Genomic DNA, 115,343 nt, shown 5'->3' with positions numbered 1-115,343 from the left:
GAATAATTAAAGAGGAGCGCTTTATGTATAAGAAAATATCTATATTATCAAGACTCTATTGAATAATTTGAGTAAGCTTCATATTTTTCATATAGTTTAGTCCCTTTAATTCAACCTTAACATCTTGAAGAGCAACTACTAATACTCTATTCTCTAACCCCACACGAGAAATTTTTGCTCCAGAAATAAGACCTTCATGTTGCATTGCTTCCACTATCTCTCCAAACGTTTCTTTATCTATATCAAAATCGTAAAATTTAGGTTCTTCATGATTATGTATACCTTCTAAAATATGTAAAGTAATATTATTATCCATGCTATAAATCCTCCAATCTTATGCAACAGTATAAATGATGAAGAAAAGCCTGTCACTTTATGTCATCTGAGAAATCATCTTTTTCAAAAGTGTTTAACAGTTTTGTAACTTTTTTATACGATAATAAGTCTACTTAAAAGAAAAGTTTAGAAATTCATGCCTAGAGCTAAACGAGTTTTATAGAAAATGTTCGTGCAAATTGGAGAAACTCCTTTCTTTATATGAAGCTTTTGAAGGAGGGAGGTTAGCACTCTAGTACCGTATTCTACTCTTTTCGATAAAAATCCCACATTTTAGGGGTTTTTCATGTTAAGATGATAAAGACTATTTTAAGTGGAAAAAAAGGAGATTGAGATGTTTAAGAAACTAAAGACTACATGTATTGTATCGGCAGTTGCTTTGGCTACGATTTTGCCTGGACAAGCGTCTGCATCAGCTGCTAGTAATAACGGAATTCAGATAAAAAACAATGTTTCCATTACAATTAATGGAGAAACGATTCATGTTTATGATCCTATTTTAAATAAGTCGGATTTTTTACTATTGCCAATGCGTGCATTATATGAAGCTGTTGGTGCAAGCGTTGATTGGGATAAGGAAACATTGACGGCCTCGGCTATTCGTAATGGTAAAACAGTAGATTTAACGATTGATTCAATGAAAGCTCTAGTAGATGGAGAAGAGATTGCGATGGATGTTGCTCCATTTATGTATAAAGATCGTACCTATATGCCATTACGTTTCGTCAGTGAAAACTTTGATGGGATTGTTAATTGGGATGAGGCTACCCAATCAGTAGACATTACACTATCAGATGAAACACCAGCACCGCCGCAGGAGGACCCGTATATCTTACATATCAATAATAAGCGTATTGTGATGAAAGATCCTATTGTTACGAAGGATGGAAGAACTTACTTACCTGCAAGCTACATTTATGATTATTTAGCTGATTCATCTGGCACATGGTTACCTGATGGCTCCTTCGAATTGCTAATTGGTGGGATGAGCTTTATTTTCAAAGATAATAGCAATCAAGCTTTAATTAACAATGAAGCAGTAACAATGATAGAAAAACCATTTGTTCAAAAGGGGAAAATGTACGTTCCTGCTAAGTTTCTTGTGGATGCATTAGGCGGTAATTTACGTTATATCACAGATAAAAAAGAAATGTATATTTACGTTTATCGTTATATGTTCACAAGCCCATTCCTTGATAAATCATTTGGTTCTACGTCTTATCCAGAGGCTGTGCCTTCTGCTCGTATAGAAGGAGATCGTGATTTATTTATTAGTGATAATCCAGAAACGCTAACACGTAAGCTTGTTCCACTGAATAATGCGACGCTTGCCCAATATGATGTGAAATCAACAGCAGCAACGAATAAGCATCGTATCTTTGGCTGGCATTACAATACTTTAGGTACAGATGTCAACATTGGGATTACAGTTCAAAACAAGTCTACGACTGAAAGCATTAAAGTCACTGACTCGAAAGGCATTAACCAAAAGACAGGTAATAGCTGGGTAGGTCATGACCTTGGTTTGACGATTGCGGATGCTGTGTTAAATAACAAGCTTCAGAAATCGGACAGTAGTGGCATTGTCATTGCCCCAGGGGAAACGAAGGTCATCGAAACATATGAACTAAACTATGATTATATTATTGGCTTTTTACATGATTTAGATATTCAAGCGGTTAATGGCGGTAAGCCAGAATATACGATTCGCACAGTACTTACTAAGGATAATAGTGATTTAACAACAATTCAATCCGAGCAGGTGGCAGTTGATCAGTATGCTAAACACCCTAGAGGTGCATGGTCTAGTGCGTCAATTCTAGCAGAACTACCAGCGTACACAGTAGATTCTCCTGAGGTAGGCTACAATATTTCTAACGGTCGTACTGACCATTTACAAACGGCTGAAAATTCAATGTCGCAAATTAATGGCTCTGTTGGAAATCCTGGACATTTTGGTGTGAATTATAAAATCTCCATCCCAGTTGTGAATCCAACTGGTTCAACAAAAACGATTAAAATGAAGCTTGCTGGTCGAGGTGGTTTATATAGTGGGGCTATTAAGGTCAATGGCCAAGTATACTTGGTACCGTCGTTACGAGTAGGTGAAGAGTATGTTGAACTACCAGATTTCAAAGTGAAAGGTTCAAAAGATACGATTGAATTAGAACTGATGCACGCTGGCGGGGTTAATCTTCCAGTTGCTATCTATGTAGAAACAAAATAAAAAAAGTCACTGGCACGGGTCATGTGACATGAGTTCGTGCCAAACTTTGACTATATTCGGAGTGAAAAAATGGCAAGAAAACTAGTAACAATGGTTGTCGTCCTATTCGTGCTTATACTAGTAGTTAGCCCAATCAATGGACAAGCAGCTGGTTTAGGTAATAAAGTCAGTGAAGTGAAACAAGAGGTTTCACCACAAGTAACACATATTCAGCAAAGCTATACTTCAAGTTCTTTACGTCAGTTTGTAAATGTTTTAGATGTTAATTTAAATAATACATATACAAAACTAGAAATCGGTATGCCGAACCCTATTAATTCATTAAAAACAACATCAGCGATGGCTAAGCAAAATACATATGATGGACATCGCGTTGTTGGTGCAGTCAATGCATCTTACTTTTTAGGAAATGGTATGCCCGCGAACTTGTTAGCGGAAAATAATGAAATTGTGAACTATGGTATTTTAGGAGATACGTATGATAGTCCAACACAAAAGCCAGTTGCCTTTGGTTTATCTAAAACAGGGAAAGCAATTGCAGACTATTATTCTACTAATCTTTCTTTCCAGGTGAATGGCAAAAGTTATCCTATTGATCTCATTAATAGTGAACGAGGAACAAATAAAAACGTTTTATATACACCTGAAAAAAGAACAACAGGTTCGAATGCATGGGGTGTAGAACTAGTGGTAACGGGTGCTACCCAAGATACAAGCACCCTGCATTTTGGTGATCAATTCTCAGGTACAGTGTCACATGTAACAACTTATGGAGTAGAAGGTAATTCATCTATACCAGCAGATGGCTTTGTTATTTCTGTTCAAAATAAAGAATTAGCTACTGAATTAAGTAAGATCACAGCAGGTACTAATGTGGATGTTAGCTTATCGATTGATCCAAAATGGATGGATGCACAATTCATTTTAGCTGCTGGTCCAATGCTTGTCCGTAACGGCAAGGTTGATATTTCAATGCCAACAAATTCTGGCTTTGCTTCAACACGAAGCCCACGTACGGCAGTAGCAGTAGATGCAACAGGTACAAAGGTATCTATTATGACGGTTGATGGTCGTATTAGCGGTCACAGTAATGGTGTTAATTTATCTGATTTAGCTGCTCATTTAATTTCAATGGGGGCAACTTCGGCTATTAATTTAGATGGAGGCGGCTCTACAGCGATGGTCGTGCGTAATCCAGGTGGTTATTTCGCTAATCTAGTGAATAGACCATCAGAGGGTAGTGAGCGTCGTGTATCAGCCATTCTACAGGTTGTTAATACTGCGCCACCTGGTAAAGCAAAATCGATTACATTAAATAGTGTTAGTCAAGTGATGAAAGGTTCATCTGTAGAAATGCAGGTTACAAGTGCTTATGATCAATATTTAAATCCAATGACGATCAACCCAGCGAATATGAACTGGACAGTTGAAGGAAATATCGGCAAGATGGACGGTTCTACCTTCACCGCTACACAAAAAGGTGAAGGGAAAATTATTGGAGAGTATGAAGGAATTCGTACGTCCACACCTGTGAAAGTAGTAGACTTAGCAGAAAAACCTATTGTACTAGATAGCTTCGATAATACGTCATCTTGGACAACAGAAGTGGCGAAAGCCAATGCTTCCTTAGCAAGCTCTAAAGAGTATGCGAGACAAGGAGCGGCTAGCTTACAGTTAAACTATGATTTCACAACAGCCGGCACAGGCACAAAAGCTGCCTATATGGTTGCTAAAGCACCAATTGCTATTTCAGGGCAGCCTAAAAACATTGGGGTCTGGGTATTTGGTGATGCAGGTAAGCATTGGCTAAGAGGTGTTGTGATTGATGGCGCTGGAGCTAAGCATACGATTGATTTCACAAGCCAGGGCGGTTTAGACTGGAGTGGCTGGAAATACGTGACGGCGGATATTCCAAGTGATCTAGCACAGCCATTAAAATTTGAGCGTTTGTATGTCGCGCAACCAACAGCTTCTCTTCAAAAGAAAGGTAAGCTATACTTCGATCAATTACAGGCTGTCTATAAAGACAATCACGAGGAATTAGTTTATACAGATGTAACGAAAGGGCATTGGGCATTTTCAGAAATCCAAAGCCTATACGATAAATCCCTTATTAAAGGGTACTCAAACGGAACATTTAAGCCAGAAGCATCTATTACACGTGCAGAGGCAGCTACAATCATTGCTAGAGCTTTAAATCTCTCAACGACGAAGGATTCAAGCTTTAAAGATGTAAGTAAAAGCCATTATGCCTACAGTGCCATTGCAGCAGTCGAGCAGGCTGGCATTATTAAAGGGCAAGAAGCAGGGAAGTTCAATCCAAACGGACAGCTTTCACGTGCAGAAATGGCAGCGATTTTAACAAGAGCGTACAAATTAACGGGAACAAGCAAGGTAAACTTCACAGATATTAAACCAACACACTGGGCGTACAGCAATATCCAAGCGCTTGTGGCGAATGATTTAACTGGAGGTTTCCCTGATAATACGTTTAGACCAGATGCACAAATTACGCGTGCTCAATTCGCAAGCTTCTTAAATAGATGCTTGTCATTAAAATAAACATGAAGAATCCTCTGTAGTGGCTACAGAGGATTTTTTCATGTTGTTTAAAAAGGAATGTTTGCGCTAAAGCGAGGGTTGATTTCCGTTTTAGAGCTACTTGCTTCCCTGTGGGCGTGCGCCGAGCCGCTTCCTCGCTACCACTTTGTGCATAGTGGGCTATTTTGATTGCTATGGCTAGTATGGAAGATAAGTAAAAGCCACTTTTTGCAGAAAGGTTGATTGGAGTGGAGCCAGCGTCACTCCTAGGGGATTAGCGCCACAGATGAGACCCTGGAGCGAACGCAGTGAGTGAAGCGGCTCATCGGACGCCCCCTGGAAAGGACGCTGGCGGAACGGAAATCAACCCCTCGCTTGCTTTTCTCAAAAGGACTTTTAAATAACAAAAAATCCGCCTAGCCCCAAAAAAGGCGAAGCGGATTTAGATTAGAAAACGATGTATTTCACATATTGTTTCCACGTTAAATCTTTAAAGTGGTTCCATTGTATTTTTTCTACGGGTAATGTGCGGAAGGTGTAGGCTTCAATATTACGCTTCTCATTAGTGAGCATTGGCGTTCCTTCATCTACATAGTCCATAAAAATAGCTGACTTAGCAGTATTAAATTGTACATTGATATCGATCAGCTGAATTTTGCCATCCTGATTGATAATATACAGCTTTTTATTGCCCTTTTTAGTCGTTGCTAACCACGATTTATCGACCTTATAGGAATCGAACGCTTCATTGACAATAATAGAGGCCTTGCCCGTTGTTGAAAATGGGATGTCCTCTAAAGGAGCGTCTTGTTGTAGTTTGACTTCATAATTTGTTGGTTGTGGCAATGCTGCTGTTTTGGCTAGTTCATTTGCCCAAAATGTATCATCGTCTGTCGCAATCATTTGTTTATCTAATACGACGCCAGATAATGCATCATCTTTAACATGCTTTACCTTAAAATCAACAGTTTGTCCTTCTTCAACCTTTTGCCATTCACTTTCGGATAAATAAGCATACATGGCTTTTTCATTTGAATAGATTTCAAACGTCAGTGCACCAGCATCTTCTTTAATCGCTGACACAACACCATCGATTGGACTGACAATACCTTGACGGGACTGTATTTGTGTAATCTGTGCCTCAATTAGCGCAATTTGACGATTGGTTTCAGCAATATGTCGATTTAACAGGGCAACGGCTGTTGATGGTGATTTTTGCTGAGCAAGCTCTAATTTTAGCGTAACAGAAAGCTTATCATTCATTTGATCTGTATTAATCGAGCTTTTTGGATCAGAGCCATCGCCGTATTCATCCTCAATTTGATCAAGTGCATCCTGTAAATCGCTTAATTCAGTTTCATAGGCTGTACGTTCCGATTCAAGCTTTGTTAGCTCCTCGTCCACTTCCTCCGTTTGATAGGTAGCAAGTAAATCATTCATCATGACTTTCTGGCCGCGCTTTACATTTACTGCTGATAAGCTTGTTGCATCAGCGGTAATAGTATATATTTCAGCAGGTGCTACAATCGTTTCCTTGTTAATACGTTCTTTATTTGTTCCGATGTGAGCCTTTTGAAACTCGTCGATAAAGTAGGATCGTGTCACGCTGCTATCATCCTTGAAGACGAAATAAGCATTGATACATATTACTAGCATCGCTAACACAATGGTCAAACTTGTCCATGGTCTTGCTTTAATCCATGCCATCATCCTAACCCCCTAGCAATCCATTCTTTAATTGGTAGAACACTTATCATGCCAACAAATAGAGCCATAAATAGCTGTATACCAATCAATTTGACTACTAACATCTTTCTGCTAGCTTCTTCCTCCCATTTGGACAGGAATAAATACTGCACAATAATGATTAAAACGGTTGTTACCGTCAATTGGTTAACAGTGAATAACACGAAATCTGTTTCAATCAGTTGTAAGGCAGCGGGAGCTAAAGAAAAGAACGAAAACATCGTTGTATAGCCTACAGCGTAGAAAACAGCAAAGAGGATTGCTTTTTCAATAAGTAGAAAGACTACAACGTAGAGCTGGACTCTTTTTATCCAAGTATAAGGAATGTCTGTTAATAAATGTAATAGATAAGTAACCCCATAATAATGGAAGCAAAAATAGATGGTCGCCCACAAAATGGCACCGAGCATTGACAGTATACGTGCTACAAAGTATTCATTTTGTAAATCCGAAGCGAATAAGGTCGTTAAATTTTCTGTCCCCATTCCCCAATATTCACGAGCAGCGAATAGCGCGATGAATAGGATAAACACCGTTAATGCGCGTTTTTTATATCCAGTGACTTCGCCTTCCTCTACGACGGTTGTAAAGTATGTAGGATTTTTTAAGCTATGCCAGAACTTATAGTGGTAAAACATAAACAGCGTCCTTTCTTCCAAATTAGGCTATCAAAGTTGTAGTATACACCTTGTAAAGACATTATGACATATGAAAATAGCTGTTTTTTTTCATGAATTTCATTGAAAAAAGCATATTTCGTCAGTGTATGTCGCTTGATGCAAAACACCACATCCATTATGTCTCGGCATAGTATGTCCAGATTTTTTTCGAGCTTGTCGAAAAGTACCTTTCCAAAATCAGTGACATCTCCCGAAGACTTTTTCTTAATTCAGTAAATGTTCAAATCTTTTGCTGAATCTACATAATTCTATTGTATAGTATAATTGAAATAACTTCCTGTTTTTCTAGCTAGTAATTTAGAAAAACTTCTTTTAATGCTCAAAATTTTGTAAATGTAGTAGAATGGCTTGAAAACATTTGATTTACACCGATACAAAAGTCATGATTTCTAAATGGAAATGAGCACAATCATTTTTACTATACATAAACGATGAAAGGGTGGTTCGGTTGAATCGAAAATTGACAGCAGGTGTCTTAACAAGTCTATTATTAGCACCTACAGCTATAGCAAATGCACAAGAAAATGATGCCCAATCTCGCATTACAACGCAATCAGAGCAGGTTGCCTATACGAATGAGGTAGCGGCTGCAACGACAAGAGAACAGCTTATTGCACAATTTGGTAAACTGTCGGAGAATTCGACAGAGGATGAAATGGTAATAGCAGCAGGAGATATAAAAGTAGTACAGAATTCGAATGAATCAGTTTTTAACGCCGAGGAGAAGGCATTTATTCAAGCAAAATATGATTATATAGTGGAGCAACGTCAATTATTAGCTAAACTTAAGACCATTGGAAGTCGAATAAGTACTATTTTATATTCCAGTAAGACATTTTTGGTGGATGTCGCAAATGCAAAGAATGAATACGACAAATTTTTAGGTAATGATTCAACAGACAAATCGTATTTATATGTGCAGGATCAATATAAAAAAGCAGTAGATGCAGCACTTCTAAATAGTGCTAGTGGTATTGCCACAACAATTCGTGGCACCTCCTTGCAATATGGATACAAAGACGACGCACGTAATGCCTATTTTAAAAGCAAGGGAATGGATGTTGACAAGCTAAACAAGTTGATAGCAGACGCAACGATGGCAGAAGTAGTAGCTAAAGAATTAGTTCAATTGGTTGATTTATTGGAGAAGTCTCCGGATTATTCAACTATTTTACCTGGAATGAATAGTTTTACGACAAATTATAATGGGCTAACAGCAGATCAAAAGAAAGTGGTTGAAGCGTATAATCCAAATGATAATACGGTCACACCTTTTAAAAAGTATAAGGATGCGTTGACAGGTTTGTCGGCTGTTGAAAAAGTGACTTCCAGCATTGCGCAGTTAAAAGCTAAGCAACCAATTGATTTCTCTTCAGCCTCAAGTTTTATTAATGCGGTGGCGGCTATAGAGAAATCCTACAACAGTCTTGATGCAGCCTCAAAACAAATAGTGAAAACAGAATACGATAGTATTACACAGTATCTTAAAGCGGCGGATATCTCCAAACGCATTTCAGCACTGCGTGTATCTAAAGAAGAGGCATATCGTACTGCAGTAACTGACCTAAAAAATGAATACGATCAATTAAAGGATGTTCAGGGGTATGTAAAAAACATAGCGGACTTGCAGGTGGCGCTTGCAAATGTTGCTTATGCAGTAGATATTGAAAAGAAAATTAAAGACATTGCTACTGTAACAGACAAGGAAAAGGTAACTGCCATTAAAGCGGCACGTGAAGCCTACAATAACCCTACAGGACCGAATATCAAAGCATCCGATGTCAAAAAAATCGTCAATAATTTAGCAGAGCTAACAATGTGGGAGAAAAACTTAAGTGCGGCATTAAAGGTAGATAAGTTAATCGATAATTTAGATCCAGCTGCAAAAACATTTGAAAGTAAAACGCTCGCTGCTTGGACTGCCTATAACAAGTTGAATGACAATGATAAAACATTAGTGCTGGGAGCTCCAAAGCTCACGTTGTTTAATCAATACGCTGATGTATCCAAAAAAATCAATACATTAAAGCCTACAGCTGACTATGGCATACAGCTTGCCGAATTAAAAAAACTAGTAGATCAATTAGATGCAACAGGTAGTGGTTATGAAGTACCTCTTACCAATTTAAAAACTCAGCTGGATGAAAAATTAAAGGCTTTGACTGATGAGGAAACCGCGGTACAGGCCGTTATAAAGGAAATTGGTCTGCTAGATAAAAATATAGCGATTGAAAAAATATTGACTGCACGAGCAAATTATGATGCGTTATCAGCAACAGCGAAAAAATGCGTGACAAATATTAAAGTGTTAACAGATTTAGAAAAATCCTATAAATCGGTTGTGAATGTCATTTCACAATTTGAAAAACTGGATCCTTCCTCTAAAAGCTATATTTCTAAAGCGAAATCAGCTTTTACTGCTTATGCGAAGCTAGATGAGTCCAATAAAACGTTTGTCCAAAATTATAAAGATTTAAAAGATGTGATACCTGTGATTGATGTAATGGTTCAAATCAGTACATTAAGTCCATCTAAAAAAACATATAAAGATGATGTGGCAAAAGCTGATGAAGCGTTTAATAAATTGGGTGAAGCTCTTAAAGCAAAGGTAGTAAATAGCGAGGACCTTACAAAAGCACAGAGCTATATTGCGCTGGCCAAGGCATTTGACGACCGTGTCACAGCATTGGCAAATGAGGGTCCTGATACATTTGTGAAAAAGGTAGCCGAACTAGCTGCTGAATATAAAGCAATGGATAAAAATGCTCAGAAGCTTGTGGAGCAGGCCAAAACATTAAGTGCGTATGAAAAAAGCAATAAGGATGTAATCAAGGTTATTCAAATGATCGATGCCTTAAATCCAACAAATAAGGATTATACAAAAAAAGTGCTTGCTGCACGTAAAGCCTATAATGCGCTAGATCAAGTTTCCCAAAAACGTGTCACAAACTATGCCAGCCTCACTGCTGTTGAGGATGTTGCTTCGTTAATTGGTTTAATTTCTTCATTAAAACCAACGAGTAAAACATTCTATCAGGATATGAAAACGGCTCGTGAAATTTACGATGCATTGCCTAAAGAAAAGCAGGAGGCAATTGTGAATTATGATGCACTAGTGGCAGCTGAAAATGAGCAGGGCTTAGCGCAAGGCGTTATTGAGCTTATTAATTTAACTGAGGAGCAGGATGCGGATTATTTAACGAAGCTAATGAATGCGCGTGTAGCCTATGATAAGCTGTCCTCTAACCAAAAGAAATTAGTGACGAATATTAAAGATTTAACAACACGCGAGAAAGCAGTTAAACCGATTTTAAGTGTGATGGTGCAAATTAATGAATTAGATCCTGAATCGAAAAGCTTTGTAAGTAAGGTAAACTCTGCACGCAAAGCATATGATAAATTATCAAAGGATCAAAAGAAATACATTGATAATATTGATGTCCTTTTAAAATATGAGCCTGTTTCCAATGTCATGGAATTGATTAGCAAGCTAAAAGCTTCAAGTAATACATTCCTTCAGGATACATCACGAGCACGCTCACTTTATGATGCATTGCCTGCCGATATGAAGCAATATGTAACAAACTACTACTTATTACAAGCGGCAGAAACGAGCATTTTAGGTGCTGGTAATGTGATGCAAATGATTGAAGACTTACCATCTGTTGATCCAAAGCAATATGTGAAACGTGTACAGGAAATTCGTGCTGCCTATAATGCTTTACCAAAGGATCAGCAACGAGCTGTACAAAATTACAGAGTGTTACAGGACCAAGAGAAGCTAATTAAGCCTGTCATTAGTGTGGTGGAGGATATTGACAGACTCCTAACAGCTAAGGATATGAATAGTCAATATCAAAAGATTTTAAAAGCCTACGACAAGCTCAATGCTGATCAACGACGCTATGTTTATAACGACCAGCTATTGCTTTCATTAGACAACGTTATCAAGGTTTATAATAATATTGCTAAATTGAATCCAAAGGACAAGTATTATTTCGGTATGGTTGAAGCGGTGCGTAAAGAGTATGACAGCTTGAATACTACGGATAAACAGCGCATCTCCAATTATGCTATCCTTTTAGAGGCAGAGAAAAGTATGGCTGATGTCAAGAAGGTTGTAGAGTTAATAGCGGGACTTACACCAAGCTCACCTACGTATATAGAAGATGTGGCAAATGCTGTAGCTGCTTATAAAGCGCTGGATTCTAAAATGAGAGGACAAGTCATTAATGAGGATGTCTTAAAGCAGGCAGAAAAAGATGTGGCTTCTGTTCTTAAAGTGGTTCAAGCTATTGGCAGTATTGATCCAGATAGCTCATCATTTGAGAAAAAAGTATTAGCTGCACAAAAGGATTATAGCGCATTGTCGATTGAGCAACAGGGGTTAGTGTATAACTACCGCATTCTTGAAGAATATCTTAAAATGATTGAATAGTTTTTAATAAAAAGGAGTTTTCCCAATGCATATTACGGGAAAACTCCTTTTATAATGAGAAAATGATGACTCCATTGATTATTTTCAAAAAAAGTGAAACTATATCATTTGAAATTCGTATCTTATAGTATATGGTGAACTTTTTTTACTGTCCCCATTTTATTTCCCATCGTGAGGAGGTAGCTCTGTTGAAAAAAATACTTTGTATAGTAGTACTTTCAATTGCTGCAACCGTAGGAAGTTTAACTAGTTTTAGTCAAGTAGAAGCGGCATCCGCAAAAGCTGTAGATGTGACAAATTCATACTGGGCAAATGCGTCGATTCAACATATGCTCACTAAACAATATATGACTACATACAGTGATAACACATTCAAGCCTGAGCAAGCTATTACGAGGGCAGAGGCTGCTGCTGCCATTGCACGCTCTCTTCAGACAAACGTAGATATTGCGAATTCAGCAAAGTTTAAGGACGTTCCTGCAACGCATCCGTATTACAAAGAAATTTGCCAGCTTGTACAGCTAGGTATCATTCAAAAAAGCGATGCCTTTCATCCAGAGGAGCCATTACAGCGTATGCAGGTAGCCAAAATGTTGGCATTGGCCTATCAGTTTAAAGTAGACAGCAATAATAACAGCCAATTTGCAGATATTTCTCGCACACATTGGGCAAAAGATTATATCGAATCTTTAGCAGATATAGGTATTATTGGAGGGGTGGATGCTAAACATTTTGCACCAGACCGAATGGTAACACGTGCACAGTTTGCTGTTTTTGTTGAGAGAAGCATTGCATTTCAACAAAAAGTAAAAAAGCTTGAAGTAGCCTATGACTATTTGGCAAAGGATTATATCCCAACTATCAACCTTTCTACTGAATGGTCGAAAAAGGTCATTGAACTAATTAATGTTGAAAGACAGAAAAACAAGCTGGAACCTGTTATCTATGATCCAGAGCTGACACAAATTGCGATTATTAAAGCGCAAGACATGGTGAATCGTCATTATTTTGAACATGTATCGCCATTTTATGGGGCACCTTGGGATTTAGCGACATTATTTGATTATGACTATACGAGCTTTGGAGAGAATATTGCGAGAAATATTAAAGCTCCTGAAATTGCTGTAAAGGCATGGATGGCTTCACCTAGCCATCGAGATAATATTTTAAAAGAACACTATACGAATACAGGTGTTGCAATAGCACAGGATAGCAAAGGAAATTACTATTGGGTGCAAATGTTCTCTAGTCAATAAGTTGTTATGTAACAATCAGTCTCTAATATTACAGGAATGTTACGAAAGCTCCAAATTATGATAAAAAAATCCCCTTTTTAACGCTGGAAATACCTCCAAACGTTGGTATTACAGCGTTTTTTTGCTGTCTAAAACCGTTACACAATTGAAAAATAACTATTGCTTCTTTTGTGATAGTCTATGTATAGGCAAAAAAGTTTTGAGAGGGGTATAACAAAAGTATGAATAAGAAATGGTTATTACCGATTTTTGCATCTTTCATGTTATTTTCAACTACTAATATAAATACTGCTGAAGCAGCGACTAAAGCAGATGTTACAGATACAGCTTCTAAATATTTAGGTGTTCCATATAAATACGGAGGTACAACGACTAGCGGTTTTGATTGCTCTGGCTTTACTTCTAAAGTATTTTCAGACTTAGGTATACAACTAAACCGTACGTCAGGCTCACAGTATCAACAAGGTACTGCAGTAGCAAAGAGCGATCTTCAAGTGGGCGATTTAGTATTTTTCAATACAAGTGGCAGTGGTATTTCACATGTGGGTATATACATAGGTGATGGTAAAATGGTCCACTCTCAAACTGGCCAAGGTGTAAGCTATTCAAATGTTGATGACCCGTACTATTGGGGTTCTCGTTATGTAGGGGCTAAACGTGTTGCTACATTTGATGCAGCTGAAGTAAAACAAGCAGCCATTGACTTTTCAGTCTATGCTTCTCGTGCTGAGGTAGCTGTACAAATTGCAAAAGCTTTGAGCTTAGATACATCCAATACAACTACTAGTTTCGTAGATGTTAAACCAACAAGTGCCAATGCAGGTGCTATCGCAGCAGTAGAGAAATTAGGAATCTTTGAGGGCGATGCTAACGGTAAGTTCAACCCGGCTTCACCAATTACTCGTGCGCAAATTGCAAAAGTATTAGTTTTAGCATTTGGCCTTGAAAATCAAGGTGACACAGTAGCATTTAGTGATGTACCACAAGATAGCTGGGCTAGTAGCTATGTTTCTATTCTTGCATCAAATGGTATTACAAATGGTGATGGAGATGGAAGCTTCGGATCTGACGAGCTATTAAAAATCAATCAACTAAAAGTATTTATTGATAGAATTCAACAACGATAATTTTCTGTAATTTACAGTAAATTATGTTATAGATTGCAAGAAATGATCTTTTGAATAACGTATAATGGAAGAAGGGTTTGCAATCGCAGACTCTTCTATTTTTATGATAATTTTGTAGGAAAGGGGTTGCTTGGAAAAAATTAATTTTAACAGTTCTATTGTATGATGCGTAATTTAGCTAATTTTGTTAAAATGGACACGTTAAGAGAACAAGAAGGGAGGAAATAAGACATTGAACATCAAAAAACTTAGTCTTATCTTGTGCGTCTTATTCATTTCGGCTTCTATGTTAACGATACATAGTGCAAGTGTCAGTGCAGCTACTAATTCAAATATTACATTTGAAGATGTCACTAAAAATCACCCAGCCTATGAAGAAATCAATTATTTAGTAAATTTGGGTGTGATTCAAGGCTACTTTGTAAATGGTAAAAGAGTCTTTGGCCCAAATAATAGTGTAACAAGAGGACAAGCAGCTAAAATGGTAGTTGTTGCTTCAGGTAACAAACCATTAGTCGTGAATAAATCAAGCTTTTCAGATGTTACAGTCGGCACAGAAATGTCAGGTTACATAGAACGTGCTGTACAATTAGGATTATTCGACAAAAATATCAAAGGTCAATTCCTACCGAACAAGCCTCTAACTCGTGGTGAAATGAGTTATGTATTAACAAAGGCATTTAATTTAGATACTAGTGAATATGAGGGAATTGACTCACCATTTACGGATGTAGGAATCACACATGAATATGTGAAATATATTAATACTATTTATTATAATGGTATTACAAATGGGACAGGTAAAACGTATTTACCAAGCAGCACAGTAACACGTTCACAATTTTCACTATTCGTTGCACGTGCAAACAATGAAAAATATCGTTTAGAATTGCCCGTGAAAGGCTCGTCTGTGCCTGATACATCTCAAGTGATTGGCTTAGTAAAGGTGACAACAGATGGCTTAAATATCCGTAAAACAATGGATTCTAGTTCTAACGCTAACATTGTAGGTAAAGTGAATACAGGCGGTAAATTATCAGTCTATGCAGTAGAAGGCAATTGGTTAAAAGTAACCTATAAAGGTGCCTACGCTTATGTCTTTAAACAATATGCACAATTTTTAGATGCAGATGGCAATGAATTAGGTTCAGTAGAGAAAGAAGTAACACCTAAATTTAATATCAATTTATATGTGAAACCAACTTCTTCATCTAAAGCCATTTTAACGATCAAAAATAAAGAAAAATTACCAGTTTATAAGCAAGTCGGTGGTTATTACTTAACACAAGTTAATGGTTTACCAGGTTATGTCGTTGCAGCAAGCACAGAAGATGCTGTTGTTGAAGAAAAGCCTGACCCAACACCACCACCAACTACACCTCCAGCTTCAGGAGAAGTACTAGGAAGAGTAACAGTTGATAACCTCAATGTACGTAGTCAAAGTAATTCAACTTCAGCAGTGTTATTTAAATTAAACAAAGGAAAGTATGTCCAAGTTCACAGCATTAATGGTTATTGGGCAGAAATCACATATGATGGTCAAACAGGATATGTTCATAAATCCTATATCAAACTATTAAATCAAAATAATAAGCCTTTACAAAACCGTATTATCATTCTAGACCCAGGTCACGGTGGTAAAGATCCAGGGACTGTAAAAGGTTCTGCTGCTGAAAAGAACATTACATTAAAAGTTAGTACACAAGTGAAGCAATTACTAGAGAATGCTGGTGCAAAAGTTTATATGACACGTACTGGTGATACGTATCCATCATTACAAGATCGTGTAGACTTCACTCAAGCAAACTATGGTGAGATTTTCGTTAGTGTCCATGTCAACTCTGCTGCCAATGCGTCAGCACAGGGTACTGAAACATATTATGCAATATCTACTGGAGATATGTATCAGGAGGACATTGATTTAGCTACATTTGTTAACAACCAAATTGTTAACAATTTAAACATGAAAAACCGTGGTGTGAAGCAAGAGCAATACTACGTAATTCGTAATATGGTCATTCCATCTATTTTAGTAGAACTTGGTTTCTTAACGAATACTGAGGATAACAATAAAATGACAAATGACCAATACGTTAAACTATTTGCAGAATCTATTTACAACGGTATTTTGCAATATTATAAAAAACAATAAGTTTTAAGGAACGATTCCAAAGGTGTACAAGCTTTTGGGATCGTTTTTTCTTACTTTATACATACCCCACTTCGTGAAAATCAAACAAACTATGGAAAGCAGTTAATGGAGATCATTTAAATTTGAGAGTTTGCCTTTGTTTTCGTGGGACGAAGAGTATTATTGAATGATCATAGAGAACGTTTACGATATTTCTCACACAATAAATAAATCTGCGCAAAGCGATAAGAAATCATTGAATGAGTCTTTACAGATGCGATAGAGAAGAGTAAATAGCACAATGAATCGAGTTGAACATCTCGATTCATTGTGTCGACAGTATAAAAATGGCTGCCTTGCTTGAAGGCAGCCATTTGCTATTATTTCACGGTATTGATGAACTTAATATAATCTTTACTAATATAGGCTGGTTCCGTGTGAAGTTTATCTGAAATCACTTGATACCAACCATTTGCACTTGTATCTGTAACAATTACCGGCATATTACTTTTACTAAATGTAAATAATGGGCTTTGACTTGTTGATGCATCTGCACGAACATTCAGACCAGATGTTGTAGTTAGTGCAATTTTATAAGGGTTATTTGCATCTTTAAAGCCTAAGGATTTTTCAGCACGATAGTAGTGTCCAGCGATTTTAGCGCCCCAGAAAGGATCAGAGGCATATTTTACGTTAAAGCCGATAGCCTTTGAGCCAACAACTGCACCATTCGTATAACGTCCGCCTGGTGTAATATAATTTGGCTGTAAAAACTTCTCAACAAGCTCATTAATATTGGCGCTAACACTATCAAACTTCTTGTTCAGTGGATTCGTGTCATAAACATATAATCCAAATAGATTGTTCAAGTTTTGAGCGTGATCACTCATACCATAGGCACTCTCATGCTGTGCAAGAGCTAGGATCAGCATAGCGTTAATGTGAGCGTTAGCTTCTATGTCTTTTAATACAGAGCCTAAGCCAATTAGCTTACTTTTTGTTGTAGCATTCTTATAAATAGAAGCACCAGAGCTTTCTACTTCCGCTAGTTTATTCATAATATATTGATCGATCTCTTCGGCTGTATAGTGGGTTGTAGCACGAGCAGGTAAGAATTGATAGTAATTGTAGCCTTCTCCTTTGGAAGAGCCGTTTGCATTGGTGAAATTAATGCCATCCCAGCTAAAGTATTTTTCACCTTGCTTCATAAAGCTAGGGGCCTTACCGTAGACGTAACTAGATGAATATTTATTTGTTTTATAATCGTATAAAGTGTGTTTTATTTCGCCATTCTCATTTGTGTAATAAGAACGTCCCTTTACTAAAGCAGAGGGAATTAAGCTAACGTCAGCCTGTTTTAAATAGCCTACATGACCAGCTAAGCGCACCTTTACTTGTGTAGCATCGCTGCCTAGGTATTCCATTTCTGTATTACCAGCAACTGCGATTTGATCCTTAATTGTTTCAGAATTCAGTGCAACATAATTATTCGTTACAACGTAACCTGAAGTCATTTTGATAATTTTATTATTTTGCGTAATCACGAACGAGCTATTTGACATCGCTTTTTCAGCAGCCTCAAAGCTAGTGAAAGTTTGCTTGTCTACTAGAGTCCCATTTGAAATTTCTTTCAAAATATAGGCAGTTGTATTCCCTTCATTCCCCGTATTACCATTGTTATTGGAATTGCCATTCTCATTATTGTCGGTATTTTCACTGTTTTCATTACTGCCTGTATCTACCTGGTCAGCAAGAAGAATTAAACGAAGGATGAAAGTAGAAGCTTCGCCGATTGTGGCATTATCTCTAGGTAAGAACATGCCATTAGAGCTTCCTTTAATAAGCCCTAATTGTGCACCAATTGCAACATCCTGACGGAAATCTTTGAAAATAGTGGCATTATCCTTGAATGTAATAGAGGAAGTACCTTTTGGTATTTTTAAATAATCAACAGCTCTAATGAGCATAACTGCCATATGCTCTCTTGAAATATTTGCGTCTGGCTTGAATGTGCCATCTGTATAGCCTGTGATAATTCCAGCAGTAGCAGCAAGTTTAATTTCTTTTGCATACAAATATGTGTCAGGGACATCTGTAAACGTTATCGCGCTCTTTGTGTCCAAATCTAAAGCTTTTGCTATGTATGTGGCAAATTCACCGCGTGTAACCGTTGCATTTGGGCGATAGCTGCCATTTGCATCTTTAAGTAAAGCCTCTTTGGAAATTAAATAACGCAGCCCGCTTTCATGCATATGTCCTGACAGCTCATCAGCATAGGCTGATTGTGGTTGCCAAATAACTAGACCAACAAGCATCATGAGCAACATAAAAATTGATAGTTTTTTCATAGTTTTACCCTCCTAAACTGATATCATTTTAACAAAGTTATACAATCAATATAAGGGTCAAATGTTAGAAATCACTTAAAATATACCAGCTTATTATAGGTAAATAGTATTCTTTCGGAATGTGTAGAGAGAATTAGACAAGAAGCTAAACAGGGGAGTGAACGAAAAATTACATGAGTTTCTTCTATTATATATGTTATTTATGTTAGTACATAAAAATAAAGCCATACTTGTTTACTAAGAAACAATGTATGGCTTTTATGGGAAATGCTAATTAAAGCATTTCTGAAGTTGTTTTAGCTTGCATATGCAGTTGTAGGTAGTCTGGGCCACCAGCTTTTGAGTCTGTACCTGACATGTTAAAGCCACCAAATGGTTGGTAACCTACGATTGCACCTGTACAGCCACGGTTGAAGTAAAGATTTCCTACATGGAAGTCTTGACGAGCTTTTTCTAAGTTCATACGGTTTTTCGTGATAACTGCACCTGTTAAGCCGTATTCTGTGTCGTTTGCGATGTCAATTGCTTGATCGAAGTCTTTTGCTTTTGCAATCGCAACAACTGGTCCGAAGATTTCTTCTTTCATAATACGAGCTGAAGGATCAACGTCAGCGAATACTGTTGGTTGTACGAAGTAACCTACTGAATCGTCAGCTGTACCACCAGCTACTAGACGACCTTCGCCTTTACCGATTTCGATGTACTCAGTAATTTTGTTGAAAGCAGCTTGGTCGATAACTGTTGCCATGAAGTTGTTGTAATCTGTTGGGTCTCCAACTGTTAAAGCATTTGTTAATTCAACCACGCGCTCTACTACTTGGTCATACACATCTTCTACGATGACTGCACGAGAACATGCTGAACATTTTTGACCTGAGAAACCAAATGCTGATTTCACGATCGATTGTGCAGCTAGCTCTAAATCTGCTTCTTTATCAACAACGATTGTATCTTTACCGCCCATTTCCGCGATAACACGTTTAATCCAAATTTGACCTTCATTTAACACAGAAGCACGTTGGTTAATACGTAAACCGACATCACGTGAACCTGTGAAGCTGATGAAGCGAGTTTTTGGATGATCGACTAAGTAGTCACCCACTTCAGCACCAGAACCTGGTACGAAGTTAACAGCTCCAGCTGGAAGACCAGCTTCTTCTAATACTTCGATAAATTTATATGCTACAACTGGAGTTGTTGACGCTGGTTTTAATAACACTGTGTTCCCTGTTACTAAAGCAGCTACTGTTGTACCAGCCATGATTGCAAATGGGAAGTTCCACGGAGAAATCACAATACCGATTCCTAATGGAATGTAGTCATAACGGTTGTATTCACCTGGACGGCTTTCTACTGGTTGTCCATCTTTAATGCGTAGCATTTGGCGACCATAGTATTCTAGGAAGTCGATAGCTTCTGCTGTATCTGCATCAGCCTCTGCCCATGGTTTACCAGCTTCTTTTGTTAATAATGCAGAGAATTCATGTTTGCGACGACGGATAATTGCTGCTGCTTTGAAAAGAACATCTGCACGAATAGCTGGATCAACTTTTTTCCAAGTTTTAAATGTTTCATCTGCTGCTTGCATCGCTTTTTCAGCTAAATCTTTGCTCGCTTTAGAAACGCGACCAATCACTTCTGTTTTCTTTGCAGGGTTATATGAAACGATTTTATCTTCTGTTGTAATGCGTTCGCCACCGATAATTAGTGGGTAGTCTTGACCTAAGTAACCTTCAACTTTATTTAAAGCCTCTACATAAGCATTATAGTTTGCTTCTTGTGAAAAATCTGTAAATGGTTCGTGTTTGTATGGAATCATGTGAGTTTCCTCCCCTGGATAAAGAGTGCCAAATGATTATGCACCTTTAAAGATTTTATTAATTATATAATGCAATATTATTTGGCATTAATCAACTCAAATATTAAAACTTTTTTTAATTTTTGTATCTGTCTTTCTTATTGGTGTTAGAATAAGCTTAATGGAATGCAGGAGGACAAGATGGATAATAATGTATTACAAAGTATTTATAAATACGTCATTGAAAAAGGTGATATGGGAATTTGCGTAGTAGATACAGAAGGCAAGTTACTCATCTACAATAAAAAAATGCGAGAATTAGAAGGCGTTAATGAAGACGAGTATGAGGAGAGACGAGCCTTAGAGATTATTGATTTCGAAATTGAAAAAAGTGATATTTATAAGGTCCTAAGTTCTGAAACGCCAATTCTCAATGTTAAAAAAACGTATTGGAATAAAAAAGAACAAGAAGTGACCTACATAAGCAATATTTATCCGTTGCACTATGAAGGTGCTTTAGTGGGGGCTGTGGAATTTGCACGAGATATTACACAGCTTGAATATATGATGTATCAGCCATTAAGAAGATATGGTGCCCCTTTGACATTTGATATCATTACGGCTGTATCGCCAGTTATGAAGGATGTTATTGAAAAGGCAAAGATTGTAGCGTTAAGTAGAATGCCTGTTGTGCTAATAGGAGAGTCAGGCACAGGGATTGATATGGTGGCCGAGGGTATTCATCATGATCTAAAGGTGCAAAATGATATGTTTATTGCTTTAATTTGCCGTCGAGACGAGAAAACGGTGTTAAAGCAATTCGAAAAATACATTGTTGAAAAAGAAAAAATCACCTTCTTTGCCGAGCGAATCGAATATTTATCGCTTGAAGCCCAGGAAAAGATTGTTGAGCTTTTCAACAACCATCCAAATCATCAGCATGTTTTAATCGCAAGTGTTGGCAAAGACCCGATAGATTTAATTCAAAAGCAAGAGTTATCCAAAAAGCTTTACCGACTATTTTCAGGGATCACCATTTATGTGCCACCGTTACGGGAAAGAAAAGAAGATATTATGCCCTTTATTGACGATTATTTCAAAAGGCATCGTGACAGCTTTGGCTCTTCCATCCAAGGGCTTTCCGAAGAAGTGCGAGAAACGTTTTTAAAGTATGATTGGCCAGGGAATTTAAAGGAATTAGAAGTTCTTTTGGATGAAATCACGTCATTGATCACAAATGAAACGATAGTGGAATCGCATATGCTGCCCGTTCATTTCAAGTGGAAAATCCAAAGCTCCTGTGAGGAAGCCGAACAAGAAGTTCCAACGAGTGACTTGTTTGTTATTAAAAATCAACAGGACATTCGACCGTTAGATGTCTACATGAAGGAAGTAGAGGAGTATTATATTTCAAAAGCATTAGACTTTCATCAAGGGAATATTTCTAAAACTGCAGCAGCACTGGGCATTCGTCGACAAAGCTTACAATATCGTGTGAAAAACTTTAAGCTCAATAAAAAAAGCGAAAACATTGATTAACGATGTATTCGCTTTTTTGATGTAATGATAGAGCTAAGTATTTAACCCTTCAGTTTTTATTTTCCTTTTTTAGAAAGACGGCCAAGTGCAAATGCTGCTGCACCGATGCCGATTGCTACGTTCGTTTTTTTATTAAACACTTGTTTTGTTACAAGCGTTAAATTTTGAGGACGTTCAGCTAAACGGCGCATAAAGTATCCATACCAATCGTTTCCAAATGGTAAGTATGTGCAGAAGTTATAGCCTTCACGAGCAAGATCTAATTGCATTTCTTTACGGAAACCGTATAACATTTGGAATTCAAATTTATCATTTGGAATATTGTGCTGTTTCACAAATTGCTTCACATGGTTGATCACATTATGATCGTGTGTAGCGATAGAAGTGAATTTACCATGTAACAAATGATGTTCAATTAGTTTTAGGTAGTTACGGTCGATATCGACTTTTGATTGGTACGCTACATTTTCTGGCTCTTTGTAAGCACCTTTTACAATACGTAAACGGAAGTTTTTGTATTTTTCAATATTTTCTTCTGACTCAAAGAAGTAAGCTTGAATAACTGTACCTACGTTATCAAATTCTTTGTGTAACTCCTCCAATAATTCAAAAGAGCTGTGTAAACGTTCGTAGTTTTCCATATCGAAATTCACGAAAATATTATATTGATGTGCAAGAGCTACAATCTCTTTTAAGTTTTCGTAGCAGAATGCATAATCAATATCTAAACCTAATTGTGAAGGCTTAAGTGAGATGTGCGCATCAAGCTGCTCATCATGAATCGCTTGCACGACAGCTAAGATATTATTTTTTGCAGCAGTTGCTTCTGATTTTTCGTAAACGAATTCACCTAGGTTATCGACTGTACAAGAAATATTAGCTTTGTTTAATTCTTTAATCGATTGCACAACTTCAGGTAAGCTTGTACCGGCAACAACACTTTGAGCACCCATTTTTAGCCCATATTTTTGTGCAGCACTATTTAATAATTTGTTCTCTGATAAGTAAATGAAAAAATCACGTAATACCATCATATGCCTCCAAAATTGAAAATTTTAAATTCTTGGCGATTATAACACTTTTTCTGAAAAGTAAAATGGTTTGATTTTTAGAAAAAAATTTTTTTAAGGGAGGGAAATGGGCTAAAAGTATTGTGGGGATTGACTTTTTATGAGCTAAATATACAAACAAAAAAATTTTTTTCAAAAAAAAGGACTTTTCAAAATAATAGATTTGCATTATGTTGGTAAGTATATGTGTAAAATGATATTATTGTAATTTTCGGAAATTTAAACGAGTAGGTTTTTGGCACTAAACTATTATTTTGACATAATTTTATGTGAAGAAGAATAGTGGATATCTTAGAAGAAATTCTTGGATATCCACTTTGTATTTATCGATGTAAACAGCATATAAATATTAGTTTATAGTAAAAAAAGGAGGGTGTATTCTTAGTAAATAGTGTATAATTATGGTTAAATTATGAACAAATTGTTAAAAATAGTTACTTTTGATTTAGAATAGTGTGTCTATCATACAGAAGATATATGATTACTCTAAACTAAGATAAGGTGGAAAGTATGCCGAGAGGGAGAAAATTTAATTCAAATGGTGAACGAAGCAAACAACTATTACTTGAAAAAGCGATAGAGCTTTTTTCCGATAAAGGTTATCATCATACAAAAATTAGTGACATTGTAAAGGCAGCTAATGTAACACAGCCAACCTTTTATTTGTATTATAAAAGTAAGGATGCACTTTATAACGATTTGAATACACAATTTCAAAGTGGATTTTTTGACGTGATGAATAATAAGTCAGCAGAAATTGTTGAAAATGGATTGCAGGGCTTTGTCGCTTTGCTAGAGCAAAAGTTAGTAAACCTATTTGTTTACATCGTTGAAAATCCGAAATTAACGAAAATAGGTTTTATTGAATCGGAGCAATCAAGCTTAGTGAAGATCCAATTGACACAGCAATTGATCCATCTTATTTATCTTCATGATTGCGACAAAGATTTGCAGCTGTGTAATGTGGATATCAAAATAATGATTGATAGTTTAGTAGGTTCAATAGAAAGATTAATAGTAACCAATTTATTAGAACATAAAAGATTACCTGCTGAACTAGCGAATGACATTGTCCAATTATATTTTTGGAAAACAAAAGAAGTGGTATAAAAAATCCTCTCATCGATATTTGCTATCGCTGAGAGGATTTATTTATTTATTTATTTTTATATGCTGATAGTAGCCTTTTTGTACTTTGCTATGTGTATTTGGATGAATAAGTAGCATATATTCTTGGTCTGGTGATAACGGCTTTGTTGGTGTAACAATAAGTGTTTGCCCCTCAACTTTAGCAGTTGCCGAAACTTCATTAGCCCCTAAAGCAACAAGCTGAACACGACCCTTAGCAATTTGCGATGAGACTGGTAACGAAACTTTTACCGTTATTTTTTCTTTATTTGCGACGTTCTTCACAGTAGAGAGTTTTTTATATTTTGGATATTGCTCCTTTATTGCATCAAAATGGGCTTGAAAAATGGGAGCGGTTGTCGTTTGAATATTTGGTTTGACACCTACTTCATGAATAGTCTGACGAGCAGGTCCTGTGAATCTACCGACAGTTAGCTTTAGGTAGCTTCCATCATGAAGCGTATAAAAGCCCTGCATAGCACCTTTACCATATGTTGTTTCACCGTATAAAATAGCGGCTTTTTGGTCTTTTAATGATGCAGAAAGCATTTCCGAAGCACTAGCACTATAACGGTTGACTAAAATACGTGTATTTGCTGGGAACTTCGTATCTTGCTGAACTGCTGGGATTGTATAGGAGTCATGTGCTTCCTCCAACAAATAAGCTACTTTTGCAGATGGGAATAGTCCTGTCATTTCTTCCGCTGTTGTCACGTAGCCGCCACCATTATTTTGTAAATCCAAGATGAACGATTTAGCACCAAGCTGTTTTAGGTCAGTAAGAGCTTTTTTGACGAGCTGTGCACCATCTTCAGAGAATGAAGACATTGCTATATAGCCAACATTACCAAACAGTAATTCAGAGTGTACATTTGGTAATGTAAACTGTTTACGGGTAATCGTTTTAATCGATGTCGTTTCATTACTATGTTTCAAAGTAACATTCACCTTAGTACCTTCATCACCGATTAAGAGGGAAGAGGCTTCCTGCGTAGAGCGCCCCGCTATGGTCTCGCCATTTATACCGATAATGATATCTCCTGCCTGAACACCTGCCTCAAAGGCACCGCTGCCTTCAATGACTTGTAAAATATGAATGCCATCTTCATGTTCTTCAATCACTACACCAATCCCAATCGTTGATAGATTGATACTGTTCATGTAATCTTCAAATTCTTTTTTTGTAAAATAAGTTGAATAGGGATCGAGCATATCGATGATTTCTTTGATGGATGTGGCATTCTCTAAATCTCCATTGATTGTCCCCACATACGTATTACGAATAATTTCCTTCATTTCTTTGACTAGCTGAGGTTCATTACTAGCAGCGTGAGTAGTCGCGAATGGTAAGAGGAAAAAGCTTAAAACAAAGACAAAAGACCATATTAATTTTTTCATAGGACACCTCTTTTCTAGAGCTCAATCTTTAAATGCATCATTCTACTAAGGTGTAAGCAGATGGATACATTTAACAATTGACTATCTGATTTTTATTATACATCAAGCGAAGTTGATATGGGGGCTTTAATAAACAGAAAAAATCTGCTTCCTACTAAACAGGAAGCAGATTGAGAGGACTACTTTTTGAAAAGCTTATGAATAATAAAACCAATGAATGCACCGATAATCGCTGGCAATAACCATCCTAGATTTTGCTCATAGAGCGGCAATGCTTTAAGCACATTTTCATATGGTTCGATTGTAATTTTCATTTGCTTGAAGCCATCGTATAGACTGACAAAGAAAGTTGGAATAAGCGCTAAAATATAAACAACTTGTCCACCTTTAAAGAAATGATCAGCTAACGATAACACCATCAATACCATAGCTAATGGATAAATAATTAACAGGACAGGTAGAGATGCACTAATAATTGTTGAAAGTCCAACATTTGTAATGGCTGCACTTAAAATAGTGAATACAATTAAAAATGTTTTATATGAAATTTTAGGGAACAGCTTATGAAAATATTGTGCATTGGCCGTCAGTAAACCGACTGCTGTTGAAATACATGCTAGTAAAATAGTCGCAGACAAAATAATACTTCCAAAACTACCGAAGAGCACTTCAGCAGATTTTGCAATAATATCTCCACCATTTGTGGAGGAACCAATTGCCTGAATACTTGTGTTACCGATATGGCTAAGTGAGATATAAACAAATGATAAGCCGATAGCAGCAACGACACCTGCAAAAATCGTCGTATTGACTTGCTTTTTCGTATCTTTCATTCCCATATCACGCAATGCTTGTAAAATAACGATACCGAAAACAAGTGCACTTAGTACGTCCATTGTTAAGTAACCTTGTACAAAGCCTTCTGCAAAAGGAGACCCAATATATTTTCCTACAGCTTCTCCTGGCTCGCCCATTGGAGAGATAAAACTTTTAACAGCTAGTAATAAAATAACAAGAAGCAATGCGGGTGTTAGGATTTTTCCTACTCGGTCGACAAGCTTCGAAGGATTAATAGATAAGTAAAGAATTAAAGCAAAAAACAAAATAGATGTGATGAATAGGGGTGCCCAATGATCCTTCATAGCCTCAGGAAGAAATGGCACAATACCTATTTCATAAGATACGGAACCAGTTCGCGGCACAGCGAAGAATGGTCCGATGGCTAAATAAACAATAGAAGTAAAGATCACACCAAATACAGGGCTGACACGATTGGCTAACAGTTGTAAATCGCCCCCTGCTTTTGCGACAGCAACAATTGCTAGTAATGGTAAACCAACACCTGTAATTAGAAAGCCGATCATGGCTATCGTAATGTTCTCGCCGGCTTGTTGACCTAATAACGGTGGAAAAATAATATTACCAGCACCCAAGAACAAGGCAAATAGTAGTAATCCTACTGCTAAATTTCCTTTGATGAAATGCAAGATGTTTTTCATAAGTATAAAAACTCCTTTAAGATTGAAAAGATGAAACTTTCTAAAAATTTTAAATACAGAAGTGTATGTTATCATAGGAACGCTAATCTTGCAATGTATATATTATCGCAATATAGTCGGATTTCGTCGTATTTTATAGGTTTGCTAGAATGTTTGAAAAATAGTCAGTATTTCCGATTTTTCTTCAGGTAGTTATCTAGTATGATAGACACACAAGGAAATATTCTAGCACGAACGGAGGCACTTTGGAATGCAAAATACGAAAAAATGGAGAATTCTTGTTTTAAGCACTATTGCAACTTCATTTTTAGCACTACAACCAGCAGAAGCAGCAACATATACCGTACAAAAGGGAGATACTTTATCCAAAATCGCCAATAATCACCAAGTCACGATTGAGGATATCATGAAGTGGAATAATCTATCAAAAGATACGATTTATGTAGCTCAAAAGCTTGAGATTCAAAAGCAAGCAACGACTGAGGGGAAAAAACCTTCAATACCATCACCATCTGTGAAACTAACAGCTAGCTCTCATACTGTAGCGAAAGGTGACACATTATCAAAAATAGCAAAACAATATAATGTGACAATTAAGGATATAAGGGATTGGAACAAACTTGAGTCAGACATCATCTATATTGGACAAGTGTTAAAAATTACTTCAACAATAGTGCAACCCGACAGCAATCCTATACATAATAATGAAACTTCAGATGCGGGCACACCATCCAACGTAACAGCTAAAGATCCTACAGCAAATGGACAGACGATTTATAAAAAAACAGTTGAAGTTGCCAATACATTGGTTGGCACTCCATATCTATACGGTGGTAATACACCAGTAGGACTAGACTGTAGTGGCTTTATTTTTTATGCCTTTAATCAGGGTGGTTTAAAAATAGCAAGAGCAAGCAGTGAAGGATACTATAATGGCAATACAACGCAAGTAGAAAATCCAGTACCTGGGGATTTAGTATTCTTCGAGAATACCTATAAAGAAGGAATTTCTCATATGGGCATTTATCTTGGTGATAATAAATTCATCCATGCGGGCACAGACGGGGTAGAAATTTCGGACGTGACGAATTCTTACTGGTCTTCTAAATTAGTAGCATATAAACGTTTTGATGGCGTGAAATAAGAAAAGAAGCGATTTTTGCCTATGCAGAAATCGCTTTTTTGTGAGTTCAATAAAACCCCCTTCTGGTTAAGTTAGAAGGGGGTTACATGTTATTGTGTTACACGTGCTGTCCAACGAGAAAGGTCAGCACCTTTTGGGTTAACTAATTCGGCAGGGAAAATAAATGTCCAAGGTTTTGTTGAATTAGGTTGAACTGTTAAGACAGGATCCATTTTAAATGAACCTTTTGCTATTTGTTTTCCTCTTGCATCAATAATTTCAAGAGGTAGTTGTTCTAGGTTTATAGCCTTGTTATGGCCGTTACGAATAAAGATAGAGACATTTAAGCTACCATTATTCATAAATTTTGCTTGTAAACCTGTAAAGTTAACTTCGGTTTCTCCTAATTTTGGCAAGGTTTTAACAATCTTAGCAAGTTCCTCTTTTTGTTCTGCTGGTAGTTGTTCTTCCCAGGTAGGATCTAATTCTAATTGATGATCACGTAAAGATACTAGATTGAAAGCCAGTTTCCATCCTTCTTCCGGTATTTCATCAACTTTAATAGCTGATTTTTCAAATTCAAATACCCATGGACGAGCACTTTTCGCAGGGATTGTGCCAAGTGCTTTAAAGTCAAATTTTTTAGAAGCTAAAAGCTCATCGTTTTTATCCATGATAAAAAGTTCGATTTCACCAAGTTCAATCGCTTCAGAAAGCGAAGAACGGAAAAATGCTCGTACTTGCCATTTACCAGAACGGTCCTCATCAATACTAATTGAAGAAAGAGATAATTGATTTGGTTTTAATGGTTCTAGCTCATTAGCAAGAAAGTTAAAGATATATTTTTGCTCCTGAGGTACATCCCAATCTGGATGGAAAGAGAGCTTTGTTTCAACGCTATCATCATTGCTGTTATCTGCAGCAGTGTTTCCTAGTAAATCTTTTGAGTCAATTGTATTTTCTTGACCAACTTTGTCTGATTTTTTAAAGAATGAAAATAAACCCATTATTTATTGCTCCTCCTGTTGTGCTTCGATTGTTTTCATAAATCCAATAATTTCTATAATAATCGTACGACGTAATTCTTGGAAATTTTTAGCGAATAATTCTAGGCCTTCTCTTTGATAAATACGCATAGGATCTTCTTGTTGATAGTGACGAAGTCCAATTCCTTCTTTTAAGTGAGCCATAGCCTCTAAATGTTTTATCCAACCACTATCTATGTTGCTTAACATAATTTGAGGGATTACATCCATTACTTGTTCATTTTGGGAAAACGTATCCATTTTGGCAGTTAATTCGTCTACAGGAGCTTGTAGGGAATCTAAAATAGGTATAACCTTCCCGACTTCTCTATCAATGGTAACAGGAGATAGGAAAAGACTATTTAACGTCGCCTCTATACCATCATAGTCCCATTCAAACGACGGAATATCATCTGGTGTAGCATCCCGTACTGCAAAGTCAACTGTTTCGTATAACATTTGCTTTAATTGTTCTAATAAGTCTTCGCCAGCTAAAATTTTATCTCGTAGACCATAAAGAACATTACGCTGATCATTAATGACATCATCTAATTTTAAGTTATATTCTCGCATGCCGTATTGTGAACCTTCAACAATACGCTGTGTACGGTCAATTAGCTCTTGAACCTCTTTATTTTGGATGATGCCATTTTCGTCTACGACCATTTTTACAGAGAATTTTTCAACTTCTTCTTTTGCGTAACGACGGAACATATCATCTTCAATAGAGAGAATGAAGCGACTTTCGCCTACATCGCCTTGACGACCAGAACGACCCCGTAACTGATTGTCTACACGACGGCTTTCATGCTTTTCTGTACCAATTACATATAAACCACCGAGTTCATGAACTTCTTCACCTAGCATAATATCTGTACCACGGCCAGCCATATTTGTCGCTACAGTAATACGACCTTTTTGTCCTGCCTGAGAAATAAGCTCAACTTCTTGCTCTACCGTTTTTGCATTCAGTAATTGGAATGTTAATTTTTCTTTTTTCAGATAGTCAGCCACTGTTTCAGACTGTAAAATCGATGTTGTACCAATTAGAATTGGCTGGCCTTTTTCATGACGTTTTTTAACTTCAGCAGCAACATATTTATATTTTGCTTCCTGTGTGCTAAAGATAATATCAGGTTGATCGATACGTTGTCGTGGACGGTTTGTTGGGATTTGCACAACTTCCATGCCGTACACTTCTCGGATTTCTTTTTCCTGTGTTTTCGCTGTACCCGTCATCCCGGAAAGCTTCGGATACATACGGAAATAGTTTTGAATTGTGACTTGTGCCATTGACTTATTTTCATCTGTAATTGTTACGCCTTCTTTGGCTTCTATCGCTTGATGTAAGCCATCAGAAAGTGAACGGCCTTCTAAAATACGGCCTGTAAACATATCGACAAGTTCAATTTTATCTTCTTTCACAATGTAATCTACATCGCGTTTGAACATAACGTGTGCACGAACAGCTTGGATTACATAGTGGAAAAGTGTTTGATGTTCTAAATCATATAGATTGTCAATATTGAAGGCAGCCTCAACCTTTTCAATACCTTTATCTGTTAGGGAAGTAGCTTTCGTTTCATCATCGAAATCATAGTCTTCATCTTTCTTGAAACGTTTAGCTAACATAGCAGCAATGCGATGTAATTCATCGTTAGAAGGCATTTTACCTGCGATAATTAACGGTGTTTTTGCTTCATCGATTAATACACTATCCACTTCATCAATAATGGCGAAGTGATAAGGACGTTGCACTTTATCTGCTAGGCTATAGGCCATATTGTCACGTAAATAATCGAAACCAAATTCAGTACCAACACCGTATGTAATATCTGCATTATAAGCTTCTTTTTTCGCATCAGCTTCCATCATCGGTACATTTAAACCAACAGTTAAGCCAAGAAAACGATGGATTTGACCGACTAGCTCATAGTCACGCTTTGCTAGGTAATCATTTACTGTGATGACATGAACACCTTTACCTTCTAATGCACGCACATAGGAGGGAAGGGAGGCAACTAGTGTTTTACCTTCACCTGTTGGCATTTCAGCAATATTACCTTCTGTTAATACAAGACCACCGATCAGCTGTACATCAAAATGACGCATTCCTAATACACGCTTTGAGGCTTCGCGTACAACAGCAAATGCGTCCGGGATGATAGATGTAATAGGCTCACCTTGCTCTAATTGATCTTTGAAAATAAAAGTCATTTCTCGTAATTCGGCATCTGACTTGTTGACATATTTTTCTTCAAGATTGTTAATTTGATCTACTATTTTATAGTAGCGTTTTAATTGACGAGCACTTGTTTGCTCTTTGTTACTTTTGAAAATTGAGAACATGAAATATACGCTCCTTTAAAGTTGTCTAAATGCTAGACACTCCATTATTCTATCAAATTTTGCGAATGGTGACTACAATTGACTATATAGGAATCTATTAATGCTAAAATGTACAAAATATTTGTGAAATCGTGGAAAATGTTTAGAAAAAGTATATTTCAATGCTTGTTCATGCTATAATCAATGTGGATTTCAATGTAGATTATATTTTTTTGAGGAGGAGAGACATGCTTTACGTGTCTTTAATAGCAGCATTTGTTGCATCCATTTTGTTAACTCCATTAGTGAAACGTTTAGCGTTTAGAATAGGTGCAGTTGACGCACCAAACTATCGAAAAGTACATGCTCGAATTATGCCAAGACTTGGCGGTTTGGCGATTTTTCTTGCCTTTATCATCGGTGTGACGATTTTATATTCGTTTTTAGTCGATACGAAACATGGTAGTAATGAAGCTTTATTAGCTATCATTATTGGTGCTTGTATCATCGTTGTTACAGGTGTTATTGATGATATGCGTGAGATTTCCGCTAAAGCAAAAATGCTTGGTCAGCTAATTGCTGCACTGATTGTTGTTTTTGTAGGCGGTATTGATATTGATATGGTTAATCTACCGTTTTTAGGTACATTAGACTTTGGTTTACTGAGTATCCCATTAACAATTATTTGGATCATCGGTATTACCAATGCCGTAAATTTAATTGATGGCTTAGACGGTTTAGCTGCAGGTGTTTCTACGATTGCACTTATTACTTTAGCTGTAATGGCATTTATTATGAGCAATGTATTTGTATTAGCGTTAGCAGCCATTTTAGCTGTAGCTTCACTTGGTTTCTTATTTTATAATTTCCACCCAGCAAAAATCTTTATGGGTGATACAGGAGCACTATTCCTTGGATTTATGATTTCCGTGCTAGCATTACTTGGGTTTAAAAATGTTACATTCGTTTCGTTAATCATTCCAATTATTATTCTTGGTGTACCGATTTCTGATACATTCTTTGCGATTGTTCGTCGCGTACGTATGAAGAAAAAATGGTCTGATCCAGACAAATCACATTTACACCACCGTTTACTGGATATGGGCTTCACACATCGTCAAACGGTACTAATTATTTACGGTATCGCGATGATGTTTGGATTAGCAGCGATCATTTTCTCTATGGCAAAAGTTTGGGGCGCAATTTTACTAGTAGCTGTCATCCTAACAGCCATTGAAATCTTCGTTGAGATCATAGGGCTTGCTGGTAAAAACTATAAACCATTATTAAACTTTGTACGGATCTTTAGTAAATAAAATATATCAATCATACATATTGTGTGATTGCTCCGACCGTAGTCAAACTCAAAAATTTGAGAGTTTGACTACGGTTTTTTTATAGCCATGGCTCGAACTGTTTTTATCCAGGGTTTATGGATCCTGCTTTTCTATTATAGGATTGTTGCTCTAATTTTTTTACATAAACACCTTCTATTAAGTACGAAATTAAATCAATGGAGAAATGTTAACAATTGATTAACTGTTACTGCAACAACATAGGAAAGAATATTCAACACAGTTTTATGTATAGGAAATGAAAGGGGAGAGAAACTAAGTGAGCTAGTTTATTTGTGTTATGACAGGGTAAGAGAAAAGGGTAGCCGATTATCAAAGGATTGTAATACAAAAAGACCCTAGACAAGAAAGTTTGTCTAGGGTCTAAAAGTTTTATTGTTTATTCAATGATTGAATCATCATCACTAGCAGCACTATTTGTTCCTGTATTGCCACTTGTTAAGCTTGAGGATTGTTCATTTATGCCAAGATGGTTCTTGAAAATTTCTTTTACTTCTTCAACAGAATCCTGATTTAACTGGTAATAATAAATTCCAGTAGACATGTCATCTGTACCGTCCAATGTTAAAGAGTCGATACGTGGTGTGCCTTTTGATAAATAAGATAAGAAGGATTTCATTTCAGTGAATGTCATGTCCGTTTTCATATTATCACCAAGAGCTTTGATCACATCATCATATTTTGTAATGGAGCCAACCGAAGCGACTTTTTTAATAATCGCTGAAAGAATTTCTTGTTGACGTTTACCACGCTCGATATCGCTATCTTGCTTACGTGTTCTTGCGAGTGCAAGTGCTTGGCTACCATCTAAATGCTGTAAGCCTGGCTGTAAGTTAATTGTATACTTATCGAATTCATCTAATTCATGTAAAGCATAAGGTACTTCTGCTTCAATACCGCCTAAAGCATCAACTACATCAATAAAAGCATTGAAATTCATACGTACATAGTAATTGATAGGAATATCAAATAGGTCTTCTACTGTTTCAATAGTAGTAAGTGTTCCACCCATTGCATGCGCATGAGTAATTTTATCTTTATAGCCTACTTTAGGAATATAAACGTAAGAATCACGAGGAATGCTTAACATTTTAATTGTATGGGTTTTATTATTTAGTGTAGCTAAAACGAGTGCATCGGAACGTGAATGATCCGAACCTTGTCCACGATTATCACTATCATCAACCCCGACAAATAAAATAGATACATTATCATGTACCGGTTCTACTTTTTCTACACTTTGCTTAGAAACCTCTCGACCTTCTAATTCCTCATATGCTGAGTCTGCGGCATGCTCTACCTGTTTAGTAAGGTAAACAGCATAAGCCGTTACACAAATTACCAAGCTGGCAACTAATAGTAGTGTAACTTTTATAATTAATGAAGCTTTAGAAGACCTCTTTTTGTTTGGACTTACAGATCTTTTTTTCATAATAGATATATTCTCCTCTAATTATTGGGAATAATAATGCGATAAAGCTAAATTTTATTCAATTACTAAGAAGTAAACATGTGGTCGATAAAAATAGCCTAACAAAAAAATTATACTATGCGTATTTAGTTTCGACAATTAAAACTAATCATTTGACAATAAATTCTACAAATTGAGCATCTTCGAATGTGATGGTTGCTTGTCCATTTGTCATTTCTGTTATCCAACTTCGGAACTGTTCTTCTTCCTCTTTTAGGACAGAAACTATGATTTCTACACCCTCTAAATAGCGAATTTCCTCTAAAGTATAGGACGAACCTCTTATTTCATTTTCTACTTTTCCGAGCCAAGTGTAATCAATGCCAACATTCAGGAAATGATGAAGTTTGCGTTCAACCACCTGGGCAGCTATAAGACCTTCAGTTGTTGCTTTTCCATAAGCGCGAATAAGGCCACCGCCACCTAATTTAATTCCTCCAAAATAGCGAGTCACGACGACGACAGTATCTTTTAAGCCTTGTTTTTTTAAGACCTCTAACATAGGGACGCCTGCCGTACCACTAGGTTCCCCGTCATCATTCGCTTTTTGAATATGATTATGCTCTCCAATAATATAGGCTGAGCAATTATGAGTTGCATTATGATGCAATTTTTTTATACGATCTATAAAAGAAATTGCATCCTCTTCCGTTTCTGCACGTTCTATATAAGTGAGAAAGCGGGATTTTGAAATGACAATTTCGCTTTCACCATAACCTTTTACTGTTAAATAGTTTTCTCTCATCCGTATCAATCTCCTTTTAACTAGAGTTCTATTCTATAATTTTCGTGAAGAAAAAGCATTAAATTTTAGCATGGTAATGCTATAATAGGTGTAGACTATGGAATATATGAATTTGGTCTATTAAAATAGTAAGTAATCATAAGACATTAGACTGGGGAGTATACTATGTTTTCAAATGATACCTTCGATTTAAAGTCGCTTGATGACATTTTTAATCGAATGTTAGATACAATAATGAGCTCGAAGGACGATATCTTTATTATAAGTGAACAGAGCCGAAGAAGCTTTGAAGATATGCAAAAAGAGCTAGAAATTGTTCGAAAACAAATATCAATCGTCATTGATGAAGGCGATGCTTTGGAAAAAAGTACGCAGCTTGCTAAGCAACGACTTGTATTAGTGAGTAAAGCTTTTGATAATTATACCGAAGAACAAGTTAGAGAAGCATATGAAACTGCACATGATTTTCAAGTAAAGCTCTCCGTTATGAGAACACAAGAAAAACAGCTACGCGATAAAAGAGATGATCTAGAGAGAAGATTAAGAGGGTTACTCGATACGATTGAACGAGCTGATCATATTGTCAATCAGGTAAATGTCGTTTTGAATTACTTAACTTCTGATTTAAAAAATGTTGGTTTAGCGCTTGAACAAGCAAAAATGAAGCAAGATTTTGGCATACGAATTATTGCAGCTCAAGAAGAGGAGCGTAAGCGTTTATCGCGAGAAATTCACGATGGACCTGCTCAAATGCTTGCAAATGTACTAATGCGCACTGATTTAATAGATAGAACGTATCGTGAAAAAGGTATTGAAAATGCATTGGCTGAAATGGCCGATTTAAAGAAAACGGTGCGGAATGCTTTATCAGAGGTGCGACGTATTATTTATGATCTACGACCAATGGCACTTGATGATTTGGGAATTGTTCCGACATTAAAGAAGTATTTATCGACAGTGACTGAATACAATCCTGGTGTTGAAATTCATTTCCAATCGAGAAGTACAGAAAAACGTATACCTTCAAATTATGAAGTATCCATTTTCCGATTAGTACAAGAATGTGTAACAAATGCCATGAAGCATGGAAAGTGTAAAGACATTTGGGTAAAGCTTGAATGGTTAAAGGATGCAGTCAATGTTGTTGTAAAAGATGACGGCATAGGCTTTGACCCACAAGTAGTGAAAGATCATTCCTTTGGGATTTTAGGAATGAAAGAACGTATTGAAATTTTAAATGGTACAATTACCATTACGAGTGAAATCAATCGAGGGACAACGGTGTTATTTAAAATACCGTTAGAAGTAGAATGATGTAACTGTTGCAGAAATTTAGGGGGTAAAGACAAATGACAAAGATTATTATTGTAGACGATCACCAGCTATTCCGCGAAGGAGTAAAACGTATTTTAGACTTTGAAGATACGTTTGATGTAGTAGCTGAAGGTGACGATGGTACAGACGTGGTTACGTTATATGCTGAAAACGAACCAGATGTTGTACTTATGGATATTAACATGCCAGGCAAAAATGGTGTAGAAGCAACATCGGAGTTAATCAGTGAATTCCCAGATGCAAAAGTGATTATGCTGTCCATTCACGATGATGAAACATATGTGACACATGCTTTAAAATCAGGTGCACTTGGTTATATGTTAAAAGAGATGGATGCAGATGAAATCGTTGAGGCGATTAAAGTCGTTGCCAATGGTGGCTCTTACTTACATCCAAAAGTAACGAAAAACCTAGTAGCAGAATTTAAACGACTATCAGAGCACGAAAATAAAGGAAACTTCCACCAAACAGAAATTCGTCGTCCATTCCATTTACTAACGAAACGTGAATGTGAAGTTTTACAGCTGTTAACAGATGGACAATCTAACCGTACAATTGGTGAGACATTATTTATCTCTGAAAAAACAGTTAAAAACCACGTATCAAGTATTCTACAAAAAATGAATGTGAATGACCGTACACAAGCTGTTGTAACAGCCATTAAAAATGGTTGGGTTGAAGTACGATAATTGCAAAAACTGTTTTTAAAAGCTACTTTATTATGAAGTAGTTTTTAAAACAGTTTTTTATTGTTTTATGGTAATTATTTGTATAGCAGTTACTCTTGGAATAGCGAGTCATTCACAATTTTGTAACATCGCAAAAGGTGCATTTAACAAGAAAACTAACAGACCATGCAACATTTTACAGCCTAATGCGTCATAAGGAAGATGTAGCACCTAAATGTTGAAAATGCACAACAAAATTCCTACGACAGCATTTATATGCTACAATATGCGCGGGAGGTTTTTTGATGTTAAAGAAAAGTTTTCTAGCAGTTTTAATCTTATTAGTGTTAACTGCCTGTGGTAATAAAGATGAGAAAATGAGTGACGAAGAACGAGAAAAAGTAATAGATGATGGTACAGTAGGCTTTGAGATGATGGGTGGTAACGTAGAAAAAGCTGAAAACGTACCAGCAGCAGAGGAAAAAGCTATATTAGCATCTTTTGATGAGTATATTGCAGCGTTGAACGCTGAAGAAATTGATCGTTATATGAAGACCATTTCGAAAAATCCAAAAGGTTTTAAATACGATGAAGAAAAAACATATGCATCAGAAGTATTTGAGCAATTTGATATTAAGCGTGATGTAGAAAACGTAACGATTGCTAAATATGAACCAGAAGAGGCTCAAGTGTTTGCCAATATGAAAATGCACTCTCTTCAACTTGAGACAAATGTCGAGCATGAAAGTGCAGGACGTCAAGTAACCGTCTTTGTGAAAGAAGACAACGATTGGAAAGTAACAAGTGTCTTTTATATTGGTGATGACTCACAATCAAGTACAGGCAATTAACAGGAGCTATCTTCATTCAACCTAATTGAGTGAAGATAAGCCTACTATACATAAAAAATGAATGTGAAATGGAAGCTGCTTACTAGCACCATTCTGAATGGCAAAAAACGTGAACGTCATTCATTTCACATTCATTTCTTTTTGTTTTCATTTAGTGTAACGACACAACAACAATTGCAGCGAGAAGGAATAGATTGTAAACTAAGAATCATAGGAGAGTGGACTTAGATGAGGACGGCAATCGTAACAGATAGTACTGCATATATTACGGCTGAGGAACGTGCACGCTTAAACATTCATATGATTCCTTTAAGCGTTAATATCTCAGGTCAATTATTTGCAGAAGAAGTAGATATCACAGCATCTGAATTTTATGATAAGGTGCGTGGTGCAAAGGAATTTCCGAAAACAACACAGCCTCCAATCGGAGAATTTGTCGCTCTCTTTGATGAGCTGGCGAAAGAATATGACGAGGTTATTTCCATTCATTTATCGAGCGGTATTAGTGGAACATATCAAGGTGCAATACAAGCAGGTGAAATGGTAGAAGGTATTAAGGTTCATTCCTTTGACAGTGAAATATCCTGTGCGGTTCAAGGCTTCTATGTTTTAAAAGCAGCTGAAATGGCGAAAGAGGGCTATTCAGCAAAAGATATCCTTGCAGCATTAGCGGACATGCAGCAATATATTCGTGCTTACTTCATTGTAGACGACTTAGCACATTTACAACGTGGTGGACGTTTATCTGCAGCAGCAGCTTTAATTGGAGGCCTTTTACAAGTGAAGCCAGTCCTGCATTTTGTGGACAAGGTCATTGTACCTTTCGAAAAAATTCGAACGCGTAAAAAGGCATTAAAGCGAGTTGAAGAGCTGCTAGCAGAGGATGCGAAAAAGTATGATGCACTGGATGCGGTGGTCATTCACGGTAATTGCCAAGCAGAGGCACAAGAATGGCTTGAACAATTAGCGAAAACGTACCCACATGTAAACTTTAAACTAAGCTATTTCGGTCCGGTCATCGGAACACATTTAGGTGAAGGATCTTTAGGCTTAGGCTGGACAAAAAAATAATTTGAATTGAATGAGTCTCTACTGCAAAAGTAGAGGCTTTTTTCTATGAAGGGAGAAAGATTAATGAGATATAAAGGCTGGATAGTACCGCCCGCAATGCGTGATTTCCATGAAGGTCGCATTTGGCTGAAAAATCATGCTCCATTTTCAAAAGATGATATGGATAAAGCAATCAATCATAAATACTTCTGTTTAATAGAAGGAATTCAAATGAAGCCAGTTATAAAATGCAATCGTTGCCATAATACAAATCGACAATTATTCACGATATTTGATTGTTCAAAGTGTCAGCAACCATGTATTTATTGTCGGCATTGTATCAAGATGGGGAGGGTAAGTAGCTGTACACAATTAATGGTTTGGACAGGTCCTAAGGCGATAAAGACGAGCAACCATATCTTACAATGGACAGGACAATTTACTACATTACAAGAACAGGCTGCAAATGAAGCATTAGCAAGTGTGCAAGCACAACGCTCGCATCTAATCCATGCGGTTTGCGGCGCTGGTAAAACGGAGCTGCTATTTCCTATGGTTCATGATGCCTTAAAGCGTGGTTTGCGTGTTTGTATTGCAACACCACGCACAGATGTTGTACTAGAGCTCTATCCACGCTTTCAGCAAGTTTTTCCTAAAACTATCATTCATGCATTATATGGAGGTGCATCCAAGCAAGCTGGTTATGCTCAGCTTGTCATTGCGACGACCCATCAGCTCTACCGATTTGAACAAGCATTTGATGTCATGATTGTAGATGAGGCAGATGCTTTTCCTTATACATTTGATGAAACATTGCAAAGAGCGGTTGAAAAAGCGAAAAGAAATGATGCTCCCATTGTATATGTCACTGCAACCCCTGCACAAAAGTTACTTCAGTCTTTTCACAAAGAAAGCTACTCTTTTATCCCAAAGCGCTATCACAATTACCCATTACCAGTCCCTCAATTTCATGCTTTGTGGGGCTATGAAAAAAGCTTTAATAGAGGTAAGATTCCTAAGAAGCTTAAACAATGGACAGAGGAGCGTTTGAGTCGAAATGAACCATTTTTAATATTTTTCCCGACAATTAGTTTAATGAAGATAGCAGCACCACTTTTTCAATTAATAAATGAAGATATACTTGCTGTGCATGCAGAGGATTCGGAGCGTAAAGAGAAAGTGGTGAAACTGCGAAATAAAGAAGTGCCAGGATTATTAACGACAACTATTTTAGAAAGAGGCATTACGATCAGCAATGTCCAGGTGGCTGTTATTGGGGCTGAATCCCCCGTTTTTACAGCTAGTGCACTTATTCAAATCGCAGGCCGTGTCGGACGAAATATTCAATTTCCTGATGGGGACGTCCTATACTTTCATCACGGTATTACGACAGAGATGGACGAGGCGCGTGCAAAAATTCTTTTTTATAATAAGAAAGGATTTTTCAATGAATAAAATAGAAACGCGTTGTTTAATATGCTCTCAATCATTAAACACCATGATTTCCTGGAACACACTTTTAATAAAGCAATTCTCTCCGACTATATGTGAAAGATGTACCTCTCACTTTCAACGCTCAAACTCCTCTACCGCACTCTATCAATACAATGATCCCATGAAAGATTTCTTACACCAGTTTAAGTTTCTACAAGATGTAGCCCTCGCAAAAGTATTTCGTCAGGAGCTATATACTCGCTTTAAGAAAGAAAAGGCGACTATTATTCCAATTCCCATGCATCCCCTCAAACAACAGGAGCGTACTTTTTCGCATACAGAGGAATTATTGAAAGCTGCTCATGTTCCATATATTCAGCTACTAGAAAAGACTACTACCGAGACTCAAAGCTCTAAAAATAGAGAACAACGGATACATGCGGCACCACTTTTTCGCTTGATGACGGATGTACACGTGGAGCATAAAGATTATCTTCTATTTGACGATATAAAAACTACAGGAACGACTTTACAGCATGCTGCAGATGTGTTAAAACAAGCAGGTGCTAAAAATGTCCAATACTTCACATTAATTGAAGGTTAAAAATACCAAAGTGTAATGTATAATAAATAACATTCATAGATAAGAAATGTTGTAAGAGGAGGAAAATAGATGGCAGAGGTTCGTAATTGTCCAAAATGTAATGAATTTTTCAATTATACAGGGGTCCGAGAGGTTTGTCATAAATGTGCACAATCAGAGGAAGAACTGTATCAAATCGTCTACCGCTTCTTACGTAAACGCGAAAACCGTGCAGCAACAGTTGAACGCATTGTGGAAGCAACAGGAGCAGAAGAAGAGTTATTATACAGATGGGTTCGCAAAGGTCGTTTGCAACCAGCCATGTTCCCTAACCTTGGCTATCCATGTGATAACTGTGGTCACCTGACAACGAAAGGCAAGCTTTGTACGAAATGTCAGGATGAATTAAAGACCGATTTGCGTACATTTGAAGCGGCAAAGGAATTCCGAGAAAGTGTAGAGCAACGTGATCGTGTCACGTATCACTCAGAGCGAAAACGTTAATAACTGGAATTGTGTGTTAATTTTAAACAAAATTAGCACACTTTTTTATATGTGAAAACTTAACATTATGTGAGACAATCCGAAATAATAGTAAGATAAGATTTTTAGATAGGAGGTTTCGATATGAAAATTACATCTTATGGAATTAATGCGGTGAACGCCTATAAAAACCAAGTGCGCAATGTGAAATCAGATACAAACAAAGCTTCTTTTGCAGATAAAATTGAAATTTCAAAGGCAGCGCAGGAATTGCAAGGAGTTTCAACCTACAGTACAGAACGAGCTGACCGCGTACAGCAATTGAAAAAAGACATTGAATCTGGTGAATACAAAGTAGATGCTCGTAAAGTAGCGGAGGATATGCTGAAATATTATCGTTTCTAGGGAATAGCAGAAAGGGTGTATAGCGATATGTCTGTAGAAGCGATTAGTTCTACACTAACGATGCTAGAGAGAATGCATAAAAGCTTACTTGAACTAGCCTATAAAAAAACAGAAATCATCAAAGCTGGCGATATCGAAGCTCTAGACCAATTGCTCAAGGATGAGCAGGCACACGTAGCAGCCATCGATAAGCTCGAGCAACAGCGTCAGAAACAGGTAACGGACTACCTTGAAGCAAAGGGACTTGCTTCAACTGACAAAACAACTGTAGCAGATGTCATCGAGGCTGCTGAACAACAAGCTGACAAAGCAACACTATCAGCAGTTCGCGAACGCTTAATACAAATCATCAATGACCTACGAAAACAAAATGATCTAAATCAAAAACTCGTTTTCCAATCTCTACAAATCGTCAACCTAACACTAGACGCCGTAAGACCTCGCACAGAGCAAATGAACTACTCTAGCAACGAGGTCCGCGGCACAAACAATATAGCTAAAAAATCATATTTCGATTCACAAGCATAACAAGGGAGGAAGAAACATGCGCTCAACATTTATGGGCTTAGAAGCAAGCAAACGCGGCCTCTTCACGCAGCAAACAGCTTTATACACTACAGGACACAATATCTCGAACGCTAACACGCTAGGTTACTCTCGCCAACGAGTAAATATGCAGGCGACACCAGGTTTTCCAACAGCCGGCTTAAACCAACCTACTTATCCAGGACATCTTGGTACTGGGGTTGAAGCAAGTTCAATCCAACGTATTCGCAGTGAATTTATCGATCGCCAATATCGTCAAGAAACAAATAAATTTGGTTATTGGGAATCTAGAACAAATGCTATAGCACAAATGGAAGATGTCATGAATGAACCTTCGGAATTCGGTTTAGATAAAGCATTCGAGCAGTTCTGGAAAGGGCTTGAAGATGTGGGGACTAAGCCTGCAGATGGTGCTTCACGTCAAGTAGCTATTAGCCGTGCAGAGCACTTAGCTGAATCTTTTAATTACCTTGATAAACAATTAAAAATGATTCAGGGCAATCTTGGAAATGAACTTAATGTTTCGACAACTCAAATTAATACCATCCTTAAACAAATTGCAGCGGTTAATAAACAGATACAAGAGGTCGAACCAAGTGGACATGTACCGAATGATTTATATGATGTTCGTGATACTTTAGTCGATAAATTAAATGAGTATATCCCAGTATCAATTGAACGTATTCCTTCAGGTGGTTTAGCATCAGAGGTTGCAGAAGGAAGTTTGAAAATTACCTTTAAAGGGACAGATGGTATTGTCAGAGATCTAGTAAACGGTAAAGATTTTGCTCAATTTACAGCAATGGGTACAAATGGCACTAAGGTGACAGGCGACGATATTACAAACTCTTTTTCTGAATTACAATTAACAGGATTGGAATCTTTAGATGTACATGAGGCTGGCACTGTCACTAGTACACAAACGGCCATTAAACAGCAAGATTTTGAAGCATCGAAAGGGAAATTACTTTCATTAATTAATTCATTTGGTTATCAAAGTGCGGGTGGCGATGTTAAAGGATACTACCCAGAAACTTTACAAAAATTAGATCAATTAGCCAATGCATTTATTAAAGAATTCAATGCACAACATGCAAAAGGTTATACACTTGAAGAAAAAGATGCAAATGGAAACATCATCAATGCTTCTGTACAAGGAGGCGTTTTCTTTGAAGGTACTGGTGCTGGTGGAATCAAGGTTAATGAAGATATCCTAAAAAACCCCAACCTATTAGCTGCATCTTCTAACCCAACAGAAGAAGGAAATGGTAAGAATGCTTACGAACTTGCAAATATGCAACATAAATTATATGCAGATATAGATAACGCAAGCTTACAATCATTCTATCAAGCTATTGTCGGAAAAGTTGGTGTAGATGGTGAAGAGGCGTTACGTTTAGCTGCGACATCTGAATCCCAGCGTCTTATGGTATCTAATAGCCGTGATGCTGTAAGTGCAGTTTCCTTAGATGAAGAAATGACAAATATGATTACATTCCAACAAGCGTATAATGCAAATGCACGTATGATTACTGTTGTCGATGAAACATTGGATAAAATCATTAATGGTATGGGTCGAGTTGGTCTATAACCATAATATATAGAGATAACTCTCTTAAACTTACAAGAAGGAGGTTTTTTTCAGAATGCGTGTAACACAATCTATGCTTTCAAATAACATGCTACGCAATTTAAATAATAGCTATGGTAAAATGTCAAAGCTCCAAGACCAAATCAACTCCGGTTCAAAAATCACTCGGCCATCTGACGACCCAGTAATTGCAGTTAAAGGAATGGGTTATCGCCGAGATTTAGCTAAAGTTGAACAATATACTCGTAATATGATTACAGCAAGTAGCTGGTTGGATTCGACGGATGAATCACTTAACCAGGTTGGTGAGCAAATGAAACGAGTTCGCGAACTTGTTATTCAAGCAGCTAATGATACAAACACACCTGAAGAACGTGAAAAAATTAAAAGCGAAATTGACCAAATTCGCCAACAATTACAGGATGTAGGGAATACTAATATTGGTGGTAGTTACATATTTAGTGGAACAAGAACTAACGAACCTTTATTTATAGGAGGTGCCATAAATCCAAATACTAATCAAGAGAGCGTAAAAGTAGAAATATATGATGGTATTCAGCTCTCTGTGAATACACCAGGAAATGATTTGTTTAAGAATATAGATGATATGATGGGGAAAATTTCTGATTTACTAGGTGATCCTACAAAAACAGGTGAAGAAATTGCTAGCATGCTTGGTGGTGTATCCTCATCAACTACGAATGATGATATAACAGCCATGCATAATAAAGTTTTAGAAGCACAGGCAGATATTGGTGCGCGTCAAAATCGTGTAGAGATGATGGAAAATCGACTAGGTATACGTGAGGTTAACGTCACAAAACAGCTTAGAGATAATGAGTCTGTCGATTATGCAAAAGCAATTACTGAAATGGTGACACACGAATCTATTCATCAGGCTGCTCTTTCAGTAGGTTCTAAAATCATTCAACAAACATTAGTGGATTTTATTCGTTAATATGTTAAAAGCGTTTGGACACTTTTGTTCAGACGCTTTTCTTGAAGGAGGGATATTATTGTGAGGCTACCCCAAATACAAATTCGGACAATAGATGCCAAGATTGATCTTCATATCGCTAAACCTCAACAGCATATTGAACAACCTAAAGCGACACAACATATTGAACAACCAGCCGCTATTTTAGATATAAATACAACGAGAAGTGTTTTGAAAATTGACTCCTCACAGGCGAGAAGAGATATAGGAATGATCGGTCCTTTAGAATCAAGTGCAAATTACGCTGAAAAAGGGAAACAAGAGGCAATAAAAGGAATGGCACGAAGAGCAAGAGAAGGACGACAAATTATGGAGAATTCAGGGAAAGATCAAGGGCGTGCAGTAATTCAAAATATCGCTCAGCAAAACCACGGTCCCCACCGTGTACAATTTAATGTTAAATTTGTACCATCAATAGGATCGGTCAAAATTAATTTCACTCCAGGTACAACGGATATCAATATTCAACGAAGAGACCCAGTAATTGACGCCAAAGTGAACAAACCTATACATGAATACACACCAGGAAAAGTAACTGGTACAATGATACAAAGACCAGATGTTGACATCGATGTCATTATTTAAAGGAGAGTTTATAAATGAAAATTGCTACTAAATTTTTGGGAGAAGTCGAGATTGGTGAACAAGATATCCTTACATTTGAACACGGCTTACTTGGATTTGAGGGGGAGAGAAAATTTGTATTGCTACCGATTGATGCAGACCTTCCGTTAGCAATATTACAATCAGTTGAGCGGCCTGAAATTGGTTTTATCATTGCATACCCTTTTGCTTTCAAAAAAGATTATAGCTTTGATATAAGTGAAGATGATCTTGAGCAGCTATACCTAGAGAAGGAAGAGGATGTGTTAACATACTCAATAGTAACAATGAAGGACACATTCCAAGATTCAACTATTAATTTACTTGCACCTTTAATCATTAATATCGAAAAAAAATGCGGTAAACAAATTGTCCTTCAAGATAGTAAATCCTATCCATTACGTTACCCAATGCAGTCATTGGAAGGAAGTGCAAAATAATGCTAGTCCTTTCACGAAAAAAAGATGAGTCGATCATGATTGGTGATCAAATTGAAATAAAGATTTTAGCCGTAGAAGGCGAGCAAATTAAACTAGGTATTGTTGCTCCAAAAACGGTAAAAGTACATCGTTCGGAAGTTTTTGAAGCAATACAAGCTCAAAATAAAGAAGCTCTTTCTTCAACAACTAACTTCTTAGAGCAGCTGAAGAAAAAATGAGAGATTAATGTTCATTTTGAATCTATTACATAAAAAATAAAAAATCTTTAAAAAAACTATTAAACATTTCCAACTAATTACGATATATAGTTTGTAAGGGGCGGGAAGTAAATACATACTACCTAACCCGAATTCCACACGGATGTGGAATAACAAAACAATTATTCAAGGAGGAATTCCAAATGAGAATTCAACACAACATTTCAGCTTTAAACACACACCGTAACCTTACTTTCAACAACACTCAAGCTTCTAAAAACCTTGAGAAATTATCTTCAGGTTACAAAGTAAACCGTGCTGGCGATGACGCTGCTGGTTTAGCAATCTCTGAAAAAATGCGCGGACAAATCCGTGGTCTTGATATGGCGACTAAAAACGCTCAAGACTCAATCTCTTTAATCCAAACTGCGGAGGGTGCTCTTAACGAAACACACGCAATCCTACAACGTATGCGTGAATTAGCAGTACAATCTGCAAACGATACAAACGTAACTGCAGACCGTACAGCACTTAACAAAGAAGTTACAGCATTGAAATCAGAAATTGACCGTATTGCTAAAAACACTGAGTTCAATACTCAAAACTTATTAGATGGTACTTTTTCTGGTAAAAAATTCCATATCGGTGCTAATGATGGACAAGCAATTACATTAAAAATCGCTACAATGTCAACATCTGGTTTAAAAATCACTGGTAAAATTGATACTCAAACAGCTGCTGACAAAGCAATTAAAAACTTCAATGATGCTTTAGAATTAGTTTCTTCTCAACGTTCTGATTTAGGTGCTGTTCAAAACCGTTTAGAGCACACTATCAACAACTTAGGTGCTACATCTGAAAACTTAACAGCTGCTGAATCACGTATCCGTGACACTGACATGGCGAAAGAAATGATGGGCTTCACTAAGAATAATATCTTAATGCAAGCTGCTCAATCTATGTTAGCTCAAGCTAACCAACAACCACAAGGTGTACTTCAATTACTACAATAATTGACTAACATTTAGCAAAAGCTAAAAATGATAAAAAAGCTTGAACGATTTTTCGTTCAAGCTCTTTTTTATAAAAAATTTAAAAATATTTTTTTTTACCGATATAAAGGAAGAGGTAGAAGCATTGTTTTGATAAAGTAAATGTTACTTAATAACCTATTTTAATTAAGAAAGCCTCACTTATGTGGAGCAAGGAGACGACTTTATGGAAGGTTTAGATATAATTTATTTACAAACAAAAAACGAGATGCCTAACGCGAAAGTAAATGGTTTTTTTTTACATAGCAATTACAATCCAGAAGCGGAAGCTGATAAATACATAAATAGTAACTATAAAGAAGGGTACTTAAATATATTATTTGGTTATGGACTCGGCTACATAGCTGATGCTATTGTAAAAAATTATGGGCACACTAATATTTTAGTGTACGATCCTATGTTTAATAGCTTAAAAATTGAGAATAAGGATAACATTGAAGGTGTTTTTACTGACTTAAAGGAGTTTTGTGAACATTCAGAATACTACATTTCTAATTTTGATCGTAAGGTCAATATTCTACTCTCCCCTAATTATGATAAAATTTTTGACAAGGAATATAAAGAATTTCTTGATTTTATTCGACATATTCAAATTGAAGATATCGTCAATGAAAATACAATCCGATTTTTTGGTGATTTATGGCAAGAGAATTATATTATGAATCTGCAATATGTTTATAAAGATCCGAGTTTTAAAGAACTTTACAATAGATATGATTGTCCAGTAATCTTAGCTTCTGGAGGACCTTCTTTAACGAAACAGTTACCATTGTTAAAACAGATAAAAAATAATTGTATAATTATTAGTGCTGGATCCACAATAAATTCTTTACTGGCTGCTGATATTGTTCCAGACTATGTAGTTACGATGGATGGTGGAGAAAGTAACTATTTACACTTTAAGAACATTAAATGTTTTGATTTTGATTTAATTTATAGTTTAGGAAATGCATGGAAAATAGAGCGGGATTTCAAAGGAAACCGCTATAGTTTTTGTTTTTATGGTGAAGATAGTATACAAAAGCGTATTAGAGAAGGCTTAGGAAAGGATTTGCCTATGTTATCAACTGGAGGGACAGTTGCGATAACGGCATTAGAAGTAGCAAGTAAAATTAGTACAGGTCCTATCGCAATTATCGGACAAGATTTAGCGTATACAAACAATAAATCTCATGCGGAAAATAATAACCATTACAGTGAACTGAATGATGATTTTTTCAAGGAAGATATGGTCTTTGAAGTAGAGGGTTACTATGGAGAACCTGTAAAAACAAATCACCAATTTAATAGTATGAGAAAAAGTATAGAGAGATTATATGTAATGTTGCACAATCAGCATACAATCTATAATTGCACAGAAGGTGGTGTAAAGATTAATGGTATGACACAATTAGATTTTAAAGCATTTTGTGAAACTTATATTGATCATACAAAAAACGTTACGAAGTTGGACGTTCAGAATAAAATAAATAATAACAATGCAATTTATAATGAATTTATGAGTAAGGAAATAGAAGTCTATTTAAAAATAAAAAAATTACTAGTAGAAGCGATATATCTATTGAAAGAAGAAAGAAATAGTACCGTATTTTCTGCTAGTACTTTAAAAAAACTTGATAAAATCGATTTTAAATTGAAAGAATATTACCCCCAAGTAATTATGGAAAGAATAATCGACCCAATTACTATGGATGTGATGAGAATGTCTATAGATAATCAACAATTAGAGACCAAAGAAAAATTTAAAAAGATCCATAGACAGAATATGTATCTATATGAAAATATTTTAGAGGCAACAGAAAAATCTTTAAAATATACAAGAATAGCATTAGAAGAATTCGGGGGTTGTTAAAATGGATAAAACAGAGATTGTGGATGAATATTACAAATATGTAGCTAAAATCCCAGCAGGATTGCAATATATTGCGGATAATTTAAGAGCTAACAATGTTACGACAGCTTTAAATGAAATAATGAATTTTTCAGAGGGAATAACGTGGATAAAACAAATGGAGGAGATATTAATAAATCAAGGTGTCAATACGAATTTAAACAAACATCAATTAGAAGATTATTTAAATCTTATCAATGAAGGTTTAGAGAAACAAGATTTTGTTCTTGTAGCTGATATTTTTGAATATGAAGTGCTTCCTTATTTTGAACAAATTGTAGCCTGAATTAAAACACTAATTACCAATAGTTAAACTAAAAACACTATTTGAATTTAAATTCAAATAGTGTTTTTAGTATATCTTATATAATGAATTGCTTGAAATTGAGAAAATGATGGAGAGTAGGAATATATAGGCAACAAGCAAAATTAGGAGAAAAGAAAATGATATTGCAATAAATATTATATTTATTTTTCTAATGTAGAAATACTTAAAAACTATCCGATATAATATTTAATGATACGTAGAGAAGGAGAAATATAATGAGTGTTTTAAAAGATAAAGTGGTATTAGTAACAGGTGGTACCGGCTCTTTTGGTAAAAAATTTATTGGAAAAGCACTTACACTTGGTGTAAAAAAAATCATTGTTTTCAGTAGAGATGAACTAAAACAATATGAAATGAAGCAAGAATTCCAGGATGAACGCATCCGATTCTTTATTGGTGATGTGCGAGATAAAGACCGTTTATATCGTGCTTTTGATGGTGTAGATATTGTCATCCATGCAGCAGCTATGAAGCACGTCGATGCATGTGAATATAACCCATTTGAAGCCGTAAAGACAAACATTCATGGTGCACAAAATATTATAGAGGCAGCCATCGACCGTGGAGTTGAAAAGGTGATTGCACTTTCGACGGACAAAGCATGTAGCCCTGTGAATTTATATGGTGCGACAAAACTAGCATCTGATAAACTTTTCGTCGCAGCCAATGCTTATGTAGGAGAAAAGAAAACACGGTTTGCAGTTGTACGCTATGGTAATGTAGTAGGAAGCCGTGGTAGCGTAGTACCTTTTTTTAAAAAGGTTAGGGATACAGGGAAGTTACCTATTACAGATGAGCGTATGACACGCTTCTGGATTACCCTTGATCAAGGGGTACAATTTGTATTAGATAATTTAGGACGAATGTACGGTGGGGAAATCTTCGTGCCAAAGATTCCAAGTATGAAAGTTACAGATTTAGCTAAAGCGATTGCTCCTGAATGTGAAATCGAATTAATTGGAATTCGCCCTGGTGAAAAGCTGCATGAAGCAATGATTATGGAAGATGATGCTCGTCATACATTAGAGTTTGATGGTTACTATGTTATCCAACCGGAGCTTGCTTGGTTTACGCAAGAGAAATTAGATGGTGGGGAAGCTTTACCTGATGGATTTGCTTATACAAGTGATAACAATACAGATTGGTTAACTATAGAAAAATTAAAAGATTTAGTAGATGAAATGTAGTCTTTGACTGCATTTTTTCTATAAAGGGGTTAATAGCATGAGAAATACTTATTTACCGTATGGACAACAATGGTTAGATGAAGAGGATATTCAGGCAGTGGTAAATATATTAAAGGGCAATTACTTAACAACAGGTCCAACAATTGCAAAATTTGAAGAATGCGTTGCAAAATATGTCGGTTCAAAATATGCTGTAGCATTTTCAAATGGAACAGCAGCTCTACATGGAGCATGTTTTGCTGCAGGCATTGGTAAGGGTGATGAAGTTATTACGACACCAATTACTTTTGCGGCAAGTGCAAATTGTGTTCGTTATGTAGGTGGAACGGTTGTATTTGCAGATATTAATGAAGATTCCTATAATATAGATCCTTTAGAAATTGAAAAAAAAATTACATCTAATACAAAGGCAATCATCCCTGTACATTTTACAGGCCAACCTGCGCAATTAGACGAAATCCATGCTATTGCTAAAAAACATAATTTAATAGTAATTGAAGATGCCGCACATGCTCTAGGTGCTGAATATAAAGGAGTAAAAATAGGATCATTAAGTGATATGACAATGTTTAGCTTTCATCCTGTAAAGCATGTGACAACAGGTGAGGGTGGAGTTATTACAACAAATAATGAGTTTTTTTACAAAAAACTTTTACAATTCCGTTCTCATGGAATAACAAGAGAGATAAGTAATCTTTCAAAAAATGATGGTCCTTGGTATTATGATATGCAATTTTTAGGCTTCAATTATCGAATGACCGATATTCAAGCTGCGCTTGGTATTAGCCAGCTAAGTAAGTTAGATCATTTCGTAGCGCGTCGTCGTGAAATTTCTCAAATATATAATGAGGCTTTTCAAAATAATGAATGTTTATTTATACCAACCCAACATGTAGATGGGATTTCAAGTTGGCACCTTTATATAATTAAATTAAACCTAGATAAAATAAGTGTAACTCGAAAGGAAATATTTGAGGCATTATTAGCTCAAAATATTGGTGTAAATGTCCACTACATTCCAGTACATACTTTGTCATATTATCAGGAGTTAGGATACGAAGAAGGGTCTTTGCCTAAAGCAGAAGAACTATATGAAGCAATTATCACCTTACCGTTATTCCCTAAAATGTCGAATGAGGATGTAGAGGATGTAATTAATTCAGTAATAATGGAACTGGAAAAGGTGAAAAAATGAGAATTGTTGCGATTATTCAAGCAAGGATGGGTTCAACCCGTTTACCAGGGAAAATACTAAAAAAAGTAAATGGTAGACCTTTGCTTTCATATCAAATAGAGCGTTTAAAGCAAAGTAATTATATCAATGATTTGGTGATAGCAACTACTATTGACGAGAAAGATGATTTGATTGTCGAATTTTGTGAAAAAAATAATATTTTATCATTTAGAGGATCGGAAAAAGATGTCTTAGCTAGGTACTATGAAACAGCTAAAGCTTTTAAAGCAGAAGCAATTGTACGTATTACTTCAGATTGCCCTATAATTGATGTTCAAGTGGTTGATAAAACAATACAATTTTTTATAGATAAAAATTTTGAATATGTATCAAATACAGTTGAAAGAACCTATCCAAGAGGATTAGATACAGAAATATTTACGTTTGCAGCTTTAGAGATAGCCTATAATGAAGCTATACTGGAAAGGGACCGTGAGCATGTAACAGCTTATTTTTATACAAATCCTGATATTTTTAAAATAGGTAGTGTCTGTAATGAAATAGATTATAGTAAATATCGGTGGACTGTAGATACAGAGGAAGATTTTCAGTTAATAAAAAATATAATAGAAAATCTTTATAGTGAAAATCCACAATTTACTTTACATGATACAGTACAACTCATGGAAGCTAATCCTGATTGGTTTAATATTAATGCTCATATTGAACAAAAGAAATTATAGGTGATAGAATGGATACTTTTATCAGAGTAGATGCCTCGGTTGAAATTGGTATTGGACATGTAATGCGTTGTCTAACCTTGGCGCACAGACTAAAAAAAACAGAGAAATATGTAGCTTTTATATGTAGAGATGCAGAAGGCCAATGTATAAGATTAATAGAACAACAAGGATTTGAAGTTTTTATTTTACCTAATTCTGAAGGTTCTTTATGGAATTTTGTCTCAGATTATTGGAAAAAGGATGCTCAAGATACGATTAGTATTTTAAAAAAATACAATGTTGAAAGGCTTATTATTGACCATTACTCAATCGATATTAAATGGGAAAAATTAGTTCGACCTTTTGTTAACGAGATCATGGTTATTGATGATTTGGCAAATCGAAAGCATGATTGTGATATATTACTGGATCAAAATTTTTATTTAGATATGGACACAAGGTACGATGGGTTAGTTCCTTCTTCCGCTAAAATGCTACTAGGGCCAAGTCATGCTTTGTTAAGAGATGAATTTATAGAAGCGAAAAAACATATAAAACCTTTTAATGGGAGAGTTGAGCGTCTATTTATATTCTTTGGTGGTAGTGATCCAACGAATGAAACTGAGAAGGTTCTTTTGGCAATTAAGTCGACTATAGAGCAATATAAATTAGTTGTAGATGTAGTTGTGGGGAACTCAAATCCAAACAAATTGAAAATTAAACAACTATGTGACGAAATTGAAAATACTCATTATCATTGCCAAGTGAATAATATTGCGGAATTAATGGCACAAGCAGATTTAGCAATCGGCGGGGGTGGGGCTACGACTTGGGAAAGAATATTTTTACAACTACCTACAATTGTAATTGCAGTTGCGGAAAATCAAGTTGAAATTGCAGAAGCTATTCATATTAAAGGAGCTTGTATATATTTAGGGCTGAGCAAGAAAATCTTGATAAATGATATCCAGAATATAGTTGATAAAATGCTCAAATCAAACATGATAATTAATAATATGATTTCCAATATGAAATGTTTTCCTATTTAATGGAGGTAGAATAATGAAAATATTATTTTTAGGACCTTATCGTGAGGTTTTTTTTAATAAGTTACAGGAGAATAATGATGAAGTTTATAGAACTGAGGAAAAAATATCATTAGAATATGTCAAATTAAATAAATTTGATTTAGTAATAAGTTATGGATATAGACATATTATTTCTAAAGATATTATTAATTATTTACAAAATAGAATAATTAATTTGCACATATCATATTTGCCATGGAATAGGGGGGCTGATCCGAATTTTTGGAGTTTTATAGATGATACAATAAAAGGTGTAACAATTCATTTAATTGATGAGGGTATCGATACAGGAAATATAATTGTTCAAAAAGAAGTTACTTTTAAAGGAGATTTTACTTTACGTGAAAGTTACAATATTTTAATAGATGAAATTGAAAACCTTTTTTATGAATATTGGACAACTATAAGATCTGGCAATTTTAAAACAATGTCTCAAAGTATTAAAGAAGGAAGTGTTCATTATAAAAAAGATAGAGATAAATATAATGATTTATTAGTGAATGGTTGGGATACACCTGTATCTAAGTTAAAAGAAATGAGGGATTAATATGGATATTTCAATTTTAAACAATTCAACAAAACCATTTATAATTGCTGAAATGTCAGGGAATCATAATCAATCACTAGATAGAGCATTAGAGATTGTTGAGGTAGCAGCAGCTTCTGGGGCACACGCTTTAAAAATACAAACATATACAGCAGATACATTAACTCTTAATGTAGACTCACCTGATTTTTTGATTAGTGATTCGGAAAGTCTATGGAAAGATAAGAAGCTATATGACCTTTATAATGAGGCATATACTCCTTGGGAATGGCATAAACCAATTTTTAATCGGGCAAAAGAATTGGGAATGATTGCGTTTAGTACGCCATTTGATGAAACAGCTGTTGATTTTTTAGAGGAATTAGAAGTTCCGCTCTATAAAATTGCTTCCTTTGAGAATACAGATTTACCGCTTATCAAAAAAGTTGCTGCAACTGGTAAACCAATGATAGTATCCACAGGTATGGCAACATTGGCGGAATTAGATGAATTAGTACGAACAGCCAAAGAAGCTGGCTGCAAAGACTTAGTATTATTAAAATGCACAAGTACATATCCTGCAACACCAGAAAACACAAATATTTTAACCATTCCACATATGAAACAGTTATTTGAAGATGTCCAAATCGGATTATCTGACCATACACTCGGGATAGGAGTGGCTGTAGCAAGTGTTGCACTAGGTGCAACAGTCATAGAAAAACATTTTACACTGAATCGAGCTGATGGTGGTGTTGATGCAGCATTTTCAATGGAACCAGCTGAAATGAAGGCGCTTGTAGATGAGACTGAACGAGCTTGGATAGCTATGGGAAAAGTTACTTATGGCCCAACTGAAAAAGAAAAAGCTTCTCTAAAATTCCGTCGTTCAATTTATGTATCCAAAGATATAAAAGCTGGAGAGAAATTTACAAAAGAAAATATAAAAATTGTACGTCCAGGTTATGGTTTAGAACCTAAGTATTTCAATCACGTACTCAATAAAAAAGCTCGAAAAAATTATATTATGGGTTCACCATTAAAATTTGAGGATTTATAAAGATATTATGCTCGTTAAAATTTAATAAATCCCTTTAATTTTTTGTCTAAAAAATATGAACATTTTTATAATAAATAATTATATGAGTGTAGTGTATAGGATGTGGAAAATGGGACCTATATTAATACCGGAATATTTAAATGACTTTATTTGTATAGGCAGTGCTTGTGAAGACACTTGTTGTGCAGGTTGGAATATAACAGTTGAAAAGAAAACATATCAAACATATCGCAAAGTGCGTCAGCCGGAGATGGCAGAAAAACTGTTGAAATATGTAAAGCGAAATCGTAAAGGTCATGATGACTCTAATTATGCAAAGTTCATTTTAGATGACAATAAAAACTGTCATATGATGTTAGAGGATGGGTTATGTAGTATTCATAAAGAATTAGGAGAAGAATTTTTATGTAATACTTGTGCTGTTTATCCTCGATTCCTTACAAGTGTAGGGAATGTAACAGAAAAAAGTTTAACACTGTCTTGCCCAGAGGCAGCACGAATTGTTCTTTTACGTAAAGAAGGGATAGGTTTTATAGAGACTGAAGAACCAAAAAAGACGCGTGGACTAATAAATAAGGACTTAAATTTAGAGAAACACCCTCATTTTTGGGATTTGCGGATTTTTACAATTCAGCTTCTTCAAAGTCGCCAACAACCTATTGAAGTTCGTTTAATTGTTTTAGGGCTATTCATACAAAAAATTGAACAATTAAAACCGAATGAATTGGAACAGGAATTACAATTGATAATGCAAGATTATTTAAATCGTTTAGATGACGATGAATATATTAGAAGATATTAAGGGGAATTTAAATTTTCAATTGAATTTAGCACGTGCATTAATTCGCCTTCGAATTACAAGTGGTATTGCTTCAGAAAAATATATCACTATTCTTCATCAATTAATAGAAGGCTTGGATTTGGAAGAGGATGAAGAAAAGGAATTACGTGATATGAAAAAAACAGTTTTAAAATACAAAGAAACATATACTAATATATATGAACCATTTATTAAAGAGAATGAATATTTGTTTGAAAATTACATGGTGAACTATGTATTTAAAAATCTATTTCCCTATGATTGTAAGACATTCTTTGAAAGTTATATGTTGCTTGTTGTCAATTTTACGCTAATTAAGTTGCATTTAATTGGCATGGCCGCTAAACAACAACAATTAACACATGAAATGTTTATTGAATGTGTCCAACAGCTTGCGAAGGTGATTGAACATACCCCATCTTATTTGCTAGATGTTCGTGAGGGTATGGTGAATTTAGGTTACACGACAATGGGGCATATGTTTGTCATGATTAATAAGTAAGAGCAACTGACATTTTGTTATAAATGTTTTTATAATAGTAAAACAATCGAAGAAGCCTCTTATTCAGGTAAATATCATCTGAATGAGAGGCTTTTTTGAGAAAGCTATCATCTAAAGTAGTTTACTGTAAAAAGGTGAAACATTTCTAAAAACTTCCGATACTAAATATAAGAATAAGAAATGTTTGGGAGGTTACATATTATGCGTATTGCAGCTCAAGTACAATCTACAGATGTGGGAACTGCAACGTCATCAACATCTTCTAAGAAAGCTGGTTTAGAAGAAACTGCGATGACTACAAGTAAATCTCAGTTAATAACGCAATCACAAGGAGAAAAAGCACCAGCTGCTGAGGGTCAAGAGGTATCTAAAGAAAAGTTACAAAATGTGGTGGATACTGTAAATGAATTTTTGCAAATCAATCATAATGCTTCTAAATTTGTGTTACATGACGGTTTAGATCGTTATTTTGTACAAGTTGTTGATACCCAAACAGAAGAAGTCGTAAAAGAGATCCCTCCAAAAAAACTTTTAGACGCATATTATGAGATGCAAAAGTTGTTAGGGATGATTGTGGACGAAAAAATATAAGGATATTTAGGAGGAAATATAATGGTAAATAGAATCGGCGGTTTAGCTTCAGGAATGGATATAGATTCAATAGTAAAAAAATTAATGAATGCGGAAAGAACACCGTTAAACAAGTTATATCAAAAGAAACAAACGTACGAGTGGCAACGTGACGCATACCGAAGTGTTAATACAAAATTAAAAACATTTGATACTTATATTTCAGATAATCTTGTATTAAAAAGTCTCATTTCTAAAACTGCATCTAGTTCTAATTCTAACTTAGTATCTGCAACTGCAACAGGAAGTGCTGCGGGAACACTGTCAATTGAGGGTGTTTCACAATTAGCTACAGCAGCTCGTAAAGTTGGTGATCAAGTTAATGCTGTAGGAACTACAAAAATGGCCGATCTAGGAGCAACAGGAACTATAGAATTTAAAGCCATTCAAACCAATGGTCAATTAGCAAGTGAAGCAACAAAGATTGAAATTACTTCTGATATGACAGTTGATCAATTTGTTAGTAAAGTGAATTCTAGTAATGCAGGAATTAGCGCTGTGTTTGAAAATGGCCGATTCTCCTTCACTGCCAAAAACACTGGTGATGTTAAAGGTGATGATGAAATCAAAGTTGTAGGGGGGAGACATTTTCAACAAGTTAGGGTTTGCTGATCCTAATAAAGTTCAAAATACAGAAGGAAAAAATGCTATTTTCACAGTGAATGGTATTGCAACAGAACGAACAACAAATACGTTTACGATTTCAGGTTATAATGTAACGTTAAAAGATACATTCAATGGCCTTCAAACGATTGCAGATAAATATAAGGCTGCTGTGGAAGAATTAAAAAATGCTACTACTAATTTAACAAATAAACAAGCAAATCTTACTACAAAACAAAATGCTTATGGTGCTAGTGATATTAATAGTTATACAGCTAACCATGAAACTGCTTATAAAAATGCTTTTGGTAATACTTTATCTTTGTCACAACAAGTGCAATATAACAAACTTGGAAATGATGCATGGAGAAATTTATCAACAGATGAAATAAATTTCATCAAAAATCAGTCATCTGTACAAGGTATTAAAGATAATCTAGACGGAAGCTCTTTAAGTGATGAAAGCAAAGAAAAATTAAAGAATTTATCTAATGAAGTGTTAGATGTTTTATTTACAAACAAAGATCAACTTGCAGATTTTAAAGCTCAAGCGGAATACGAAAAATATGGTGTGAAATTAAAAGATTTTGATCAAAATGCCATTGATGCATTAAAACGTTTCTCATATAACAGTAATGATTCAATTGAAAAAATTCATAAAGATATAGATGATAATCCGGAATTTACAAAGGAAGTAAAAGATGCGTTAAAATCTTTAAGTAAAGATGATTTAACAAATTTAATAGCAACAGATTCAGCAACTTTAAAAACTTATCAAGAAAGAGCTCAGGCTGACGATTTAAAACAAAAATATAGTCAGTTTGGAGATGCGTTAATTAAAGGCTTGCAAGATGGTTCAAAAAAGGTTGAGGATTTAACAGAAAAACAAAAAGAGGTTTGGAATAGCTTATCATCCGAAAAAAAAGATCAATTTTATGCTTTAGCCGATCAAAATATCAAGCGTTCCGAGTACTTAACTGCCGATGCTGAAGAAAAAGCAGCTCAAACTCGTTTAACAGAAGCAACTAACACCGAAAAAGCAGCAACAGCAGATGCAACTGCGGCAGGTATTTTAAAGGATGATGGTAGTGGCGGTAAAGTAGTTGACGAGGATAAAGTAAATGCTGCTCCAAAAGCACAAGCAGTCACTATGACATCAACAACAGATGTTGATGACATTATTACTAAAATTAAGGATTTTATCACTACTTATAACGGTTTTATCAAAGATTTAAATGATCGAACAAAAGAAACTAAATATCGTGATTATACGCCACTAACTAGTGAGCAAAGAGAAGAGATGTCAGAAAATGAGATTAAGCTATGGGAAGAAAAAGCGAAGAGTGGGTTATTAAGAGGTGATACTCTTATTCGTGAAGGGCTTTCGGGTATGCGTTCTTTAGTATATCAATCAAATCCAGGTATTGACTCAAAATATAATACCCTCTTTAGTATTGGGATTACAACATCAAAAAACTATAATGATGGCGGTACATTAGAAATTGATGAAGCAAAATTACGAAAAGTATTAGAAGAAGATCCTGATGCAGTTGAAAAACTCTTTAAAAATAGTGAAGGTAAAAAAGATGATGTAGTAAATGGCAAAACAGTCGATACACGTGGTTATTTAGAAAAACTTCGTGAATCGATGAAAACTTTTGAAATTACTATAGAAAAAAAAGCTGGACGTTCTACCATGACAGACGCTCAATATGCAATCGGAAATAATCTAATGGATACAGAAAGTCGAATCAGCACTTGGAAGAGAAAACTAGAGGATATAGAAGCTCGCTATTGGAAGCAATTCACAGCAATGGAACAAGCCATTAATAAAGCAAATCAACAGTCAAGTATGTTCATGCAGGGCTAAGGTTTCTATTTAAGATAGGAGAGTATAATGCATCAAACAGATCAACTATTGCAGGTGTCAGCCAATTTATTTAAGCATTTAGGTGACATTCCAAATGGTGAAGAGCGTGACGAATACATCAACACGATAAACAGCATGTTGGACAAGCGCGAAACGATTATAAAAGGCTTGGAACAAGATGGGTTTCAATTCGATGAACAAAATCGAATTCATCGTACATTATTGGAACTCGATAATGGCATTAAAGAACGATTAGCAGCTGTTATGGATGCAGTTAAACAAGATATGGCAAACCTACAAAAAACGAAAAAAAGTGAACAACAATATTTCAATCCTTATTCGAATGTTCGTGTGATGGATGGCATGTATTATGACAAAAAGAATTGATGTTTTATCTTCATTCAGCGCGGTGGAAGTCGCCCGCTGAATGGAAGATAAAGCCCCGGCGGATGTCATGGATTTTAAAAGGAGTGAATTGTGTTCGCGCAATTCAAAATCCAGACACAATTACGCTGAGGCGTAATTGATCAAATAGCTTTTCTTCGGAAAATGGTTTAAACTAGTAAATAAGTAACCTTTCAAAGGAGTTGTCCTTTATTGGCAGCAAATTTAACAGCACAAAACGCATATAAACAAAATAGTGTAACCACTGCTTCTCCTGGTGAGTTGACGTTAATGCTTTATAATGGATGTCTGAAGTTCTTGCATAAGGCGAAACAAGCTATTCAAGAGAAGAATATCCAAGAAAAGAACACAAATCTTCAAAAGGCTCAGGCGATTATTGCCGAACTTATGTCTACACTCAATATGGATATTGAAATTTCGAAACAAATGCTTCCTCTTTATGAATATATGAATCATCGTTTAGTCGAAGCGAACATTCAAAATGATGTAGCCATTATTGAAGAAGTAGAAGGATTGGTGACGGAATTCCGCGATACGTGGAAGGAAGTTATTCGCATTAATCGACAACAGCAGTTTGGTCAAGGAAACAGCGGACAAATTTAGACACAACGAGAGGCCATCTTCAATGGGTGGTCTCTTTTTTATGGCAAGAATCATCAACTAAAAATTATCACTAAATAGTCATAAATTAGGCTATTCAACGGTAAAATATGTTACTTATTCCCTCTGGTTGTAAGTAGGGCATCGTGTCATAATCAAAGCAATATCAATGTTTAATATAGTACTGGGGTGGGAATATGATCTTTAAGCGTCAAGAAGGCTTCCGCTTTAAATTCGAGGAGCCTATTCAAATAACTTTTGCTATGTATGAGAATGGAAAGGTCAATCATGGACAGACAGCCATGGCAGACTTGCTGGATATTAGTCCGCGTGGATTAAAAATGTTTACTGAAGTGGATTTAGGCGTCAACCCTCCACCATTGGACCTCCATTTTGTACTTGATACACGTAAGGTGCGAGCATATGGGGATGTCATTTGGAGTCGCCCGTTTGGTAACGGTAAGCAATATGGCATCCATTTCAATGATCAAGGTCCGGTAGAAGATTTGATTGTTGAAGAATTAAAGCTGCGACGTAAAAAGGAAGCGGCAGAAGCGAAGAAACAAAATGATTTTTAATCATAATACTTTCACTGCCATATGACAGTGTGTCTCCATACAGGAGTAGTTTGAACGCACGGTAAATTCACTGATAGAAAATAGAGTTTTCTACTAAATTAAAATAAAAATATTTTGTAAGAAAAAGAATGATTTTAGAGGAATTTCACACACTTGTGTAGAAATATATAGTATAGCAGTTATAAAGGAGGAGTTTACATGTTAAACTTTAACATTCGTGGTGAAAATATTGAGGTAACTCCAGCTATTCGAGAGTATGTTGAGAACAAAGTCGACAAAGTGGAACGTTATTTTAACGAAGATGTTAACGCCAACGCTAATGTCAATTTAAAGGTTTACAATGACAAGCAAACTAAAGTGGAAGTCACAATTCCAATGAAAAACTTAACTCTGCGTGCTGAAGAGCGTCATAACGATATGTATGCTGCTATTGATCTAATTGTTGATAAATTAGAGCGTCAAATTCGTAAGCATAAAACAAAAGTAAACCGTAAATTCCGTGAGCGTGAAGGTGCAGGCCTTTATTTTGCTACTACACAAGCAGCCGCTGATGCCGCTACAGAGGAAGAAGAATACTCCATTGTGCGTACAAAGCAATTTGATTTAAAACCAATGGACCAAGAAGAGGCTGTTTTACAAATGAATATGCTTGGACATGATTTCTATGTCTTTACAGATGCTGAGTCAAATGGCACAAATATTGTGTATAAACGTAAAGACGGAAAATATGGCTTAATTGAAACAACTTAAACTTCATGATGACAAAGGCTCTCGCGATGGCGAGAGTCTTTTTTTGTATGGCTACTACTGTAAACGGGGTGACCGTTTGCATGAAACTGTTACACAATGGTAAAATGAAAGTTGAATCTATATAGGAAGTGAAAAACATTCATGGCAAACCTATTAAATAAATTATTTGATTTCAATAAACGTGAGTTAAAAAAATTAGAAAAAATCGCTGACCAAGTTGAGGGTTTCGCTTCTCAAATGGAACAGCTTTCAGATGATCAATTACAAGCGAAAACAGACGAGTTTAAAAAGCGCTATGCCGATGGAGAGAAGTTAGATTCGATTCGTGCGGAGGCTTTTGCTGTTTGTCGAGAAGCGGCGAAACGTGTTTTAGAAATGTACCCATTCCGTGTTCAAATTATGGGGGCTGCTGCGCTTGATGAAGGTAATATCGCAGAAATGAAAACCGGGGAAGGTAAAACATTAACGGCGACGATGGCTGTTTATTTAAATGCGATTACTGGTAAAGGTGTACATGTTGTTACAGTCAACGAATATTTAGCAAGTCGTGATGCTGCTGAAATGGGACAGCTGTATAATTTCTTAGGTTTATCGGTTGGTCTTAACCTAAACAGTCTTTCAAAAGAGGAAAAACGAGCTGCGTATGAGGCGGATATTACGTATAGTACAAACAATGAGCTAGGGTTTGACTATTTACGCGATAACATGGTGCTTTATAAAGAGGAACGTGTACAACGTCCGTTGCACTATGCTGTTATTGATGAGGTCGACTCGATTTTAATTGATGAAGCGCGTACGCCATTAATTATTTCGGGTCAGGCTGGGAAATCAGCACAGCTTTATAAGCAATCGAATGCCTTTGTACGTATGTTAAATGCGGAAACGGATTATACGTATGAGGAATCAACGAAAGGTGTTACGTTGACGGATGCAGGTGTTGAAAAGGCAGAAAAAGCTTTCGGCATTGATAATCTGTTTGATTTGACACATGTTCGTTTAAATCATGCAATCAATCAATCATTAAAGGCACATGTTAGTATGCATAATGATGTCGATTATGTTGTGCAGGATGGCGAAATTGTGATTGTTGATGGCTTTACAGGTCGTTTGATGAAGGGCCGTCGTTATTCTGATGGCTTACACCAAGCAATTGAAGCTAAAGAAGGCGTTGAGATTCAAAATGAATCGATGACGATGGCGACCATTACTTTCCAAAACTACTTCCGTATGTATCAAAAGCTTGCAGGGATGACAGGTACGGCGAAAACAGAGGAAGAGGAATTCCGAAATATTTACAATATGAATGTTGTAGCTATTCCGACGAATAAACCGATTGCTCGTGATGATCGTGCTGACTTGATTTTTGCAACGATGGAAGGCAAATATAAAGCAGTTGCTGCTGATATTGCAGAGCGCCATAGAGCTGGCCAACCTGTTCTTGTTGGTACAGTTGCGATCGAAACATCTGAGATTATTTCTAAACTATTGGATAAGCATAAAATTCCACATAATGTCTTGAATGCGAAAAACCATGAACGTGAAGCAGAAATTATTGCGAATGCTGGTACAAAAGGTGCCGTAACGATCGCGACAAACATGGCGGGGCGTGGTACAGATATTAAACCAGGTGAAGGTGTACTCGAAATTGGTGGTTTAGCGGTAATCGGTACAGAACGCCATGAGTCACGTCGTATTGATAACCAGCTTCGTGGACGTTCTGGTCGTCAAGGGAATCCAGGGGTTACACAATTCTATCTATCTCTAGAAGATGATCTAATGCGTCGTTTCGGCTCCGATAACATGAAGTCTATGATGATGCGCCTAGGTATGGATGATTCTCAACCTTTACAATCTAAAGTTGTGTCGAGAGCTGTAGAATCAGCGCAGAAACGTGTCGAAGGTAATAACTTTGATGCACGTAAGCGTTTATTACAATATGACGATGTTCTACGTCAGCAACGTGAGATCATTTATAAAGAGCGTTATGATGTATTGGAAACAGAAAATATGCGTGTGCTCGTTGAGTCCATGATTCAAGAAACAATCGATAATGTTGTTGGCCTATATACGCAAGGTGAGCAAAAAGATTGGAACTTGAAAGCTATTGAAGATTTTGTAGCGGCTAACCTACTTGATGAAGGTCAACTTAAAGTGTCTGATTTCCAAGGCAAATCTGCTGAAGACATTAATCAAATGATTTCTGATGCTGTTCATGTTCGCTATGATGAAAAAGAGGCAGAATTGACACCAGAGCGTATGCGTGAGTTTGAAAAGGTTATTCTATTACGCTCTATTGATACGAAATGGATTGATCATATTGATGCAATGGATCAATTACGTCAAGGTATCCATCTACGTGCCTATGGACAAAATGATCCTCTTCGTGAATACCAACAAGAAGGTTTTGCGATGTTCGAGGATATGGTTGCTTCTATTCGTGAGGATGTTGCGAAGTATGCGATGAAGGCAGAAATTCGCAATAATCTAGAGCGTGAAGAGGTGGCAAAGGGCCAAGCAGTTAATCCAAAGGAAGAAGGCGGCGGCTCAGCTCCGAAAAAGCAACCAGTTCGTAAGGCTGAAAACATTGGTCGTAATGATTTATGCCCTTGTGGAAGTGGCAAGAAATTTAAAAACTGTCATGGTGCAGCTCAATAAAATAGGTGAAAAAGATCATTTTAACTTTATGTTGAGATGATCTTTTTCTTTGTGAAATCCCTCCATTTTGAAGGAAATTTAGTATAAAAAGTCAGAATTTATAGACAATTGGAAATTATCGGTATACAATAGCTGTAATAATAGGAGGTTAGTTGAGGGAATGAATCCTATTATTATCCTAAATTAAGTTGTTAACATTAAGTCTTAAGGAGGATGAGAAAAATTGAGAGAAGCTTTCTTTGAAAAAGTTGAAAGATTGTTTGCGAAGATCAAGATTCTTAAGCAATCTTTCTCGTCGGTAGTATTTGGAATGTACGGATTTTGGTATATTCCTTTTTATTTTGGTTGTAAAGGAAACATAAACTGTTTAAAGGGGGACTATGGATGCATAAAAAAGATATTATGAGTAGTGAAACCATGTTGTATATGCCTGTATATGATTCCTTTGGAAATTTATGTACGCGGGTGTACGAGAAAAATAATGAATATATATCTAAACTAGCTCCGACAAAGTTATTGGACTATAATCTTCGTTATTTTGGTTCTAGTTTAAGAGGAGCTTTCGATGGATCAAAAATGATTCTAGGTAAGCTTAATAAAAACCCAATCATAGTAGATGAACGCGGGAATATTTTATGGTGTCCAAGCAGGTCACCACTACATCCGCTATGTATATGGTTTGCTGTTCATCATATTGATGAATATTCAGCTGTGGATAAAAAGAGGACGAAGATCACTTTTGTGAATGGCAAGGAAATTATTGTGGATATCAGTGAGAAAGTTCTTGAGTACCGGATACAGAGAGCATTTTTATTAAAGTATAGATTAGAGAAACGCACAAAGCATTTACTTGTACAGTATGATCGTGTGAAAGTATTTCAGCGAATGGCTCTTAATATGCTTGAGGACGAGAAATAAGATCGTTGAATTAATACAATTAACAGCTGCTAGATAGTATGTTTTCCTTTGTAAAAACGTTATAATAAAAAAATACGGAGCTTTGTAAATGAATTTGTAGCTCCATTACTAACGTTCGGAGGATTTAACAATGATTGAATTAGCAGATGTACGCAATGTGTTAGACACTACAGCCAAAAAATTGGCAGACTTTAGGGGGTCTCTTTGACTTAGAAAACAAAGAGGCACGTATTCAGGAGCTAGATGAAATGATGCTAGAGCCAGGTTTTTGGGATGATCAACAAGGTGCACAGGTAATCATCAATGAAGGAAATGGCTTGAAAGCAATCGTCAATGAATATAAAGATTTAGTGGAAACACATGAAAATTTAGATATGACACTGGAACTTTTACGTGAAGAGCCAGATGAAGAATTACAGGAAGAACTAGGCAAAGAGCTAGCAGAATTCCAACAAAAAATAGGAGACTTTGAGCTCCAATTGCTATTAAGTGGTCCATATGATCAAAACAATGCCATTTTAGAGCTACATCCTGGTGCAGGTGGAACGGAATCACAGGACTGGGGTTCTATGCTGTTACGTATGTATACTCGATGGGCAGAAAAACGTGGCTTTAAAGTGGAGACAGTCGATTATCTTCCAGGTGATGAAGCTGGGATTAAATCGGTTACCTTGTCTATTAAAGGTCACAATGCTTTTGGTTATTTACAGGCTGAAAAAGGTGTACATCGTTTAGTACGTATTTCACCATTTGATTCGTCTGGTCGCCGCCATACATCATTCGTTTCTTGTGATGTTATGCCAGAGTTTGATGACAATATTGAAATCGATATTCGTACAGAGGATTTAAAAATTGATACGTACCGTGCAACAGGTGCAGGTGGTCAGCATATTAATACGACGGATTCAGCAGTTCGTATTACACATATCCCGACTGGTACCGTTGTACAATGTCAAGCAGAACGTTCACAGATTAAAAACCGTGAAAAAGCGATGACTATGTTAAAGGGTAAATTATATCAATTAGAGCTTGATAAGCAGCAGGCTCAGCTAGATGAAATACGTGGTGAGCAAAAGGAAATCGGCTGGGGCTCACAAATTCGTTCTTATGTGTTCCATCCATACTCTATGGTGAAGGACCATCGTACGAATGAAGAGACAGGTAATGTCGGTGCAGTAATGGACGGCGATTTAGATCCTTTTATTAATGCCTTTTTACGATCTAAAATTAACTAATAAATATATCCCCCAAGAGTGAGGTGCTCTTGGGGGATTTTCTATTTAAAAGGGTGGATGATAGGGTGCATCTTGGTTAAGTTGTTTTCGTTCATTCATGTAGTATTTATAGAGCATGGATGCGTTCACAAACTGTTTACTAATAGAAGCATACTGAATAGGTAACTCAATTTGTTTCTCATTTTTTAATGTAACGATACACCCCGATTGACTAGGTGTGATATTAATAATTGCATGTAATCCAATCCATATATTGTGAATGGAATTCGGTGAATAGGTTGGTAGAAATATACAGGGATACCCATAATCAAAGGCCACGACGATTGGTAGCTTATGTTGATTGCCAAAGAAACGTTTAGCCGATTGTTTTGCAGCTTCATAGGTTGTGCCTAAAGAGATGCAAGATTTGCGAAGCACATGCATTGGTTTACGTGTAACAATTAGTTCATTATGTTTGTCAATCACATGGGTGAAAATTTTTGTATCGTGCTGAATAGGTTGTAGCATGTAAGTATTAAATGAAATTAAGTAACCATTTACAAAATTGCTAGTCATATGGGAAATGCCTCCTTTTTCTATTGTTAACGGTAGTGTAGAACAGAAAATGGATTTATTGAAATAGAGGAAATAGCTAAAGGGCATTTAGAAAAGAATGAAATGCTTAGAGAATTTGCTTTAAATCTCAAGAGATTAATAGCGAATCCAAGTTATTTTCGATTCGTAAGCATTGCATTTTAGTTTCAATTTTCATATAATTTAGAAAAGGATCGAGGTGAGATCGTTGGATAAATATTATTCGTATACCGATTTTCTAAAAGCCGTTGGTCAGTCAAAAAAAGTTGATGAGGCAGAGAAATTATTAAACGAGATTTATTTAGATCTATTTTTAAATCGTATCCAGCGTATGCATCGTCAAGAGCAGCTCATGGTTCTGATTGATAGAGCACTCTATGAAAAGGATGAACACGCATTTTATCAATACGCAGCCGAACTAAATTCCTTGCAGCAAACAGAAGAATAATCATATGGACGAACCCGCTCTCAGATCTATTGGAGAGCGGGATTTTTTATTGGAGTGATAGTTGGTGAGTTTATTGATGATAGGTTTTTGTTTGAAAGAGGGGGAAGTGATTTGAGGGAGAATATAGAAAACCTACTCGGGGATTAGTGACTTTGCTCGTAAAATAAGAAGAGCGCTCCAAAAGTGTAGTCCTCCGCTCATAAGAGGAGGAGAGCCGCTCCAAAAGTGAATGTCCCCGCTCATAAAAGGAGGAGAACCGCTCCAAAAGTGAATGTCCCCGCTCATAAAAGGAGGAGAACCGCTCCAAAAGTGAATGTCCCCGCTCATAAAGAGAAGATAACCGCTCCAAAAGTGAATGCCTCCGCTCATAAAAAGAGGAGACTCGCTCCAAAAGTGCAAGCCCCTTGCTCATGATAGAAGCGTCCCCGCTTCAAAAAATGCGTGTCCCCCATAAAAGAAGACAATCAGCTCCCTGAAAAGACTAACGTCATCCCAAAAGATAGTGACTACCACTCTAAAATTAAAATCTAATGAATAGAAAAAGCTTGAAAACCTGATGAAGCGGCTATTATGAGGGTAACAAGTATTAATGGCTTCACGGTTATTTATTACAAATTTACGAGATGAAAAAATTTTTTACAAACATTCGTTCGTTAAATGTTCGAAATTTTAATACTGCTATGCTAAAATATATGTACAAATTGGAAGGAAAGGGCGGGGACATGTGTGCAAACATTTGATTTACAAGCGCCATATCAGCCTAGTGGGGATCAGCCACAGGCAATTGCGGAATTAGTGGAGGGTGTGAAGGCAGGTAAGCGTCATCAGACATTGTTAGGGGCTACGGGAACAGGTAAAACGTTTACCATTTCGAATGTCATCCAGCAGGTTAAGAAACCAACACTTATTATGGCGCATAATAAAACACTAGCTGGTCAGCTATATAGTGAGTTTAAAGAATTCTTCCCAAATAACGCGGTTGAATATTTTGTCAGCTATTATGATTACTATCAACCAGAAGCCTATGTACCGCAGACAGATACCTATATAGAGAAAGATTCTAGCATTAACGATGAAATTGATAAGCTACGTCACTCTGCTACTTCTGCATTATTTGAGCGTGATGATGTCATCATTATTGCATCTGTGTCCTGTATTTATGGTTTGGGGTCTCCTGAAGAATATCGAGAAATGGTTGTATCGATTCGCACAGGCATGGAAATTGAGCGGAATCAGCTACTGCGCAAACTTGTAGATGTTCAATATGAGCGTAATGATGTTAGTTTTACACGCGGAACATTTCGGGTACGTGGAGATGTAGTGGAAATTTTCCCAGCATCACGTGACGAGCATTGTATTCGTGTGGAGTTTTTTGGTGATGAAATTGATCGTATTCGTGAGGTAGATGCCTTAACGGGAGAAATTATATCGGATCGAGATCATGTAGCTATCTTCCCTGCCTCCCACTTCGTTACACGTGAAGAAAAAATGAGAAAAGCCATTGAAAATATTGAAAAAGAATTAGAGGAACGTCTTGCGTTGTTACGCGCTGAGGATAAGCTACTTGAGGCGCAACGTCTAGAGCAACGTACACGCTATGATTTAGAAATGATGCGCGAAATGGGCTTTTGCTCTGGGATTGAGAACTATTCACGTCACTTAACTTTGCGTGAAGCAGGTGCCACTCCATATACGTTGCTTGATTATTTCCCTGAAGATTTTTTACTTGTAGTCGATGAAAGTCACGTTACGCTTCCACAGGTTCGTGGAATGTACAATGGTGACCAAGCTCGTAAAGGAGTGCTAGTAGAACATGGCTTCCGTTTGCCATCTGCTCTTGATAACCGACCATTGCGTTTTGAAGAATATGAAAATCGAGTGCATCAAGCTATTTATGTATCAGCAACACCAGGACCTTATGAGCTGGAGCACACTCCAGAAATGGTCGAGCAAATTATCCGTCCTACTGGATTATTAGATCCAGTAATTGATGTTCGTCCTATCGAAGGACAAATCGATAATTTGATCGATGAGATTCAAGATCGAATTGCGCGAGATGAGCGAGTTTTAGTGACAACGTTAACGAAGAAAATGTCTGAGGATTTAACCGCCTATTTGAAGGAAATGGGCTTAAAGGTTGAATACTTGCATTCTGAAATTAAGACACTAGAACGTATTGAGATTATCCGTGAGCTACGTAAAGGGACGTATGATGTCTTAATTGGTATTAATTTATTGCGTGAAGGACTTGATATTCCAGAGGTATCACTTGTAGCAATTTTAGATGCTGATAAAGAAGGATTTTTACGTTCAGAACGTTCATTGATTCAAACAATTGGTCGTGCTGCACGTAATGCGAATGGTCATGTCATCATGTACGCGGACAATATGACAGACTCAATGAAAAAGGCGATTGATGAAACGAAACGTCGTCGAGCATTGCAAATGGCTTATAACGAGGAGCATGGTATAACGCCTCAAACGATTATTAAGAAAATTCCTGATGTGATTCGTGCAACACAAGTAGCGGAAGAAGAAGAATCTTATGTTACGAAGGCTACAAAAGGCAAAAAGCTGACAAAGGCAGAAAAAGAGCAGCTGTTGGCTTCTTTAGAGGTAGAAATGAAAGAAGCAGCAAAAGCGCTTGATTTTGAACGTGCTGCTGAACTGCGAGATACAATATTTGAATTGAAGGTAGAAGGGTGAATGGCTTGTGAAAAATACTGAAATTGTCGTGCAAGGTGCACGTGCTCATAATTTAAAAAATATCAATGTCACAATTCCACGTGATCAATTAGTCGTATTAACAGGTTTATCAGGCTCAGGGAAATCTTCATTAGCGTTTGACACAATTTATGCGGAGGGGCAACGACGTTATGTCGAATCCCTATCCGCCTATGCTCGTCAATTTCTTGGGCAAATGGATAAGCCGGATGTCGATGCAATAGAAGGTTTATCGCCGGCTATTTCAATTGACCAAAAAACAACGAGCCGGAACCCTCGATCGACTGTTGGTACAGTAACAGAAATCTATGATTACTTACGATTACTTTATGCTCGGATCGGTAAACCGATTTGTCCCAATCATGGCATAGAAATCACTTCTCAAACGATTGAGCAAATGGTGGACCGTTTATTAACTTATCCTGAAAGAACGAAAATGCAGCTCCTTGCACCGATGGTTTCTGGACGTAAAGGAACACATGTTAAACTGCTGGAGGATTTAAAAAAGCAGGGATTTGTACGTGTGCGTATAGATGGTGAATTACGTGATTTAGATGATGCGATTGATCTTGATAAAAATAAAAAGCATTCGATCGAAGTAGTAGTGGATCGCGTGGTCATGAAGGAAGGTATCGCTGCTCGTCTAAGTGATTCTCTAGAGACGGCTTTACGATTAGCTGATGGCCGAGTACTTGTGGATGTGATGGAGCACGAGGAACTACTATTTAGTGAACATCATGCCTGCCCGTTATGTGGTTTTTCTATTGGTGAGCTTGAGCCTCGTATGTTTTCATTTAATAGTCCGTTTGGTGCTTGCCCAAGCTGTGATGGCTTAGGTTCAACACAAGAAGTGGATTTAGATTTGGTCGTGCCTGATTGGGACCGTTCTTTGTTAGAGCATGCCATTGCACCGTGGGAACCAACTAGTTCGCAGTATTATCCACAATTACTAAAAGCGGTTTGTGATCACTATGATATTCCAATGGATGTGCCTGTGAAGGATTTACCAAAAGACAAGATGGATAAAGTTCTATATGGATCTGGAAAAGACAAAATTCACTTCCATTATGAAAATGAGTTTGGCAATGTGCGAGATCAAATGATTGAATTTGAAGGGGTAGTCCGTAATGTTGAGCGTCGTTTTAAAGAGACAACGTCAGATTATGTTCGTGAGCAAATGGAAAAATATATGGCTCAACAAGCTTGCCCTTCATGTAAAGGTTATCGCTTAAAGCCTGAAACATTGGCGGTAAAAGTAGCGGACAAGCATATTGGTGAAGTAACACAATACTCGATTCAGGAAGCGGACACATTTTTCAAAGAGCTTAATCTCACTGAAAAGGATTTGCAAATTGCTCGCCTAGTTTTACGAGAAATTGAGGAACGATTGGGCTTCCTTGTCAATGTAGGCTTAGACTATTTAACATTGAGCCGCGCGGCAGGTACTTTATCAGGTGGAGAGGCGCAACGTATTCGATTAGCTACACAAATCGGTTCACGTTTAACTGGAGTTCTCTATATTTTAGATGAACCTTCGATTGGTTTGCATCAACGGGATAATGATCGTTTGATTAGCACATTACAAAATATGCGTGATATCGGAAATACGCTAATTGTGGTAGAGCATGATGAAGATACGATGCTAGCAGCAGATTATCTCATTGATGTAGGACCGGGTGCAGGCGTTCATGGCGGTCAAATTGTAGCAGCCGGAACACCACAAGAAGTTATGAATAATGAAAAATCGTTAACTGGGCAATATTTAAGTGGTAAAAAATTTATTCCATTGCCAATTGAAAGACGTCAACCGAATGGTCGTAAGCTCTCTATTAAAGGTGCCAAGGAAAATAATTTGCGTAATGTCAAAGTGGATGTTCCACTAGGTTTATTTGTAGCGGTGACAGGAGTTTCTGGCTCTGGGAAGTCTACACTTATAAACGAAATTTTATATAAATCATTGGCACAAAAGCTGAATCGTTCTAAGGTTAAACCTGGCGAGCATAAAGAAGTGACGGGTATGGATGAGCTTGAAAAGGTTATTGATATTGACCAATCACCAATTGGGCGTACACCTCGTTCAAACCCAGCAACATATACTGGTGTCTTTGATGATATTCGCGATGTTTTTGCTGCAACAAATGAAGCGAAGGTACGAGGATATAAAAAGGGACGTTTTAGCTTTAATGTCAAGGGCGGTCGCTGTGAAGCATGTCGTGGGGATGGCATTATTAAAATCGAAATGCATTTCCTTCCAGATGTTTATGTACCTTGCGAAGTATGTCATGGTAAACGTTATAATCGTGAAACACTAGAAGTGAAATATAAAGATAAAAGTATTGCAGATATTCTCGATATGACCATTGAAAATGCAGTCGTGTTCTTCGAAAATATTCCAAAAATCCAACGTAAGCTACAAACAATTGTTGATGTTGGCTTGGGTTATATGAAATTAGGACAACCTGCCACAACCTTATCGGGTGGTGAGGCACAGCGTGTAAAATTGGCCTCCGAATTACATCGACGCTCTACAGGAAAGTCCTTCTATATTTTGGATGAACCAACAACAGGCTTACATGCCGATGATATTGCACGATTACTAGTCGTGTTACAACGACTTGTTGAAAATGGCGACTCTGTATTAGTAATTGAACATAATTTAGATGTTATCAAAACTGCTGATTATCTTATCGATTTAGGACCAGAAGGCGGAGACAAAGGCGGAACAATTGTTGCGACGGGTACACCTGAAGAAGTTGCAGAAGTGGCAGGCTCGTACACAGGGAAATACCTAAAGCCGATTTTAGAACGCGATCGTTTGCGAATGGATGCATTGCTAGCAAAGGCCTCTCAATCTTAAAAGGTGTTTCACTCGGTAGCTAATCAATACGGTGAAAAGTGATCCAAAAGTAGAGAAACCCGCTCAATCAAGGTTGAAAAGTGATCCAAAAGTAGAGAAACCCGCTCAATCAAGGTTGAAAAGTGATCCAAAAATGGAGAAACCCGCTCAATCAAAGGTGAAAAGTAATCCAAATAGGAGAGCCCCGCTCAAACTAGTTTGGAAATTTAACCAAAAAGACAGATGCCCTATAAATTTTTCTGAAAGAAGTAATGCTAGGTTGCTGTAATGAAAAGACCCAATTTATTCAATTTTGCAGTGAAACTTTTCACATGATGAATCGTATAAATAGTATAACGAACTGAGGGAGGCTATTTATTTATGCAAAATGAACGTCAACGAATTTTAGAACTTGTAGAAAAAGGTACAATTTCGGCACAAGAGGCGATTACATTATTGGAAGCATTAGAGCAACCTGGCAAGTCTACTCAAAATGTTATGGATGATGTGACAAAAGAGACACCGTCCTTTTCAACTGAAAAAGAGTCACTCTTTGAAGAAAAACCAAAAGATAATGATAAGAAAAAAGATGATTTTATGAAGCATTTCCAAGATGAAATGCAGGATTTTCGTAAAGATTTAACACAGATCGGTTCTCTTTTTATGGATATGATGAATACGGCTGTTAAAAAGGTTAAGGAATTTGATGTAGCCTCTCCATTTGGAGATAAAATTGAGTTTACACATACTGAAGAAGTGGCTGCTGCCCATGTAGACAATGTTATTGTTGAATTACCAAACGGTAACTTTTCATTGGAAGCTAGTGAAGGAGACACAATCCAAGTTATTTGCAAGGTGAAGGCACCACTGATGAACGATAGTGAGGAAGAGACACGTAATCACTTTTTAGAGCAATTTGTTGTGAAAGAGGATGAGCGTTCATTGCGCATTTTAAGCCAATTGAAGCTTGTTCAAGTTAATGTAAAGGTGTTAGTCCCTAAGGAAAAGCTTGAAAAATTATCTGTTCGTCTTATGAACGGTAGTGTTTCTTTACAGGATACAGAGTTTGAAGAATTAAAAGTGAAAACGTTAAATGGGGCTATTAAAGGTACGAAGTTTAATTTTGGAAAAGCGGAAGTTGATTCATCTAATGGCTCTATTGAATTGACAAATGTCCGTGGTAAAGATTTAGAAGCTGAAACATTAAATGGACGTGTTTATTTAGATGGTGCTTTGGATGAAGTGGAAGCTAAATCTGTCAATGGACATGTAGTGGTGACGACTTGTTCGACAAACTCATCGAAAATAAAGGCACAGACAGTTGCTGGGGCAGTCGAATTATATGTCCCACGATCAATTTCATTAAGCGGTAAAGTTGTCACGAATTTTGGGAAAGTGGATGTAGGAATTCAGGATGTTTCTAAAATGGAATCACAAGATCAATTCCTTTCTAAAGTAGTTCGTTTTGATAAAGAAGTAGAAGGTGCAAATCGTTTATTTATCGAAGGTGAATCGAAAACAGGTGCTGTATTAGTACGCTATACAACAACAGACGAACAACAAATTTAACAACAGAAGCATTTGGGCTATCTTAAAGGCCTGAATGCTTTTTTAATCAAACAGGATTCGACGCTAAAGGAAGTCGATTTCTGTTTTTATTTTGTGTCATTTTCTTAAAAATAATGGCAAGGAAAGAACGAAATTGAAGGAACTACCACGGATTGAAATGAAACTGTAATAAAAAAACAGAAATAGAGTGCTATAATAGTAAAAGAAATACCTCTTACATAGATGAGAGTTTTAGGTGGTTTAATCATGATAGAAATGAAAAATGTGACAAAGAAGTACCCAAATGGTGTTGTTGCGACAAATGGTATTTCCGTTAATATAAAGCAAGGCGAATTTGTGTATGTAGTTGGTCCAAGTGGGGCAGGTAAATCTACATTTATTAAATTGATGTACCGTGAAGAAAAGGCAACATCAGGGCAAATCATTGTCAATGGTATTGATTTAGCAACATTAAAGAATAAAAAGGTCCCTTTTTTGCGCCGTCAACTTGGTGTTGTTTTCCAAGATTTCAAATTGCTACCCCGTTTGAATGTTTATGAGAACGTAGCATTTGCGCTTGAAGTAATTGAGGAAAAGCCAGATGAAATAAGACGTCGTGTTATGGAAGTATTAGAACTTGTAGGATTAAAGCATAAAGCAAGAATGTTCCCGAATGAGCTGTCAGGGGGAGAACAGCAACGAGTTTCGATAGCACGTTCGATTGTCAATGTTCCTAAAGTAGTGATTGCAGATGAACCTACTGGGAACCTTGATCCTGAAACCTCATGGGAAATTATGAATTTATTTGAGGAAATTAATGCACGAGGAACAACGATTGTGATGGCAACCCACAACCGTGAAATTGTTAACACGATTCGTCGTCGTGTAATAGCAATTGAGGGCGGATTAATTGTCCGTGATGAACACGGAGGTGAATACGGCTATGAAATTTAATACAGTCCAACGTCACTTCCGTGAAAGTGTCAAATCACTTGGCCGAAATAGCTGGATGACCATTGCATCTGTTAGTGCCGTAACAGTTACACTCATACTAGTAGGCGTTTTTGCGCTTATTATGATGAATTTAAATAAAGTAGCAACCGATTTAGAAAACGATGTCGAAATTAAAGTTTTAATTGATGAGACGGCGGATGAAGCTGCTGAAAAAGCACTCATTGAAAAAGTCAAAAAATTGCCTGGTGTCTCTGAGATGAACTATTCCACAAAAGAAGATGAGTTAACCAAGCTAGTCAAAGATTTTGGTGATGATTTTAAGCTATTTGAACAAAGTAACCCATTACGTAATGTAATTTATGTAAAGGCTGCTGACCCGCAGCAAACAGCAAAAGTTGCTAAAGCAATTGATAAATATGAGTATACATATGACGTTATGTATGGCGAAGGAAAAGTTGAAAAACTATTTAACTTCTTAAATATTAGTCGTAATGTAGGAATCGTGCTTATTTTAGGGTTATTATTTACGGCAATTTTCTTAATTTCGAATACTATTCGTATTACGATTATTGCACGTCGAGATGAAATTGAAATTATGAAACTTGTAGGGGCTACAAATTCATTTGTACGTATCCCATTCCTATTGGAAGGTATGTGGCTCGGGATTTTAGGTTCCATCATTCCGATTGCGGTTGTCACAACCCTTTACCACAATGTATATAAAATTATTGCACCACGTTTACAAGGTGAGCTTATTCAAGTACTTGATTTTTCTCCACTTGTGTATCAGGTGAGCGGTCTTCTGTTACTCATAGGGGTACTTATCGGTATTTGGGGAAGCTTCATGTCAGTACGCAAGTTCTTAAAAATTTAGTCACAACGGATATTTGTGAGGTAGAACAAGAATAGTCGAAGGGGAGTTCAATCGGTGAAAAGTAAGGCGAAAAACACATTGAAAACACTTGCAGCAGCATCTGCTCTAATTCTTTTTATCCAAACTCCATCAGCATATGCAACAAGTTTGTCGGATTTAAAAGAAGAAAAGAAACAAGTTGAAACAAAGAAAAATGAATTAAACTCTTCGATTAGTAATAAGTCAAATGCCATTACTGCTAATCAAGAAAAGCAACAAAAAATCTTAGATCAAATTCAAGCATTGAACGCTGAAATCGACAAAACCAATAGTAATATTAAAAATGTACAAGCTGATATTCATGCCACAAATGAAGAAATTAAAAAATTAGAAGCGTCTATTAAGGAACTTCTGCATAAAATTGAAGAGCGTGATTTATTGTTACAAGAGCGTGCTCGTGCCATTCAAGCGGGTGGATCAGTAAGCTATTTAGACGTATTGCTTGGTTCTAATAGTTTTGTAGACTTCATCGATCGTTTCTCTGCAGTCAATGCATTATTAGAAGCAGATCGTCAAATTATTCAAGATCAAAAAGAAGATAAACAAAAATTAGAAGAGCAAAAGCAAGCAGTTGAAGAAAAGCGAAAAAAATTGGAAGGTAAAAAAGCTGAGCTTGAACGATTAAAAGCATCATTAGATGGTCAAAAAGCCGAGAAAAACAAATTAGTCGACCAATTAGAAAAAGAGCAAGAAAAGCTAAAATCAGAGAAAGTATTACTTGAAAAAGAATACTCTGAAGCATTAGAAGTAAGCCAAGAATTACAAGATCAAATTATTGCTGAACAAAAGCGTTTAGCTGAAATTGCTCGTCAACAAGAAGCAAAACGTAAAGCAGCCGCGGCAGCCGCGGCGGCAGCTGCTAACAAAGGTGGTGGCGGTTCATCTGGTGGAACAGTCAATGCGCCTCAATCAAATGGTACATGGATTAAACCAACGAATGGTCGCTTAACGTCACCATATGGCTGGAGAAATCTTGGGGCAGGCCCTGAATTTCATTACGGTGTCGACCTTGCGAATGCAACGGGTACACCAATTTGGGCAGCATCGGATGGCGTAGTTTCTTATGCAGCACCACTTAGTTCATATGGTAATGTTGTCATCCTAACACACTCCATTGATGGACAAATTTATACAACTGTCTATGCGCATTTAAGTGCATTCAATGTTAGTGTAGGACAGGAAGTAACACAAGGTCAGCAAATTGCAGCGATGGGCAGTACTGGTCGCTCCACTGGTCCACATTTACACTTTGAAGTGCATAATGGCCCTTGGAGAGGACAAGCAGTCGGCAGTGTAAACCCACTAAAATATATTCCATTGTAAAAAATAAGCTATACATTAGAGTTTTCTAGTGTATAGCTTTTTGTATGTCTACTATTGTTTCCCTCAAAGCCTTCGTTCCATACTTTTTGTAAAATATGTTATGATGAACATATACATAGTGGGGTATTTTTACGACCCTGATTTCTTAAGAATTTCTGAAAACGTCGGAAATATTCTTATTTTAAAAAGGTTCTATGCTATGCTGTATGTATCTTTTGGAGGAGGGTTTGTTGGAGTGATTAATACGGAGTGGTACTCCATTCGAGCATTAACTTTACCAGCAACTGCTATCGCTTTACTTGCTACATTTTTTATTGTGTGGCTTATATTGCGTATACAATTTTCAAAAAAGTGGTCGGATGTATATAGTGATGCCGTTTTCACATTTATCATTGTGTGGAAATTAAGCCTGTTAGTAACTGATTTCAAGTCCGTTGTATCTTATCCAATTTCTTTGCTTTATTTTAATGGCGGAACCATTGGTGTTTATGTTGGCGTCATTATAGCATCTTTGCAAATATGGAGAAAGCGTCACAAACTGGGGTTTGATGAACGGGAGATGATACCTTGTAGCTGGGCAATTATTTTAACGCAATCAATTTATCAAATGCTTGTCGTACTGCTCAATGACAACACCACACCGAGTGAAGTTATTACATTAGTTGTGCTAAGTCTATTAACACTCCTCATATTATGGAAACTAGCAGCAATGAAACAAGCTTTATTACTCTATACAGTTGGCTATATACTTGTTGCCTTCTTTCAGCCACTAGGTGTATCGCAAACGGCTGTGGGAGTCTGTCTAGTATTACTTTGTTTGGGAATAGTCATTCAACGTGAGCGAAACATTGTGGGAGGTAAGGAATGAAAAAAAATATTGGACTACTGATTGTCGTGCTTTTAGTAGTTGCGATGATTGGTACATATGTAAAGCAGCAAATTGACGAAGAACGTGCAATTGAAAAATCGGCCCTCGGTAAGGATATGGAGGAGCGTGAAGTAGGCTTAGGAAATGGGGATACACCACCTGATTTCACATTAACAAGCTTAGATGGGGAAGACATTACGCTAAGTGATCTCCGAGGAAAAAAGGTTGTTTTAAATTTCTGGGCAACATGGTGTCCACCATGTAAGGCGGAAATGCCGCATATGCAAAGCTTCTATGATGAGTATGCAAAAGAGAAAAATGTTGAAATCTTAGCTGTTAATTTAACAACGGCAGAGCGTGATGTGACAGATGACGCGAAAGTGGACACAGTCATGACTTTTAGAGATAGCTTCGAGCTAACATTCCCAATTCTATTGGACCAAGATAATTCGGTAGGATTGGATTATCAAATTATTCCCATTCCAACAACTTATTTTATTGATTCCAACGGCTATATTCAACGTGCCATTAAAGGACCTATGGACGTGGACATGTTAAAGGAATATGTAGATGCATTAGATTAATTCATAAAAAATCTGTTCGTTTTCTATAGTAGAAAAGAGCAGATTTTTTTATTTATAAACAAGAGTGAAATGAAATACTCGCGGGGCAAGGGTGAATACCCGCGGGCAAGGTGAATACCCGCGGAGCGAGAGCGAATACCCGCGGAACGAGAGTGAATACCCGCGGAACGAGATTCGAACACCCGCGGAACGAGATTCGAACACCCGCGGAGCAAGGCGAACACCCGCGGAACGAGAGTGAATACCCGCGGAGCAAGGATGAATACCCGCGAAGCAAGGCGAAATACCCGCAGAGCAAGGTGAAACCCTTAGGGAAAGTGAAATATTCTCCCTTCATAAATTTGAAAGGTAATCTTGTATGTTTGAAAAAATAGAGTCATACAGTAAAAGAGACGGAGGAGGGAAGATTTGCGCAAATTAACGGCTGGTGTCGGAGTCCTACTTAGTAGTTTAGTGGTAGGTAGTGGTATTTACTTTGATTGGTTCAATATTGGCGATAAAAAGGAGCCTGTTACGGAGGTTGATACAATTGGTGAAGCCATGACACTCATCGAAGAGAAATCTGTATACAGTACGAAAAAGGATGCCTTGGTGGAGGGGGCTCTTCGTGGTATGGCTGATGCCATTAAGGACCCTTACAGTACGTATTATTCCAAGGAAGAGGCAGAGCAACATCGGCAAATGCTGGCCGAGGAAAGAGTGGGCATAGGGATTGAACTAACAGAAAATAAAGGGAAATTTATTGTTGTGTCTCCAGTCCGTTCATCACCAGCAGAGAAGGCAGGTATGCGCTCGCTCGATGAAATTGTACAAGTTGATGGGGTTCGGGTTGATGGGAAAACGATGAGTGAGTTAATGCATTTAATTCAAGGTGAGAAAGGAACGAAGGTAACCATTGTTGTTTATCGTCCTAGTGAGGATAAACATATTAAGATGACAATGGAACGCGCTGCCATCTCTAATAAAACCGTATCAAGTGAAGTTGTAATGGTTGAAGATACAGCCATTGGTTATGTGGTTATTTCATTATTTGGTGAAAAGACAGCGAATGAATGGGTTGCTGAAACGAGTAAATTGCTTCGTAAAGATGTTGAAGGAATTGTAATTGATGTACGTGATAATCCAGGTGGTTATTTACATAGCGTCGCAGCGCTACTGAGCACGGTATTAGACAATGGCAAAGTATTTGCATATATGCAAAATGCGGAAGGGGCTATGGAACCATTAAAAACGCAAACAAAAGGCTTTGATGAAAAATATTTAGAAACGATGAACAAAATTCCAATCGTTGTTTTACAAAATCAAGGTAGTGCTTCTGCTAGTGAGGTGTTGAGCGGTGCTTTAAAAGGATGGGGGCGTGCTTCACTTGTGGGGGTTAAAAGCTTTGGGAAAGGAACTGTGCAGGAATCTTGGGAGCTTTCAAATGGTGGCGAGTTAAAATTATCAACCAATAAATGGCTAACACCAAAACGCGAATGGATTCATGGGCAGGGTATTGAAGCAAGTTTAGTAATTGAGCAAAATGAATTATTTGCTTTTCAACTCCATCCTCTAACAGGTAAGTTTAAAGTGGGTGATATGAGTGAGGAAATTTCGTATTCACAAAATGCCTTACAGAAACTAGGCTATCAAATTGATCGTTTAGATGGCTATATGGACGAGACAACGGCAGAGGCAGTTAATCTTTATCGTAAACAGAAAAAATTAAAACTTGCAGAAGATGAATTTTATATGGATACAACGTTCTTTAATAGTTTAAATGAGACGTTAAAGGATTTTAAAGCCGATCGTCAAAATGATCAGCAATTCCAAATGGCCACTAGCTTTTTACTACATGCAATTGAACAATAACATCTGCTAAAAGAATAAAATGACCATAATACAAAGCTTTCTATGAGTTTGTACTACGCAAGAGTGTAGTCGTTTGATACAATAAATTCATAGTATTCATGATAGAAATGGCGGGTGTTCGTATGGTTAGTGAGATATTAATAGAAATTGTAACAGCGATTGGCCGCTTTTTACTCAACCCATTACTGTATATAGTCATAATATTTGCTATTTTATTAGGTTATCGTCGTGTAAAACAGGAGCGAAAATATTTTAATAGACGCATTATTTGGGGCTGGACGGAGCTAATCGGACAATGGAAAGATGGGTGGCTTTATGCATTACTCATTTCTCTGATCAGTATGATAGCAGGGCTTACTGTACCGAAAGAATTTTTAATTATTTTAATAGCAGTTTCTATAGTAGCACTTATCTTGTATTTCATTAATGCATTGTCACCCATTTTCACAATGGGTATTGCAACATTAGCGATATGGGCTATGTCCTATTACCATTGGTCTTTCTCTTGGTGGAAAATTTCCTTTGAGGATGTCAATTTAGATGATGGAGCAGTCGTTACGATTACCATTCTTGCGGGTCTTTGTGTCATTGCGGAAGGACTATTGATTCGACGTGCAGCAATGAAGGTTACTACGCCTAGTATTGAAAAAACGAAGCGGGGTATGCAGGCTATTGTGTATCGTTCAAGGAATGTTTGGGTGCTTCCGATTTTCTTTGTTATGCCTGGTGATGCTATTTCTGCCGTGTTGCCGTATTGGCCATTGTTTACGATAGGAGATAGTCAATTTGCATTTGTATTGATTCCGATTGTTATAGGCTTTGCCAAGCTGCTAAGAAAGGAATTACCAGCATTAAAGCTGCCTAAAATAGGGCGATCTGTTTTATTACTAGGACAGCTTATTTTAATAGGCGGTTTAGCTGCTTATTTTGAGCCAATGATCGGTTTCCTGACGCTTGGTATTGGAGCGCTAATCCGTATCATTATGTCTATTTACTTTGCTCAACAAGATAAAACAGATCATTATGCGGTAGCACCAAGTACAAAGGGTGCGATTATTGCAGCCGTACTTCCTGATTCACCAGCTGAAAAAATGGGCTTACTGGCAGGGGAATGTATTCGCAAGGTAAATGGTGTGACTATTTTTACTGAAAATGAACTGTACGAAGCGCTACAATTAAATGCAGCCCATTGTCGTCTAGAAGTGTTAGATCGAAATAATGAAATTCGTCTCACACAGCATGTTATATATAGTAATGATCATTACCGCATCGGATTACTTCTTGCTGAGCCGAGGGATGTATAATGGACGTTTTTGGAAAAATGATGTTAGCATTATTTATACCTGCTTTATTGGTGTTATTGTTTACAAGAATTACGTATAATCGCTATGTTGCATTAGTATTAGCGATTGCACTTATTGCTGCCTCTGTCTATGCAGGTTATACATCTCCATCAATTATTTTTGTCATTGATGCCTTTTCATTAACAGTCGGTTTTTGGCTAGCAAGTAAACTGAAGAAATAAAAGAAGGTCAGTCCTAGCGAAGGGACTGACCTTTTTACATGAAAAATCGTACAGCTGCCATAATGATAACACCAGCAATAACTGTAATAGACAAACTTTTTGTAATAAGTGCAATAATTAGTGTTGGCACAAATGTAACAAAAACGGGCCAATCCAATGTCACCAATTTGCCACTGTCAGTATCTAATAAGTTTTCGATGACAAGAGCACTTAAAATACAAACAGGAATAAAACTGAGCCATTTAAGCACCACATCGGGGAGTGTTACACTACGTACGAACATAAAGGGAATAACACGCGGTAGCCATGTAACAAGGGCACAGCCGATAATGAGCCAGACCATATATGTAGTTGTCGTCACTTATCCGTCACCACCCCAATTGTTGCGACAATGATTGTTGCTAGCAGCACAGCCACATGTGAAGGTACTATATAAGAAAGACCATACATAATGACCACCATATAGCCGATTAATTTAATATAATGCATGATTTTACTTTTGCCAACGCTGCTCAATTGTAGAACTAATAACGCAACAAACATCGCAATTAACGCAAAATCTAAGCCCCATTTTTCAGGATTGGCGACCCACTGCCCTAAAAAGGCACCAATAACACAGGAAAGAATCCAGAAAGAGTAGGCAGTAATGTTTAGTCCATCCATCCATTTGCCGTATAATTTGCCTGTTTGCATTTGCTTTGTTACGGCTACGCCAAATGTTTCATCTGTTAATAATGTACCGAAGCCAACATTTCTTAGCATGGAATAGCGCGTAAAATGAGGTGCTAATGTTAAACTCATTAATAAATGGCGTAGATTGACGACAAAAATGGTTACAATAATAGCAGAAGCAGGACTACTTGTTAAGAGAAGCGCACAAAAAATAAATTGTGCAGATCCAGCATAAACAAGGATCGTTAAAAGTGCGATTTCAAGGACAGATAAACCAGAAGCGGAACCTACAACACCGAATGCAAGTCCTATACTAATATAACCGAGTAATGTTGGTACACAATCTTTCACACCTTGTAAAAAGCTATCGTTGGAAGAGCTTGTTGTATTCCGATGAAGCTCTGTTGTACTTGTCATAAATAGGTCATCCTTTCTTGATAATTTCCATGTATACTATTGATGGAATTGTTTGATAGTTCTTGATGTTTATTAAAGTATACATATGTCTGATAAAATAAACAATAGAAAATGGTGAGTAAAAGTGGAACAAATGAGCCGGAATTTAGCATTTCAATTAAAAAAAATTAGACAGCAGCGTCATTTAAGCCTAGATGATGTAGCAAAAGAAACAGGCGTTAGTAAAGCGCAGCTTGCCCAAATTGAAAAAGGAGAGGCCAACCCAACTGTGTCGACGATTTGGAAAATTGCTGCAGGGATGCGTATTTCATTTTCTTCTTTATTGCAGCCACCAACAGCCCATTTCACACGTTATAGCAGTAAAGATGTGCCACATGTCGATGAGGACGAGGGGCGCTATCGAGTGTATTCTATCATTCCGTATAACCCGGAGCGGGGGTGGGAATTCTATAAGGTTGAAATGGAGCCAGGAGCCGTTAGCAGGAGTGAAGCTCATACAGAAGGGGTAGAAGAAACTATAATGGTCATCAAGGGACAAGCAGTTATTTCTGCTGGAGATATGCATGAATTACTGGAAGAAGGGGATACACTAGTATTCTCAGGGCATCAGCCCCATGAATATCGAAATACGTCAGATGAGCTAACAATTTTTCATTTAATTTTACAGTATAAATAGAGGTGTCGATGTTGAGTGAATGGTTTACTGTAGAAAATATTGAACAGATTGCGGCACAGTATCGAACACTTGGTCCAATCATTGGTTTACTGTTACCATTTTTAGAAGCGTTTTTACCATTTCTTCCTTTAGTCGTGTTCGTTGTTGCCAATGCAAGTGCATTTGGCTTATGGTTAGGGTTTTTATTATCTTGGTTAGGCTCCGTAGCTGGCTCCTATGCAGTATTTTTGCTTGTCCGCCATTTTGGTAAGCATCCAAAGCTACAATTTTTAACAGGCAGTAAAAAAGTACAGAAGCTAATAAAATGGGTGGATATGAATGGTATTAGTCCTCTATTTGTCCTCCTATGCTTTCCCTTTACACCATCTGTTATAGTGAATATTGTAGCGGGGTTATCCCATATTCATAAAAAGTTTTACTTAGTTGTTTTACTGGCTGGAAAGTTTGTCATGATTTTAGGGATGAGTGTACTAGGCTATGATCTTCAATCCTTATTGACAAGCCCTGTAAGATTAGTGATTGCTGCAGTTGCAATTGTTATTTTATGGTGGGTAGGCAAGCTAATTGAGAAGCGATTGAACGCTCGTGTAGAAAGAGATTTAAAGCAAGCGCGAAATTTGACGAAAAACCGTGATCACCATGCCAGTTAACTATTTACTATAGCCTCTTTCTTTATCTGAAGAGGCTGTTTTTTTATGTAAACATATCCTTCTTTTTTATTGTCAGGTGAAGGTTGATAAATAGTATTTACTAGTTTTTTTCGATAGAATTTAAGGTAGACTAGTAAAGTTGATTTTAAATGTAGAAGGGTTCACCCAAAGAGAAAAGGAACCCGTTAATAATAGATGATTCCACAGCAAAAGCACGCTCTCGATTTGGTGAGGTGTTTACTAGAAGAAAAGAAAACCATCTAAAGAGGGGGAAAGGATATGACATTACGTATTGTTTCAGGACGATCGGGAACAGGGAAATCGGCATTTATTCATCAGGAAATTGTTGAACAACTTAAGACGGACCCATTAGGGCATCCAATTTTCATCATTGTTCCTGACCAGATGTCCTATTCTACCGAATATGAACTGACGAATAAGCATGGTTTACAAGGTTTGATTCGAGCACAGGTGATGACATTTAAGCGTTTAGCGTGGTTAGTCTTACAGGAGACAGGTGGTATCGCACGTAAAGAAGTAAATGGCTATGGTTACCGAATGCTCATTCGTAAACTTTTAGAGGAACAGAAAAGCGAGTTTTCTTTATTCCGACAAGCAGCAGGAAAACGAGGATTTACAGAGGAAATAGAAACCCTTCTAAAAGAATTTAGTCGCTATAGTGTCAATAGTTCAGTCTTGGCAGAAGTAACGGAATCTTTGAAGGCACTTGATGCTCCCAACACCTTACAAGCAAAAACGAATGATTTACATGTCGTTTTGAAGGCATTGGAGGAACGACTTGGTACAACATATGTCGACAGTGAGGGCTATTATCCAATTTTAACAGAACAATTAAAGTACGCTGAAACGATGAAGCAAGCGACAATCTATATTGATGGTTTTACGGCCTTCACTGTACGAGAATTGGAATTGGTTCGAGAGTTATTAAAGGTAACGAAGCAAGTAACCGTTGTTCTTCCATTTGACCATATAGATGAGGCTTTTGATGAGCAGGCACTATTTCATGAAGCAGCTTTAACAAATCAACGACTCCATGATATCGCCAATGAAGAGGGCATTGATGTTGATTTTCCATTACATTTTTATCATGCTAGAAGATTTCATTCTGAAGATTTACAGCATGTGGAGGCTAATTTTGCAAATTTAATGCCTAAAACGAAAGAAACCTCAGGAGATGTCATGGTACTTGAAGCATCAAATCGTCGAGCGGAGGTACATGCGATTGCCCGGGAAATAACTAAATTGACAAAAGAAGACGGATATCGCTATCAGGATATTGTACTTTTATATAGACAAGCAGATCTCTATGATCCACTTATCGCAAGTATTTTCCAACAATATGATATTCCTATTTTCACAAATACTAAAAAGACGATGCTACACCATCCATTAATAGAGTTAAGTCGGTCTGCATTAGAGATCATGACGTCTAATTGGAAATATGAACCGGTCTTTCGCAGTGTGAAAACCGATTTGTTTTTCCCGCTCCAAGCTGAACTAACAATTTGGCGCGAAAGAGCGGATCGATTGGAAAACTATTGTTTGGCACAGGGGATCTATGGCGAACGTTGGTTTGAGGAGGCTCGTTGGTTTTATAAAAAGTATCGAGGACTAGAATTCCATTCGCGTGTACAAACAGATGAAGAGCGTGCAATGCAGGCAGAAATCGAGGCTATTCGAGATGAAATTCGCCAACCATTAAAAAATTTACAGGACAAGCTTGAAGCTGCACAAACTGGCAGGGAAATTGCCACTGCCTTATTTGAACTTGTGGAGGCATTACAGGTTTATGACAAACTTCAGATGATGAAAGACCGTGAGCTTGATCGAGGCGACGCTTTAGCAGCGAGTGAGCACGACCAAGCTTGGAATGAATGGATTGCAGTCCTCGATCAATTCGTCTATATGTTTGGTGAGCAGGAGATGACTGTGGAGGAAGCAGCCAAAATACTAGATGAAGGTTTTGATACATTAGAATTTTCTCGAATCCCACCAACCCTAGATGAGGTCATGGTTGCGACTGTTGATTTGGCTCGTCTTTCTAATATAAAGGTTGCCTTTGTTGTAGGGATGAATGATGGAATTTATCCAACACGAATGGAATATGAGGGATTATTGTCAGATTCAGAGCGTGAATGGTTTAGTCAAATTGGCTATGAGCTTGCACCAACCTCTACCAATCGTTTATTACAGGAAAATTTCTTAATCTATCGTGCAGTTACGACACCTTCTAATAAGCTTTATGTGACATATCCAACAGCAGATGAAGAGGGCAAGGCACTGCTACCTTCTTTATATATCAAGAAAATAGTTGGTAATGACAAGGCGCCCGGTCTATTAAGTGATGTTGCTATAGAGCGAGTGGTTATTGATCCGATTGAATTACTGGATGGAGATGTTTTACCTTATTTACGCCATCCACGTACCGCATTAGCCCACCTTATGATACAGCTACGTCAAGCAGAGCATAGTCGTGAATTAGCACCTGAATGGCTAGCATTACAAAAATTTTATAAACAAGATCCTTATTGGACACTTATTTTTGAGCGTGTACGCTATCCGATTACACATAAAAATGAGGCTGAGCCACTTGAAACCTATATCACACAGGAGTTATACGGACAAAAGCTTACATCAAGTGTGTCACGAATAGAGAAATACTTTAGATGTCCATTTTCTCATTTCACTACGTATGGTCTACGTTTAGAAGAGCGTGCAGAGTATCGGTTGGAAACTTTTGCAATGGGTGATTTATTCCATGAGGCGTTAAAGTGGATTACAGAGGAAACACATAGACAACAGCTTTCATGGATACGTTTGACGAAGCAGCAAATTAAACAATTAGCACGGCAAGCAGTCGAGCAAATTGTACCTGTTTTTTCACATCAAATCTTATTATCTAGTGCCCGCTATCGCTATATTCAGCGGAAGCTTATTCGTATTGTTGAACGCACGATGACGGCATTGACACAGCATGCTAATGTATCTCATTTTAAACCTATTGCCATTGAGGCATCGTTTGGCCCAGGGCAACATGAACAGCTACCACCACTTGAAATTGATTTGACTGGTGGGAAGAAAATGTTTATGCGAGGACGTATCGATAGAGTGGATAGTGCAACGATAGATGATCGCTCTTATTTGCGGATTGTTGATTATAAATCTTCAGCCCGTGATTTAGATTTAAACGAGGTTTATTATGGATTATCTTTACAGGTCCTTACTTATTTAGATGTGGCGATGGAAAATAGCTCTTATTGGTTACCAGGTCAAACAGAGCCAGCAGGGGTACTGTATGTGCATGTGCATAATCCAATGCTAAAACTAGATAAGGATTTAACGGATAGTGAAATAGAAGAAGATCGTTTAAAGCAATACAAAATGAAGGGCCTACTTTCAGAAAATGCTGAGGCCATTTTATCGATGGACGAGCAACTAGAAGAAAGTAGCGGCCACTCTAAAATCATTCCTGTTTATATGAAAAAGGATGGGACACCATCTGAATCACAATCACGCATTGTCCCAGTAAATGATATGAAAAAGCTACAGCATTTCGTTCGTCGTAAACATCAGGAGGCGGGCAATGGTATTTTGTCTGGTGATACAGCTATCAGCCCCTATAAATTAAAGGCAAAAACAGCATGTGATTATTGTCAATTTGCTGCAGTTTGTCAATTTGATCCGTCTGATGGTAAACAAAGCTATCGTCAATTGATGCAAGCGAAACCGAATGACATTGTTGATAAAATTCGGAAGGAGGTAGAATAGCATGGTACAAACAATTCCAGCAAAGCCGGCAGATGTCACATGGACAGATGATCAGTGGAAGGCGATTTATGCAAGTGGTCAAGATACGCTTGTATCTGCTGCAGCAGGTTCTGGGAAAACGGCCGTACTAATTAATCGTATGATTGAAAAGGTCATTGCTACTGAAAATCCCATCAATGTAGATGAACTATTGGTAGTGACCTTTACGAATGCTTCAGCTGCTGAAATGCGCCATCGTATGTCAGAGGCATTAGAAAAGGCAATAGCAGAAAACCCGACATCCAATCATTTAAGACGGCAGCTCAGTCTGGTCAATAAAGCGCAAATCTCCACACTGCATTCCTTCTGTTTAGCCATTGTGAAGCAATACGCCTACTTGCTTGATATTGATCCAGGCTTCCGTATCGCCAATGAAGCGGAAATTGCTTTATTAAGAGATGATATTTTAGCGGATGTTTTAGAGGATGCTTACGATTCAGAGGACGAAGCTCAAGTGCAGGCAATCTATCGTCTTGTCGATAGCTTTACCTCGGATCGTGATGACCAAGCCATCGAAACGTTGATTAGTAAACTTTATGATACTTCTCGTGTACATGCTGAGCCTTTAAAGTGGTTGTTAAGTCTTCCGAAAGCCTATGATTTAGCGGATAATGTGACCATTGATGATTTAGAGTTATCTCATTATGTCAAATTAACCGTTCGACATAGCTTGGAAGAAGCTTTTGTTTTAATTTCAGAAATGCGAGCAATAACCTTACAGCCGGATGGACCTGCCCCCTATGCTGAAACGGCAGAAATTGATTTTGCTATGATTCAAGAGGGGATACGTATTAGTCAAGAAGGGACATGGCAGGAGCTGTTTGATTATTTTGCAACGGTCAAATGGTCCACATTGAAACGTGTATCTAAGGATGCTTTAGTAGATGTAGATTTACAAGAGCTTGCCAAGAAAAAACGTGAAGCAGCCAAAAAAATAATGAATAAAATGAAAGAAACATATTTTGTTCGTACACCTGCACGCTTGCTTGAGGAAATAAGATTAATGGCACCAACAATTACCACATTAGTGGAGCTAACTGCTGCGTTTAGTGACCAATTCCGACAAGCCAAGTTAGAACGGGGTATCATTGATTTTTCAGATTTAGAGCATTATGCCTTGCAAATTTTAACGGTCGAAGTAGAAGGCGAGCTTCAGCCATCTCCAGTTGCGCTAGATATGAAAAAACGTTTTAAAGAAGTTCTTGTGGATGAATATCAAGATACAAATATGCTACAGGAAACGATATTACAGCTTGTCAAAACAGGTGAGGAGCAGAATGGCAACTTATTTATGGTTGGTGACGTAAAACAAAGTATTTATCGCTTCCGTTTAGCTGAACCAAAACTCTTCATGCGAAAATATAGTGATTTTTTAGAGACGCCTGAAATGACAGGAATGCGAATTGATTTAAATGCTAACTTCCGAAGTCGTAAAGAAGTGTTGACTGCTACGAACTATATATTTGCACAAATAATGGGCGAGCGTGTGGGTGAGATTCTTTATGATGATAATGCATCATTAAAGCCAGCTGCTCCTTATGATGAGAAAGAAATGCCCGTAGAACTTGTCGTGATGCATCCGCCACAGGAAGAGGAAACAACAGAAGAGCTAGAGGAAATGAGCAATGAAGCCACAGAGCTAGAGGAATTGAAAAAATCACAATATGAGGCGCGCTTTATTATTGATCGTATTCGACAGATGATGGAGGATGGCACAACTGTTTATGATACGAAAACAAAGACAGAACGGCCCCTACAATATCGTGATATTGTAATTCTAATGCGCTCTATGACATGGTCAACAGATTTAGTGGAGGAATTTAAGTTAGCAGGGATTCCATTATATGCAGAATCCTCTAAAGGGTATTTTGATGCTCTTGAAGTGATGATAATGTTAAACGTCTTGAAGGTTGTTGATAATCCCTATCAGGATATTCCATTAGCTTCTGTACTACGTGCACCATTTGTTGGTTTAACGGAAAATGAGCTGGCGAAAATACGGTTAGCCGATCAAAAGGTACCTTTCTATGACGCTTTACGCCAATTTATTCGTAGTGAAGGACATGGAGTGCAAACCACTACGTTTGAGAAGCTGCAACGCTTTATGCTAGCCTTTGAAAATTGGCGAGATTTAGCACGTCGTGGATCATTGTCAGATTTAATTTGGAAGATTTATTTAGATACACACTATTATGAAATGGTTGGGGCAATGCCAAATGGTAAGCAGCGTCAGGCCAATCTACGTATCTTACATGATCGTGCACTAATGTATGAGCAGACTGCGTTTCGTGGATTATTCCGCTTTTTACGCTTTATTGATCGGATGCGAACGCGTGGGGATGATTTAGGCACTGCCAAATCCATTGGTGAAAAGGATGATGTGGTACGCCTTGTGACGATTCACTCTTCAAAAGGATTAGAATATCCTGTAGTCTTTGTCGCAGGTATGGGACGTCCGTTTAACAAAATGGATTTCCATCAACCTTATTTATTCGACCAAGACTTTGGCCTTGCGGTAAAGGCCATTGACCCGGAAAATCGTATCACGTATACATCGTTACCGTTTTTAGCATTGAAGGAAAAAAAGGAGCTGGAAATGCGTGCAGAGGAAATGCGAGTTTTATATGTAGCTATGACGCGTGCAAAGGAGCGACTGATTTTAGTGGGCTCTGTAAAGAGTTGGGAGAAAACGCTTGATTACTGGCAGGATGCGCAAAATTTACCGACAGATGCACCGCTTCAGGAATATTTACGTGCCAGAGCTAATAGTTATTTGGACTGGATAGGCCCAGCGGTAGCAAGGCATGCAGATTTTGCGGCTGTTGCAACTACTTCGTATAAAGAAATGGATGACCCTTCTCGTTGGTCGGTACAAGCTATCAATACGAGCCATTATTCGTATGAAATACAAGCATTGGCTGATGAGGTACAACAGGCACTTGAGATGCCTGAGGATGAGGCATTGTTGGCAGAAATAACGGAACGTTTCCAAGCACAGTATGCCTATCAAAAATCCACAAGAAAACGCTCCAAAACATCGGTAAGTGAAATTAAGCGTTTAGAAAATCTACAGCGCCAGGAGGAACCGGAATATTACTTTGCGACTCCAGCCAAGCAAACAGGCTCTACTATTGCGCCTCGACCAGCTTTTTTACAGGAGCAACAGCTAACGGGTGCTGAAGTTGGAACAGCTGTACACACAGTGATGCAGCATGTCCCACAGTTTGGCTTTCATGATATGAACGAAGTAAAGGTGTTTGTAAAAGATTTAGTAACAAGACAGCTTTTAACAGAGGCGGAAGGAAAAGTGGTTCCACTAGCGAAAATTTATCATTTCTTTACTACAGAAATCGGACAACGCTTCAAAAAAGCAAAGCAGATACGTAGGGAAATGCCCTTTACCATTAGTCGAGTAGATGACGATGGCGATGCACAAATTGTGCAGGGGATTATCGACTGTTTATTTGAGGATGAGTATGGTAATTGGGTATTGCTAGATTATAAAACAGATCGTATTCTGCCGCATTTTGCACAGGAGCCGGCTTTGTCAAAGGAAATACTAGGTCGTTATGCTGTTCAGCTTCGTGTTTATAGTGAGGCAATTGAATCCATTCTACACATTAAAGTAAGCGATAAAGTGTTATATTTATTCGATAATGAACAGACCATTCATGCTTAAAGAATTAGTTATGGTCAAAGCAGAGCAAAGAAAATTTTAGCTTGCTCTGCTCCAACCATAACTGCTATTCAAGAGGAGGCTATTTTGTGGAGCTAAAACCAACAATGTTGCAAGAACGAATCGCAACATTAGATATTTTACGAGGGATTAGTTTAGTGGGCATTTTACTCGTAAATATGTATACATTTTATTTGCCAATGCCACATATTGATTTGGCATCATGGTTTACAACGCCATCCGATATTGTTTGGCAGCAAAACATTGATATTTATGTACAAGGAAGCTTTTACCCACTATTTGCAATGCTATTTGGTTATGGCCTTGCCATACAGTGGCAAAAGGCTCAAAGCCGTGAACAAAATTTTTATACGCTAGGACTTCGTAGACTTTCTGTATTGTTTGTCTTCGGTTTTATTCATGCCGTGCTGATTTGGTGGGGCGATATACTCATGATGTATGCATTTTGTGGCATATTTTTACTGCTTTTACTACGTTTAAGTCCCTTGTGGTTATTAGTCAGTGCTGTAATCATTAACGGTTTAATGCAGGTTTTCATGTTATTTTTAGTAGGCATTATTAATTTTAATACGAAGGTTGATGACTATTTAGATATTGTTTCGGTAGAGAAGGCAATTACTGCTTATGGTACAGGAAACTGGGTCGATGCCTTTATGCAACGCTTAACAGATCTCTCTACACAGGCAGGGATAGGGATGTGGTTTGCAGCTTTATTCACTATTTTACCTTATATGCTAATTGGTGCAGCGGCTTCTAAATGGCGTTTAGTGGAACGAGCTAAAGAATTAAAGTGGCTCTGGCTGACATTGGCGATAGCTGGATTAGTCATTGGTGTTGTTATTAAAAGTTTACCTATTATGTTTACGAGAACATATTTATTAGATTATTTAAAGACATACATAGGCGGTCCAGTCTTATCAGTAGGCTATATTGGCATCATTGTATTGCTTTGTTTATTGCCAATTGCACAAAAACTGCTCAGTCCATTTGCAAAATTAGGCCGAATGACATTAACGATGTATATTATGCAATCCATTATTGGAACTTGTCTATTCTATCAATTTGGCTTTGGCTGGTACGGTAAAGTAAGTGTTGAGACAGGGGTATTAATTGCCATTGGAATCATTGTAGTGCAAATGATCATTGCAGAAATTTGGCTATCTAAATGGAGACAAGGACCGTTAGAGGCATTATGGCGTAAAATAACTTATAAGAAAAAAGTGGAAGCACGATAATATTTTCCTCTTGAAATGCATATTCTATGAAGATCTAGTAACTTATAAAATTATTGTCGCAAAAGTAAGGCAATTTCTATCATATTGTTGTATTATGTAGAAAAAAGAAGGAGCTCTTAAAATCATGAAAATTTTATCATTCAAATTAGGTGGACATGTTAGCTTTGGACCAAAAGTAAAAAAAGAAGAAGCGGTATGGGATGTACTCGCTATTCAAAATGAACTTCAAGTTCTCCCTTCTTTTTCAAGTTCAATCGTGGATGGCATAGCTTTAGGCTTTGATTTTGTTGAACAGATTCGTAAATTAGTAGAAGCAGCAGAAAAATCAGATCGTGCTGATAGCTTTAAACGTGAATTTACAGAGATCGAGTGGCTTTCACCAATTCCACGTACACCCAAAAATATTATGTGTATTGGTAAAAATTATGATGAACATGCCAAAGAAATGGGTGCCGATGCAGCACCAACAGATTTAATGGTCTTTACAAAATCTCCAACTGCTATTGCTGCGGATGGACAAACGATTTCCATTCATGCGGATCTTTCTTCAAAAATGGACTATGAAGGCGAGCTAGCTGTCGTTATTGGAAAACGTGGTAAAAATATTCCTAAAAACCTAGCATATGATTATGTATTTGGCTATACAATTGCTAATGATCTAACAGCTCGTGATTTACAAGATAAACATAAACAATTCTTCTTAGGTAAAAGCTTAGATGGTACTTGCCCTCTTGGACCATACCTAGTGACAAAGGATGAAATTCCTAACCCACAAGATTTAACAGTTGTAACAAAGGTCAATGATGAAGTACGCCAAAACGGTTCTACGAAGGATATGATGTTCTCTGTAGAAACTTTAGTATCTATCCTATCTCAGCATGTTACTTTAGAGCCGGGAGATGTTATTTTAACAGGTACGCCAGCAGGAGTTGGTAAAGGCATGAACCCGCCGCAATACTTAAAGGCTGGAGATACAGTCAAAGTTTCTATTCAAGGCATCGGTACTTTAGTCAACCATTTTGAATAATATTGATTGTCATCCGCGAGAGATTACTACTCGCGGATTTTTTAGCTTCTTCAGCATTGGATTTACGTTCAATTGATGTAAATTATGTGAACACTATTGTAATATTTGAAACCCTTTCCATCGCATGGTAGGATAGAGTTTGATAGAAAAAGAATGAGGTGGGACAAACATGAGTTTTTTAACTAGCCAAACGCATTTGCATATTACTACGTGGGTAGTAGGTATTGTCATTTTTTTAATTGCGGCGCTAATGGGCAAGCAATCTAAAGGATTACATATGACATTACGTCTGTTTTATGTATTAATTATCATCACAGGTGGAGCATTATTTATTGAAGCAATGGACTATGGACAAGGCATGCTTTACGGCTTTAAATTCTTAGGTGGTATTCTTGTTATTGGTATGATGGAAATGGTATTGGTACGCCAAAAGAAAAATAAACCAACAGGTATGTTTTGGATTTTATTTGCAGTATTTTTATTAATTACACTGTTCTTAGGATTTAAACTACCGATGGGTCAAAATTTCTTAGCATAATGATGTAAAAGTCGTGAAGTGTTTGCTTCACGGCTTTTATTTTGTCAAAAAAGCAAATAGGAGGGAACTGACACCTTTTTGCCGTAATTCATTTCGCATTTTCGTAAAATCTTTTGAAAAGATAGCGACGTGACAGTGTTATTTGGTAAAATGACGATGGATTGGTTTGAAAGAGAGGGAATTACAGTGAAATTTAAGAAGTGGATAAGTGCGACGGCTGCATCACTTTTATTAGCAACTTCCTTCGTCAGTACTACACCAGTAGCACATGCGGACGAAGCTGCGTCAACATCAATTGCAGAAGAGAGCATCTATGATTTACTCGTTGACCGTTTCTTTAATGGCTCAGGTACAAACGATTTTGATACAAACACGCAAGATCCTTCTAAATTTGCAGGAGGCGATTTTACAGGTCTGCAAGATAAAGTAAAATTTATCGGTGAGATGGGCTATACAATTGTTTCCATTGGACCTATTTTTTCAACAGAGAAATATGATGGCTCAATGCTAACAAGCTACACGACAATCGAACGTCACTTTGGAACTACAGAAGAATTTCAAAGTGTTGTAGAGGCCTATAAAGCTAAAAATATGTCCATTATGGTGGATTTCCCACTCAACAATGTAAGTCCAAATCATGAATGGGTAAAGGATACATCAAAAGCAGACTGGATTGCTTCAACGAATAATGGACAAGTACAGTGGGATTTATCGAACAAAGCTGTGCAAGAGGCACTTATTCAGTCAGCAACTGATTTTGTTTCTACATATGATGTCGGAGGTATTCGTTTAACTAATATTGCAGAGGCCGATACAGAGTTTGTTAATTCGATGATCGCGGCATTAAAAGAAACAAAAGAATCTCTATACGTGATTGCTAATGAAGAAAGTGATGCTAATTTTGATGCGACGTTTTCACCAGCAACAGCTGATATCTATCGTAATATATTTAAAAACGTTGATATGGATTCATCTAAATTAATGGAGCCTTTTACAGGCGAGAAGCCAACACAAATAATGGTGGATTCGCTGGAAACTCATCGTTTTACATTCGACTCTGCTAATGAAAATATGTTTCCACCTACACGCTTAAAAATGGCAATGGGTGCTTTATTTATGCTACCTGGAATTCCTGTTGTACAGTATGGCACAGAAATTGCTATGAATGGGGAAGCAAAACCAGATACACACCAGCTTTACAACTTTAAAACAGACGAAGAATTGATTGATTATATTAAAAATGTTCAATCTTTACGTAATAAATCAGCTACTTTACGTAATGGTGATTTTGAAGTCATTACAAATGAAAACGGCCTACTCGTCTTTACACGTTCTTCAGACGAAGAAAAGTGGGTAATCATGGTCAATAATACAGGAAAAACACAACGTGTGGACTTAACACCTGAACAACTTGGTGAAGGGAAAATGCTGAACGGTATTTTACATGAGGAAAAAGTTCGCATAAACGAAAAAGAAGTTTATCCTGTTATTTTAGACCGAGAAATGGTAGAAATTTATCAAGTTCGAAATGATGAAGGCTTAAACATGCCGTATATGATTGCACTAGGCTTAGTGTGGGTCATCTTTATTGGCTTTGTTGTCATCATCATTAAACGAGGAAAAGTTCGACGTCAAGAACAAGACGTACAACAATAATAGAACAATAAAAATAGCATGCTAGGAGTTATCCTAACATGCTATTTTTTGTTGAAGCGATTATATCGAGGGTATTGCTTAGCCTTGATAGCTTTTATTCGTAAAGAAAATAGCGATCGTACCAGGTCCAACGTGTGAACCGATTGCTGAGCCAATCATGGTGATTTGAACAGCTTGCGGTGAAAAACGCTCCTGTATAGATGCCTTTACTTCATTTGCAAATGCCGCATCATCACTATGACTAATACCAATGATTTTATTTGTAAAAGTTCCACCACGTTCTTGCATTAAATCTAACATACGATTAAGTGCTTTTTTTCGACCACGTGATTTTTCAATTGGCACAAGCTTGCCATCTTCTACATTTAAAATAGGTTTAATGCTTAGCAGCCCACCTAAAAATGCACTTGCTTTGGATACACGTCCACCTTTGGCAAGATAATCTAAATCTTCTACTGTAAACAAATGCTCCATTTGAGGTGCGATGGAGCCAATTTTATTGGCCATATCTTCTAAGGATACACCCATATTTCGGAGTCGAACTGCTTCCTCTACGACAAGACCATGTCCTAATGAGGCACATTTAGAGTCGATAATGACTAATTTTAAAGATGGATATTGTTCTAATACTTGATTGCGAATCATCTGAGCAGTACTATATGTGCCCGATAATTCTGATGAGAAGGCGATGTAAATACCTTCTTCGTCATTTTTAGCTAGTTCCTCAAAGTGCTTTAAAAACAGCTCAGGTGACACTTGAGATGTTTTTGGCTGAGCCCCTTGGCGTATAGCATCGTATATTTCTTTGGAATCAATTGAAATCACATCTTGATATTCTTTGTTGTTCAATTGCACTCGTAAAGGGAGTAGCACGACATCATGTTCTTCGTAATAAGACTTCGGTAGATCACATCCACTATCCGTAAAAATCTTCATTCTCTTGTCCCCCTAATTTCAACTTACTGTTTAACTTTATTCAGTTAATACTCACTAACTTTAAAGGGGTACCACTGAATAAAGTTAAACTGGTAAAAATGGAATGTTAACTTGAACTTACTACTTAACTATGATAATTTCAAGCGTTCGATGAGTATTTTTGCGATTCCATCCTCATTATTTGTTGATGTAATTTCATTGGCAATGTTTTTAAGACTTGGAATACCATTCCCCATTGCTACACCAAGTCCGGCATATTCAATCATTTCTAAATCATTGTCTTCATCACCAAATGCGATGATGCGCTCACGTGGGATACCTAAATCTTTAGCCACATGCGCAATACCTACCGCTTTATTTAAGCCGCGGCGCACAATTTCAATAATATGAAGAGGTGCACCCCATCGACGATGCTCAATAACTTCTGCGTGCACCGCTTGTAAATGGTCACGTATAATAACCGAATTCGCTTCGTTGGCTTGTATCAATAAACTTGTAGGATTTTCTAAGAGGTGTGTATATAAATCCCCAAGTGTAATTTTGGGATTGCCCATATTAAAGATATTTAAGATACGATCGTCCTCTGTATGAACATAAACCTCATCTTTTACCTCAGCAATAATATTTTCGTATTCGTAACCTTTGATGGAATCAACGACATCATGTACGACACTTAAATCAATCGGAGTATGCATATGTTGCCAAGAGGCATTTTTAGGGTGATGCACATAAGCTCCATTAAAATTGACAATGGGTGTAGTCAGTCCTAGTTCCTGATAATAAATTGTACTTGCTCGGTAAGGACGTCCTGTCGCAATCATGACTTGATGACCTTGTTCCTTAGCCTGCAATAATGTTTTTTTCGTTTTTGCTGAAATTTGTTGTTGGTCTGTTAATAAAGTACCGTCTAAGTCTAATACGATTAAATGCGGTTTCATAGCTCGTTGCCCCTTTCCTATAGTTTGAATAGTATCTCTTTGTCTTTCATTCGTCAAAATTTTGTCACAGTGAAAAAAGTTTGCTAACATAAAGATGAGACAAGAGTTGGGAGTGACAAAAATGTTTGTAGAAAAAGAAGTGTGGGGAAATATTCCTTTATTACATATACATTCAGACAATATGAATGAAGAAACCCCGGTAGTGATTTTTTTACACGGCTTTATGAGTGCAAAAGAACATAACTTACACTATGCATATCAATTGGTGCATAAAGGGGTGCGTGTCCTATTACCAGATGCAAAATTCCATGGTGATCGCAGTGAAGGCCTATCAGAGATGCAAATGAACTTAAAATTTTGGGACATTGTCTTAAATTCTATTCATGAAGTGCAACAAATATATGATGAGTTAAACAATAAAAATTTATTAGCTAATCATAATATTGGCATAGCAGGCACTTCTATGGGCGGCATTGTCACATCAGGCTGTCTTAAACTGTATGATTGGATACAAACAGCTGCAATATGTATGGGTGCGCCTAATTTTGTTAAATTGGGTGAGTATCAGTTACAGCAATTCGCAAAAAATGGTGTGAATTTACCGATGTCAGAGGAAGAAGTAGAAAAAATAAATGAGCACCTAGCAAAATACGATGTCAGTCTAACACCAGAAAAGTTCGCAGGTCGCCCTGTCTTCTTTTGGCATGGAGAATTAGATAAAACGGTACCTTTCCGCGAAACGTATAAATTTTATGAGACATTACGGGAATACTATCAAGCAAACCCTGAACATTTAAAGTTCATGGTAAATAAAAAGGCTGGACATGCTGTACCACGTGACGGTATGCTAGCAGCAACTGACTGGCTTGCACAGCATTTGGCATAATATGATGCATCTGCTATGATAAGGTTAACACTATGATGGAAGGAGAAATACGAATGGATCAGGATATGAAAGACAGCATGTTAGGTGCATTAGAAAACGTAATTGACCCTGAGCTTGGAATTGATATTGTCAACTTAGGTTTAGTATATGATGTAGATTTAGATGATGAAGGGGTAGCGACTGTAACAATGACGTTAACATCTATGGGTTGCCCACTTGGACCGGTCATTGTGGACCAAGTAAACACAGCATTAGGGGAGCTTCCAGAAGTGAAAAGTACAAATGTTAACATTGTATGGAACCCACCTTGGTCAAAAGATAAAATGTCTCGCTATGCAAAAATGGCACTAGGCGTACGTTAATCTGAAACAGAAGAAAATCCCTGCTTATTTTAATAGGCAGGGATTTTGCATGTAACGAAATTAATCGATACGGCATATTTGTAATGGACAATTTTCACAAGCAATTTCATTTTTTAAAAACTGTAAATCATGAATTGTAATAAAACCTTTATCGAAAGTGACAATGTCGTGTTTTTTTAGATCATTTAACATCCGATTAATCATCTCACGACTGGTCGCACACAAATTCGCTATTTCAGTATTTGTTAGCTGGAAATCAATATAAATAGAGCCATTTTCTAATGATTTACCATACGTATTAGAAAGTCGAATGAGCGTTGAAAATAAAGCACCTTTTTTACCATTTAACACTAAATCACGCAAACGGCTTTGATGCTTCAAGTTTTCTGTTTGTAACCACTTCATATATTCCACCATGACAGTAGGCTGTTCTTCTAATAAATGCTCCAAAGATTTGCGACTTAAAACATACAGCGTAGAAGGTTCTAAAACTTTTGCAGTCATGGAATTATAGACGAGATTACAAAACAGCGATCCCTCTCCAATTATACTGTCAGGACCACAAATACGGATGGTTAACTCCTTGCCAGTCTCCGTTTCTTGGCTAATCGAAATTACACCTGATTTGATGTAATAAATTTCTTTTGCCCGTTCACCCTCTAGAAAAATTTTATTCCCTTTATTCACCTTGATAAAGACACCGTGCTTTTGAAAAAGATCCTTAATTTTTTCAGACATATTATCCAATAAAACCATATCTCCAACACATCGCTTTCTTTTTGTAATAAATGTCGATTATTACAAAAGGATAGTGGATTTTTCGATACTAAAACATAGAAACATACCTACTATTATAACGTAAATTTCCATTTTTAAGTGATAAATTTTAGAGCTATTTCTTTGCTTAGAATTGTCGAGTGATGTAAAATAAAGTTAGTCAAAAAAGGTCAAACTTTTCGAAAGAACAAGAATGGGTATAGAAATTATGCGAAACATTAAGGTAAAGGAGTGCTAGCTATGCAATTTCAACAAACTGATAATAAAAAACCATTAGAGCAATTTGGACGAAATTTAATTGAAGAAGTAAAAAATGGCAAAATGGATCCCGTTATTGGACGTGATGAGGAAATTAGAAATGTCATTCGTATTTTAACACGCAAAACGAAAAATAATCCTGTATTAATTGGTGAGCCCGGTGTTGGTAAAACAGCTATAGTCGAGGGTTTAGCACAGCGTATAGTGAAAGGCGATGTGCCAGAGGGCTTGAAAGAATGTGTCCTATATGAGCTAGATATGAGTGCTTTAATCGCGGGTGCAAGTTACCGTGGTCAATTTGAAGAACGCTTAAAAGGTGTCTTAAAAGAGGTAAAAGATTCGGAAGGGCAAATTATTTTATTTATTGATGAAATTCATACCATTGTTGGTGCCGGTAAAACAGACGGCGCTATGGATGCAGGAAATATGTTAAAGCCTATGCTGGCGCGTGGTGAATTACACTGTATAGGGGCTACGACATTAGACGAATATCGTATGTATATTGAAAAAGATCCTGCATTAGAACGTCGATTCCAGCAAGTACTCGTGCGTGAGCCTTCTATTGAAGATACAGTGTCTATTTTACGTGGCTTAAAAGAACGTTTTGAGTTACATCATGCTGTACGTATTCATGACAGAGCCATTGTTGCGGCAGCAGAACTATCTAATCGGTATATTACAGAGCGATTTTTACCAGATAAGGCGATCGATTTGATTGATGAGGCGTGTGCAATGATTCGTACGGAAATCGATTCCATGCCACAGGAATTAGATGCTGTGACCCGTCGTATCATGCAGCTAGAAATTGAGGAACAGGCATTACGTAAGGAAAAGGACGAAGCAAGTAAAAAACGCCTTGAGCAATTGACTGAGGAATTAACAAAGTTAAAAGAATCCTCTGAAGGAATGCGAAAACAATGGGAAGCTGAGAAGGAAATGCTGCATGACATTCAGAAAAAACGAGAAACGTTAGATAAATACCGTCGAGATTTAGATGAAGCGGAAAGTAAATATGATTTAAATAAAGCTGCTGAATTACGTCATGGCAAAATTCCAACTCTTGAAAAAGAAATTCAGGCATTAGAAAAACAATTAGAAAATGGCGCAGAGTCTCGTATTTTGCGAGAAGAAGTGACGGCTGATGAAATTGCTTCAATTGTTTCACGTTGGACTGGCATCCCTGTGACAAAATTAGTGGAGGGTGAGCGTGAAAAACTTTTACGTTTAAAGGATACATTGCATGAACGTGTAGTAGGGCAAGATACAGCGGTTCAACTAGTGACAGAAGCTGTGTGGCGTGCACGTGCAGGCATTAAAGATCCACATCGCCCGATTGGAAGCTTTTTATTTTTAGGTCCAACAGGTGTTGGTAAAACAGAGCTTGCCAAAGCCCTTGCTGCTCAATTATTTGATTCTGAGGAACATTTTATCCGAATTGATATGAGTGAATATATGGAGAAGCATAGTGTATCTCGTCTAGTTGGTGCCCCTCCAGGCTATGTCGGCTATGAGGAAGGGGGACAATTAACCGAAGCCGTTCGCCGCAACCCTTATTCTGTCGTCCTACTTGACGAAATTGAAAAAGCCCACCCAGATGTGGCTAATATTTTATTGCAAATTTTAGATGATGGGCGTATCACTGATAGTCAAGGTCGTATGGTTAATTTTACAAATACAGTAGTTATTTTAACATCGAATATTGGGTCTAGTTATTTAATGGAGGCAAAAGAAGACGATGCCTCTGTTGAGGACTTAGTTATGACTGCGCTTAGACAACATTTTAAACCAGAGCTGTTAAATCGAATGGATGATATTATTTTCTTCCATGCACTATCGACTAAGCATTTTACAGCAATCGCTTGGAAGTACGTTGAGCAACTGATTAAACGTGTGGCAGAGCAAGAAATTACATTATCTGTTGAGCAAGAAGTGATTAATTGGGTAGTACAGCAAGGTGCCGATGCTCAATTTGGCGCAAGACCACTAAAACGCTTTGTCCAACGACATATTGAAACAGCAGTGGCAAGAGAACTCCTACGTGGTGAGGTTTTACCGGGGGAAACATTGCATGTAAAAATGTGTGATGGTCAATGTGTGGTGGAAAAATAACAGAAAAAACCTGTTCGGCATGATGCTGAACAGGTTTTTTCTAGCTGAATTAATGATGGTCTGCAGCTTCTGGTGTAGGATCGTTTGGAATGATTGCTCCAATAATAAAGATAAGAATAGAGAATACAACTGAAACGATTGCCCCTGTTTTAAAATCAAATGGTACACCAAGTACAGAGCTGACTACATAGTTTAACATAGAAACTAGTAGGAATGACCATATGAACGTTACGATATATTGCATTAATTTCACCTCAACCGAACTTTTTTCATCATAAGATTTTACTCATATTCATTATCATATCATAACATAAATCGAAAAAAAATGAATCATTTATGTGAAACATGGCGAATTTGTCACAACAACTACGAGGTTTTGTATTTTAGTTTTTGATGTTTTTATGAGACCTAAGAATTGGTAATAGATTTATGGGACTCGCTCCAAAGCTAGCTGAACCCGCTCCAAAAAGGTGTGGAAGCGCTCCAAAATAGGTTGAGCCCGCTCGAAAATGGTGGAGAAGCGCTCCAAAGCAGGTTGCCCCGCTCGAAAAAGGTGTGGAAGCGCTCCAAAGTAGGCAGAACCCGCTCGAAAATGGTAGAGAAGCGCTCCAAAGTAGACAGAACCCGCTCCAAAAAGGTGTGGAAGTGCTCCAAAGTAGGTTGAGCCCGCTCGAAAAAGGTGTGGAAGCGCTCCAAATTAGGATATCCCCGCTCGAAAATGGTGGAGAAGCGCTCCAAAATAGGTTGAGCCCGCTCGAAAATGGTGGAGAAGCGCTCCAAAATAGGTTGAGCCCGCTCGAAAAAGGTGTGGAAGCGCTCCAAAGTAGGGTGTCCCCGCTCGAAAATGGAGGAGAAGCGCTCCAAAGTAGGATATCCCTGCTCGAAAATGGAGGAGAAGCGCTCCAAAATAGACAGGACCCGCTCCAAAAAGGTGTGGAAGCGCTCCAAAGTAGGATATCCCCGCTCGAAAATGGTGGAAAGGCGCTCCAAAGCAGGTTGCCCCGCTCGAAAATGGTGGAGAAGCGCTCCAAAGCTAGCTGAACCCGCTCGAAAAAGGTGTGGAAGCGCTCCAAAATAGGATGAGTCCGCTCGAAAAAGGTGTGGAAGCGCTCCAAAGTAGGCAGAACCCGCTCGAAAATGGTGGAGAAGCGCTCCAAAGTAGACAGAACCCGCTCCAAAAAGGTGTGGAAGTGCTCCAAAGCATGACCAACCCGCTCGAAAACAGGTGAAAACCGCTCCAAACCCCGACAATCCCGTCGAATTGAACAAACAAAAGCCTCTCTAAAACACATTAATTTTAATTCATCTTGCGTCCTTCCTTTTGTATGCGTTATAATTATGACCAGTTACTAATAATTGATAGTAAGAAAGCTGAGGGGTTGCTATATGAACGCAGGTATTATAGGAATAGGCAAATATGTTCCTGAGAAGGTCGTTACAAATTTTGATTTGGAAAAAATAATGGATACTTCGGATGAATGGATTCGTACTCGAACAGGCATTGAAGAACGTCATTTTGCGGCAGATGATCAGGAAACTTCAGATTTAGCAGTAGCTGCTGCTAAAGAAGCTATTGCAAAAGCGGGTATTACGCCTGAGGAAATTGGTTTAATACTTGTAGCAACTGTAACACAGGATCAAACTTTTCCAAGTGTAGCATGTATGGTTCAGGAACAACTCGGTGCAGTGAACGCTGCGGCGATGGATCAAGCTGCAGCATGTGCAGGATTTATATATAGCTTAGTGACAGCGAAGCACTTTGTAGAGGCAAATGCTTATAAATATGTCTTAGTAGTAGGTGTTGAAAAGCTGTCGAAAGTCATTGACTGGAACGATCGCAATACGGCTGTATTATTCGGTGATGGTGCGAGTGCAGCTATTGTTGGACCAGTATCTGAAGGCAGAGGTATTTTATCATTTGAACTTGGTGCTGATGGTACAGGCGGCAAGAATCTTTATTTAACAAAGCAAGACACGATTGCGATGAACGGTCGTGAAGTGTTTAAATTTGCTGTTCGTCAAATGGGTGAATCAGCGGTTAATGTGTTAGATAAAGCAGGATTAACAAAAGAAGACGTTGATTTTTTAGTGCCGCATCAGGCAAATATACGTATTATGGAATCTGCTCGTGAGCGATTAGAGCTACCACCAGAAAAAATGTCAAAAACGATTCATAAATACGGAAATACTTCCGCAGCTTCTATTGGTATTTCCTTGGTAGATGAGCTCGAAGCAGGTAAGATAAAAGAGGATGATTTATTAGTCCTTGTTGGTTTTGGTGGCGGCTTAACATGGGGTGCCGTAGCCATGAGATGGGGAAAATAAGAAGGAAAAATGCTTGAGGGGAGTAAGACAATGAGTAAACGACGAGTAGTAATTACAGGAATTGGCGCAGTTACACCACTAGGAAATAGCATCGAAGAAACATGGGCAAACATTAAAGCTGGTAAATCTGGTATTGGTGAGCTAACACGTTTAAATAAAGATCTTTTTGCAGCAAAAATTGCAGCAGAAGTGAAAGATTTTGATATTGAAAAATATATTGATCGTAAAGAAGCTCGTAAAATGGATCGTTTTACGCACTACGCGTTAGCGGCTTCAATTATGGCAATGGAAGATGCACAGCTAACAATTGATGAAGAGCTAGCTCCTCGTGCAGGTGTATGGATTGGCTCTGGAATCGGTGGTATGGAAACTTATGAACAGCAGTTTTTAACGTTCCAAGAGCGTGGCGCTAGACGTGTTAGTCCATTCTTCATTCCAATGATGATTCCTGATATGGCTTCAGGTCAAGTATCCATCTATTTTGGTGCGAAGGGTATTAACTCTTGTTCTGTAACGGCATGTGCTTCAGGAACAAACTCAATTGGTGATGCTTTCAAAGTAATCGAACGTGGAGATGCGGATGTTATGATTTCAGGTGGTGCTGAATCACCAATCGTAACAATGGCAGTAGCAGGCTTCTGTGCCAATACTGCTTTATCATTAAATCAAGATCCACAGGCTGCATGCCGTCCATTTGATAAAAACCGTGATGGTTTTATTATTGGAGAAGGTGCCGGTATTGTCATTTTAGAAGAATATGAACATGCAAAAGCTCGTGGTGCTAAAATCTATGCTGAAGTTTTAGGTTATGGTGCAACAGGAGATGCTCACCATATTACAGCTCCTGCTCCAGAGGGAGAGGGCGCAGCACGTGCGATGATGCAAGCATTGGAAGATGGTGGAGTAGAGCCATCACAAGTTGATTATATTAATGCGCATGGCACTAGTACGCCATATAATGACTTATTTGAAACGCAAGCCGTTAAAACTGCTTTTGGTGAGCATGCTTATAAGCTAGCGATGAGCTCAACAAAATCTATGACAGGTCACTTATTAGGTGCAGCTGGTGGTGTGGAAGCTATTTTCACAGCATTAGCCCTTAAAGAAGGTATATTACCGCCAACAATCAATTTAATGGATCCAGATCCTGAATGTGATTTAGATTATGTTCCAAATGAAGCGAGAGAAGCAACGATTCAATATGCAATGAGTAATTCTCTTGGTTTTGGTGGTCACAATGCAAGTCTTCTATTCAAAAAATATGAAGCATAATATCTAAACTAGAAAAAACGTCAGCCAAATTTAAACGGCTGACGTCTTTTTTTATAGTTTTGTGAATACATGATAAGTAAGAAGAAATAGAAAGGATGCCTCTACTTATGTTTCGTCTCTTTTTATTTTTAGTAAGCTATGGCTTAATGATCCTCTCTGTAGGGAATCTCATATTGTATTTAAATTACCGTACGCTAGGTTATTCCTGGAAGGTTGTTTTTAAATTTATTTTTCAAACAACGGAATTTTATATGGCGATAGGGGCCTGCATCATCATATGCGCTGTCGTTCTTGATTTAGGCTTTGATCGTTCCACTGATAAGCTTTAAATTGTTAGCGACGCGCACGGCCTAAGCCCATTGCTTCTTCCATACGTTTTAAAGTGGCACTTGCAATGGCATTTGCTTTTGCTGCACCTTCATCTAGAATGGCATCTAATTCAGATGACTCTACTAAATGATAGAACTTTTCTTGAATAGGAGTTAGGTGTTCAATAACCGCTGTTGCAACACCTTGCTTGAATCCACCATAACCAATGCCTTCATATTTTTTCACTAAGTCATCAATAGATACACCTGAAATAGCTGATTCGATTGTCAATAAATTTGAAACGCCTGGTTTATTTTCCACATCAAATGCTACAACACCGTCTGAATCCGTAACAGCTGATTTGATTTTTTTCTCAATTTCTTTCGCTGTATCAAGTAAGCGGATTGTTGCCTTTGTATTTGGATCCGATTTACTCATCTTTTTTGTTGGCTCTTGTAGTGATTTAATACGAGCGCCTGCTTTTGGTAATTGAATTTCTGGAATCGTTAGGACATCCCCGTAACGTTTGTTAAAGCGTTCTGCTAGGTCACGTGTTAATTCAATATGTTGTTTCTGGTCATCGCCGACAGGAACAATGTTTGTATTATAAAGTAGAATGTCTGCAGCCATTAACGGTGGGTATGTTAAAAGAGCGGCAGAGACGCTTTCCTTACCGTGTGACTTATCTTTAAATTGTGTCATACGTTCAAGCTCCCCAATTGAAGCCACACATTGTAACATCCATCCTGCCTGAGCGTGTGCAGGTACCTCTGATTGAATGAATAATGTAGATTTTTTAGGATCAATGCCAGTAGCGATATAGGTAGCTGCTAGCTTGCGAATGCTTTCGCGTAATTCCTTTGGATCTTGTGCCACAGTAATTGCATGCTGGTCAACGATGCAATAAATAGCGTTTCCTTCATCTTGTAATGCAGGGAATTGCTTAAATGCCCCTAAATAGTTCCCTAATGTTACGATTCCTGTAGGCTGTACGCCAGAAAAAATAGTTGTCATGAAAATTTCCTCCTCGAATTCAAGTTCCGCGGCTTTTAGCCAGCGGCGTAACTTTCATCATTAAACCGATTGATGAAAATAAAAAAACATCATGCGTCCTCATTAGATTTTTTCTAAAGAAGGGACGAATGATGTTTGAATCCGCGGTACCACCCAGCTTGCCTAAAAAGGCCACTCTGCTTCGTAACGTGAAGTGACGAGCTTTGCTAGTTGCTCAAGTAGCGTTCACAAAGCTAACTCGGAAGTCCATTCCACATGCCTCCACGATCTGTTTGCAGCGACCACAGACTCTCTAAACGTGAAATATGCATATGTACTACTCTTCGTCAGCGTTTTTCTCAATTCAAATTGTTTAAATTGATTTTATTGCAATGAATTATATTATAAAGATTCCATTGTGTAAAGTCAGACTTTTGACTGTGTTTTTTTTCATAAAAAAATTATATGCTTTTTCTGTTGTGTAATAATGTTATAAATTTATACTTTTTTATTAAAAATATGTTTCGCTGTACACACCAAATTGACAATTTTCTCGTTTAATTTTTATAAATGAGAACAACTAAGATACAAGCCTAGATGTTTAAAATGCATTGAAAGTGGGAATGTTAATAGTAGCACATAAGATAGTAGAAAATACGCTACATTAAAAGATGTATAAAAAGAAAGAATATTTAGTTGTGGGTTCAGTCTTTTTTTATTGGAACTATATTCAAATACAGCGGAGTACTGTATAATGGTACTGTGTATTTTACTTTACATTAATTCTAATTTAACACTCTGGTTCTGGTTTTAGATAATAATTTCGAAATGAAAGGATGTGTCAGAATGATCGTAACCCTATTTACATCACCAAGTTGTACCTCTTGTCGTAAAGCGAAAGCTTGGTTAGAGGAGCACGAAATTCCATATACAGAACGTAATATATTTTCTGAGCCACTAAGTATTAGTGAAATTAAAAAAATTTTACGTATGACTGAAGACGGGACAGATGAAATTATTTCTACTCGTTCAAAAATATTCCAAAAATTAAATGTAGATGTTGAAAGTTTACCACTACAACGTTTATATGAATTAATTCAGGAGTATCCTGGTTTATTACGCCGACCAATCATTTTGGATGAAAAACGTCTCCAAGTTGGCTATAATGAAGATGAAATTCGTCGCTTCCTACCTCGTAAAGTTCGAGCATATCAGCTTCAAGAAGCGCAGCGAATGGTGAATTAAAACTATCCATTTTGAATAATATATGTAGTAGATGTTACAAATGTGGAATGCATGTTGTGACATCTATTTTTTTATGTTTTACTTATGTAAAACCTTCTATATGAAGTATAATAATTAATAGGAAAAGTCATATATTTCCGTTAAAGTATGTTAAACTTGATTTAAGTTAAATAGTTTACTACAATTTCAATAATTCAAATATCTTCTGTGAAACGGTGTATATCCTTTTCATTTTATGACAGAACAGCATACAATAGAGTTAGAGACAACTGTGAACAAAATAATCGATGTTTACGGTGTACTCGATGGTTTAACTGTAGTGTGGTCAAAGGTTGAAAAACAAATGCGGTATGAAGGTTAAAAACAAAGAATAAAAGCATACTAATGAAACAAAACTGTTTTTCGACATATGACAGTGAAGGGAGATGAGGTCTAGTGGACATCGAACGTGTAAATGAAAATACACTCAAGCTCTTTATTACGTACAATGATATAGAGGATCGCGGCTATAGTCGTGAAGAGATTTGGTACAATCGAGCAAAGGGTGAACAACTTTTTTGGGATATGATTGATGAAGTAAACACGGAGGATTATTTTGATGTAGAGGGTCCGATTTGGATTCATATCAATGCATCTGAAGTTGGCTTAGAAATCATTGTCACACGTGCACATATTTTAAAAGACGGTGAAACATTAGATGGTCATTCGAATTTTGATGAACACAAAGATATGTTTGCACCATTCGATGAAGTTGGGGAAGATCTTCTTAGCCAGCTAACTCAATTTGGTGACATGGATGAGTCAGAATTATTTATGGATACAGACATTTATGTTTATAAATTTAAAGATATTGATGAGTTAATCCCTGTCGCAAAACGAATGACAGACGAATTAGTGGATTCCTCATTATTCAAATATGAAGATTGGTACTATTTAGTTGTTGATTTTGGTAATGCAGATGAGGAGTTAAATCGTCATGATAGAAATGCGGTCATCAAAGAATTTTTAACACCATCCAATTTCACAATTCATCGTCTAGAGGAGTACGGTGAAAAGATAATGGAATTTAATTGCTTTGAAACAATCCGAAAATATTTTGCTTAAGCAGTGGATTACCTGATTTGTTAGACTGCAGTGAAACTCGTTCATGATCGAGTTTCACTGCAGTCCTTTTTTTATCCTTATAAATTTTTAGACCGCATTTCTTTAATTTCAAGAAAAACAGCTTATTTCTTTGTGATAGCCATTCCTCTCTACTATAGTTGGCTAAAAAGGAGCTGATTCGATGCTTATTGCTTATAACAATCAACAGCAACTATTTCTCCCATATCAATATACGAGGAAAGCTTTACAGCGATATAGGCGACAGATGAAATTTTTTTGTCCACAGTGTCTTGAACCTGTTCAATTGAAAATAGGTCACTCTAAAATTCCACATTTTGCCCACCTCACAAATAATAAATGTTCACAATTATTTTCAGAAGGGGAATCTAAGTTACATCTACAAGGTAAAATTCAAATATATGAATGGTTAAAAAAGCTTAAATATAAAGTGAAACTGGAGCCATTTTTAAATAAGCTTTCTCAGCGTCCAGATATACTTGTTACAATGGATGACAAGCATTTTGCTTTTGAATATCAATGTAGTACAATCCCCCACGAAATATGGGACCGACGAACAGAGGGTTATGAAAAAAATGGCATACAAGCAATTTGGCTTTTTCAAACTCCTCAAAGCAAAGATACTTTAAGTGGTATATGCAAAATTAAAATTCCTCCTTTGCTGCAAAAAGCGTTTATCTTGGACGCAGAAGAATTACCTTATTTAATAACCTATAACGCTAAGACAGCACATTTTATTTATTGGACGAATCTTCTTCCTATTCATGGGCATACTTTCATAGGCAAAGTACAAGTAATTCCAATCGATCAACAGCTCTTCCCTTTTTATCTACCCAAGCGTATTACCCAAGCAGAATTTCAACAATATTGGCAGTTGTATAAACATGCTTGTAGACAGTTTGCATACGGACGCCTTTTACATAGCAAAAAGGGTACGCAAGATTCGTTTTTACGGACCTGCTATGAGTTAAAGCTTTCTTTAACTGCTATGCCTTCTTACATTGGAATACCAGTAAAAGAAGGAGCAGCAATCTCTTTGTTTACAAGTGAATGGCAGACGATGCTGTTGCACTTTAGTAAACGACTAGGCATGCAGTCATATGAATTAGATAGGGACCTTATTCAGCAATTTTTAAGGGAGCACCAAATAGAAAGGACGGAACAGGCAATTAACGCTGTTCAGCATTACGGCCACTTCCTAAAAAACATAAAGCAAGGAAATCATTCGCAAGATATTTATAAGCAAGTGTATGCACATTTATTTGCAATTGTCGCAATATATTGAGAAAATATGAGAGTAAAAGGAAAAAAGCACATATTAAGGGGGCTGGCATACTTGGCTAGTAATAGTAATAAAGTTTTGGTAAGAAATGAAGTACCAGAAGAATTAACTTGGCGTTTAGAGGACATCTTTGCAACTGATGCAGCTTGGGAAGAGGAGTTTAAGGAGGTTGCAGAGCTTGCTAAACAAGCATCTAGCTATGCAGGTACTTTAAACAATGGAGCAGAGGCATTATTAGCGGCTTTACAGTATCACGATCATCTTTATGGACGTGCCATGAAGCTCTACACATATGCTCACATGCGTTACGATCAGGATACGGCAAATGGCTTTTATCAAGATATGAATAGCCGTATTCAAACATTGGCAACTAGTATCTCAGCTGGCCTAGCGTTTTTAACACCAGAGATTCTGTCTTTAAGTGAAGAAACAATTGAAAGCTATCTAGCAGAAAATCAAGATTTACAATTATATAAGCAATTTTTAAAAGAAATTACCATGGCACGTCCACATGTACTACCAGCTGAACAAGAGGCATTGCTAGCTCAAATGTCTGAGGTTACTGGTACAGCTTCCAATGCATTCGGCATGTTAAATAATGCCGATATGGTTTTCCCTCATGTGAAAAATGAAGAGGGCGAAGAGGTACAGCTTACACATGGTAACTATATCAAGTTTTTGGAGAGCAAGGATCGCTCTGTACGTGAGGGTGCGTTTAAAGCCATGTACGAAACTTATGGTAAATTTAAAAATACGTTTTCAGCCACATTAACTGGTAATGTAAAGAAGCATAATGTAAATGCTCGTATTCGTCATTATGATTCTGCTCGCCATGCAGCGATGTCTAATAACTTCATTCCAGAAAATGTTTATGATCAGTTAATTGAAACGATTCATAAGCATTTACCAGCAATGCAACGTTATATTTCATTGCGTAAGAAGTTATTAGGTGTGGATGAATTGCATATGTGGGATTTATTTGCTCCTCTTGTTAAAGAAGTGGAAATGAAGGTTACTTATGATGAGGCGAAAGATATTTTAGTGAAAGCATTAGCACCATTAGGTGAGGAATATCAAAGCATCGTCCAAAACGGCTTGGATAATCGTTGGGTAGATGTTTTAGAGAATAAAGGTAAACGAAGTGGAGCCTATTCATCAGGTGCATATGGTACGAATCCGTATATTTTAATGAATTGGCAAGACAATGTAAATAATCTATTTACATTAGCACATGAATTTGGCCATAGTGTTCATAGTTATTATTCACGAAACAATCAGCCATTTGTATATGGAGACTATTCAATCTTTGTGGCAGAGGTTGCTTCTACATGTAATGAGGAGCTATTGAATGACTATTTACTGAAAACAATTGATGATCCTCAACAAAAGATATACTTACTAAATCATTGGTTAGATGGTTTTAGAAGTACGGTATTCAGACAAACAATGTTTGCGGAGTTCGAACATCTTATTCACCAAATGGATAAAAATGGTGAGTCATTAACGGCAGATCGTTTAACTGAAGTTTATTATGAATTAAACAAAAAGTACTTTGGTGATGATATTGTTGTGGATGAGGAAATTGGTTTAGAGTGGGCACGTATTCCACACTTCTACTATAATTACTATGTATATCAATATGCGACGGGTAAATCAGCCGCTACAGCGTTAAGTAAACAAATTTTAGAGGAGGGTCAACCAGCTGTAGAACGTTATATTAATAACTTCTTAAAAGCAGGATGCTCTGATTTCCCAATTGAAGTACTAAAGGCTGCAGGTGTAGATATGAACGTTGCTAAGCCAATTGACGATGCATGTAAGGTTTTTGAAGAGCGTTTAACTGAATTGGAAAAATTATTGTTAAATAATTAATTAAAAGGACTGTAGGAATATTCCTATAGTCCTTTTTTAGTTATTGTCAGTGTAATTTGAAATAAAAGAATAATGATTTTTTTTGATTTATAAACAGTTTAAAAGTGTGCATGTTGGATAAATACTGTTTGTAATCGCTTTCTATTTGACAAATTTGTGAATCTACTATTAGTTTCATTGCTAAATATATTATTCCATGATAGAGTAATTCTTGTGAAATAAATCACAAAACAAACATACACCCCTTTGTTTGAACGTGAACATTTCTCCCATCCCCTTTGTGAAAAAGAAGCGTCTCTATCGGTCGAGGATAGAGGCGCTTCTTTGTTTTTTGAGTAATTAAAAGCAACAGGGACCCCATTATAAATTAGTGGAGTCCCTTGTTGCTTATTGTATTATTTAAGACGCCATAACGTAGCGTGAGTTGTCTGAATTCGTTCAAGTTTTTGTTGTAGCATGCGTTTCTTTAGTTCACGCTCTGCTGCTTGCTCTGTTAATGAATAGATAAAAGCTATTTCATTTGTAGAAAGAGTATGGAATTTAGAAAATAAGTCCTCTATTGATGGTAATGGCTGGCGTACAAGTTGTTCGCTCAGCATTTCTTGTAAAATATGTTCATAAACTTCATAGGAATAGCTGCCACTAACTTTAAGCCCCTCATCTTCAATACATTCATTGAAAAATACGATGCTTGGCACTTCGTCAACTTCCATTTCACGTTTAATATATAAATCGCATTGGAAGGCTCGGGCTGCTTCCTTTGAGCCAAAGTCTACAGTGAACTCATTCATATCAAGCTGAACATCCTCTGCAATTTTTAAAAGAGTAGCATAGGAGTTTACATCTTGATGGCTTAATAAAACATATTCTTGTAGTTTCGATAAATAGCGTGCACCTGCACGTTTTCCCTGTAATTCAGCTGCTTTAATCGCAATAGAAGGTAACACAGGGTGATTAATATCAAGTTCGATTCCTGAAATACAACCTTTGACACGCTTACTTAAGCAGTTTAATGAAGTAAGCTCTGT

The 115,343-nt window shown here is 37.1% G+C and carries 96 protein-coding genes, 1 pseudogene and 1 other annotated feature (1 of these 98 only partly in view); of the genes and pseudogenes, 76 read left to right on the top strand and 21 right to left on the bottom strand.

Going from position 1 to position 115,343, the window contains the following annotated elements; genetic code table 11:
* Positions 1-55: 55 nt before the first annotated feature.
* Positions 56-316, bottom strand: coding sequence for a YjcQ family protein (locus SJW71_RS21045; RefSeq protein ID WP_431811481.1), 261 nt, complete (start codon positions 314-316; stop codon positions 56-58).
* A 354-nt stretch (positions 317-670) separates the two neighbouring features.
* Here SJW71_RS21045 and SJW71_RS21040 point away from each other — a divergent pair, with 354 nt between their 5' ends.
* Positions 671-2,563 carry a stalk domain-containing protein gene (locus SJW71_RS21040; protein WP_431811480.1) on the top strand — a complete coding sequence of 631 codons (1,893 nt, stop codon included), beginning with the start codon at positions 671-673 and terminating at the stop codon, positions 2,561-2,563.
* A gap of 69 nt (positions 2,564-2,632) precedes the next feature.
* Positions 2,633-5,125 (top strand): S-layer homology domain-containing protein, encoded by a 2,493-nt coding sequence (locus SJW71_RS21035; protein ID WP_431811479.1) that lies wholly within the window; start codon positions 2,633-2,635, stop codon positions 5,123-5,125.
* 426 nt (positions 5,126-5,551) lie between these two features.
* On the opposite strand, the gene SJW71_RS21030 is transcribed toward SJW71_RS21035, so the two are convergent.
* Positions 5,552-6,814: an HlyD family secretion protein gene (locus tag SJW71_RS21030; protein ID WP_431811478.1), complete on the bottom strand. Its 1,263-nt coding sequence runs from the start codon at positions 6,812-6,814 to the stop codon at positions 5,552-5,554.
* Positions 6,811-7,488: a hypothetical protein gene (locus SJW71_RS21025; RefSeq protein WP_431811477.1), complete on the bottom strand. Its 678-nt coding sequence runs from the start codon at positions 7,486-7,488 to the stop codon at positions 6,811-6,813. The genes SJW71_RS21030 and SJW71_RS21025 overlap by 4 nt, the downstream gene beginning before the upstream one ends.
* Before the next feature lie 490 nt (positions 7,489-7,978).
* Here SJW71_RS21025 and SJW71_RS21020 point away from each other — a divergent pair, with 490 nt between their 5' ends.
* The 4 genes from SJW71_RS21020 (at position 7,979) to SJW71_RS21005 (ending at position 16,503) form a co-directional block, all read left to right on the top strand.
* Positions 7,979-11,968, top strand: coding sequence for a cell wall-binding protein (locus SJW71_RS21020; protein ID WP_431811476.1), 3,990 nt, complete (start codon positions 7,979-7,981; stop codon positions 11,966-11,968).
* Between the two features lie 188 nt (positions 11,969-12,156).
* On the top strand, positions 12,157-13,224 hold the full coding sequence (locus SJW71_RS21015; protein ID WP_274795595.1) for an S-layer homology domain-containing protein: 1,068 nt from the start codon (positions 12,157-12,159) through the stop codon (positions 13,222-13,224).
* Positions 13,225-13,445: 221 nt separating this feature from the next.
* Positions 13,446-14,351, top strand: coding sequence for an NlpC/P60 family protein (locus SJW71_RS21010; protein WP_431811475.1), 906 nt, complete (start codon positions 13,446-13,448; stop codon positions 14,349-14,351).
* A gap of 232 nt (positions 14,352-14,583) precedes the next feature.
* Positions 14,584-16,503, top strand: a complete 1,920-nt coding sequence (locus SJW71_RS21005; RefSeq protein WP_312504927.1) for an N-acetylmuramoyl-L-alanine amidase — start codon at positions 14,584-14,586, stop codon at positions 16,501-16,503.
* A gap of 359 nt (positions 16,504-16,862) precedes the next feature.
* Here the strand turns inward: SJW71_RS21005 and SJW71_RS21000 are convergent, their stop codons facing one another.
* Together SJW71_RS21000 and pruA are read right to left on the bottom strand one after the other, a co-directional pair.
* Complete coding sequence (locus SJW71_RS21000) at positions 16,863-18,830, bottom strand: S-layer homology domain-containing protein (RefSeq protein ID WP_431811474.1); 1,968 nt, start codon at positions 18,828-18,830, stop codon at positions 16,863-16,865.
* Between the two features lie 274 nt (positions 18,831-19,104).
* Complete coding sequence (pruA, locus tag SJW71_RS20995) at positions 19,105-20,649, bottom strand: L-glutamate gamma-semialdehyde dehydrogenase (RefSeq protein ID WP_274795599.1); 1,545 nt, start codon at positions 20,647-20,649, stop codon at positions 19,105-19,107.
* Between the two features lie 180 nt (positions 20,650-20,829).
* On the opposite strand from pruA, the gene SJW71_RS20990 reads away from it, so the two are divergent.
* Positions 20,830-22,167 (top strand): sigma 54-interacting transcriptional regulator, encoded by a 1,338-nt coding sequence (locus SJW71_RS20990; RefSeq protein ID WP_274795600.1) that lies wholly within the window; start codon positions 20,830-20,832, stop codon positions 22,165-22,167.
* A gap of 56 nt (positions 22,168-22,223) precedes the next feature.
* On the opposite strand, the gene SJW71_RS20985 is transcribed toward SJW71_RS20990, so the two are convergent.
* Positions 22,224-23,198, bottom strand: a complete 975-nt coding sequence (locus tag SJW71_RS20985) for a proline dehydrogenase family protein (RefSeq protein ID WP_274797265.1) — start codon at positions 23,196-23,198, stop codon at positions 22,224-22,226.
* A gap of 549 nt (positions 23,199-23,747) precedes the next feature.
* Here SJW71_RS20985 and SJW71_RS20980 point away from each other — a divergent pair.
* Positions 23,748-24,347: a TetR/AcrR family transcriptional regulator gene (locus tag SJW71_RS20980; protein ID WP_431811473.1), complete on the top strand. Its 600-nt coding sequence runs from the start codon at positions 23,748-23,750 to the stop codon at positions 24,345-24,347.
* A 42-nt stretch (positions 24,348-24,389) separates the two neighbouring features.
* Here the strand turns inward: SJW71_RS20980 and SJW71_RS20975 are convergent, their stop codons facing one another.
* Both SJW71_RS20975 and brnQ read right to left on the bottom strand, forming a co-directional pair.
* Positions 24,390-25,763: a S41 family peptidase gene (locus tag SJW71_RS20975; RefSeq protein WP_274795602.1), complete on the bottom strand. Its 1,374-nt coding sequence runs from the start codon at positions 25,761-25,763 to the stop codon at positions 24,390-24,392.
* Between the two features lie 179 nt (positions 25,764-25,942).
* A complete protein-coding gene (brnQ, locus tag SJW71_RS20970) occupies positions 25,943-27,262 on the bottom strand; it encodes a branched-chain amino acid transport system II carrier protein (RefSeq protein WP_431811472.1) in 1,320 nt (439 codons plus the stop codon).
* A gap of 250 nt (positions 27,263-27,512) precedes the next feature.
* Between brnQ and SJW71_RS20965 the strand changes: the two genes are divergently transcribed.
* Complete coding sequence (locus SJW71_RS20965; RefSeq protein ID WP_431811471.1) at positions 27,513-28,406, top strand: LysM peptidoglycan-binding domain-containing protein; 894 nt, start codon at positions 27,513-27,515, stop codon at positions 28,404-28,406.
* An 89-nt stretch (positions 28,407-28,495) separates the two neighbouring features.
* Here the strand turns inward: SJW71_RS20965 and SJW71_RS20960 are convergent, their stop codons facing one another.
* Both SJW71_RS20960 and secA2 read right to left on the bottom strand, forming a co-directional pair.
* Positions 28,496-29,392, bottom strand: coding sequence for an accessory Sec system S-layer assembly protein (locus SJW71_RS20960; protein WP_431811470.1), 897 nt, complete (start codon positions 29,390-29,392; stop codon positions 28,496-28,498).
* 3 nt (positions 29,393-29,395) lie between these two features.
* The gene (gene secA2, locus SJW71_RS20955) at positions 29,396-31,759 is read right to left on the bottom strand and encodes an accessory Sec system translocase SecA2 (protein ID WP_431811469.1); all 2,364 of its coding nucleotides are present in this window, start codon (positions 31,757-31,759) and stop codon (positions 29,396-29,398) included.
* 227 nt (positions 31,760-31,986) lie between these two features.
* Here secA2 and SJW71_RS20950 point away from each other — a divergent pair, with 227 nt between their 5' ends.
* Positions 31,987-33,054: a glycosyltransferase family 4 protein gene (locus SJW71_RS20950; protein ID WP_312504916.1), complete on the top strand. Its 1,068-nt coding sequence runs from the start codon at positions 31,987-31,989 to the stop codon at positions 33,052-33,054.
* Positions 33,055-33,472: 418 nt separating this feature from the next.
* Here the strand turns inward: SJW71_RS20950 and SJW71_RS20945 are convergent, their stop codons facing one another.
* Positions 33,473-34,525: an LCP family protein gene (locus SJW71_RS20945; protein ID WP_431811468.1), complete on the bottom strand. Its 1,053-nt coding sequence runs from the start codon at positions 34,523-34,525 to the stop codon at positions 33,473-33,475.
* Between the two features lie 148 nt (positions 34,526-34,673).
* Positions 34,674-35,309 (bottom strand): YigZ family protein, encoded by a 636-nt coding sequence (locus SJW71_RS20940; RefSeq protein ID WP_431811467.1) that lies wholly within the window; start codon positions 35,307-35,309, stop codon positions 34,674-34,676.
* 165 nt (positions 35,310-35,474) lie between these two features.
* On the opposite strand from SJW71_RS20940, the gene SJW71_RS20935 reads away from it, so the two are divergent.
* The 34 genes and pseudogenes from SJW71_RS20935 to prfB all read left to right on the top strand — a co-directional run bounded on the left by SJW71_RS20935 (position 35,475) and on the right by prfB (position 67,086).
* Positions 35,475-36,623, top strand: coding sequence for a sensor histidine kinase (locus SJW71_RS20935; protein WP_274795610.1), 1,149 nt, complete (start codon positions 35,475-35,477; stop codon positions 36,621-36,623).
* A gap of 35 nt (positions 36,624-36,658) precedes the next feature.
* Positions 36,659-37,333 (top strand): response regulator transcription factor, encoded by a 675-nt coding sequence (locus SJW71_RS20930; RefSeq protein WP_274795611.1) that lies wholly within the window; start codon positions 36,659-36,661, stop codon positions 37,331-37,333.
* Positions 37,334-37,617: 284 nt separating this feature from the next.
* Entirely contained in the window at positions 37,618-38,163 is a 546-nt protein-coding gene (locus tag SJW71_RS20925) for a DUF3225 domain-containing protein (protein WP_274795612.1), read from the top strand.
* 228 nt (positions 38,164-38,391) lie between these two features.
* Positions 38,392-39,234 carry a DegV family protein gene (locus tag SJW71_RS20920; protein ID WP_322604748.1) on the top strand — a complete coding sequence of 281 codons (843 nt, stop codon included), beginning with the start codon at positions 38,392-38,394 and terminating at the stop codon, positions 39,232-39,234.
* A 45-nt stretch (positions 39,235-39,279) separates the two neighbouring features.
* Positions 39,280-40,668, top strand: a complete 1,389-nt coding sequence (locus SJW71_RS20915; protein WP_322611283.1) for a DEAD/DEAH box helicase — start codon at positions 39,280-39,282, stop codon at positions 40,666-40,668.
* On the top strand, positions 40,661-41,251 hold the full coding sequence (locus SJW71_RS20910) for a ComF family protein (RefSeq protein WP_431811466.1): 591 nt from the start codon (positions 40,661-40,663) through the stop codon (positions 41,249-41,251). Before SJW71_RS20915 ends, SJW71_RS20910 begins: the two co-directional genes overlap by 8 nt.
* A gap of 69 nt (positions 41,252-41,320) precedes the next feature.
* The gene (locus SJW71_RS20905) at positions 41,321-41,734 is read left to right on the top strand and encodes a TIGR03826 family flagellar region protein (RefSeq protein WP_431811465.1); all 414 of its coding nucleotides are present in this window, start codon (positions 41,321-41,323) and stop codon (positions 41,732-41,734) included.
* 123 nt (positions 41,735-41,857) lie between these two features.
* The gene (flgM, locus tag SJW71_RS20900; protein ID WP_274795619.1) at positions 41,858-42,118 is read left to right on the top strand and encodes a flagellar biosynthesis anti-sigma factor FlgM; all 261 of its coding nucleotides are present in this window, start codon (positions 41,858-41,860) and stop codon (positions 42,116-42,118) included.
* Positions 42,119-42,145: 27 nt separating this feature from the next.
* A complete protein-coding gene (locus SJW71_RS20895; RefSeq protein WP_322604745.1) occupies positions 42,146-42,646 on the top strand; it encodes a flagellar protein FlgN in 501 nt (166 codons plus the stop codon).
* Between the two features lie 16 nt (positions 42,647-42,662).
* Positions 42,663-44,255 (top strand): flagellar hook-associated protein FlgK, encoded by a 1,593-nt coding sequence (gene flgK, locus SJW71_RS20890; protein ID WP_431811464.1) that lies wholly within the window; start codon positions 42,663-42,665, stop codon positions 44,253-44,255.
* 55 nt (positions 44,256-44,310) lie between these two features.
* Positions 44,311-45,213, top strand: coding sequence for a flagellar hook-associated protein FlgL (gene flgL / locus SJW71_RS20885; RefSeq protein WP_322611287.1), 903 nt, complete (start codon positions 44,311-44,313; stop codon positions 45,211-45,213).
* Positions 45,214-45,273: 60 nt separating this feature from the next.
* Complete coding sequence (locus tag SJW71_RS20880; protein WP_412926866.1) at positions 45,274-45,837, top strand: DUF6470 family protein; 564 nt, start codon at positions 45,274-45,276, stop codon at positions 45,835-45,837.
* 14 nt (positions 45,838-45,851) lie between these two features.
* On the top strand, positions 45,852-46,295 hold the full coding sequence (fliW, locus tag SJW71_RS20875) for a flagellar assembly protein FliW (RefSeq protein WP_322611289.1): 444 nt from the start codon (positions 45,852-45,854) through the stop codon (positions 46,293-46,295).
* On the top strand, positions 46,295-46,513 hold the full coding sequence (gene csrA / locus SJW71_RS20870; RefSeq protein WP_008178850.1) for a carbon storage regulator CsrA: 219 nt from the start codon (positions 46,295-46,297) through the stop codon (positions 46,511-46,513). The genes fliW and csrA overlap by 1 nt, the downstream gene beginning before the upstream one ends.
* A gap of 182 nt (positions 46,514-46,695) precedes the next feature.
* Complete coding sequence (locus SJW71_RS20865) at positions 46,696-47,505, top strand: flagellin (protein ID WP_431811463.1); 810 nt, start codon at positions 46,696-46,698, stop codon at positions 47,503-47,505.
* 205 nt (positions 47,506-47,710) lie between these two features.
* Positions 47,711-49,396, top strand: a complete 1,686-nt coding sequence (locus SJW71_RS20860; RefSeq protein ID WP_431811462.1) for a motility associated factor glycosyltransferase family protein — start codon at positions 47,711-47,713, stop codon at positions 49,394-49,396.
* Position 49,397: 1 nt separating this feature from the next.
* Positions 49,398-49,721, top strand: coding sequence for a hypothetical protein (locus tag SJW71_RS20855; RefSeq protein WP_431811461.1), 324 nt, complete (start codon positions 49,398-49,400; stop codon positions 49,719-49,721).
* Positions 49,722-49,978: 257 nt separating this feature from the next.
* Positions 49,979-50,950 (top strand): UDP-N-acetylglucosamine 4,6-dehydratase (inverting), encoded by a 972-nt coding sequence (pseB, locus tag SJW71_RS20850; protein ID WP_431811460.1) that lies wholly within the window; start codon positions 49,979-49,981, stop codon positions 50,948-50,950.
* 37 nt (positions 50,951-50,987) lie between these two features.
* Positions 50,988-52,145 (top strand): UDP-4-amino-4,6-dideoxy-N-acetyl-beta-L-altrosamine transaminase, encoded by a 1,158-nt coding sequence (gene pseC, locus SJW71_RS20845; RefSeq protein ID WP_431811459.1) that lies wholly within the window; start codon positions 50,988-50,990, stop codon positions 52,143-52,145.
* Positions 52,142-52,867 (top strand): cytidylyltransferase domain-containing protein, encoded by a 726-nt coding sequence (locus SJW71_RS20840; RefSeq protein WP_431811458.1) that lies wholly within the window; start codon positions 52,142-52,144, stop codon positions 52,865-52,867. The genes pseC and SJW71_RS20840 overlap by 4 nt, the downstream gene beginning before the upstream one ends.
* A gap of 8 nt (positions 52,868-52,875) precedes the next feature.
* Positions 52,876-53,895, top strand: a complete 1,020-nt coding sequence (pseG, locus tag SJW71_RS20835) for a UDP-2,4-diacetamido-2,4,6-trideoxy-beta-L-altropyranose hydrolase (RefSeq protein WP_431811457.1) — start codon at positions 52,876-52,878, stop codon at positions 53,893-53,895.
* 13 nt (positions 53,896-53,908) lie between these two features.
* Positions 53,909-54,481, top strand: coding sequence for a formyltransferase family protein (locus SJW71_RS20830; protein WP_431811456.1), 573 nt, complete (start codon positions 53,909-53,911; stop codon positions 54,479-54,481).
* Position 54,482: 1 nt separating this feature from the next.
* Entirely contained in the window at positions 54,483-55,520 is a 1,038-nt protein-coding gene (gene pseI, locus SJW71_RS20825) for a pseudaminic acid synthase (protein WP_431811455.1), read from the top strand.
* A 109-nt stretch (positions 55,521-55,629) separates the two neighbouring features.
* A complete protein-coding gene (fliB, locus tag SJW71_RS20820) occupies positions 55,630-56,322 on the top strand; it encodes a flagellin lysine-N-methylase (RefSeq protein ID WP_431811454.1) in 693 nt (230 codons plus the stop codon).
* The gene (gene fliB, locus SJW71_RS20815) at positions 56,300-56,842 is read left to right on the top strand and encodes a flagellin lysine-N-methylase (protein ID WP_431811453.1); all 543 of its coding nucleotides are present in this window, start codon (positions 56,300-56,302) and stop codon (positions 56,840-56,842) included. Before fliB (SJW71_RS20820) ends, fliB (SJW71_RS20815) begins: the two co-directional genes overlap by 23 nt.
* Positions 56,843-57,043: 201 nt before the next feature.
* Positions 57,044-57,433 (top strand): flagellar protein FlaG, encoded by a 390-nt coding sequence (gene flaG, locus SJW71_RS20810; RefSeq protein ID WP_431811452.1) that lies wholly within the window; start codon positions 57,044-57,046, stop codon positions 57,431-57,433.
* 21 nt (positions 57,434-57,454) lie between these two features.
* Positions 57,455-59,945: pseudogene (gene fliD / locus SJW71_RS20805) on the top strand (flagellar filament capping protein FliD).
* Positions 59,946-59,972: 27 nt separating this feature from the next.
* On the top strand, positions 59,973-60,332 hold the full coding sequence (locus SJW71_RS20800; RefSeq protein ID WP_431811451.1) for a flagellar protein FliT: 360 nt from the start codon (positions 59,973-59,975) through the stop codon (positions 60,330-60,332).
* A 210-nt stretch (positions 60,333-60,542) separates the two neighbouring features.
* Positions 60,543-60,953, top strand: a complete 411-nt coding sequence (gene fliS / locus SJW71_RS20795) for a flagellar export chaperone FliS (RefSeq protein WP_274795655.1) — start codon at positions 60,543-60,545, stop codon at positions 60,951-60,953.
* A gap of 194 nt (positions 60,954-61,147) precedes the next feature.
* The gene (locus SJW71_RS20790) at positions 61,148-61,528 is read left to right on the top strand and encodes a PilZ domain-containing protein (protein WP_431811450.1); all 381 of its coding nucleotides are present in this window, start codon (positions 61,148-61,150) and stop codon (positions 61,526-61,528) included.
* A gap of 198 nt (positions 61,529-61,726) precedes the next feature.
* Positions 61,727-62,278: a ribosome hibernation-promoting factor, HPF/YfiA family gene (hpf, locus tag SJW71_RS20785; RefSeq protein ID WP_274795657.1), complete on the top strand. Its 552-nt coding sequence runs from the start codon at positions 61,727-61,729 to the stop codon at positions 62,276-62,278.
* Between the two features lie 141 nt (positions 62,279-62,419).
* On the top strand, positions 62,420-64,933 hold the full coding sequence (secA, locus tag SJW71_RS20780; RefSeq protein ID WP_274795658.1) for a preprotein translocase subunit SecA: 2,514 nt from the start codon (positions 62,420-62,422) through the stop codon (positions 64,931-64,933).
* 384 nt (positions 64,934-65,317) lie between these two features.
* Complete coding sequence (locus tag SJW71_RS20775; protein ID WP_312504870.1) at positions 65,318-65,851, top strand: competence protein ComK; 534 nt, start codon at positions 65,318-65,320, stop codon at positions 65,849-65,851.
* 130 nt (positions 65,852-65,981) lie between these two features.
* Positions 65,982-67,086, top strand: a protein-coding gene (gene prfB, locus SJW71_RS20770; RefSeq protein ID WP_396631728.1) for a peptide chain release factor 2 whose coding sequence is annotated in 2 segments (ribosomal slippage) — positions 65,982-66,056 and positions 66,058-67,086 — 1,104 coding nt in all. Because the reading frame shifts where the segments join, the coding sequence is not laid out codon by codon here.
* A gap of 45 nt (positions 67,087-67,131) precedes the next feature.
* On the opposite strand, the gene SJW71_RS20765 is transcribed toward prfB, so the two are convergent.
* The gene (locus SJW71_RS20765) at positions 67,132-67,641 is read right to left on the bottom strand and encodes a competence protein ComK (RefSeq protein ID WP_274795660.1); all 510 of its coding nucleotides are present in this window, start codon (positions 67,639-67,641) and stop codon (positions 67,132-67,134) included.
* Between the two features lie 226 nt (positions 67,642-67,867).
* Between SJW71_RS20765 and SJW71_RS20760 the strand changes: the two genes are divergently transcribed.
* The 12 genes from SJW71_RS20760 (at position 67,868) to SJW71_RS20705 (ending at position 83,233) form a co-directional block, all read left to right on the top strand.
* Positions 67,868-68,107, top strand: a complete 240-nt coding sequence (locus SJW71_RS20760; protein ID WP_431811449.1) for an IDEAL domain-containing protein — start codon at positions 67,868-67,870, stop codon at positions 68,105-68,107.
* A gap of 726 nt (positions 68,108-68,833) precedes the next feature.
* Complete coding sequence (gene uvrB / locus SJW71_RS20755) at positions 68,834-70,813, top strand: excinuclease ABC subunit UvrB (protein WP_412926849.1); 1,980 nt, start codon at positions 68,834-68,836, stop codon at positions 70,811-70,813.
* Positions 70,814-70,820: 7 nt separating this feature from the next.
* Positions 70,821-73,688, top strand: coding sequence for an excinuclease ABC subunit UvrA (gene uvrA, locus SJW71_RS20750; protein WP_431811448.1), 2,868 nt, complete (start codon positions 70,821-70,823; stop codon positions 73,686-73,688).
* 360 nt (positions 73,689-74,048) lie between these two features.
* On the top strand, positions 74,049-75,236 hold the full coding sequence (locus tag SJW71_RS20745; RefSeq protein ID WP_312504865.1) for a DUF4097 family beta strand repeat-containing protein: 1,188 nt from the start codon (positions 74,049-74,051) through the stop codon (positions 75,234-75,236).
* Positions 75,237-75,482: 246 nt separating this feature from the next.
* A complete protein-coding gene (gene ftsE / locus SJW71_RS20740; protein ID WP_016991524.1) occupies positions 75,483-76,169 on the top strand; it encodes a cell division ATP-binding protein FtsE in 687 nt (228 codons plus the stop codon).
* Positions 76,159-77,043: a permease-like cell division protein FtsX gene (ftsX, locus tag SJW71_RS20735; protein WP_274795665.1), complete on the top strand. Its 885-nt coding sequence runs from the start codon at positions 76,159-76,161 to the stop codon at positions 77,041-77,043. The genes ftsE and ftsX overlap by 11 nt, the downstream gene beginning before the upstream one ends.
* Positions 77,044-77,097: 54 nt before the next feature.
* Positions 77,098-78,405 (top strand): murein hydrolase activator EnvC family protein, encoded by a 1,308-nt coding sequence (locus tag SJW71_RS20730; RefSeq protein ID WP_274795666.1) that lies wholly within the window; start codon positions 77,098-77,100, stop codon positions 78,403-78,405.
* Positions 78,406-78,640: 235 nt separating this feature from the next.
* Positions 78,641-79,273 (top strand): hypothetical protein, encoded by a 633-nt coding sequence (locus SJW71_RS20725; protein WP_431811447.1) that lies wholly within the window; start codon positions 78,641-78,643, stop codon positions 79,271-79,273.
* Entirely contained in the window at positions 79,270-79,857 is a 588-nt protein-coding gene (locus tag SJW71_RS20720) for a redoxin domain-containing protein (protein ID WP_274795668.1), read from the top strand. The genes SJW71_RS20725 and SJW71_RS20720 overlap by 4 nt, the downstream gene beginning before the upstream one ends.
* A gap of 408 nt (positions 79,858-80,265) precedes the next feature.
* Positions 80,266-81,708, top strand: a complete 1,443-nt coding sequence (locus SJW71_RS20715) for a S41 family peptidase (RefSeq protein ID WP_274795669.1) — start codon at positions 80,266-80,268, stop codon at positions 81,706-81,708.
* 122 nt (positions 81,709-81,830) lie between these two features.
* Positions 81,831-83,012, top strand: a complete 1,182-nt coding sequence (locus tag SJW71_RS20710) for a PDZ domain-containing protein (RefSeq protein WP_312504860.1) — start codon at positions 81,831-81,833, stop codon at positions 83,010-83,012.
* Positions 83,012-83,233 (top strand): CsbA family protein, encoded by a 222-nt coding sequence (locus SJW71_RS20705; RefSeq protein ID WP_274795671.1) that lies wholly within the window; start codon positions 83,012-83,014, stop codon positions 83,231-83,233. The genes SJW71_RS20710 and SJW71_RS20705 overlap by 1 nt, the downstream gene beginning before the upstream one ends.
* Positions 83,234-83,267: 34 nt before the next feature.
* Here SJW71_RS20705 and SJW71_RS20700 read toward each other — a convergent pair whose 3' ends face one another.
* Together SJW71_RS20700 and SJW71_RS20695 are read right to left on the bottom strand one after the other, a co-directional pair.
* A complete protein-coding gene (locus SJW71_RS20700; RefSeq protein ID WP_274795672.1) occupies positions 83,268-83,594 on the bottom strand; it encodes an AzlD domain-containing protein in 327 nt (108 codons plus the stop codon).
* Positions 83,591-84,322 (bottom strand): AzlC family ABC transporter permease, encoded by a 732-nt coding sequence (locus SJW71_RS20695; protein WP_407132888.1) that lies wholly within the window; start codon positions 84,320-84,322, stop codon positions 83,591-83,593. The genes SJW71_RS20700 and SJW71_RS20695 overlap by 4 nt, the downstream gene beginning before the upstream one ends.
* Positions 84,323-84,446: 124 nt before the next feature.
* On the opposite strand from SJW71_RS20695, the gene SJW71_RS20690 reads away from it, so the two are divergent.
* The 8 genes from SJW71_RS20690 to SJW71_RS20655 all read left to right on the top strand — a co-directional run bounded on the left by SJW71_RS20690 (position 84,447) and on the right by SJW71_RS20655 (position 97,629).
* Positions 84,447-84,998: a helix-turn-helix domain-containing protein gene (locus SJW71_RS20690; protein WP_312504855.1), complete on the top strand. Its 552-nt coding sequence runs from the start codon at positions 84,447-84,449 to the stop codon at positions 84,996-84,998.
* 11 nt (positions 84,999-85,009) lie between these two features.
* A complete protein-coding gene (locus SJW71_RS20685; RefSeq protein WP_322611403.1) occupies positions 85,010-85,648 on the top strand; it encodes a TVP38/TMEM64 family protein in 639 nt (212 codons plus the stop codon).
* 279 nt (positions 85,649-85,927) lie between these two features.
* On the top strand, positions 85,928-89,437 hold the full coding sequence (addB, locus tag SJW71_RS20680) for a helicase-exonuclease AddAB subunit AddB (RefSeq protein WP_431811446.1): 3,510 nt from the start codon (positions 85,928-85,930) through the stop codon (positions 89,435-89,437).
* Between the two features lies 1 nt (position 89,438).
* Positions 89,439-93,155, top strand: a complete 3,717-nt coding sequence (addA, locus tag SJW71_RS20675) for a helicase-exonuclease AddAB subunit AddA (RefSeq protein WP_431811445.1) — start codon at positions 89,439-89,441, stop codon at positions 93,153-93,155.
* A gap of 86 nt (positions 93,156-93,241) precedes the next feature.
* Positions 93,242-94,408: a DUF418 domain-containing protein gene (locus SJW71_RS20670; RefSeq protein ID WP_407132894.1), complete on the top strand. Its 1,167-nt coding sequence runs from the start codon at positions 93,242-93,244 to the stop codon at positions 94,406-94,408.
* A gap of 124 nt (positions 94,409-94,532) precedes the next feature.
* Entirely contained in the window at positions 94,533-95,435 is a 903-nt protein-coding gene (locus tag SJW71_RS20665; protein ID WP_274795680.1) for a fumarylacetoacetate hydrolase family protein, read from the top strand.
* A gap of 169 nt (positions 95,436-95,604) precedes the next feature.
* The gene (locus tag SJW71_RS20660) at positions 95,605-95,973 is read left to right on the top strand and encodes a YisL family protein (protein WP_274795681.1); all 369 of its coding nucleotides are present in this window, start codon (positions 95,605-95,607) and stop codon (positions 95,971-95,973) included.
* Positions 95,974-96,102: 129 nt separating this feature from the next.
* Positions 96,103-97,629: an alpha-amylase family glycosyl hydrolase gene (locus SJW71_RS20655; protein ID WP_431811444.1), complete on the top strand. Its 1,527-nt coding sequence runs from the start codon at positions 96,103-96,105 to the stop codon at positions 97,627-97,629.
* Between the two features lie 78 nt (positions 97,630-97,707).
* Here the strand turns inward: SJW71_RS20655 and SJW71_RS20650 are convergent, their stop codons facing one another.
* Both SJW71_RS20650 and SJW71_RS20645 read right to left on the bottom strand, forming a co-directional pair.
* Entirely contained in the window at positions 97,708-98,565 is an 858-nt protein-coding gene (locus tag SJW71_RS20650; protein ID WP_431811443.1) for a DegV family protein, read from the bottom strand.
* A 128-nt stretch (positions 98,566-98,693) separates the two neighbouring features.
* Complete coding sequence (locus SJW71_RS20645; RefSeq protein ID WP_274795684.1) at positions 98,694-99,503, bottom strand: Cof-type HAD-IIB family hydrolase; 810 nt, start codon at positions 99,501-99,503, stop codon at positions 98,694-98,696.
* Positions 99,504-99,624: 121 nt separating this feature from the next.
* Here SJW71_RS20645 and SJW71_RS20640 point away from each other — a divergent pair, with 121 nt between their 5' ends.
* Together SJW71_RS20640 and SJW71_RS20635 are read left to right on the top strand one after the other, a co-directional pair.
* The gene (locus SJW71_RS20640) at positions 99,625-100,389 is read left to right on the top strand and encodes a prolyl oligopeptidase family serine peptidase (RefSeq protein ID WP_312504849.1); all 765 of its coding nucleotides are present in this window, start codon (positions 99,625-99,627) and stop codon (positions 100,387-100,389) included.
* Positions 100,390-100,442: 53 nt separating this feature from the next.
* Positions 100,443-100,751 carry a metal-sulfur cluster assembly factor gene (locus SJW71_RS20635; RefSeq protein WP_103117491.1) on the top strand — a complete coding sequence of 103 codons (309 nt, stop codon included), beginning with the start codon at positions 100,443-100,445 and terminating at the stop codon, positions 100,749-100,751.
* Between the two features lie 60 nt (positions 100,752-100,811).
* Here SJW71_RS20635 and SJW71_RS20630 read toward each other — a convergent pair whose 3' ends face one another.
* The gene (locus SJW71_RS20630; RefSeq protein ID WP_312504847.1) at positions 100,812-101,498 is read right to left on the bottom strand and encodes a Crp/Fnr family transcriptional regulator; all 687 of its coding nucleotides are present in this window, start codon (positions 101,496-101,498) and stop codon (positions 100,812-100,814) included.
* Between the two features lie 270 nt (positions 101,499-101,768).
* Between SJW71_RS20630 and SJW71_RS20625 the strand changes: the two genes are divergently transcribed.
* Complete coding sequence (locus SJW71_RS20625) at positions 101,769-103,895, top strand: ATP-dependent Clp protease ATP-binding subunit (RefSeq protein WP_274795688.1); 2,127 nt, start codon at positions 101,769-101,771, stop codon at positions 103,893-103,895.
* Between the two features lie 49 nt (positions 103,896-103,944).
* On the opposite strand, the gene SJW71_RS20620 is transcribed toward SJW71_RS20625, so the two are convergent.
* Positions 103,945-104,139 (bottom strand): YjzD family protein, encoded by a 195-nt coding sequence (locus tag SJW71_RS20620; protein WP_004227469.1) that lies wholly within the window; start codon positions 104,137-104,139, stop codon positions 103,945-103,947.
* A gap of 311 nt (positions 104,140-104,450) precedes the next feature.
* Between SJW71_RS20620 and SJW71_RS20615 the strand changes: the two genes are divergently transcribed.
* The 5 genes from SJW71_RS20615 (at position 104,451) to SJW71_RS20595 (ending at position 107,821) form a co-directional block, all read left to right on the top strand.
* A complete protein-coding gene (locus SJW71_RS20615; RefSeq protein WP_431811442.1) occupies positions 104,451-104,936 on the top strand; it encodes a hypothetical protein in 486 nt (161 codons plus the stop codon).
* 38 nt (positions 104,937-104,974) lie between these two features.
* Entirely contained in the window at positions 104,975-105,124 is a 150-nt protein-coding gene (locus SJW71_RS20610) for a hypothetical protein (protein WP_431811441.1), read from the top strand.
* A gap of 157 nt (positions 105,125-105,281) precedes the next feature.
* A complete protein-coding gene (locus SJW71_RS20605) occupies positions 105,282-106,220 on the top strand; it encodes a beta-ketoacyl-ACP synthase III (protein WP_313469404.1) in 939 nt (312 codons plus the stop codon).
* A gap of 30 nt (positions 106,221-106,250) precedes the next feature.
* Entirely contained in the window at positions 106,251-107,492 is a 1,242-nt protein-coding gene (gene fabF, locus SJW71_RS20600; RefSeq protein WP_431811440.1) for a beta-ketoacyl-ACP synthase II, read from the top strand.
* A 107-nt stretch (positions 107,493-107,599) separates the two neighbouring features.
* Positions 107,600-107,821: a hypothetical protein gene (locus SJW71_RS20595; protein WP_274795692.1), complete on the top strand. Its 222-nt coding sequence runs from the start codon at positions 107,600-107,602 to the stop codon at positions 107,819-107,821.
* Between the two features lie 4 nt (positions 107,822-107,825).
* Here the strand turns inward: SJW71_RS20595 and trpS are convergent, their stop codons facing one another.
* Positions 107,826-108,815, bottom strand: coding sequence for a tryptophan--tRNA ligase (trpS, locus tag SJW71_RS20590; RefSeq protein ID WP_274795693.1), 990 nt, complete (start codon positions 108,813-108,815; stop codon positions 107,826-107,828).
* 117 nt (positions 108,816-108,932) lie between these two features.
* Positions 108,933-109,154 (bottom strand) — a binding site (T-box leader).
* A 489-nt stretch (positions 109,155-109,643) separates the two neighbouring features.
* Here trpS and spxA point away from each other — a divergent pair.
* From spxA to pepF, 4 genes are all read left to right on the top strand, one after another.
* On the top strand, positions 109,644-110,039 hold the full coding sequence (gene spxA, locus SJW71_RS20585) for a transcriptional regulator SpxA (RefSeq protein WP_025116803.1): 396 nt from the start codon (positions 109,644-109,646) through the stop codon (positions 110,037-110,039).
* 435 nt (positions 110,040-110,474) lie between these two features.
* Positions 110,475-111,143 carry an adaptor protein MecA gene (gene mecA, locus SJW71_RS20580; RefSeq protein WP_274795694.1) on the top strand — a complete coding sequence of 223 codons (669 nt, stop codon included), beginning with the start codon at positions 110,475-110,477 and terminating at the stop codon, positions 111,141-111,143.
* A gap of 181 nt (positions 111,144-111,324) precedes the next feature.
* Positions 111,325-112,446, top strand: a complete 1,122-nt coding sequence (locus SJW71_RS20575; RefSeq protein ID WP_431811439.1) for a competence protein CoiA — start codon at positions 111,325-111,327, stop codon at positions 112,444-112,446.
* A gap of 51 nt (positions 112,447-112,497) precedes the next feature.
* Positions 112,498-114,315: an oligoendopeptidase F gene (gene pepF, locus SJW71_RS20570; RefSeq protein WP_431811438.1), complete on the top strand. Its 1,818-nt coding sequence runs from the start codon at positions 112,498-112,500 to the stop codon at positions 114,313-114,315.
* A gap of 395 nt (positions 114,316-114,710) precedes the next feature.
* Here pepF and SJW71_RS20565 read toward each other — a convergent pair whose 3' ends face one another.
* Positions 114,711-115,343 carry the 3' portion of a DsbA family protein gene (locus SJW71_RS20565; protein ID WP_312504833.1) on the bottom strand. Its footprint extends 177 nt past the window's final position, so the window shows 633 of its 810 coding nt (coding positions 178-810); the start codon falls outside the window, past its right edge; it ends in the stop codon at positions 114,711-114,713.

Source organism: Lysinibacillus sp. FW12 (assembly GCF_050817245.1).
Classification (GTDB): domain Bacteria; phylum Bacillota; class Bacilli; order Bacillales_A; family Planococcaceae; genus Lysinibacillus; species Lysinibacillus irui.
Note: the sequence above shows the minus strand (reverse complement) of the source record. Positions and strands in the feature narration are given on the sequence as shown.

Bases quoted from the DNA above. Each gene is read 5' to 3' on its own strand.
- SJW71_RS20960 (WP_431811470.1), bottom strand. From the start codon at position 29,392: ATGGGTTTATTTTCATTCTTTAAAAAATCAGACAAAGTTGGTCAAGAA.
- SJW71_RS20925 (WP_274795612.1), top strand. From the start codon at position 37,618: ATGTTAAAGAAAAGTTTTCTAGCAGTTTTAATCTTATTAGTGTTAACT.
- brnQ (WP_431811472.1), bottom strand. From the start codon at position 27,262: ATGAAAAACATCTTGCATTTCATCAAAGGAAATTTAGCAGTAGGATTA.
- SJW71_RS21000 (WP_431811474.1), bottom strand. From the start codon at position 18,830: ATGAAAAAACTATCAATTTTTATGTTGCTCATGATGCTTGTTGGTCTA.
- SJW71_RS20830 (WP_431811456.1), top strand. From the start codon at position 53,909: ATGAAAATATTATTTTTAGGACCTTATCGTGAGGTTTTTTTTAATAAG.
- trpS (WP_274795693.1), bottom strand. From the start codon at position 108,815: ATGACAACTATTTTTTCTGGCGTACAGCCTACAGGAATCGTAACATTA.
- ftsE (WP_016991524.1), top strand. From the start codon at position 75,483: ATGATAGAAATGAAAAATGTGACAAAGAAGTACCCAAATGGTGTTGTT.
- pseB (WP_431811460.1), top strand. From the start codon at position 49,979: ATGAGTGTTTTAAAAGATAAAGTGGTATTAGTAACAGGTGGTACCGGC.
- secA2 (WP_431811469.1), bottom strand. From the start codon at position 31,759: ATGTTCTCAATTTTCAAAAGTAACAAAGAGCAAACAAGTGCTCGTCAA.
- flaG (WP_431811452.1), top strand. From the start codon at position 57,044: ATGCGTATTGCAGCTCAAGTACAATCTACAGATGTGGGAACTGCAACG.
- SJW71_RS20765 (WP_274795660.1), bottom strand. From the start codon at position 67,641: ATGACTAGCAATTTTGTAAATGGTTACTTAATTTCATTTAATACTTAC.
- SJW71_RS21010 (WP_431811475.1), top strand. From the start codon at position 13,446: ATGAATAAGAAATGGTTATTACCGATTTTTGCATCTTTCATGTTATTT.
- addA (WP_431811445.1), top strand. From the start codon at position 89,439: ATGGTACAAACAATTCCAGCAAAGCCGGCAGATGTCACATGGACAGAT.
- flgM (WP_274795619.1), top strand. From the start codon at position 41,858: ATGAAAATTACATCTTATGGAATTAATGCGGTGAACGCCTATAAAAAC.
- SJW71_RS20575 (WP_431811439.1), top strand. From the start codon at position 111,325: ATGCTTATTGCTTATAACAATCAACAGCAACTATTTCTCCCATATCAA.
- csrA (WP_008178850.1), top strand. From the start codon at position 46,295: ATGCTAGTCCTTTCACGAAAAAAAGATGAGTCGATCATGATTGGTGAT.
- SJW71_RS20930 (WP_274795611.1), top strand. From the start codon at position 36,659: ATGACAAAGATTATTATTGTAGACGATCACCAGCTATTCCGCGAAGGA.
- hpf (WP_274795657.1), top strand. From the start codon at position 61,727: ATGTTAAACTTTAACATTCGTGGTGAAAATATTGAGGTAACTCCAGCT.
- SJW71_RS20980 (WP_431811473.1), top strand. From the start codon at position 23,748: ATGCCGAGAGGGAGAAAATTTAATTCAAATGGTGAACGAAGCAAACAA.
- SJW71_RS20605 (WP_313469404.1), top strand. From the start codon at position 105,282: ATGAACGCAGGTATTATAGGAATAGGCAAATATGTTCCTGAGAAGGTC.
- SJW71_RS20710 (WP_312504860.1), top strand. From the start codon at position 81,831: ATGGTTAGTGAGATATTAATAGAAATTGTAACAGCGATTGGCCGCTTT.
- pseC (WP_431811459.1), top strand. From the start codon at position 50,988: ATGAGAAATACTTATTTACCGTATGGACAACAATGGTTAGATGAAGAG.
- SJW71_RS20855 (WP_431811461.1), top strand. From the start codon at position 49,398: ATGGATAAAACAGAGATTGTGGATGAATATTACAAATATGTAGCTAAA.
- flgL (WP_322611287.1), top strand. From the start codon at position 44,311: ATGCGTGTAACACAATCTATGCTTTCAAATAACATGCTACGCAATTTA.
- SJW71_RS20660 (WP_274795681.1), top strand. From the start codon at position 95,605: ATGAGTTTTTTAACTAGCCAAACGCATTTGCATATTACTACGTGGGTA.
- SJW71_RS20965 (WP_431811471.1), top strand. From the start codon at position 27,513: ATGCAAAATACGAAAAAATGGAGAATTCTTGTTTTAAGCACTATTGCA.
- SJW71_RS20625 (WP_274795688.1), top strand. From the start codon at position 101,769: ATGCAATTTCAACAAACTGATAATAAAAAACCATTAGAGCAATTTGGA.
- secA (WP_274795658.1), top strand. From the start codon at position 62,420: ATGGCAAACCTATTAAATAAATTATTTGATTTCAATAAACGTGAGTTA.
- SJW71_RS20775 (WP_312504870.1), top strand. From the start codon at position 65,318: ATGCATAAAAAAGATATTATGAGTAGTGAAACCATGTTGTATATGCCT.
- SJW71_RS20610 (WP_431811441.1), top strand. From the start codon at position 104,975: ATGAGTCCGCTCGAAAAAGGTGTGGAAGCGCTCCAAAGTAGGCAGAAC.
- SJW71_RS20950 (WP_312504916.1), top strand. From the start codon at position 31,987: ATGCTTTACGTGTCTTTAATAGCAGCATTTGTTGCATCCATTTTGTTA.
- SJW71_RS20790 (WP_431811450.1), top strand. From the start codon at position 61,148: ATGATCTTTAAGCGTCAAGAAGGCTTCCGCTTTAAATTCGAGGAGCCT.
- addB (WP_431811446.1), top strand. From the start codon at position 85,928: ATGACATTACGTATTGTTTCAGGACGATCGGGAACAGGGAAATCGGCA.
- fliB (WP_431811453.1), top strand. From the start codon at position 56,300: ATGAATATATTAGAAGATATTAAGGGGAATTTAAATTTTCAATTGAAT.
- SJW71_RS20915 (WP_322611283.1), top strand. From the start codon at position 39,280: ATGAAGGGAGAAAGATTAATGAGATATAAAGGCTGGATAGTACCGCCC.
- SJW71_RS20905 (WP_431811465.1), top strand. From the start codon at position 41,321: ATGGCAGAGGTTCGTAATTGTCCAAAATGTAATGAATTTTTCAATTAT.
- SJW71_RS21045 (WP_431811481.1), bottom strand. From the start codon at position 316: ATGGATAATAATATTACTTTACATATTTTAGAAGGTATACATAATCAT.
- fabF (WP_431811440.1), top strand. From the start codon at position 106,251: ATGAGTAAACGACGAGTAGTAATTACAGGAATTGGCGCAGTTACACCA.
- SJW71_RS21040 (WP_431811480.1), top strand. From the start codon at position 671: ATGTTTAAGAAACTAAAGACTACATGTATTGTATCGGCAGTTGCTTTG.
- SJW71_RS20920 (WP_322604748.1), top strand. From the start codon at position 38,392: ATGAGGACGGCAATCGTAACAGATAGTACTGCATATATTACGGCTGAG.
- SJW71_RS21035 (WP_431811479.1), top strand. From the start codon at position 2,633: ATGGCAAGAAAACTAGTAACAATGGTTGTCGTCCTATTCGTGCTTATA.
- pruA (WP_274795599.1), bottom strand. From the start codon at position 20,649: ATGATTCCATACAAACACGAACCATTTACAGATTTTTCACAAGAAGCA.
- fliW (WP_322611289.1), top strand. From the start codon at position 45,852: ATGAAAATTGCTACTAAATTTTTGGGAGAAGTCGAGATTGGTGAACAA.
- SJW71_RS21025 (WP_431811477.1), bottom strand. From the start codon at position 7,488: ATGTTTTACCACTATAAGTTCTGGCATAGCTTAAAAAATCCTACATAC.
- SJW71_RS20720 (WP_274795668.1), top strand. From the start codon at position 79,270: ATGAAAAAAAATATTGGACTACTGATTGTCGTGCTTTTAGTAGTTGCG.
- SJW71_RS20945 (WP_431811468.1), bottom strand. From the start codon at position 34,525: ATGAAAAAAAGATCTGTAAGTCCAAACAAAAAGAGGTCTTCTAAAGCT.
- SJW71_RS20975 (WP_274795602.1), bottom strand. From the start codon at position 25,763: ATGAAAAAATTAATATGGTCTTTTGTCTTTGTTTTAAGCTTTTTCCTC.
- SJW71_RS20990 (WP_274795600.1), top strand. From the start codon at position 20,830: ATGGATAATAATGTATTACAAAGTATTTATAAATACGTCATTGAAAAA.
- pseI (WP_431811455.1), top strand. From the start codon at position 54,483: ATGGATATTTCAATTTTAAACAATTCAACAAAACCATTTATAATTGCT.
- SJW71_RS20640 (WP_312504849.1), top strand. From the start codon at position 99,625: ATGTTTGTAGAAAAAGAAGTGTGGGGAAATATTCCTTTATTACATATA.
- ftsX (WP_274795665.1), top strand. From the start codon at position 76,159: ATGAAATTTAATACAGTCCAACGTCACTTCCGTGAAAGTGTCAAATCA.
- SJW71_RS20935 (WP_274795610.1), top strand. From the start codon at position 35,475: ATGTTTTCAAATGATACCTTCGATTTAAAGTCGCTTGATGACATTTTT.
- SJW71_RS20940 (WP_431811467.1), bottom strand. From the start codon at position 35,309: ATGAGAGAAAACTATTTAACAGTAAAAGGTTATGGTGAAAGCGAAATT.
- SJW71_RS20840 (WP_431811458.1), top strand. From the start codon at position 52,142: ATGAGAATTGTTGCGATTATTCAAGCAAGGATGGGTTCAACCCGTTTA.
- SJW71_RS20800 (WP_431811451.1), top strand. From the start codon at position 59,973: ATGCATCAAACAGATCAACTATTGCAGGTGTCAGCCAATTTATTTAAG.
- SJW71_RS20695 (WP_407132888.1), bottom strand. From the start codon at position 84,322: ATGACAAGTACAACAGAGCTTCATCGGAATACAACAAGCTCTTCCAAC.
- flgK (WP_431811464.1), top strand. From the start codon at position 42,663: ATGCGCTCAACATTTATGGGCTTAGAAGCAAGCAAACGCGGCCTCTTC.
- SJW71_RS20665 (WP_274795680.1), top strand. From the start codon at position 94,533: ATGAAAATTTTATCATTCAAATTAGGTGGACATGTTAGCTTTGGACCA.
- fliB (WP_431811454.1), top strand. From the start codon at position 55,630: ATGGGACCTATATTAATACCGGAATATTTAAATGACTTTATTTGTATA.
- SJW71_RS20650 (WP_431811443.1), bottom strand. From the start codon at position 98,565: ATGAAGATTTTTACGGATAGTGGATGTGATCTACCGAAGTCTTATTAC.
- SJW71_RS20860 (WP_431811462.1), top strand. From the start codon at position 47,711: ATGGAAGGTTTAGATATAATTTATTTACAAACAAAAAACGAGATGCCT.
- SJW71_RS20635 (WP_103117491.1), top strand. From the start codon at position 100,443: ATGGATCAGGATATGAAAGACAGCATGTTAGGTGCATTAGAAAACGTA.
- SJW71_RS20745 (WP_312504865.1), top strand. From the start codon at position 74,049: ATGCAAAATGAACGTCAACGAATTTTAGAACTTGTAGAAAAAGGTACA.
- SJW71_RS20910 (WP_431811466.1), top strand. From the start codon at position 40,661: ATGAATAAAATAGAAACGCGTTGTTTAATATGCTCTCAATCATTAAAC.
- SJW71_RS20705 (WP_274795671.1), top strand. From the start codon at position 83,012: ATGGACGTTTTTGGAAAAATGATGTTAGCATTATTTATACCTGCTTTA.
- SJW71_RS20645 (WP_274795684.1), bottom strand. From the start codon at position 99,503: ATGAAACCGCATTTAATCGTATTAGACTTAGACGGTACTTTATTAACA.
- SJW71_RS20865 (WP_431811463.1), top strand. From the start codon at position 46,696: ATGAGAATTCAACACAACATTTCAGCTTTAAACACACACCGTAACCTT.
- SJW71_RS20895 (WP_322604745.1), top strand. From the start codon at position 42,146: ATGTCTGTAGAAGCGATTAGTTCTACACTAACGATGCTAGAGAGAATG.
- SJW71_RS20595 (WP_274795692.1), top strand. From the start codon at position 107,600: ATGTTTCGTCTCTTTTTATTTTTAGTAAGCTATGGCTTAATGATCCTC.
- SJW71_RS20985 (WP_274797265.1), bottom strand. From the start codon at position 23,198: ATGGTATTACGTGATTTTTTCATTTACTTATCAGAGAACAAATTATTA.
- SJW71_RS20620 (WP_004227469.1), bottom strand. From the start codon at position 104,139: ATGCAATATATCGTAACGTTCATATGGTCATTCCTACTAGTTTCTATG.
- SJW71_RS21030 (WP_431811478.1), bottom strand. From the start codon at position 6,814: ATGATGGCATGGATTAAAGCAAGACCATGGACAAGTTTGACCATTGTG.
- pseG (WP_431811457.1), top strand. From the start codon at position 52,876: ATGGATACTTTTATCAGAGTAGATGCCTCGGTTGAAATTGGTATTGGA.